The 115,343-nt window shown below is 71.8% G+C and carries 86 protein-coding genes (2 of these 86 cut by a window edge); 31 read left to right on the top strand and 55 right to left on the bottom strand.

Features of this window, described 5'->3' with window-relative positions; genetic code table 11:
* On the bottom strand, positions 1 to 1,868 hold the 5' portion of the coding sequence (gene dacB / locus ACX9TP_RS07035) for a D-alanyl-D-alanine carboxypeptidase/D-alanyl-D-alanine endopeptidase (protein WP_482978950.1). The gene continues 391 nt to the left of window position 1, outside the view; 1,868 of the gene's 2,259 nt are visible here — the first part of the coding sequence; the start codon lies at positions 1,866 to 1,868; its stop codon lies off the left edge, out of view.
* Between the two features lie 235 nt (positions 1,869 to 2,103).
* Between dacB and ACX9TP_RS07030 the strand changes: the two genes are divergently transcribed.
* From ACX9TP_RS07030 to dtd, 4 genes are all read left to right on the top strand, one after another.
* Entirely contained in the window at positions 2,104 to 3,699 is a 1,596-nt protein-coding gene (locus ACX9TP_RS07030) for an ABC transporter substrate-binding protein (protein ID WP_482978949.1), read from the top strand.
* Positions 3,700 to 3,763: 64 nt separating this feature from the next.
* Entirely contained in the window at positions 3,764 to 4,678 is a 915-nt protein-coding gene (locus ACX9TP_RS07025) for an ABC transporter permease (RefSeq protein ID WP_482978948.1), read from the top strand.
* Complete coding sequence (locus ACX9TP_RS07020) at positions 4,675 to 5,499, top strand: ABC transporter permease (RefSeq protein WP_482978947.1); 825 nt, start codon at positions 4,675 to 4,677, stop codon at positions 5,497 to 5,499. Before ACX9TP_RS07025 ends, ACX9TP_RS07020 begins: the two co-directional genes overlap by 4 nt.
* A 53-nt stretch (positions 5,500 to 5,552) precedes the next feature.
* Positions 5,553 to 6,017 carry a D-aminoacyl-tRNA deacylase gene (gene dtd / locus ACX9TP_RS07015; protein WP_482978946.1) on the top strand — a complete coding sequence of 155 codons (465 nt, stop codon included), beginning with the start codon at positions 5,553 to 5,555 and terminating at the stop codon, positions 6,015 to 6,017.
* Here the strand turns inward: dtd and ACX9TP_RS07010 are convergent.
* Both ACX9TP_RS07010 and ACX9TP_RS07005 read right to left on the bottom strand, forming a co-directional pair.
* The gene (locus ACX9TP_RS07010; RefSeq protein WP_482978945.1) at positions 6,014 to 6,859 is read right to left on the bottom strand and encodes a hypothetical protein; all 846 of its coding nucleotides are present in this window, start codon (positions 6,857 to 6,859) and stop codon (positions 6,014 to 6,016) included. The genes dtd and ACX9TP_RS07010 overlap by 4 nt on opposite strands.
* 22 nt (positions 6,860 to 6,881) lie before the next feature.
* Positions 6,882 to 7,343 carry a PTS sugar transporter subunit IIA gene (locus ACX9TP_RS07005; RefSeq protein WP_163990524.1) on the bottom strand — a complete coding sequence of 154 codons (462 nt, stop codon included), beginning with the start codon at positions 7,341 to 7,343 and terminating at the stop codon, positions 6,882 to 6,884.
* 235 nt (positions 7,344 to 7,578) lie between these two features.
* Here ACX9TP_RS07005 and ACX9TP_RS07000 point away from each other — a divergent pair, with 235 nt between their 5' ends.
* Positions 7,579 to 8,211, top strand: a complete 633-nt coding sequence (locus ACX9TP_RS07000) for a hypothetical protein (RefSeq protein WP_482978944.1) — start codon at positions 7,579 to 7,581, stop codon at positions 8,209 to 8,211.
* 123 nt (positions 8,212 to 8,334) lie between these two features.
* On the opposite strand, the gene hpf is transcribed toward ACX9TP_RS07000, so the two are convergent.
* From hpf to ACX9TP_RS06955, 9 genes are all read right to left on the bottom strand, one after another.
* Positions 8,335 to 9,021 (bottom strand): ribosome hibernation-promoting factor, HPF/YfiA family, encoded by a 687-nt coding sequence (gene hpf, locus ACX9TP_RS06995; RefSeq protein WP_482978943.1) that lies wholly within the window; start codon positions 9,019 to 9,021, stop codon positions 8,335 to 8,337.
* A 209-nt stretch (positions 9,022 to 9,230) separates the two neighbouring features.
* Positions 9,231 to 10,115 (bottom strand): SDR family oxidoreductase, encoded by an 885-nt coding sequence (locus ACX9TP_RS06990; protein ID WP_482978942.1) that lies wholly within the window; start codon positions 10,113 to 10,115, stop codon positions 9,231 to 9,233.
* A gap of 110 nt (positions 10,116 to 10,225) precedes the next feature.
* Positions 10,226 to 11,011: a hypothetical protein gene (locus ACX9TP_RS06985; protein WP_482978941.1), complete on the bottom strand. Its 786-nt coding sequence runs from the start codon at positions 11,009 to 11,011 to the stop codon at positions 10,226 to 10,228.
* Positions 11,012 to 11,077: 66 nt separating this feature from the next.
* Complete coding sequence (locus tag ACX9TP_RS06980) at positions 11,078 to 11,716, bottom strand: GNAT family N-acetyltransferase (protein ID WP_482978940.1); 639 nt, start codon at positions 11,714 to 11,716, stop codon at positions 11,078 to 11,080.
* Positions 11,717 to 11,910: 194 nt separating this feature from the next.
* Positions 11,911 to 13,428, bottom strand: coding sequence for an RNA polymerase factor sigma-54 (gene rpoN / locus ACX9TP_RS06975; protein WP_482978939.1), 1,518 nt, complete (start codon positions 13,426 to 13,428; stop codon positions 11,911 to 11,913).
* A gap of 247 nt (positions 13,429 to 13,675) precedes the next feature.
* Complete coding sequence (lptB, locus tag ACX9TP_RS06970; protein ID WP_482978938.1) at positions 13,676 to 14,416, bottom strand: LPS export ABC transporter ATP-binding protein; 741 nt, start codon at positions 14,414 to 14,416, stop codon at positions 13,676 to 13,678.
* Positions 14,413 to 15,030, bottom strand: a complete 618-nt coding sequence (locus ACX9TP_RS06965; protein WP_482978937.1) for an LptA/OstA family protein — start codon at positions 15,028 to 15,030, stop codon at positions 14,413 to 14,415. Before ACX9TP_RS06965 ends, lptB begins: the two co-directional genes overlap by 4 nt.
* On the bottom strand, positions 15,027 to 15,575 hold the full coding sequence (locus tag ACX9TP_RS06960) for a hypothetical protein (protein WP_482978936.1): 549 nt from the start codon (positions 15,573 to 15,575) through the stop codon (positions 15,027 to 15,029). The genes ACX9TP_RS06965 and ACX9TP_RS06960 overlap by 4 nt, the downstream gene beginning before the upstream one ends.
* A gap of 13 nt (positions 15,576 to 15,588) precedes the next feature.
* Positions 15,589 to 16,542, bottom strand: coding sequence for a lysophospholipid acyltransferase family protein (locus tag ACX9TP_RS06955; RefSeq protein ID WP_482978935.1), 954 nt, complete (start codon positions 16,540 to 16,542; stop codon positions 15,589 to 15,591).
* Positions 16,543 to 16,559: 17 nt separating this feature from the next.
* On the opposite strand from ACX9TP_RS06955, the gene astB reads away from it, so the two are divergent.
* Both astB and ACX9TP_RS06945 read left to right on the top strand, forming a co-directional pair.
* Positions 16,560 to 17,882, top strand: a complete 1,323-nt coding sequence (gene astB / locus ACX9TP_RS06950) for an N-succinylarginine dihydrolase (protein WP_482978934.1) — start codon at positions 16,560 to 16,562, stop codon at positions 17,880 to 17,882.
* A 152-nt stretch (positions 17,883 to 18,034) separates the two neighbouring features.
* On the top strand, positions 18,035 to 18,556 hold the full coding sequence (locus ACX9TP_RS06945) for an aminoacyl-tRNA deacylase (protein ID WP_482978933.1): 522 nt from the start codon (positions 18,035 to 18,037) through the stop codon (positions 18,554 to 18,556).
* An 18-nt stretch (positions 18,557 to 18,574) separates the two neighbouring features.
* Here the strand turns inward: ACX9TP_RS06945 and ACX9TP_RS06940 are convergent, their stop codons facing one another.
* Positions 18,575 to 21,199 carry an O-antigen ligase family protein gene (locus ACX9TP_RS06940; protein ID WP_482978932.1) on the bottom strand — a complete coding sequence of 875 codons (2,625 nt, stop codon included), beginning with the start codon at positions 21,197 to 21,199 and terminating at the stop codon, positions 18,575 to 18,577.
* Between the two features lie 105 nt (positions 21,200 to 21,304).
* Positions 21,305 to 21,967, bottom strand: coding sequence for a hypothetical protein (locus ACX9TP_RS06935; RefSeq protein WP_482978931.1), 663 nt, complete (start codon positions 21,965 to 21,967; stop codon positions 21,305 to 21,307).
* Between the two features lie 100 nt (positions 21,968 to 22,067).
* On the opposite strand from ACX9TP_RS06935, the gene ACX9TP_RS06930 reads away from it, so the two are divergent.
* Entirely contained in the window at positions 22,068 to 22,358 is a 291-nt protein-coding gene (locus ACX9TP_RS06930) for a hypothetical protein (protein ID WP_482982126.1), read from the top strand.
* A 40-nt stretch (positions 22,359 to 22,398) separates the two neighbouring features.
* On the opposite strand, the gene ACX9TP_RS06925 is transcribed toward ACX9TP_RS06930, so the two are convergent.
* The 3 genes from ACX9TP_RS06925 to ACX9TP_RS06915 form a co-directional block, all read right to left on the bottom strand.
* Positions 22,399 to 23,565: an acyltransferase family protein gene (locus ACX9TP_RS06925; RefSeq protein WP_482978930.1), complete on the bottom strand. Its 1,167-nt coding sequence runs from the start codon at positions 23,563 to 23,565 to the stop codon at positions 22,399 to 22,401.
* Complete coding sequence (locus ACX9TP_RS06920; RefSeq protein ID WP_482978929.1) at positions 23,562 to 24,860, bottom strand: UDP-glucose dehydrogenase family protein; 1,299 nt, start codon at positions 24,858 to 24,860, stop codon at positions 23,562 to 23,564. The genes ACX9TP_RS06925 and ACX9TP_RS06920 overlap by 4 nt, the downstream gene beginning before the upstream one ends.
* Positions 24,861 to 24,962: 102 nt before the next feature.
* On the bottom strand, positions 24,963 to 25,931 hold the full coding sequence (locus ACX9TP_RS06915) for a nucleotidyltransferase family protein (RefSeq protein ID WP_482978928.1): 969 nt from the start codon (positions 25,929 to 25,931) through the stop codon (positions 24,963 to 24,965).
* A gap of 196 nt (positions 25,932 to 26,127) precedes the next feature.
* Between ACX9TP_RS06915 and ACX9TP_RS06910 the strand changes: the two genes are divergently transcribed.
* Positions 26,128 to 28,908 carry an FG-GAP-like repeat-containing protein gene (locus tag ACX9TP_RS06910; RefSeq protein ID WP_482978927.1) on the top strand — a complete coding sequence of 927 codons (2,781 nt, stop codon included), beginning with the start codon at positions 26,128 to 26,130 and terminating at the stop codon, positions 28,906 to 28,908.
* 172 nt (positions 28,909 to 29,080) lie between these two features.
* Here the strand turns inward: ACX9TP_RS06910 and ACX9TP_RS06905 are convergent, their stop codons facing one another.
* The 3 genes from ACX9TP_RS06905 to ACX9TP_RS06895 form a co-directional block, all read right to left on the bottom strand.
* Entirely contained in the window at positions 29,081 to 30,100 is a 1,020-nt protein-coding gene (locus ACX9TP_RS06905) for a nucleotidyltransferase family protein (RefSeq protein ID WP_482978926.1), read from the bottom strand.
* 5 nt (positions 30,101 to 30,105) lie between these two features.
* Complete coding sequence (locus ACX9TP_RS06900; protein WP_482978925.1) at positions 30,106 to 31,590, bottom strand: MraY family glycosyltransferase; 1,485 nt, start codon at positions 31,588 to 31,590, stop codon at positions 30,106 to 30,108.
* A 114-nt stretch (positions 31,591 to 31,704) separates the two neighbouring features.
* Positions 31,705 to 32,850 carry a glycosyltransferase family 4 protein gene (locus ACX9TP_RS06895; RefSeq protein ID WP_482978924.1) on the bottom strand — a complete coding sequence of 382 codons (1,146 nt, stop codon included), beginning with the start codon at positions 32,848 to 32,850 and terminating at the stop codon, positions 31,705 to 31,707.
* Between the two features lie 135 nt (positions 32,851 to 32,985).
* On the opposite strand from ACX9TP_RS06895, the gene ACX9TP_RS06890 reads away from it, so the two are divergent.
* Positions 32,986 to 34,086, top strand: coding sequence for an acyltransferase family protein (locus ACX9TP_RS06890; RefSeq protein ID WP_482978923.1), 1,101 nt, complete (start codon positions 32,986 to 32,988; stop codon positions 34,084 to 34,086).
* A gap of 99 nt (positions 34,087 to 34,185) precedes the next feature.
* Here ACX9TP_RS06890 and ACX9TP_RS06885 read toward each other — a convergent pair whose 3' ends face one another.
* The 3 genes from ACX9TP_RS06885 to ACX9TP_RS06875 form a co-directional block, all read right to left on the bottom strand.
* Positions 34,186 to 36,090: an LTA synthase family protein gene (locus ACX9TP_RS06885; RefSeq protein WP_482978922.1), complete on the bottom strand. Its 1,905-nt coding sequence runs from the start codon at positions 36,088 to 36,090 to the stop codon at positions 34,186 to 34,188.
* A 147-nt stretch (positions 36,091 to 36,237) separates the two neighbouring features.
* Positions 36,238 to 37,320 carry an acyltransferase family protein gene (locus ACX9TP_RS06880; RefSeq protein WP_482982125.1) on the bottom strand — a complete coding sequence of 361 codons (1,083 nt, stop codon included), beginning with the start codon at positions 37,318 to 37,320 and terminating at the stop codon, positions 36,238 to 36,240.
* A 160-nt stretch (positions 37,321 to 37,480) separates the two neighbouring features.
* Positions 37,481 to 38,506 (bottom strand): ROK family protein, encoded by a 1,026-nt coding sequence (locus tag ACX9TP_RS06875; protein WP_482978921.1) that lies wholly within the window; start codon positions 38,504 to 38,506, stop codon positions 37,481 to 37,483.
* 245 nt (positions 38,507 to 38,751) lie between these two features.
* Between ACX9TP_RS06875 and ACX9TP_RS06870 the strand changes: the two genes are divergently transcribed.
* Positions 38,752 to 39,309 (top strand): DUF2780 domain-containing protein, encoded by a 558-nt coding sequence (locus ACX9TP_RS06870; protein WP_482978920.1) that lies wholly within the window; start codon positions 38,752 to 38,754, stop codon positions 39,307 to 39,309.
* 26 nt (positions 39,310 to 39,335) lie between these two features.
* Here ACX9TP_RS06870 and ACX9TP_RS06865 read toward each other — a convergent pair whose 3' ends face one another.
* From ACX9TP_RS06865 to ACX9TP_RS06855, 3 genes are read right to left on the bottom strand one after another with little or no spacing between them, the layout of a single operon-like run.
* Positions 39,336 to 40,253, bottom strand: a complete 918-nt coding sequence (locus tag ACX9TP_RS06865) for a glycosyltransferase family 2 protein (RefSeq protein ID WP_482978919.1) — start codon at positions 40,251 to 40,253, stop codon at positions 39,336 to 39,338.
* Positions 40,254 to 40,267: 14 nt separating this feature from the next.
* Positions 40,268 to 41,218 carry a glycosyltransferase family 2 protein gene (locus ACX9TP_RS06860; RefSeq protein ID WP_482978918.1) on the bottom strand — a complete coding sequence of 317 codons (951 nt, stop codon included), beginning with the start codon at positions 41,216 to 41,218 and terminating at the stop codon, positions 40,268 to 40,270.
* Between the two features lie 20 nt (positions 41,219 to 41,238).
* Positions 41,239 to 42,756 carry an oligosaccharide flippase family protein gene (locus ACX9TP_RS06855; RefSeq protein WP_482978917.1) on the bottom strand — a complete coding sequence of 506 codons (1,518 nt, stop codon included), beginning with the start codon at positions 42,754 to 42,756 and terminating at the stop codon, positions 41,239 to 41,241.
* A gap of 277 nt (positions 42,757 to 43,033) precedes the next feature.
* Between ACX9TP_RS06855 and ACX9TP_RS06850 the strand changes: the two genes are divergently transcribed.
* The 3 genes from ACX9TP_RS06850 (at position 43,034) to ACX9TP_RS06840 (ending at position 46,260) form a co-directional block, all read left to right on the top strand.
* Entirely contained in the window at positions 43,034 to 43,702 is a 669-nt protein-coding gene (locus ACX9TP_RS06850; RefSeq protein ID WP_482978916.1) for a class I SAM-dependent methyltransferase, read from the top strand.
* A 30-nt stretch (positions 43,703 to 43,732) separates the two neighbouring features.
* Positions 43,733 to 44,893 carry a glycosyltransferase family 4 protein gene (locus ACX9TP_RS06845; RefSeq protein ID WP_482978915.1) on the top strand — a complete coding sequence of 387 codons (1,161 nt, stop codon included), beginning with the start codon at positions 43,733 to 43,735 and terminating at the stop codon, positions 44,891 to 44,893.
* Positions 44,894 to 45,093: 200 nt separating this feature from the next.
* Entirely contained in the window at positions 45,094 to 46,260 is a 1,167-nt protein-coding gene (locus ACX9TP_RS06840; RefSeq protein WP_482978914.1) for a glycosyltransferase family 4 protein, read from the top strand.
* 72 nt (positions 46,261 to 46,332) lie between these two features.
* Here the strand turns inward: ACX9TP_RS06840 and ACX9TP_RS06835 are convergent, their stop codons facing one another.
* From ACX9TP_RS06835 to ACX9TP_RS06825, 3 genes are read right to left on the bottom strand one after another with little or no spacing between them, the layout of a single operon-like run.
* Complete coding sequence (locus tag ACX9TP_RS06835) at positions 46,333 to 48,414, bottom strand: hypothetical protein (protein WP_482978913.1); 2,082 nt, start codon at positions 48,412 to 48,414, stop codon at positions 46,333 to 46,335.
* 53 nt (positions 48,415 to 48,467) lie between these two features.
* Positions 48,468 to 49,289: a hypothetical protein gene (locus ACX9TP_RS06830; RefSeq protein ID WP_482978912.1), complete on the bottom strand. Its 822-nt coding sequence runs from the start codon at positions 49,287 to 49,289 to the stop codon at positions 48,468 to 48,470.
* A 19-nt stretch (positions 49,290 to 49,308) separates the two neighbouring features.
* Positions 49,309 to 51,357, bottom strand: a complete 2,049-nt coding sequence (locus ACX9TP_RS06825; RefSeq protein ID WP_482978911.1) for a serine/threonine protein kinase — start codon at positions 51,355 to 51,357, stop codon at positions 49,309 to 49,311.
* Between the two features lie 326 nt (positions 51,358 to 51,683).
* Between ACX9TP_RS06825 and ACX9TP_RS06820 the strand changes: the two genes are divergently transcribed.
* Complete coding sequence (locus tag ACX9TP_RS06820; protein ID WP_482978910.1) at positions 51,684 to 52,910, top strand: glycosyltransferase family 4 protein; 1,227 nt, start codon at positions 51,684 to 51,686, stop codon at positions 52,908 to 52,910.
* Here the strand turns inward: ACX9TP_RS06820 and ACX9TP_RS06815 are convergent, their stop codons facing one another.
* A complete protein-coding gene (locus ACX9TP_RS06815; protein ID WP_482978909.1) occupies positions 52,911 to 53,489 on the bottom strand; it encodes a hypothetical protein in 579 nt (192 codons plus the stop codon). It abuts the gene before it with no gap.
* A 267-nt stretch (positions 53,490 to 53,756) separates the two neighbouring features.
* Here ACX9TP_RS06815 and ACX9TP_RS06810 point away from each other — a divergent pair, with 267 nt between their 5' ends.
* The gene (locus ACX9TP_RS06810) at positions 53,757 to 54,905 is read left to right on the top strand and encodes a glycosyltransferase family 4 protein (protein WP_482978908.1); all 1,149 of its coding nucleotides are present in this window, start codon (positions 53,757 to 53,759) and stop codon (positions 54,903 to 54,905) included.
* A 90-nt stretch (positions 54,906 to 54,995) separates the two neighbouring features.
* Here the strand turns inward: ACX9TP_RS06810 and ACX9TP_RS06805 are convergent, their stop codons facing one another.
* Genes ACX9TP_RS06805 through ACX9TP_RS06785 form a run of 5 tightly spaced genes read right to left on the bottom strand, consistent with a single transcriptional unit; the run spans position 54,996 to position 62,190 of the window.
* On the bottom strand, positions 54,996 to 56,138 hold the full coding sequence (locus tag ACX9TP_RS06805; protein WP_482978907.1) for a glycosyltransferase family 4 protein: 1,143 nt from the start codon (positions 56,136 to 56,138) through the stop codon (positions 54,996 to 54,998).
* A complete protein-coding gene (locus tag ACX9TP_RS06800) occupies positions 56,107 to 57,612 on the bottom strand; it encodes a hypothetical protein (RefSeq protein ID WP_482978906.1) in 1,506 nt (501 codons plus the stop codon). Before ACX9TP_RS06800 ends, ACX9TP_RS06805 begins: the two co-directional genes overlap by 32 nt.
* A complete protein-coding gene (locus tag ACX9TP_RS06795; RefSeq protein ID WP_482978905.1) occupies positions 57,609 to 58,733 on the bottom strand; it encodes a glycosyltransferase in 1,125 nt (374 codons plus the stop codon). The genes ACX9TP_RS06800 and ACX9TP_RS06795 overlap by 4 nt, the downstream gene beginning before the upstream one ends.
* 8 nt (positions 58,734 to 58,741) lie before the next feature.
* Positions 58,742 to 59,998: a glycosyltransferase gene (locus ACX9TP_RS06790; RefSeq protein WP_482978904.1), complete on the bottom strand. Its 1,257-nt coding sequence runs from the start codon at positions 59,996 to 59,998 to the stop codon at positions 58,742 to 58,744.
* Entirely contained in the window at positions 59,995 to 62,190 is a 2,196-nt protein-coding gene (locus ACX9TP_RS06785; protein ID WP_482978903.1) for a GumC family protein, read from the bottom strand. The genes ACX9TP_RS06790 and ACX9TP_RS06785 overlap by 4 nt, the downstream gene beginning before the upstream one ends.
* 191 nt (positions 62,191 to 62,381) lie before the next feature.
* On the opposite strand from ACX9TP_RS06785, the gene ACX9TP_RS06780 reads away from it, so the two are divergent.
* The 9 genes from ACX9TP_RS06780 (at position 62,382) to ACX9TP_RS06740 (ending at position 74,091) form a co-directional block, all read left to right on the top strand.
* Entirely contained in the window at positions 62,382 to 63,737 is a 1,356-nt protein-coding gene (locus tag ACX9TP_RS06780; protein WP_482978902.1) for a methyltransferase domain-containing protein, read from the top strand.
* A 13-nt stretch (positions 63,738 to 63,750) separates the two neighbouring features.
* Positions 63,751 to 65,451, top strand: a complete 1,701-nt coding sequence (locus ACX9TP_RS06775; RefSeq protein WP_482978901.1) for a hypothetical protein — start codon at positions 63,751 to 63,753, stop codon at positions 65,449 to 65,451.
* Between the two features lie 268 nt (positions 65,452 to 65,719).
* Positions 65,720 to 66,463 (top strand): hypothetical protein, encoded by a 744-nt coding sequence (locus ACX9TP_RS06770; protein ID WP_482978900.1) that lies wholly within the window; start codon positions 65,720 to 65,722, stop codon positions 66,461 to 66,463.
* A 42-nt stretch (positions 66,464 to 66,505) separates the two neighbouring features.
* On the top strand, positions 66,506 to 70,948 hold the full coding sequence (locus ACX9TP_RS06765; protein WP_482978899.1) for a pilus assembly protein: 4,443 nt from the start codon (positions 66,506 to 66,508) through the stop codon (positions 70,946 to 70,948).
* The gene (locus ACX9TP_RS06760; protein WP_482978898.1) at positions 70,948 to 71,475 is read left to right on the top strand and encodes a type IV pilus modification PilV family protein; all 528 of its coding nucleotides are present in this window, start codon (positions 70,948 to 70,950) and stop codon (positions 71,473 to 71,475) included. Before ACX9TP_RS06765 ends, ACX9TP_RS06760 begins: the two co-directional genes overlap by 1 nt.
* Positions 71,472 to 72,668 carry a prepilin-type N-terminal cleavage/methylation domain-containing protein gene (locus ACX9TP_RS06755; RefSeq protein ID WP_482978897.1) on the top strand — a complete coding sequence of 399 codons (1,197 nt, stop codon included), beginning with the start codon at positions 71,472 to 71,474 and terminating at the stop codon, positions 72,666 to 72,668. Before ACX9TP_RS06760 ends, ACX9TP_RS06755 begins: the two co-directional genes overlap by 4 nt.
* Positions 72,669 to 72,696: 28 nt before the next feature.
* On the top strand, positions 72,697 to 73,323 hold the full coding sequence (locus tag ACX9TP_RS06750; RefSeq protein WP_482978896.1) for a pilus assembly FimT family protein: 627 nt from the start codon (positions 72,697 to 72,699) through the stop codon (positions 73,321 to 73,323).
* 53 nt (positions 73,324 to 73,376) lie between these two features.
* Entirely contained in the window at positions 73,377 to 73,697 is a 321-nt protein-coding gene (locus ACX9TP_RS06745; protein ID WP_482978895.1) for a c-type cytochrome, read from the top strand.
* A 58-nt stretch (positions 73,698 to 73,755) separates the two neighbouring features.
* Positions 73,756 to 74,091 (top strand): hypothetical protein, encoded by a 336-nt coding sequence (locus tag ACX9TP_RS06740; RefSeq protein WP_482978894.1) that lies wholly within the window; start codon positions 73,756 to 73,758, stop codon positions 74,089 to 74,091.
* Here ACX9TP_RS06740 and ACX9TP_RS06735 read toward each other — a convergent pair.
* The gene (locus ACX9TP_RS06735; RefSeq protein WP_482978893.1) at positions 74,088 to 75,578 is read right to left on the bottom strand and encodes a PAS domain-containing sensor histidine kinase; all 1,491 of its coding nucleotides are present in this window, start codon (positions 75,576 to 75,578) and stop codon (positions 74,088 to 74,090) included. The genes ACX9TP_RS06740 and ACX9TP_RS06735 overlap by 4 nt on opposite strands.
* A 211-nt stretch (positions 75,579 to 75,789) precedes the next feature.
* Between ACX9TP_RS06735 and mfd the strand changes: the two genes are divergently transcribed.
* Positions 75,790 to 79,383: a transcription-repair coupling factor gene (gene mfd, locus ACX9TP_RS06730; RefSeq protein WP_482978892.1), complete on the top strand. Its 3,594-nt coding sequence runs from the start codon at positions 75,790 to 75,792 to the stop codon at positions 79,381 to 79,383.
* Between the two features lie 141 nt (positions 79,384 to 79,524).
* Here mfd and ACX9TP_RS06725 read toward each other — a convergent pair whose 3' ends face one another.
* Complete coding sequence (locus ACX9TP_RS06725; protein ID WP_482978891.1) at positions 79,525 to 80,115, bottom strand: flavodoxin family protein; 591 nt, start codon at positions 80,113 to 80,115, stop codon at positions 79,525 to 79,527.
* A gap of 185 nt (positions 80,116 to 80,300) precedes the next feature.
* On the opposite strand from ACX9TP_RS06725, the gene ACX9TP_RS06720 reads away from it, so the two are divergent.
* Positions 80,301 to 81,683, top strand: coding sequence for a hypothetical protein (locus ACX9TP_RS06720; protein WP_482978890.1), 1,383 nt, complete (start codon positions 80,301 to 80,303; stop codon positions 81,681 to 81,683).
* A 1-nt stretch (position 81,684) separates the two neighbouring features.
* Here ACX9TP_RS06720 and argE read toward each other — a convergent pair whose 3' ends face one another.
* From argE to ACX9TP_RS06690, 6 genes are all read right to left on the bottom strand, one after another.
* Positions 81,685 to 82,827, bottom strand: a complete 1,143-nt coding sequence (gene argE / locus ACX9TP_RS06715) for an acetylornithine deacetylase (RefSeq protein ID WP_482978889.1) — start codon at positions 82,825 to 82,827, stop codon at positions 81,685 to 81,687.
* A gap of 75 nt (positions 82,828 to 82,902) precedes the next feature.
* Positions 82,903 to 84,411 (bottom strand): hypothetical protein, encoded by a 1,509-nt coding sequence (locus ACX9TP_RS06710; RefSeq protein ID WP_482978888.1) that lies wholly within the window; start codon positions 84,409 to 84,411, stop codon positions 82,903 to 82,905.
* An 82-nt stretch (positions 84,412 to 84,493) separates the two neighbouring features.
* A complete protein-coding gene (gene hutF / locus ACX9TP_RS06705; protein WP_482978887.1) occupies positions 84,494 to 85,882 on the bottom strand; it encodes a formimidoylglutamate deiminase in 1,389 nt (462 codons plus the stop codon).
* Positions 85,883 to 85,948: 66 nt separating this feature from the next.
* Positions 85,949 to 87,421: a hypothetical protein gene (locus ACX9TP_RS06700; RefSeq protein ID WP_482978886.1), complete on the bottom strand. Its 1,473-nt coding sequence runs from the start codon at positions 87,419 to 87,421 to the stop codon at positions 85,949 to 85,951.
* A gap of 80 nt (positions 87,422 to 87,501) precedes the next feature.
* Entirely contained in the window at positions 87,502 to 87,990 is a 489-nt protein-coding gene (locus ACX9TP_RS06695) for a ferritin-like domain-containing protein (protein WP_482978885.1), read from the bottom strand.
* 151 nt (positions 87,991 to 88,141) lie between these two features.
* Positions 88,142 to 88,465, bottom strand: a complete 324-nt coding sequence (locus ACX9TP_RS06690; protein ID WP_482978884.1) for a SemiSWEET family sugar transporter — start codon at positions 88,463 to 88,465, stop codon at positions 88,142 to 88,144.
* 292 nt (positions 88,466 to 88,757) lie between these two features.
* On the opposite strand from ACX9TP_RS06690, the gene ligD reads away from it, so the two are divergent.
* Together ligD and ACX9TP_RS06680 are read left to right on the top strand one after the other, a co-directional pair.
* Positions 88,758 to 91,610 (top strand): non-homologous end-joining DNA ligase, encoded by a 2,853-nt coding sequence (gene ligD, locus ACX9TP_RS06685; protein WP_482978883.1) that lies wholly within the window; start codon positions 88,758 to 88,760, stop codon positions 91,608 to 91,610.
* A gap of 36 nt (positions 91,611 to 91,646) precedes the next feature.
* Positions 91,647 to 92,591, top strand: coding sequence for a DMT family transporter (locus ACX9TP_RS06680; protein ID WP_482978882.1), 945 nt, complete (start codon positions 91,647 to 91,649; stop codon positions 92,589 to 92,591).
* Positions 92,592 to 92,595: 4 nt separating this feature from the next.
* Here ACX9TP_RS06680 and ACX9TP_RS06675 read toward each other — a convergent pair whose 3' ends face one another.
* From ACX9TP_RS06675 to ACX9TP_RS06650, 6 genes are all read right to left on the bottom strand, one after another.
* Positions 92,596 to 93,009, bottom strand: coding sequence for a hypothetical protein (locus tag ACX9TP_RS06675; RefSeq protein ID WP_482978881.1), 414 nt, complete (start codon positions 93,007 to 93,009; stop codon positions 92,596 to 92,598).
* A 75-nt stretch (positions 93,010 to 93,084) separates the two neighbouring features.
* The gene (locus ACX9TP_RS06670) at positions 93,085 to 96,819 is read right to left on the bottom strand and encodes an FG-GAP-like repeat-containing protein (protein WP_482978880.1); all 3,735 of its coding nucleotides are present in this window, start codon (positions 96,817 to 96,819) and stop codon (positions 93,085 to 93,087) included.
* Positions 96,820 to 96,879: 60 nt separating this feature from the next.
* Positions 96,880 to 98,403, bottom strand: a complete 1,524-nt coding sequence (locus tag ACX9TP_RS06665; protein WP_482978879.1) for a hypothetical protein — start codon at positions 98,401 to 98,403, stop codon at positions 96,880 to 96,882.
* A gap of 12 nt (positions 98,404 to 98,415) precedes the next feature.
* Positions 98,416 to 99,828, bottom strand: a complete 1,413-nt coding sequence (locus ACX9TP_RS06660) for a DUF1501 domain-containing protein (protein ID WP_482978878.1) — start codon at positions 99,826 to 99,828, stop codon at positions 98,416 to 98,418.
* Positions 99,829 to 99,845: 17 nt separating this feature from the next.
* A complete protein-coding gene (locus ACX9TP_RS06655; protein WP_482978877.1) occupies positions 99,846 to 100,541 on the bottom strand; it encodes a hypothetical protein in 696 nt (231 codons plus the stop codon).
* On the bottom strand, positions 100,541 to 102,556 hold the full coding sequence (locus ACX9TP_RS06650) for a DUF1585 domain-containing protein (RefSeq protein WP_482978876.1): 2,016 nt from the start codon (positions 102,554 to 102,556) through the stop codon (positions 100,541 to 100,543). Before ACX9TP_RS06650 ends, ACX9TP_RS06655 begins: the two co-directional genes overlap by 1 nt.
* A gap of 172 nt (positions 102,557 to 102,728) precedes the next feature.
* On the opposite strand from ACX9TP_RS06650, the gene ACX9TP_RS06645 reads away from it, so the two are divergent.
* Positions 102,729 to 103,289, top strand: coding sequence for a DUF420 domain-containing protein (locus tag ACX9TP_RS06645; RefSeq protein WP_482978875.1), 561 nt, complete (start codon positions 102,729 to 102,731; stop codon positions 103,287 to 103,289).
* Between the two features lie 10 nt (positions 103,290 to 103,299).
* On the opposite strand, the gene ACX9TP_RS06640 is transcribed toward ACX9TP_RS06645, so the two are convergent.
* The 4 genes from ACX9TP_RS06640 to ACX9TP_RS06625 are packed head-to-tail and all read right to left on the bottom strand — an operon-like array spanning position 103,300 to position 107,816.
* A complete protein-coding gene (locus tag ACX9TP_RS06640) occupies positions 103,300 to 104,502 on the bottom strand; it encodes a sensor histidine kinase (RefSeq protein ID WP_482978874.1) in 1,203 nt (400 codons plus the stop codon).
* On the bottom strand, positions 104,499 to 104,945 hold the full coding sequence (locus tag ACX9TP_RS06635) for a response regulator (protein WP_482978873.1): 447 nt from the start codon (positions 104,943 to 104,945) through the stop codon (positions 104,499 to 104,501). The genes ACX9TP_RS06640 and ACX9TP_RS06635 overlap by 4 nt, the downstream gene beginning before the upstream one ends.
* Positions 104,942 to 107,233, bottom strand: coding sequence for an ATP-binding protein (locus tag ACX9TP_RS06630; protein WP_482978872.1), 2,292 nt, complete (start codon positions 107,231 to 107,233; stop codon positions 104,942 to 104,944). The genes ACX9TP_RS06635 and ACX9TP_RS06630 overlap by 4 nt, the downstream gene beginning before the upstream one ends.
* Positions 107,214 to 107,816 (bottom strand): biliverdin-producing heme oxygenase, encoded by a 603-nt coding sequence (locus tag ACX9TP_RS06625; protein ID WP_482978871.1) that lies wholly within the window; start codon positions 107,814 to 107,816, stop codon positions 107,214 to 107,216. The genes ACX9TP_RS06630 and ACX9TP_RS06625 overlap by 20 nt, the downstream gene beginning before the upstream one ends.
* Positions 107,817 to 108,091: 275 nt before the next feature.
* On the opposite strand from ACX9TP_RS06625, the gene ACX9TP_RS06620 reads away from it, so the two are divergent.
* Positions 108,092 to 108,904 (top strand): metallophosphoesterase family protein, encoded by an 813-nt coding sequence (locus ACX9TP_RS06620; RefSeq protein WP_482978870.1) that lies wholly within the window; start codon positions 108,092 to 108,094, stop codon positions 108,902 to 108,904.
* 66 nt (positions 108,905 to 108,970) lie between these two features.
* Here ACX9TP_RS06620 and ACX9TP_RS06615 read toward each other — a convergent pair whose 3' ends face one another.
* Positions 108,971 to 111,550 carry a S8 family serine peptidase gene (locus ACX9TP_RS06615; RefSeq protein WP_482978869.1) on the bottom strand — a complete coding sequence of 860 codons (2,580 nt, stop codon included), beginning with the start codon at positions 111,548 to 111,550 and terminating at the stop codon, positions 108,971 to 108,973.
* Positions 111,551 to 111,620: 70 nt separating this feature from the next.
* Positions 111,621 to 115,343, bottom strand: the 3' portion of a protein-coding gene (locus tag ACX9TP_RS06610) for a DEAD/DEAH box helicase (protein ID WP_482978868.1). The gene runs 621 nt beyond the window's last position; the window shows 3,723 of its 4,344 coding nt (coding positions 622–4,344); its start codon lies beyond the right edge, outside the window; it ends in the stop codon at positions 111,621 to 111,623.

Here is a 115,343-nt window from a genome sequence, read left to right as displayed (position 1 = left end):
GCGGCGCCCGCCAGCTCCAGCACGCGGGCCAGCGCCTCGGTATTACCGCCGGCGGCCAGCTCCACCATGCTGCTGACGCCCGGCACGTCGACGGAGAGGACGCGGGCCACCTCCCTCAGGCGGCCGTACACCTCGCCGGTGGCGGCGTAGCTGTCCAGCAGCGTGCGCGCGCCCAGGTAGTCATGCGGGTTGGACTGGTAGAGGCTCTCCGCCAGCACCGCGCGCACCGCCGGGTCCCTCTCGCTGCGCCACGCGGTGCGCAGGAAGCCGATGTTGCGCTGGTCGCGCTGCCGGCCCAGGTCCAGGTACGTCTTGATGCGGGCGGCCACGTCGTTGATGGCCCCGGCCGGACGGCCGTTGTCGGCCAGCGCGGCCACCGCGTTGGACGGCCCCAGGCTGGAGCCGGTGGCGGCCACCGCCGCGCCCAGCGCGTCCAGGCCGGCGACGATGGGGCCGGCGCGGCCCGCGAAGTCGTTGGCGATGATGGAGAAGGTGAAGCGCTCACCGCCCGCGCTCGTCACGTAGCCGCTGAGCGCGGAGACGCTCTCCAGCGTGCCCGTCTTGGCGCGCAGGCGGCCCACCGCGTCGCTGCCCTCGAAGCGGTACTTCAGCGTGCCGTCCTTGCCGGCGATGGGCACGGAGGACATGTACTCGGGCGCGAAGGGGAAGCGCTCGTACATGTAGCGAAGCAGTCGGTTGAGCTGCGCGGTGGAGAAGCGGTTGGCGTCGTTGAGGCCGCTGCCGTTCTTCATCACGTAGGTGCCGCGGGGGATGCCCACCTCGCGCTCGAGGAACTGCTCCACCACCTCCACGCCCTTGGTGAAGGAGCCCGGCGTGCCCTTGAGCTCCGCGCCCATCGTCTTGAGCAGCTGCTCGGCGACGAAGTTGCTGGAGAGCTTGTTGAGGCGCTTGAGGATGACGTCGAACGTGTCCGACTGGGACACGTACAGCATCTTCGCCTTGGAGGGCGTCAGGCCGACCTTGACCCGGCCCTTCATCTTCACGCCCCGCGTGGTGAGCATCTGCTTGAGCGTCTGCCCGTAGTACATGGGCGGGTTGTCGATCTTCTTCCACACGCTGACGGCGCCGCCGCGCTCGCTGGGGAGCTGGCCGCGCACGACAATCTTCTGCACCGGGCCGGACGGGTCGGACGTCACCGACACGCGGCGCGCGCGCGCCGAGCCCGTGCCCAGCTGGTTCTCCACCACGAAGTAGTCGCTGGGCGGCTCCATCTCCACCGTGCCCTTGGCGCCGGGGGCGTTGCCGGGGCGCAGGTAGATGGCGGCGGCGTTCCAGTTGAGGCTCAGCGCGCCGGTGGGCGCCATGTACGCGCGGTCCGAGTCCTCCTGGTCATAGCCGGGCGGCGTGCGCTCGGCGTCGAACCAGGCGTCGTCCACGACAATCTCGCCCACCTCGCGCACGCCCGCGTGCCACAGCTCCGCGACGACACCCCACAGGCGCTCGGTCGTCATGGAGGGGTCGCCCTTGCCGCGCACGTAGAGCGTCTTCACCTTGCCGTCCGCGCCTAGCTCCGGGTCCACGAGGAACTCGGTGTCGTAGCGGAACTCGGGCCCGAGCGCGGCGAGCGCCGCCGCGGACGTGACGAGCTTCACGTTGGACGCCGGGTTGAGCAGCTCGTCGGCGTTGTGGCTGAACACGATGGCGCCGTCGTCCAGGCTCTGCATCTGGACGCCCACGCGGCTCGCCTTCAACGACGAGCGCTGGAGCACCTCCATCAAGGCCTGCTTCAACGCCTCACGGTCCGCGCGCTTCTCGGCGGAGGGAGGCGCCGACCACGCGGCGCTCGGGAGTGTCAGGAAAATGATGGCTGCTGCGGCCAAGTAGGGGCTGGCTCGATGGACCTGCACACTCTCTCCGGGGAAGTCGCTGGCCATTATGCGGAAGGGGGTGAAAGCCCGGCAAGGGAGAGAGGCAGCAGGAGTCCACGGTTGGGCGCTCGCTCTTCCACCAGGCGGCAAGCGAGTGCCAGGCATGTGGACTTCTTTTCACTCCCCTCTCTGAGAGTCCGAGACTGCACGGGCGCAGAATGGCCTTTCCCCCTGACATCCGACCTGTAACCGTGTGGCGGACAGGTTCCGAAGGATGCCTCCTCCCCCTACCCGGGCCCTCATGCGGGGCCTCCCCGGTCGCCTCGCGCTGTGCCTGCTCGCTCTGCTCGGGACGGAAGGCTGCAGGGCGGAGCCTCCGGCGGACGGCATCACGGTGCTGCTGGAGTCGCCGCCGGACAGCCTGGACGACCGCTTCGCTTTGACGGCCAACGGTCAGCGGCTGGCGGCGCTCATCACCCCGGGGCTGCTGGCCTTCGACGACGCGAGCCAGCCGGTGCCGGTGCTGGCCGAGTCCTTCCGCGAGGTGTCCCCCACCCTCATGGAGTTCACCCTGCGCCCGGGCCTCACCTTCCATGACGGCACCGCGCTGACGGCCGAGGACGTGAAGGCCACCTTCGACGGGCTGCGGGACGCGAGTGTCCGCAGCCCCCGGGCAGAGCGGTACGCGGCGCTGAAAGGGGTGGAGGTGGTGGACGCGCGCACCGTGCGCTTCCACCTGGAGCGCCCCCATGCGCCGCTGCTGGCGGAGCTGTCCGCTGGAATCATCCCCTCGGAGCGGACGGGCGCGGACCGTGTCGTCGCGCAGGGCGAGCACCCGGTGGGCGCGGGGCCCTTCCGCTTCGAGTCGCATCCGGACGAGGAGCACCTCACGCTGGTGCCCTTCGAGGGCTGGTACGCGGGAGCGCCCGCCCTGCCCCGGCTGCGCTTCCGCGTGGTGCGCGACGAGACGACGCGGGTGCTGGAGTTGCTCAAGGGACGCGCGGACCTGGCGGTCAACGTGGTGTCCCCGGCGGTGCTGCCGGTGCTGCGGCGCGAGCCCCACCTGCGCGTGGTGTCGCGCCCGGGGACGGGCTTCGCCTACGTGGGACTCAACCTGCGCGCGGGGCCGCTGGCGGACGTGCGGGTGCGGCGGGCGCTGTGCCACCTGGTGGATGTGGGGCCGGTGGTGGAGCACAAGCTGCACGGACTGGCGCGGCCGTCCCACGGACTGCTGCCTCGCGCGAACTGGGCGTGGGCGCCCTCGGACGGGTGTCCCTACGCGCCCGGGGAGGCCGCGCGGCTGCTCGATGAGGCGGGGTTTCCGGACCCGGATGGGCCGGGCGGCAGGCCGCGACTCACGCTGTCCCTGAAGACGAGCACGGACCGGCTGCGCCGCGCGGTGGGGCTGGTGCTGAAGGAGCAGCTCGCTCGCGGCGGCGTGCAGGTGGAGGTGCGGGCGCTGGAGTTCGGCACCTTCTTCGAGGACGTGCGCCGGGGACGGGTCGAGCTGTTCACCCTCAAGTGGGCGTCCGTCATGGAGCCGGACCTGCTCCGGGGGGCGTTCCACTCGATGAACATCCCCACGGCGGAGAACCACTGGGGCGGCTTCAACCGGGGCGGCCTGCGCGACGCGGCGCTGGACGCGTTGCTGGAGGCGGCGGCGCGCGCGACGCGTGAGGAGCGCAAGTCCCTGTATGCTCGAGCGCAGCAGCGGCTGGACGTGCTGATGCCCATTCTTCCGCTGTGGCACGAGGACAGCGTGGCCGTGATGTCCACGCGGCTGGAGGGCTTCGAGCCCAGTGCGCATGGCCTGCTCACCCCGCTGGCCCGTGCGCGCATGGCACCGGGCGCGCGGAAGGGCGCACCGTGAAGCGGCGGCCCGACTCCCAGGCGGAAGCGCGCTTTGGCATCGTCATGCGCCGGGAGGGCGCACCGTGAGGCGCCGCATCGGGTCCGCGGCGGTGGCGCTGGTGGGCGCGCTGCTCCTCGTGTCGCTCTTCCTGCACCTCGTGCCGGGGGACCCGGTGGACGTCATGCTCGGCGAGCAGGCCACGGAGGTGGACCGCGAGGCCCTGCGGCGCGCCGTGGGCCTGGACTTGCCGTGGTACTCGCAGCTCGGCGTCTTCTCGCGACAGCTCGTCACCGGGGAGCTGCGCACGTCGCTGCCGCCCTTCCAGCGCAAGGTGCTGCCGGCGATTGGCACGGCGCTGCCGTACACCCTGGTGCTCACCGTCGCGTCCATGCTCATCGCGCTGGCACTGGCCCTCCCGCTGGGCGTGGCGGCCGCGGCGCGACGGGGCACGGTGGTGGACGCGGTCGCCATGGGCACCTCGGTGGCGGGGGTGGCGCTGCCGCGCTTCTGGCTCGGCCCCGTGCTCATCATCGTCTTCGCGCTGAAGCTGGACTGGCTGCCCGTCTCGGGCGCGGAGTCGTGGCGGCACCTGGTGCTGCCCGCCCTCACGCTGGGCACCGCGCTGGCCGCGTTCCTCGCGCGGATGACTCGCGCCTCCATGCTCGAGGCGCTGCGCGAGGACTACGTCACCGTGGCCCGCGCCAAGGGCCTGTCCCCGCGCGTGGTGCTGTGGAAACACGCCTTCCGCAATGCGCTGCTGCCCCTGCTCACCGTGCTGGGCCTGGAGTTCGGCACGCTGCTGGGCGGCGCCATCGTCACCGAGAAGGTCTTCGCGTGGCCGGGCATGGGCACGCTGCTGCTCACGGCGATTGAGAAGCGCGACTACAACACCGTGCGCGCCACGGTGCTCGTCTTCACGCTCTGCTACGTGGCCGTCAACACGCTCACCGACGCGGCCTATGCCCGGGTGGACCCGCGTGTGCGGAGGCGCTCGTGAGCCGCTTCCGCCTGTCCTCGTGGGGAGGCCGCTTCGGGCTCGCCGTGGCCGCGCTGTGGGTCCTCACCGCGCTCTTCGCCCCGCTGCTCGCCCCGTACGCGGCGGACGGGGTGGACCTGCCCTCCGAGCTGGCGCCGCCCGGCCCCGCGCACGTGCTGGGCGCGGGGGAGAACGGCATCGACGTGCTCACCCACGTGCTCTACGGCGCCCGCGTGTCGCTGCTCGTCTCCGTGTTCGCGGTGGCGCTGTCGGGCCTCGTGGGAATCACCCTGGGAGGCATCGCCGGCTACGCGGGCGGCTGGGTGGACGAGGTGCTGATGCGCGTCGTCGACGTGCTGCTCGCATTCCCCGGCATGCTGCTGGCGCTGTTCATCACCGCCGTGCTGGGTCCCAGCCTCGCCAACGTCGTCTTCGCCCTCTCCTTCACCGGGTGGACGGGCTACGCGCGGCTGGCACGCGGACAGGTGCTCACCCTGCGCGAGCGCGAGTACGTGCAGGCCGCGCGCGCCCTGGGCAGCGGGCCCGGCCGCATCCTCTTCCACCACCTGCTGCCCAACGCCGCCGGGCCGCTGCTGGTGCAGGCCACCTTCGCGCTGCCGGGCGCGATTCTGGCCGAGGCCTCGCTGAGCTTCCTCGGCCTCGGCGTCCCACCCGGCACGCCGTCCTGGGGCGCGCTGGTGGACCAGGGCACGCAGTACCTCCTCGTCGCCCCGCACGTGGCCCTCTTCCCCGGCGCGGCCCTGGCCCTCACCGTGCTGGGCTTCAACCTGCTCGGGGACGCGCTGAGGGATGCGCTGGACCCGCGCCACCTGGAGCGGTAACGGAAGGGGCATTCAACGGCCGGCCATGGCGCCCGGCCCGGGAGGACACGTCGATGCGAGCCGTGGTGCAGCGGGTGCTGGAGGCGTCAGTCACGGTGGAGGGCCAGCGCGTGAGTGAAATCGGCCCGGGCCTGCTCGTGCTGCTGGGCGTGGGCAAGGGCGACACCGAGGCGGACGTGGCGTGGATGGTGGAGAAGCTCGCCACCCTGCGCATCTTCGAGGACGCCGCCGGGAAGATGAACATCTCCCTGCAGGACACCTCCAAGCAGCTCATCGTCGTCAGCCAGTTCACCCTCTACGGCAACGCCCAGAAGAGCCGGCGTCCCAGCTTCACCGACGCCATGGAGCCTGGCGTGGCGAAGGCCCTCTACGAGCGCGCCTGCGAAGCGCTCCGCCAGCGCGGCCTCACCGTGGGCACCGGCGTCTTCGCCGCCGACATGAAGGTGGCGCTCGTCAACGACGGGCCCGTCACCATCCTCCTGGAGAGCCCCGGCCCCGCCGCGCCGAAGCCCGCCTAGATTCGGACGCCGGAGCCCTTGGTCACCATCGCGGCCAGGCCCTGCTTCGCCAGCGCGGCGTTGCGCACGTGCGCCGTGAGCGCGCCCAGCTCGCGAATCCAGTTGGCCGCGCGCGGCCCCAGCCCGGAGAAGGCCACCGTCAGGGGCGGCGGCAGGGCCACCTTCCCCATCCAGTAGGCCATCACCTCGTCCTTCTCCGGCAGCGAGGGCAGCTTCATCCGCTCCTGCTCGCGCGCGAGCAACCGCTCCAGCTTGCGCGGCAGGTTCACCTGCCAGTGCGCCACCATCCGCGACGGGCGCCATGCCCAGTCCGCGAAGGCGAAGCGCCCGCCCGGGAAGTACTCCCCGCGCCCCTGGGTGCTGAAGATGCGGTCCGGGGGGAACTCCGGGAAGGGCTCCCACTGCCCCGCCAGCAGCGAGGCCAGCCCCATGTCGGCCATGGGCCGGAAGCGGAAGCCGTCCCGCACCTCGCGCGCCCCGCGCGCGTCCCAGTACGGATAGCCCGGCTCCTCCAGCATCAGCGCCAGGTGCAGCGCCTCGTCCCAGACGTCCGCGTAGCCCGCCTGCAGGCCGCCCACCTCCCAGCCCCCGGGGGCCTCCTGCCAGAGCAGGAAGATGAGCCGGTCCATCAGCTCCGCCCAGGGCTCCGCGTCCACCGAGCCCAGGCCTCCGGGCACCGCCGTGGCCAGCATGCGCTCGCAGAGCACGCGGGCCTGGGCGTCCCCCAGCCCGTCGAGCAGGGACTCCAGCGCACCCGAGGCGTCCGCCATGGCGCGGGTGAGGAACGGCAGCACCTGCTCGTGGAAGAACCGATCGTTGATCGGCCTCAGGACGACGTCCATGTTGCTCCCCCCGGAGACAGCCTCAGGGCCGTGCGTCTTCCTGGATGATGAGGGCGTGGATGTCCGCGGCCGTGGGCGCCTCGAGGATGGCGGTCCGGAAGCGCGGGTTCTTGAAGAGCCGGGAGATGCGGGCCAGCGCCTTGAGGTGCACGCCCGCGCTGTTCTCCGGCGCCACCAGCGCGAAGAACAGGTGGGTGGGCCGGCCGTCGATGGCCTCGAAGTCCACCCCCGCGCGGGACACGCCGAAGGCGGCCTGGAGCTGGGCCATGCCCGGCAGCTTGCCGTGCGGGATGGCCACCCCCTCGCCGATGCCGGTGCTGCCCAGCTTCTCCCGCTCGCGCAGCACCTCCACCAGGCGGTCCGCGGGCAGCGCCGGGTGGGCGCGCACCAGCGTGGCGCTCAGCTCGCGCAACACCTCCGGCTTCGTCCGCGACTGCATGTCGGCGATGACGGCTTGGGGGCTGAGGAACTCGGCGATTCTCACTGACGCTCCCGCGCTGGCGCTCCTGATGGCCGCAATTACTCCTCACCCTTCCATAGCGCAAGGGTCGCCTGTCTTCCGGAGACCGTCTTGCGCTCACTGCGCATCATGGCGGACGGGCCAGGGGAGCGCCACACGACGCGGCGGCCTTCCCCGTACTGGGGGGCGATATGCGATTCACGGCGCGGCGTTTTCCGGAGCGAGTCCACCACGAGCCACCGGACGCGAAGGAGCCACCATGAAGCGCCTGCTGCTGTCGACCGCCACCGCCCTCTGCCTGCTCGGCACGGGCTGCGCCGCCACCTCGGGCGCCCATTCCTCCTCTGGCAGCATCGCCCTGGGTGACTCCTCCGGCGAGCCCCTGCGCGTCGAGGGCCCGGCCATCACCGGCCCCCATTCCTCCCTCGTCATCGGGGAGGACGGCATGCGCGGCCGCTTCCGGACCCGGGACGTCGCCCTCAAGTGGGACTACCAGCAGATGACCGGCTCGGTAGGAAACCTCGTCACCGACCTGCAGCTCGCGGAAGGGGACGACACCCGCGTCTGGGGCGTCTTCGGCGGCCTGCCGGTGGACCTCACCGAGGACGGGACGTGGCTGCACGGCCGCGTGGGCCAGTGCGCCTACGCCCTCAAGCGCGAGGGGGACGACTTCAAGGGCATGCGGGAGTGCGGCCAGTTGCTGGAGAAGGACATCGCCGTGTCCTTCCCCCAGGCGCTCGCCACCCGGCCGGTGGGCGAGCGGGCCGCGCTGATGACGCTGATGCTGGTGAACACCAAGGCGAAGCCGGAGGCGCCCCGCATGGGCATCGCGCCCAGGGGCGGCGTCGAGCGCAACAACAAGTTCAGCGACTGCCGCTACGCCAGCTTCTGAACGCGCGAGGCGTGGAGGAAGGCTTGTGAGACATGCCCTGGCCACACACCGGGCCAGGGCTCGCGCGCTCCGTCACCTTGAGGGGGGTGACGGGGCGCGCTTTTTTTTGAAAGCGCCCGGGCTTCAGGTGCCCGTGGCGGCGGCGGGCGCGGCGGGCTCGTGGGGCTCGATGAGGCCGTACTGGCCATCCTTGCGCCGGTAGACGATGCACAGCGAATCCGACTCCACGTTGTGGAAGACGTAGAAGTCGTTGTTCATCAGGTTCATCTGCATCACCGCGTCATCCACCGACAGCGGCTTGACGGCCAGGTGGGTGGCCCGGACGACGCGCGCGGAGGGCGGCACGGAGTTGGTCGCCACCGGCGCCACGGCGGCCACGGGCCTGGGCTCGGGGGCCGCGCTGCCCTGGGCCTCCTCGGCGTAGGTGGCCACCTCGTCGGAGTCCGGAGGCATCTCGAACACCGCGTGGCGGACCTTGAGGTGATTCACCAGGTCCTGCCGGTGGTGGACGCGCTCCTTGCCGTGATGCGTCTTCAGCTTGTCCCGGTAGCGCCGCAGCTGCCGCTCGATTTTGTCCATCGCCAGGTCGATGGACGCGTACATGTCGTCGCTCTTCTCACGCCCTCTCAAGACCCACGCGCCCGAATGGATGGTGATGTCCGCGTGGTGGAGGTGGCGCTCCAGCGAGAGCACCACGTGCGCTTCCCCGGCCCTGTCCAGCAGTCGGTTCACCCGTTCGACCTTCTCTCGGGCGTACTCCTTGAGGGAATCCGACGTGCCGAATTGACGGAAGGTGATGTTGAACTGCATGCGCGGCTGCCTCCTAGGGAGAGAGGGGAGCTCCGTGACCGATCAGAAACGGTCTGCCCCCGCGAAAGCAACCCGCCCCCCCAGGTTCCCTCTTCCCGAGCGCACCGCCCGTCCGAGGCCGGACATCCGGCAGCCACACGGCGTCGCTGGCCCCGGCGCCCATGGAGGCCCGGGCCAGCAAGCCTGCTACAATCACGCGCCGCGTCAGCTCAGGCGAGAACTCCGCCGCCGGTGACGCCGAGCACCTCCGCGTTGACGAAGCGCGACTCGTCCGAGGCGAGGAACACGAACGAGGGCGCCAGCTCCGCGGGCTGCGCGGGGCGGCCCATGGCGGACTTCGCGCCGAACTCCTTCACCTTGTCGCCGCTGAAGGACTGGGGGATGAGCGGCGTCCACACGGGCCCCGGGGCCACGGCGTTGACGCGGATGCCGCGCTTGATGAGGTCCTGCGCCAGGCCCTTGGTGAAGGCGACGATGGCGCCCTTGGTGGTGGCGTAGTCGAGGATGCCCGGCGAGGGCTGGTAGGCCTGGATGGAGGCGGTGTTGATGATGGTGGCGCCCGCCTTCATGTGCGGCAGCGCGTAGCGCACCAGGTGGAACATCGCGAGGATGTTGGTGCGGAAGGTGCGCTCGACGCGCTCGGCGTCCAGGTCCTCGAACTTCTCCACCGCCGGCCCCTGGAAGGCCGCGTTGTTGACGAGGATGTCGATGCGCCCGAAGCGCTTCACCGTGTCCTCGACGACCTTGCGGCAGTGGGCCTCCAGCGCGAGGTCCCCGGGCAAGAGCAGCGCCTGGCGCCCCGCATCCTCGACGAAGCGCTTCACGTGCTGGGCGTCGTCGCTCTCGTTGAGGAAGGACACGGCCAGGTCCGCGCCCTCGCGCGCGAAGGCGAGGCACACCGCGCGGCCGATGCCGCTGTCCCCGCCGGTGACGAGCGCCACCCGGTCCGTCAGCCGCCCCAGGCCCTTGTACGACTGCTCGCCGTAGTCGGGCTGCGGCTCCATCTTCCCTTCGTGGCCGGGGGCCGGCTGCGTCTGCTCGGGGAAGGGGGGCTTGGGGCCTGCGTTGCGCGGGTCGGGGTTCTTCTGGGCCATTGCGGGGTTCCTCCAGGAAAAGGCTCCCTGGCACGGTGTGGGTGGCACCCGGCCCCGGCAATCGGTGCCGGCCCCCCGCTCCCCTGCCCGCCCCGCGGACATCCTCCGGACTACTGGATGGTGACGACCCGCTCCTCCGAGTGGAACACCGCGCCGTTGCACGAAGCCACGCCCGTGCACTCCAGCACCGTGGCGCCCGCGCTCCCGCTCAGCGTCAGCAGGTGGTTGGCCACCGGCGTGCTCGCGGGGACGGTGAAGGTGACGAGCCCCCCGTCCTGTGTGGAGGGCACGGTGGCCGCGGCCGAGCCCCCCTCGCGCAGCAGGGTGACGGTGATGGGGCCCGGGACTTCATCGCTCGGCTGCCAGCGGTACGAGTAGGTCTGCCCGCGCGACAGGCGGTCCGCGGCGCCGGCGCCCTCGAAGGCGAAGCGGCGCTTGGCCTTGCCGTCCTCGAGGACGAGGGACACGGTGCCGCTGCCATCCTGGACGACGAAGCGGGCGTCCTCGACGGGCTGCTGCGCCCAGACGTTGGGGTCCACGTCGAGGAAGGCGCGGGTGGGCTCGCACACGTCCCGGCCCGCGGTGCCGTTGATGCCCCCGAGCTCCAGCCGCATCGGCTGGCCGTTGAAGGTGGCCGTGGCGCCGTCATTCAGGCGGGTGCAGCGCCCTCCACCGGCCAGGGAGAAGTCGAGCGTGACGCGGTGGGCGCCGGGTGGCTCCACGCCCTCGAAGACGTCCACGTCGCTGATGGCCCAGCTGAGCGTGCGGTCCGCGAGTCCGGCGAGGGAGAGCGTCTCGGATTCGACGTCGTCACCGCAGCCCGCCAGCAGGCCGGCCGTCACGAGCGAGCCCACGACGGTGACGGCCGCACGGCGAAGAGAGGAGAGAAGGTGCATACGTGCCGAACCCTATACCCACCGGGCCCCGGAACCGGGAGCGAACGGCGGGGCAGGTGTCCGGTTTCAGCGGGCGAGAAAGCCCTCCAGGCGGGCCTTCACCTCGGGCCACTCGGTGTCGATGACGCCGTAGTACGCGCTGTCGCGCACGAAGCCGCCCCGCACCAGCATGTGGTTGCGCAGGATGCCCTCGAACTTCGCGCCCATCCGTTCAATGGCCGCGCGGGAGCGCACGTTGCGCCGGTCCGTCTTGAGCTGGACACGCATGCACCCGAGCGTCTCGAAGGCGTGGCGCAGCAGCAGGTACTTGCACTCGGTGTTGATGCGCGTGCGCCAGACGCGGCGGGCCAGCCACGTGTAGCCAATCTCCAGCGTGCGGTTCTCCCGCTGGATGTCCAGGTAGCGCGTGCTGCCCACTGGCTGGCCCGTCTCGCGCTCGAGGATGACGAAGGCCTGGTCCGTGCCACGCTCCGCCCCGGAGAGCGCGCCGGAGATGAACTCCTCCACGTCCGCCCGCGTGCTCAGCACGCGCGAGAACCAGGTGAAGATTTCGGGCTCGCACAGCGCCGCCAGCGCCGGCGCATGCTCCGGGCGCAGCGGCTCCAGACGGACGGCCTGCCCCTCCAGGACGACGGGCGGGACGACGAGCGGCACGGGCTCGCGACGGGGCAGGTCGGCGGTGTCAGGTGATTGGGAAGCGCTCATGACGGGGCACTGTGCCCCCGCGCGGGCCCGCGAGCCAGGGACAGTCCGCCCTGGCGCGGACCGTCACAGCGGGCCCACCGCGAGCGGCCTGGCGCCCCCCCCGCGCGAGCCCTCACCGCGAGCAGCGTGGCGCCACCCTGCCACAGAGGCCGTGCCTGGCCCGGGCACGGCCCCGCGAGCGCCGGAGCCTGCGCTCAGTAGTACCGCTTGCGCTTGCTGCTGGGGAGGATGCCCAGCACCTCGCGGTACTTGGCCACCGTGCGGCGGGCAATCTCGGTGCCCTGCGCGCGCAGCAGCTCGACAATCTTCTGGTCCGAGTACGGATTGCGCGGGTCTTCCTGCGACACCAGCTGCTTGATGTGGTGCTTCACCGCCTCGCTCGCGGTGTCCTCACCGGAGACGCGGGCGATGGACGAGTTGAAGAAGTACTTCAGCTCGAAGATGCCCTGCGGCGTGTGCACGTACTTGCTGGTGGTGACGCGGCTCACCGTGGACTCGTGCATGCCGATGTCCTCGGCCACGTCGCGCAGGATGAGCGGCTTCAGGTGGGCGATGCCCTTGTCCAGGAAGTCCCGCTGGAACTTGATGATGCTCTCGGTGACCTTGTAGATGGTCCGCTGGCGCTGGTGGATGGAGCGGATGAGCCACATCGCGCTGCGCAGCTTGTCCTGGATGAAGTCCTTCGTCTGGCCGGGGCCCACGGCGCCCGTCTTCAGCGCGTTCCGGTAGGTGCCGGAGATGCGCAGCTTGGACAGGCCGTCGTCGTTGAGCACCACCGTGTAGTCGTCCCCCATCTTGTAGACGAAGACGTCGGGGGTGATGTACTGCGCGTCGTCGCCGCTGAAGTTGCGGCCCGGCTTCGGGTCCAGCTTGGGCAGCAGCTTCACCGCCTCCACCACCTCCTCCATGGGGACCTTCAGGTCCTTGGCGATGGCGGGCAGGTTCTTCGACTCCAGGTACTTCATGTGGCGCTTGATGATGAGGCCCAGCAGGGCCGCGCCCTTCTCCTTCATCCCCTGCAGCTGGATGAGCAGGCACTCCTGCAAGTCACGGGCGCCGCAGCCGCGGGGCTCCAGCGCGTGGACGCGGCGCAGGGTGCGCTCCGCCACGTGCATGGGCACGTCCGCCTCGTTGGCCAGGCGGATGAGCGGGTCGCCGTCCACGTCCGGCAGCTTGAGGTAGCCGTCGTCATCCAGGTTGCCCAGGATGAGCATGGCGACCCGGCGCTCGGCCTCGTTCAGGCGCAGCGTGCCCAGCTGCTCCTGGAGGTGGTCGACCAGGTCCTCCTTCTTCACCATGTTGGCTTCGAACGACGGCAGGTCGTCCGTGGCCACGTTGCCCTTGTTGGAGGCGGTGGTCGGCTCGTTGAACTGGTAGCTGTTGAGGTACTGCTCCCAGTCGATTTCCGGCGGGCCCTCACCGTCGGCCTTGAACTCGGGAGCGGTGTCGGCCGTGGCGGCCGGCATCTCCATGTCGCGGGGCACCTCGGCGTTGTCCGCCTCCAGGGAGGCCTCGCCCGGCTCCTTGTCCACCAGGTCGCCAGGCGCCTGCTCGTCCGGCTGCTCAAGCAGGGGGTTCTGCTCCATCTCCTCGCGGACCTGCTCCAGCAGCTCCATGCGGGAAAGCTGGAGGAGCTTGATGGCCTGCTGCAGCTGCGGCGTCATCACCAGCTGCTGCGCGAGCTTCAGGCTTTGTTTCAGTTCCATCGCCATGAGACGGGGCTCCCGAGTTGACTCAGTCCCTTACAATCTGGGACCACAATCAAAGACCGTGCCAACGTAACAAGATGCCCCGGGTTCGTCTAGTGGCGAAAAGGTGGTCCCTTGCTTGCATAGTTCAAATTCTGCAAGGAAACCAACACGTTACACACACTCCGCGTGAGGCACGGGTGTTCACCGGCCGACGCAAAAGCGGGGCCAACCCATCTTAGTCACTCGGTCGGCTGCTGGGGAGTCGTGTTCAGAGCGCCTGTTGCAGGCGGAAGCGCTCCCCCAGGTAGACGGCGCGCGCCTTGGGGGAGGCGGCAATCTGGGCGGGCGTGCCCTCTTCGAGAATCTGCCCCTGTGCGATGATGTATGCGCGGTCGCAGATGCCGAGGGTGTCCTGGACGTTGTGGTCGGTGATGAGGACGCCGAGGCCACGCTCGCGCAGGAGGAAGATCTGCCGCTGGAGGTCGCCCACGTTGATGGGGTCCACGCCGGCGAAGGGCTCGTCGAAGAGGATGAAGCGGGGCTGCGGGATGAGGCTGCGGGCAATCTCCGCGCGGCGGCGCTCGCCGCCGGAGAGCTTCTCGCCCAGGGACTCGGCGACGTGGGAGAGGCCGAACTCCTCCATGAGGGCGTCGGCGCGCTGCTCGCGGGTGCGCTTGTCCATGCCCTTCTGCAGCTCCAGCACGGACAGGAAGTTGTCGCGCACGGTGAGCTTGCGGAACACGGACGCTTCCTGCGGCAGGTAGCCCACGCCGCGGCGCGCGCGGCGGTGCATGGGCAGGTGGGTGAGGTCCTCGTCGCCCACGCGAACGCGGCCGGCGTCGGGCGTCACCAGGCCCACCACCATGTTGAAGCTCGTCGTCTTGCCGGCGCCGTTGGGACCCAGCAGGCCCACCACCTCGCCGGGGGCCACGCAGAAGGACACGCCGTTCACCACCTTGCGGGGACGGAACGTCTTCTCCAGTCCCTCCGCGAAAAGCTTCGCGCTCACTTCGACGTCCCTCCCTGGGCCGCGGGCGGCGCGGCCGGTGCCGGTGCGGCGGGGGTGGGGCGGGCGGGAGTGCCAGCGCCCTTGCGCCGGGGCGGCGTGGGGGCCGACGAGGGCGGCGGCTCGAAGATGATGACGGCGTTCTCCACTTCGAGCCGTTCGCTTCCCAGGGTGAGGCGAACCTTCGTCCCCCGCATGTACGTGGTCCCCTGCCGGGCCTCCGGGGAGCCCGTCACGACGAGCGCTCCGCTGGCCACGTCGTACTCGGCGCGCTCGCCGCGGGCCATGCGGTCGCCGTCCTCGGCCTGCACGCCGCCGGTGCACACCACGCGCGTCACCACGCGGGGCTGGGTGTAGTAGGCAATCATCCTGTCGCAGCGCAGGTTCATCGTCCGGTGCGTCGCCTTCACGTTGCCCGTCAGGGTCGCCTGGGTGCGCTCGCCCTCGATGCGGTCGGCCGAAATCTGCACCGGCTCCTTCAGGTTCGTCGGCGCCAGCGAGCTGCCCGGGCGCGCACCCGCGTCAGCGGCGGGCGGCACTCCCCCGTCGGTGGGGGCCGCGGCGGCCGCGGGCACCGGCTGGGCGACGAAGAAGGCCATCACGAGGAACTCAATCACTCTGCCGCTCCCAGCACGGTTTCCACCGAGCCATCGAAGATGAACGTCTCGTCCTGCGTGGACAGCTCGAAGCGGTCCGAGCGCAGCCGGTAGTCCGGCCCCTTCACCGTCACGCCCTCGTTTCCTCGCGCCTGCCCGGTGGTGGCGTCGTACGTCAACCGGGGCGTCTCCACCACCATGCCTTCCCCCGTGCGGATGACGACGCCGCCGGAGGCCACCAACTGCTTGGACGCGAGGTTGCCTTCCATATTCGGGGCGCGCACCACCATGCCCCCCGAGGTGCCGGCCGGGCCCTTCGCCGCCTCCTGCCCCGGAGGCACCGTCAGTACCGCGTTGGTGCCCTGCACGTCGCCGCCGGCCCGCTGGTAGGTGAGGCGCTCGGCGGTGCCGGACAGGGTGAGCTGCTCGCCCTGGTAGGACTCCAGGCGCGCGCCGTGGAGCACCACCTGGGGCGGAGGCTGCTCCTGGGGCCCTTCCGCGCGAGGACGGGGCGTGCAGGCGGCGAGCATCAGGACGGCGAGGCTGGCGGCGGGCAGACGCGGCACGGCCCCCTCCTTATCACCGGGACGGGGCCGGCGCCGCCTCGGGAAGCGGCGAAGGTGCGGCGGGGGACGGACGTGTCTTCCACCGCTGGTGCATCCACACCCACTGTTCGGGCGTGCGGCGGATGGCCGCCTCGATTCGCGCGGACAGCGCCGCGGTCAGCTCGAGGGCCGCGACCTCGCGGTCGTCACTCTGGGGCACCGGCACCTCTTCCATGGACAGGCGGTACCCACCCTCCACGCGGTGGCAGAAGCCCGTCACCACCGCGGCGCCGGTGCGGATGGCGAGGTCCGCCGCGGCGCGGGGCGTGGCCGCCAGCTGCCCGAAGAAGGGCACGAAGAGCGACTGCACCCGCGTGTCCTGGTCGATGAGGATGCCGAGGATTTCGCCGCTGCGCAGCGCGCGCAGCATGGCCCGCGCCGCGCCCTCCTGGCCGCGCCAGATGCTCCGCACGCCGCCGCGCGCCCGGAAGCGCCCCACCAGCTCCGTGAGCCGGGGGTCGGTGGTCTCCTTGGCGATGCTCTGGCTGGGGTAGCCCGCGCGCGCCACGCGGCGGGCGAGCAATTCCCAGTTGCCCACGTGCCCGGAGACGAAGACGACGCCGCGCCCGCGGGCCAGCGCCGCCTCCAGCACGCGGCGGTCCTCCTCCGGCCAGGCGACGAGGCGCTCCAGCCCCCGGTCCAGCGCGCCGGTGCAGGCCACCTCCAGGGCGGCGGCGCCCAGGTGGCGGAAGGCGTCGCGGGCCACGGCCTGCCGCTGTGCGTCGGACTTCTCCGGGAAGGCCACGGCCAGGGACTTCAGGGCCTTGCGCCGCTCGCCGCCGGCCAGCGTGTAGGCCAGGGCCCCCAGACGTGCGCCCAGGGCCCGGGCGACGCCCAGGGGAAGGGGTTGAAGGAGCAACAGCACTCCGCGGATGAGCAGGTAGCGGAGGAAACGTTTGAGGCGCTTTGCTAAGGGAGGACGCTCCACGAGGCGTTCAATATCCCATGCGCGAATACAACTTCGACGGGCTCGTCGGCCCCACCCACAATTACGGCGGCCTCTCGCCCGGCAACCTGGCGTCGCAGAGCCACGTCGGGGAGCCGAGCCACCCCCGGGAGGCGGCCCTCCAGGGCCTGGAGAAGATGCGCTTCGTGTCCGGACTGGGCGTGGGCCAGGCCGTGCTGCCGCCCCAGCCGCGCCCTTCCCTGCGCGCCCTGAGGGCGCTGGGCTTCACCGGCACCGACGAGGAAATCATCACCCGCGCCGCGCGCGAGGCCGAGCACCTGCTGCGGCTGACCTCCAGCGCGTCCGCCATGTGGACGGCCAACGCGGCCACGATTGCGCCGAGCGCGGACACGGCGGACGGCCGCGTCCACCTGACGCCCGCCAACCTGTCGCAGATGTACCACCGCGCGATCGAGGCGGAGACGACGCACGCGGTGCTGCGCTCCATCTTCTCGGACGAGCGCTACTTCACCGTGCACCCGCCCCTGCCGGGCAGCGGCCACTTCGCGGACGAGGGCGCGGCCAACCACACGCGGCTGGCCACCCCGGGGCACCCCGGCGTGCACCTGCTCGCCTGGGGCCGCAGCGCGTGGCAGGACGTGCAGGGGCCCAAGCGCTTCCCGGCGCGGCAGACGCTGGAGGCGAGCCAGGCGCTGGCGCGGCTCCACAAGCTGGACCCGAAGTCGGTGCTCTTCCCGCAGCAGCACCCGGCCGGCATCGACGCGGGCGCGTTCCACACGGACGTGCTGGCGGTGGGCAACGAGCGCTTCCTGATGCTGCACGAGCTGGCCTTCGTGGACCACCCGGGGCTGCTCCAGGTGCTGCGCGAGAAGCTGGGCCCGGACTTCCGCGCGGTGGTGGCCAGCAGCGCGGAGCTGCCGCCCAAGGACGCGGTGAAGTCCTACCCGTTCAACTCCCAGGTGCTGACGCTGCCGGACGGCACCATGGCCATTGTCGCGCCCATGGAGAGCCGCGAGACGCCCGCCGCGCGCCAGTTCCTGGAGCGCGTGGTGGCCGAGGACTCGCCGGTGAAGGCCGTGCACTACCTGGACGTGCGCCAGTCGATGAACAACGGCGGCGGCCCGGCCTGCCTGCGCCAGCGGGTGTGGCTGACGGACGCGGAGCGCAAGGCGATTACCGCGGACGTCTTCTACACCCCCGCGCTGCACGACTCGCTGGCCGCGTGGGTACGGCGTCACTACCGCGAGGTGCTGCGGCCCAAGGACCTCCAGGACCCGCAGCTGGTGCGCGAGACGATGAACGCGCTGGATGACCTGACGCGCCTGCTCAAGCTGGGCAACGTCTACGACTTCCAGCGCTGAAGCTCCGGCTCCCCCGCCCCCCTGCCCTACCGACGGGCCGCCAGGCCCTCGGAGCGCGGGAATGCCCACGGTGGAGCCAGACGGCGGCGTCGTACGATGGTCCCAATCGGCGGGACGCCCCACCTTCCTCTGACAAGGAGGTGACATTCCCCATGATTCCGGAATCCATCCAGCATTACCTCCGGCGCAACCGCGTGCGCTTCGAGCGCTACTGGCATCCGCATGCGGTCAGCGCCCAGGAGCTGGCGGAGGCGCTGCATGTGTCCGGCTGGCGCGTCGCCAAGTCCGTCATCGTGATGGCGGACCGGCAGCCGTGGATTGTCGTCGTGCCCGCGGCGGGCACGGTGGACCTGCAGCAGGTCCGCGACATCATCGGCGTGCGCAGCGTGCGGTTGGCCACGGAGGCGGAGTTCTCCAGCTACTTCCCCGACTGCGAGGTGGGCGCGGAGCCCCCCTTCGGCGAGCTGTACAGCCTGCCGGTGGCGGTGGACGAGTCACTCAGCCTGACGGAGCGGCTGCTCTTCCGGGCGGGCTCGCACGAGGAGGCGCTGGAGATGCGCTTCCAGGACTTCGCCACGCTGGAGTGGCCCCTGGTGGCGTCGTTCATCCAGCGCGAGCAGCGGCAGACGGCGGGCGTCCCGGCGGCGGCGATGGAAGCCCACGCTCCCTCGTGAGAACCCGAGCGGCACCGGCTACGGGGTGTCGACCGCCGAACCCGCGCCGCGGGTGTTGCCCAGCAGGTGCTCCAGCTCCTGGGCGCGCGGGTCGTCCGTGAGCTCCTTGCGGCGCGTGTCCACGCGGGCGCGCTCCTCGGCCTCCAGCCGGGCCGCCCACGCCTCGGCCTCCTTGCGGGAGCCGGCGGGCAGCAGGCGCAGGCCCTCGTGGACCGAGCGCGCCGCGGCGTCATACCGGCGCAACGACTCCTGCGTGCGGGCCACGGCGAACCAGGCCTCCGGGGCGGGCGCCAGCCGCGCGGCGGTCTGCCGCAGCTCCACGGCGCGAGACAGCAGGCCCTCGCGCTCCACGCACGACGCCTCCATGGACAGCAGCCGCGCACGCTGCGCGTAGCCGGTGAGGAACGGGGACACCGCCTGCAGCGTGTCCTTCGCCCGCCGGGTCAGCCCCGCGTCCAGCTGCTGCGAGGCCAGCGTGAAGGACAGCTCCACGTGGCCCGGGAAGCGCGCCAGCAGCCGCTCCAGCGTCTGCAGTGCCTCGTCACGCTTGCCCTGCGCCCGCAGCACCTCCGCGCGCAGCAGGTGCGTGTCCAGGGCCTCCGGCTCCAGGCGCTCCACCTGGGCGCAGGCCGCCTCCGCGGCCGGCAGCTCGCTCTTGCGCAGCCGCAGCCGCGCCTCGCGGGCCCACAGCGCCGCCCCGCCCGGACGGCCCTCGAAGTGCTCACGCGCCCAGCCCGAGTACGCCAGCGCCGCGCCCAGCCGCCCGGGCGTGTTGCCCAGCGAGTCCAGCAGCCGCACCGCCACTTCCGGCGCGTCCGGCGTCAGCGCGGCCAGGTCCTCCAGCGAGCGGGCCCGGGGCAGGGCCTCGCCCTGGAGCACGGACAGGTCTCCGGCTTCGTACGCCAGCCGGTACTCCAGGAAGCCCTGCGAGCGGCGTCCCAGCGCCAGCAGCGCCCGCGCGGCCACCCGGTGCGCGACGGCGTCGTGGGGCGACAGGTACAGCGCGCGGTTGATGAAGGCCAGCGCCTCGCCCGCGACCTCGGGGCCCCGGGCCGCGTAGGCCGCGGCCACCAGCCGGTAGAGCAGGTAGTCCGAGGGGTGCCGGTCGATGAGCGCCAGCCCCCGCGCGCGCACGTCGGACTCCGGCGCTCGCGCGGAGACGAGCCCCGCCAGCTCCGCCTCCGCGTCGGACAGGTGGTGCCGGCCGGGCACCAGCGCCACCAGGGCCAGCGCCGTCAGCGCCACGCCCGTGCCCAGCACCCAGGCGGAGGGCTTCACGCAGCCCGGCTTCGCGGCCCCGGCGCGCCCGCGCTCGCGAGGCCGCGCCACCGCGCCCAGCACCACCAGCGCCGCCACCGCGCACGCCGGCAGCTCCAGGCTGAAGTCGAAGAGGTCATGCAGCGCCAGCGCCGCCACGCCCGACAGCACGGCCAGCTCCAGCGCGTCCAGCCCCTGGCGGCGCAGCAGGCGCGCGAAGCCCCACGCGGCCACCGCCAGCAGCAACAGGCCCGGCACGCCCAGCTCCACCGCCCCCTGCAGCACCGCGTTCTCCGGGTGCGTGAAGGTGTTGGGGTTGGGCTCGGACTGGTAGCGCGGGAAGGCCGCCTCGAAGGCGCCGCGTCCCATGCCCAGCACCGGGAAGGCGCGTGCCGTCCGGGCCATCATCGGCCACAGGCCCACCTTGGAGTGGCGCAACTCCTCCACGCTGTCCGCGCTGCGCGCCTCCGTCCACAGCCGGTCCGCCGCGGTGTACGCGCCCACCGCCAGCACCGCCAGCAGCCCCAGCAGCGCGGCGGCGCTGCGGGCCCACACCGGCGGCGCGCGCCCCGCCGTCTCGCGACGCCGGCGCAGCAGCAGCACCGCCAGCAGCACCTGGCCGAAGACGAAGAAGGCGATGCCGCCGCGCGACAGCGTCAGCACCACACCCAGGCCGCCCGCCCCCGCCGCCAGCGCGTACGGCAGCGCGCGCGAGCGGGGCCTTCGGGTGAGCGCCAGCCCCAGCGCCACCGTGGAGGACAGCCCGAGGAAGCCCGCGAGGTGGTTGGGGTTGCCGAAGGGCGTTACCAGCGGGGGCCGCGCGTCCACCCACGGCAGCATGCCGAAGAGGGACTGCACGCCCAGCAGCGCGTGCCCCAGCCCCACCACCACCAGCGCCGCGCCGGTGAAGGCCAGCACCGCCAGCAGCCGCTCGCGGCTGGGACGCGCGCGGCACACCTGCACCGCCGCGAGGAAGCAGAGGAGGTACGCCACGTGCTTCGCCAGCTCGCGCCAGGTGGCCGGCGGATCCAGCGACACGGGCCGCGCGCCGTCCAGGCCCAGGGGCGCCAGGGCGAACTCGCGCAGCGCCGCGGCCTCGGGGCTCAGCACGCCCAGCGCGCCCGCCGGCAGTGGCACCAGCTGCGCCGCGCACAGCACCGCGCCCGCGGCCAGGGGCACCGCCAGCAGCGGGAAGCGCAGGGACTGGCCCTGCCGCCTCGCGCCCACCGCCGCCAGCACCGCCGCCGCTCCGCAGAGCGCCACCAGCGGCCACAGCACCCAGCGCGCCGCGCCGCCGAGCGCCACGGGCCCCAGCACCACGAGCGACGCCAGTGCCGCTTCGGCGAGCAGGGTGAATCGGGACGTGCCGCGGTGGGAGGAGGACATGAGGGGGGCGGGGGGCCTCGGGAGTATGTCACGGCCCTTCAGGCCCGCCCGCTTCCGGCCCCCATACCCGGCCGCAAAGGGGCCGGGCATGCGTGGGACGACGCGTCAGAAGCGCAGCGCCACCAGAGGCAGCGTGGGCCGGGGCTGCCAGCGGCGCGCCTGCAGCGAGCTGCGCGCGTCACGGCGGGCCTTCAAGTCGCGCAGGTCGTCCTCCAGGCGGATGCGCTCGCGGACGAGCTCCTCGCGCCGGGCCCGGTTTTCGCTGGACTCCTGGTAGCCGGTGACGAGGCCCGCGACGAGCAGCCCCACGCCCACCGCGCCCGCCACCGTCAGCCCCGTGCCCAGGTGGACCAGCGTGTCCCGGTCATCGACGTTGTCCGCGTCCGCGCCGATGATGATGAGGGGGATGCCAATCAGCGCCAGCGGCGTCAGCACGTAGCCGAAGTACGCCATCACCAGCGAGCCGATGGGGAAGTTCACGTCGATGGAGCGAATCTCGCTCTGGAGCAGGCCCACCTGGGTGGTCAGCTCACGGATGCGCGCGTCCAGCTCCGCGTCCCCGGGGAGCGCGGCGGGCGGGGCGGAAGGCTGCGCGGGCGCCACGTCCTGGGGAGCCGCATCCTGGGAGGCCGCATCCTGGGAGGCCCGGGCCACCAGCAGCCGCGCGGACAGGTGCCGGCCGGAGGCCGGGGACTCCGGGGCCAGCAGGGACGGCCGGGAGGATGCGGGTGAAGCGGCCAGCAGCACGACGGCGACGAGTGACAGCATGGGACGGGTCCTCCCGGAGGGTGGAGCAGGCGGGCAACCCTAGCATCCGTCCCGGGACGACTGGCCTCGCGGGCTGCTTGCATCCGGGGGTCCTTCTGGCATCTTCGCCGCACCCATGCGCCGCCTCGTCCTCACCGCCGCCCTCCTGTGCTCCACCCTGACCGGCCTCGCCGGCTGCAAGGGCGCCTGCCGCGAGCTGTCGGAGAAGCTCTGCGACTGCTCCACCAACTCCGTGGAGAAGGAGCTGTGCCTCCAGCGCGCCGCCCAGGAGGAGAGCCGCGTGGAGCCCACCGAGGAGGACGAGGCCGTCTGCGAGGGGCTCGTCGAGAGCTGCGACTGCCGCGCAATCGAGACCGAGGACGGCAAGCGCGCCTGCGGCCTGTCGCGCTGACGTTCCTCGCGCGAGGCCGGGGGCCCGCGCGCACGGGGCCTCAGGCCCCCGGCGTCACCGGCCGCGTGGACACGCGGGGCTCCCCGTCCACCCACGGCTGCAGCGCCCCGCGCACCCGCGAGCGCAAGGGCGTCTCCACGTAGCGGTGCACCACCACCGAGGCCAGCACGCTCAGCGTCAGCACCAGCACGGGCGAGTGCAGGTCCACCCACGTCCCCAGCGCCTTGAAGCCCTCCGACAGCGGGTACTGGAGGAGGTAGAGCGCATAGCTGGCCCCGCCCAGGTGCACCAGCACGGGGCGCGACAGCAGCCAGCCCAGGGGCCCGCCTCCGCGCGCCAGCCCGTACACCAGCAGCCCCGACGCGGGCGCCAGCAGCGCGTTGTGCATCAATAGATAGGGAATCCGCGGGCCCGCCGCGCCCGCCGCCACCAGCAGCGCCGCGCCCACCACCGCCAGCACCGCGCCGCTGCCCTTCTTCACCCCGGCCGCGCGCTCGCGCACGAAGCACCAGCCGAGCAGCACCCCGAAGAGGAACTCCGGCAGCCGCATCAGCGGGTTGAACTTGAGGACCGACAGCACCGTCGACCCGCTGGCCGCGTTGACCGGGGGGGCGCCCTCCGGGAGCAGCGCCAGGTACAGCAGCGGCGGCACCAGCCCGAGCACCCACACCGCGCCGAGCAGGACCGGCAGCCGCGAGGGACGCAGGCGCGGCAGCACCCCGAGCGCGAGCGCGGGGAACAGGACGTAGAAGACGGCCTCCACCGCCACGGACCAGGCCGGCGGATTCCAGTACAGCGCCAGCCGGGGCACCCAGGCCTGCACCAGCGCCAGCGTGCTCAGGCCCCCCACCGCCAGCTTCCCGGTGGCCACCGCCCACCCGTTGGCGGCCACGGACATGGCGATGGTGGGGGCCGCCGACAGGAGGAACGTCAGCAGATAGACGGGGTACACCCGGGCCACGCGCGCGGCGAGGAAGGCGCGCGGCTTCGTCTCCATGCGGCCGTCCCGGTCCAGGTAGTTCCAGGCGAGGACGAAGCCCGACAGCACGAAGAAGACACCCACGGCGGAGTAGCCCGCCGCCACCCAGTTGCGAAACCCCTCCGGGGCCGTACCCAGGTACGGCCACGCGAAGTGGAACAGCACCACGTGGAGGGCCGCGAAGAAGCGCAGCCCCGTGAGCGAGTCGAGCGCCCCGCCCCGGCTCATCGGCGGCCGATGCCGTAGTACGTGAAGCCCAGCTCGCGCATGCGCACCGGGTCGTACACGTTGCGGCCGTCGAACACGACGGGCGACTTCATCAGGCCCTTCATGCGCTCGAAGTCCGGGTGGCGGAACTCGTTCCACTCCGTCACGACGAAGAGGCCGTCCACGCCCTCCAGCGCCTCGTAGGGCACCGAGGCGTAGCGGATGCGGTCACCGAAGACGCGCTTCGCGGTGTGCGCGGACACCGGGTCGTGCGCAATCACCTGCGCGCCCTTGCCGATGAGCCCCTCGATGACCTCGATGGAGGGCGCCTCGCGCATGTCGTCCGTCTTCGGCTTGAAGGCCAGGCCCCACACGCCGAACTTCTTCCCCTCCAGCGTGCCGTAGTGCTTCACGGCCTTGTTCACCAGGAGCTTCTTCTGGCGCTCGTTGGTGCGCTCCACGGCGCGCAGCAGGTCCAGCTCCAGGCCGTAGTCACGCGCGGTGGCCACCAGCGCCTTCACGTCCTTGGGGAAGCAGGAGCCGCCGTAGCCCACGCCCGGGAAGAGGAACGGGTAGCCGATGCGCTTGTCCGAGCCCAGGCCCTTGCGCACGAAGTCCACGTCCGCGCCGACCTTCTCGCACAGCGCGGAGATGTCGTTCATGAAGGAGATGCGCGTGGCCAGCATCGCGTTGGCGGCGTACTTCGTCAGCTCCGCCGAGCGCGTGTCCATGTAGATGATGGGGTTCTCGGTGCGCACGAAGGGCGCGTACAGCTCGCCCATCACCTTGCGGCCGCGCTCGGAGTCCACGCCGATGACGACGCGGTCCGGCTTGAGGAAGTCGTCCAGCGCGGCGCCTTCCTTGAGGAACTCGGGGTTGGAGACGACGTCGAACTCGATGCTCGTCACCTTGCGGATGGCCTCGCGCACCTTGTCCGCGGTGCCCACCGGCACGGTGCTCTTGTCCACCACCACCGTGTACTGCTTCATCGCCTTGCCGATCTGCTCGGCGGCGGCCAGCACGTACTGGAGGTCGGCGTCGCCGCTCTCGCCCTCGGGCGTGCCCACGGCGATGAAGACCACCTGCGCGGGGGCCACGGCCTCGGCCAGGTCGCGCGTGAAGAACAGGCGCTTCTCACGCACGTTCTTCTTGATGAGCTCCTCGAGACCCGGCTCGTAGATGGGCACCTCGCCCGCCTGGAGCATGCGGATCTTCCGCTCGTCGATGTCCACGCACGTGACGTCGTTTCCCGAGTCCGCGAAGCAGGTACCCGCGACGAGGCCGACGTAGCCCGTTCCGATGATGGCAATGCGCATTGAAAGAGTCCCAGTTGGGAAGTGTCCGGAGCAGGACTCATACGCCGGGAGGCGCACCGAAAGGAAGCCCGTCCCCCAGGGCTGGAGAGCAGGCAGGCGGACTTACTGTCCTGTGAGAAGTCGGCGCACCCGCTCCAGCCCCTTGAGGGCCGTGTCCCGGCCGGGGGTGCTCACAGGACCCACCACCGTCCTGTCGAGCAATTCACGCGTGGCCCGGCGCAGCGGAGGGAAGGCGGCGGTGGCGTCCGCGGCGGCCTCCGGGAAGAGCCGCGCGACGAGGGACAGGGAGGTGTACAGGGCGCGCTCCAGGCGCCACTCCGCGGCCCGGGACAGCAGCGCGCCCACGTCCACCGGGCGCGAGTACGGGCCGCCCATGGCCTTCGCCCCGGTGACGAGCTCGCGCAGGTCCAGGAAGGACAGCCAGGGTACCTCGTAGCCCTGACGCGCCTGCTCCAGCACGGCCAGCAGCAGCGCGTCCTCCAGGTCCGCGCGGAACACGGACGGGCCGTACATCTTCATGGGCCGGGCCCGCTCGATGATGCCCGCGGCCTGCTCCCTGCGCTGCGAGCCCAGCACGTCCGCGTAGAGGAGCATGAGGGTGCGCCCGTCGGACACCACCTTGGTGGCGCCGGTGCCGGCGGCGTCCTCGGGCTTGAACTCGTGGTTGGAGAGGAAGCCCGCGAAGCCGTCCACGTCCAGCCGCCGCATCAGCAGTTGCAGTTCCGTCACCGGGCGGAAGGCGACGTGGGGGTACAGGGAGTCGGCGAAGGCGGCGCCGCCGAACAGCACCAGCTTGCGGCCCTGAAGGTCGTCCACCATCTGCTTGAAGTTGACGAGCTTCATCACGTTGTCGTTGGCCGAGCCCTGGTAGATGGCCAGGAGCCTGTCGCGCACCCACTCCGGCACGGCGGCGCCGCCCAGCCGGTACTGGAGGTTGTACGCGGCCAGGGGGGCCAGTCCCTGGGCGATGGCCCAGTCCACGTACGCCTCCCACGGTGCCCCCCGCAGCGAGACGCGCGGCGGGTCGAAGGAAGCGAGGACGCGGAAGGTGTCGAGAAGGCTGGGCGGCATGGGGGCCCCCTTTAACGGGCCGGACGCGTGGGCCGCAACGCCCGCTTTCTGTCGGCGGCCGGACATAAACCCGCGCGAATGGTGCCCCGCGGACAGGGCCTGACCCTTCAGGGTGGGTCCGGGGGACGGAGTGAATGAATACCTGGGCCCCTCGGTACGTCGCGGGCCGGGCAGGCAGCCGAGGGAGGTTTGTCACATGAGGCAGCAGGGCTGGACGGACAGGCGGGCGGGCCGGTGGTGTGTCTTGGGAACGCTCGGACTGGTGGCGTGCAGCGGCACGGCCTCGGAGGCGCCCGCGGCGCAGGGCTCCACGGCGGTGGTGGAGGTGGAGACGGAGACGGAGGCCCGCTGCGAGGTGCGCCCCCCGTTCGAGCCGCACTTCGAGCCCGAGGTGGAGTGGGCCTGGACGGACAGCCCCCTGGTGCCCACGCACACCAACGTGGAGAGCACGCCCATCGTCGTGGACGTCAGCGGCGACGGCATACCGGACGTGGTGTTCAACAGCTTCGAGGGCTGGAACTTCAAGACCAATGGCGTGCTGCGCGCCATCAGCGGGGCGGACGGCACCGACTTGTGGGCGGTGACGGACCCGGCGCTCCGGACGCGGGGCGCGGCGAACGTCGCGGCGGGGGACATCGACGGCGACGGCAAGGTGGAGCTGTGCACCGTGCCGGAGAGCGCGCTGGGCATCATCTGCTTCGAGAACACGGGCGCCTTCAAGTTCCGCGCGGACGGGCCCCGGCTGGACTGGGGTGGCGTGTCGCTGGCGGACCTGGAGGGGGACGGGACGGTGGAAATCGTCGCCGGCAACCACGTCTACGACAGCACGGGCGTCCTGAAGTGGGTGGGCAGCGACGGCCTGGGGGGCCCGCCGAATGACACGGGCCCGCTGTCCTTCGCGGTGGACCTGGACGGGGACGGGAAGCAGGAGGTGGTGAATGGCCGCAGCATCTACCGGCATGACGGCACGCTGAAGTGCCGGGCCGAGTCGCTGGGCCACGGCTTCGCGGGTGTGGGCAACTTCGACGCGGACGCCGCGGGCGAGGTGGTGGTGGTGTGGAGCACCCACGTGTCGCTGATGGAGGCCGACTGCACCGTGCGCTGGACGGTGGAGCACCTGGGCCTCGGCACGGGCGGGCCGCCCAACATCGCGGACTTCGACGCGGACGGGCAGCCGGAAATCGGCGTGGCCGGCATGGCCTGGTACTCCGTCTTCGAGGCGGACGGCTCGGTGAAGTGGCTGACGCCGATACAGGACACCAGCTCCAACCGCACGGGCTCGACCACCTTCGACTTCGAGGGCGATGGCCGCACGGAAGTGGTCTACGCGGACGAGACGGCCCTGCGCATCTACGACGGCGCCACCGGCGAGGTGCGCTTCCAGGCGCCGCACAGCTCCTGCACCGCGTATGAGAACCCGGTGGTCGCGGACGTGGACGGCGACGGCAACGCCGAAATCGTGGTGGCGCAGAACACCGCGTGTGACTTCGGCCCGTTCCACGGCATCCGCGTGTTCAGGGACAAGAAGGATGGCTGGGTGAACACGCGGCGCATCTGGAACCAGCATGCGTACTCCGTCACCAACGTGGAGGATGACGGCTCCATCCCCGCGCACCCGGTGACCAACTGGCTGACGCCGGGGCTCAACACGTTCCGCACGAACAGCCAGGGGGCGGGCTCGGTGGAGCCCTTCGCCGCGCCCGACCTGGTGGTGGAGGCGGTGAGCGCCACATGTGACAGCGAGGGCGTCGTGAAGCTGGGCGCGCGCGTGAGGAACGCGGGAGATGCGCCGGCCTCGACGGGAGTCCGGGTGTCCTTCTACCGGGGGCCCGCGGGCGGTAGCGGCACGCTGCTGGGCGTGGCCACGCTGGCGGACAAGGTGGACGCGGGCGGCGAGGCGTGGGCGGAGCTGGAGCTCGGCACCGCGCCCGGGGGACGGGGTGAGGTGTCCGCGGTGGTGGATGACGACGGCACCGGGACGGGACGCGAGCTGGAGTGCCGCGAGGACAACAACACCGGCTCGGCGCTGGTGGCGCTGGAGTGCGGCGGAGAGGGCAACGTGCCGCCGGTGGCGGTGTGCCGTGATGTGACGGTGAGCGCGGACGCCATGTGCCGGGCCTCGGCCAGTGTGGACGATGGGAGCCATGACCCGGACGGACAGCCGGGCCCCTTCACGGTGACGCAGGCGGCGCCGGGACCGTTTGGACTGGGGAGCCGCGAGGTGACGCTGACGGCGTCGGACGGTGCGGAGAGCGCGGTGTGCACGGGCACGGTGACGGTGGTGGACACGACGATGCCGAGCATCGTGTGTCCGGCGCCGCAGGTGCTGGAGTGTGTATCGGGCGGGGCACGGGCCACGTATTCGGCGCAGGCGGCGGACAACTGCGGCCCGGTGTCGGTGACGTGCACGCCGCCGACGGGCGCCGTCTTCCCGCTGGGGCGGACGGTGGTGGACTGCAATGCGGTGGATGGCGCGGGCAATGCGTGCGGGTGCGCCTTCACCGTGTCGGTGCGGGACACGCGGCCCCCGGTGCTGGGGAGCTCGCTGGGGATGAAGCTGTGGCCGGTGGACCACCAGTACCGCACGGTGACGCTGGCCGAGTGCGCGGGCCCGGCGACGGACGCGTGCATGGGCAAGCTGCCGCTGGAGCAGTACGGCCGGATTGTCCGGGTGACGTCGGATGAGTCGGAGGACGTCGGCGGGACGTGTGACGGCGACACGTGCGACGACATGGACGTGCGGGTGAATGCGACGTCGGTGCAGCTGCGCGCCGAGCGCGACGACACGGGCGACGGCCGTGTGTACACGGTGCACTACGTGGTGGAGGACCCGTCCGGCAACAAGGCGGAGGGGAACTGCACCGTGGGCGTCCCGCGTGACTCGTACGGACGGCAGACGCCGCAGGACAGCGGGCCTGAGTACTGTGTGGGACAGGGGTGCCCGTACGGCACGGGTGGCAGCTACCTGTGTCCGTGAGGTGGTAGTGCGGGGTGCTCACGGGCACGGCTGTGAGTCATCCGTGCGGCTGTAGAGCTTCGCCCTGAGCGGTGTTGCTGGAGTCTCCCGAGGCGGTCCGAAAGGATGGCGGCCTCGGGAGAGGCTCCATGCGACGTCCTCCGCTGGGAACGCCGCTTCCTCGACTGACCCCTCAGCGCGCGGCCCGCACGGCGTTCCCCACCCGCCGCAGCGCATACCGCGCCATGGCCCCCGCCCGAGGCGCCAGCAGCAGCTTCGCCGCCACCCACGCCGGCTTGCTGCGCGCCAGCTCCGCGCCCAGCAACCGCGCGTCCGAGAAGAACCGCCCCGCCAGCACCCGCTGCCACCGGGGCGGCGCCAGCGCCTCCAGCACCTCACCCGGCACCGGCGCGTCCAGCAACCTCCGCGCCGCCTCCCAGCCGTACCACGCCAGGTGCGGGAGCGCCGTCCCCCGCGCGCCCTCCACCACGCCCCGCCAGTCCAACCCCTTCAGCGCCAGCAGCTTCAAATCGAAGACCCACGCCAGCCGCTGCAACAGGTGGTTGCTCGCATGCAGCGACAGGTACACCGCCTCATCCTCCGGCCGCAGCCACCGCACGCGCCGGCCGTCCACCTCGCCCTCCACCGCCCGCGCCATCAGCGCGTCCCCTTCCAGCGCCTCGCCCCACCCCGCCAGCGCGCGGAAGTGCAGCTCCACCAGCCCCGCCGGCCCCACCAACTCCAGATGGTGCGAGTCCTCCTCGCCATGCCGCGCACCGTCCTCCGCCCGCACCGTCAACCCCAGCCCCGTGAGCGCCCGCACCGCCGCGTCCACGTCGCCGCGCGCCACCAGCAGGTCCACGTCCGTCGTCGCACGCTGCAGCGGGTCCGGGTACAGCCGCTGCGCCAGCCCGTACCCCTTGAGCAGCACCGGCACCTGCCCCGCGGAGGCCAGCGCCTCCAGGCAGCGCGTGAGCAGCACCTTCACCCGCATCACCCGCGCCGCGCCCAGCAGCGACTCGCGCCGCAGCAGCGCCCGGGCCTCCGCGGGCAGCACCCACCCGGCCCGCGCCACCGCGTGCTCCACGAAGCCCGCGAGCCCATGGTGCACCGCCGCGCGCACCAGCCCGTCGGCCTCCGCGCCCACCGGGGCTTCACGTGAAGGGGGCTGGGGCCAGGAGCGCAGCAGCGCCCCCAGGGCGCGCGCGTCCACCGCCGTCACCGCCGCAGCGCGATGACGCGCGCGGGCGCCACTTCCACCGGCGCGTGCAGCCGAACGGCGCGCTCGGCCACCGCGTCCGCCACCACCTCCAGCGCCAATTCCTCATCGCGGTTGATGGCCGACCGCCCGTCGCGCCACACCAGCAGCAGCGCCCCGAGCACCTCATCGTCGTCCTTCACGTCGATGCGCACCTCGAGCGGCAGCGCGGTGCCCGACGCGCGCTGCGTCTCGAAGACGATGCCGTCCGTCTGCCCTCCGGACACGCGCTGGAAGCGCAGCTCCTGCCGCGCCACGTCCAGCGCCTCCGCCAGCGGCCGCAGCGCATTCCACACGTCCTGCAGCGACGCGGCCGCGCGCACCGAGCGGGTGACGTCCTTCACCAGCGTGCGCAGCCGGATGTTGCGCTGCCGTACCTGCTGCACGTCCGACGCGCGCCGCAGGTCCAGGTAGCCCAGCTTGCGCATCATCACGATGATGACCACGCCCATGCCACACAGCAGCATGGCGCTCTGCGCGCTGTTGGCGAAGTTCAGCCCCAGCGCCGTCAGGGTGAACAGGCCGCACAGGCCGTAGAGCACCAGCACCGTGGAGCGGTGGCTGAGCACCATGCGGCTCATCACCCGGTGGTGGATGTGCTCCTTGTCCGCGCTGAACATCGGCCGGCCCAGCATCGAGCGGCGCACCATGGCCAGCAGCGTGTCCATGATGGGCAGCCCCAGCGCCATCACCGGCACCAGCATGGCCACCGTCGTCCCGCTCTTCGTGCTCGTCTTGATGGCCACCGCCGCCAGGACGAAGCCCAGGAACATGCTCCCCGTGTCCCCCATGAAGATGGAGGCCGGGTTGAAGTTGAACACCAGGAACCCGAGGATGGCGCCCGCCAGCGCCGCCATCAGCAGGCACAGCAGGATGTCCCCTCGGGACAGCGCGAGGATGAAGTTGGTGCTCACCCCGAAGAAGGCCACTCCGCCCGCCAGCCCATCCAGCCCGTCGATGAGGTTGAGCGCGTTCACCACGCCCACCATCCACAGCACCGTGAAGGGCATGCTCAGCGCGCCCAGGGACAGCTCCGGGCCGAACGGGTTGGCGATGACGTCGATGCGGAAGCCCATCGCGTACAGGCCCAGCGCCACCGCGAACTGCACCCCGAACTTCAGCCGCGCGCCCGCGCCCTTCAGGTCGTCATACAGGCCCAGCGCCGCAATCACCGCGCCGCCGATGAAGAGGCCCGCCACCAGCTCGTGGTGGGAGCGGAAGTGGTGCCCCACGCCCGAGTCCACCAGGAACAGCGCGCACAGCGGCGCGAAGAAGCCGCCGACGATGCCAATGCCTCCCAGACGCGGGATGGGACGGACGTGCACCTTCCGACTGGAATTGGCCTGGTCCAGCCACCCCCACGCCACGGCCCGGTTGCGCACGAGCAACGTGAGCACCAGGGCAACCATCAGGGAGACGAGGAACGCGACGAAGAGGGTGATCATTCGGTTGAGCCACTCACCACTGTGACGGCCCCTGGCCTGGCGCGTCAATGCACTCAAGTGTGAGATAACGAATGGACCCCACGGCTGCTCCTCCAGCCACCAACCAGGCGGAATTCATGGCTTTCTTTGGTTGCGGAGAAGCGTCTCGTAGAGCGAGAGGGTGCGAGCGGCGATGTCTCGCCACGTAAGACTTCGCACCTCGGACTGCGCTGCCTGACGCAGTGACTGCAATTGTTCACGGTTCTCCGCGAACGCGCGCAGTGCACCCACCAGACCCGACACGTCGCCAATGGGGATGAGCAGGCCTGTCTGCCCATTCCTCACCACCTGCGGTGCCACGCCCACTGGCGACGACACCGGTGCCAGGCCGCAGGCCATGGCCTCCACCAGCGCCATGCCAAAGCCTTCCGAGTGGCTGGGAAAGAGGAGGACCTCTTCGGACTCCAGCAGCCGTGGCAACTCGGTGCGCGGATAGCGGGGCACCACGCGCAGCCGCTCCCGCACCTGCGCGGGGAAGGCCGCGAGCACCTCGTCCTCCTTCGCGCCCGTGCCGTACAGCGACAGCGAGAAGGCGACGCCCTCCGCGTGCAGCCGGGTGGCGACGGCCACCATCTCGTCGCGGCCCTTCAGCGGCAGCCAGCTGCCCACGCACGCCACGCGCAGCGGCGCGCCAGGGGCGGAAGGCCGGGGCGGCGGCAGCCCGTGGAAGGGCGCATCCAGTCCGTGCGGGATGACACTGAGGTGGCCTGGGGGCACGCCCAGGCGCTCGCGCGCGTACGCGGCGTCGAGCGTGTTGAGGAGCACCGCGTGGTCCGCCAGCAGCAGCGACTGGCGCACCTCCCAGAGGCGGAAGCCCCCATGGTAGAGCGGGTACTTCCAGCTCAGGTGAAGATGGCCCTCACGCGCGGACGCGCGCAGCCGCTCGGAGAAGGTGTGCTCCAGGCCGTGGCTGCGCGTCACCAGCGCATGGCGCGCACGCGCGCCGGGCCGGCCCAGGCGCGCCCAGGCCCACGCATCCCCGGTGGTGATGTCGAGGACGTCGTATCCGCGGGCCTCGCGCGTCAGGTGCGCGGCGACCTTCCACGGGAAGCGCACGCCGTGCAGCGAGCCGTGCTCGCGCGTGTCCGGGAACGCCTCGTGGTAGCTGTAGTAGTCCACCTCGCAGCCCAGCGCCGCCAGCGCCTGTCCCAGCGCGAGCGTCACGCCCGGGGCGCCCAGGTTCGGGTCCAGCGGATGGTGGATGCCGAGGAGGACTCGCATGCGAAGGCGTGCCTTCTAGGCCATCGCGCCGAGGAATGGCGACCTCTTCGTTCCCTCCATCCCTGCGGACGGCCGCCTCCCTGGTCGCTATTGACGCGCTGGCCCCCCGGACGACAATGGGCGGCCCGCCCCTTCATGTCCCCTTCCTCCCGACCGACGCTGCAGGCGTGCCTCGAAGGCCGCCGCAACAACCTCGACTTCCTCCGCTTCGCGGCGGCGGCGGGCGTCATCGTCAGCCACGCCTTCCCGCTGGGCGAGGGCCGCGGCACGGTGGAGCCCCTGGACGTCTTCACCCGCGGCCAGCTCTCGCTGGGACGGCTGTGCGTGGCGGTGTTCCTGGTCATCAGCGGCGTGCTCATCACCCGGAGCTGGGAGCGCACGCCGGACCTGGCGCGCTTCACCTGGGCGCGCGTGCTGCGCATCTTCCCGGGCCTGGGGGTGATGCTGGTGCTGACCACCCTGGTGCTCGGCCCGGCCTTCACCACGCTGCCGCTGCGCGACTACTTCACCGCGGCGGACACGCACCTGTACTGGCTGCGCAACTTCACCCTCGCCTTCCCGCAGTGGAACCTGCCCGGCGTCTTCGAGACCAACGTGTACTCGAACGCCGTCAACGGCTCGCTGTGGACGCTGAAGTACGAGGTGGGCTTCTACCTGCTGACGCTGGCGCTGGGGCTGTCGGGCCTGCTGCGCAAGGGCATGGTGGCCTTCGGCTGGGTGGGCGCGGCGGTGGCGACGTTCGTCACCGGGCGGCTGGGCTTCTGGCCGGAGCTCTACCTGTACTTCGGTGGCGGCGTGGCCCTGTACCTGTGGCGCGACCGGGTGCGGATGAGCCCGTGGCTGGCGCTGGCGTGCACGGCGGGGTGGCTCGTCATGGCGCGCCTCGGGTACGGCCGCATCGGCACCGGCCTGTTCGGCGCGTACGTGGTGCTGTACCTCGCCTACCTGCCGGCGGGCGCGCTGGCGGGCTTCGGCCGCTGGGGTGACTTCTCGTATGGCGTCTACGTCTACGCCTTCCCCGTGCAGCAGGTGGTGAGCGCGCTGTACGGCGCGAGCATGCCGTGGTGGCTGAACGCGGCGGTGTCCCTTCCCGCGGTGGTGGCGCTGTCCGCGCTGTCCTGGCACCTGGTGGAGAAGCCCGCGCTGAAGCTCAAGGACCGGCCTCCCGCGCTGCTCCAGCGGCTCCGGCTTCCGGGGCTCCAGCCCGCCGCGCCCCAGCCGCCGGGCTCGCACTGAGCGCCCCGCTCCCCTCCAGCCTGTCGTGCCGAAGTCGCGCTGAGCACCCGCTCACATCACTTCAGCCTGTGTCGCGCCGAGGTCGCGCAGAGCGCCTGCTCACTTCCCGCCGGCCAGCTGCTCCCCATGCGCCGCCGGAAGCACGCTGTAGCGCTCGCCCACCAGCCGGTCATACGTGAGCAGGCGGTAGCGCCGCAGCCACTCAGCCGACGAGCCCGGTGCCGGTGACACGGCGTCCCGCTCCGTCAGCGGCAGGTACTCGCCCGCCGCGCTCTTGAGCAGGTCACCCCGCACCACGGGGACCGCTCGGGACAGCCCTTCCAGGAAGGCGAAGAAGCCGTGGGGCTTCATCCCGGCCGCCTCGAGGATGCGCGGCGCGAGCTGCCCCATGCTCAGGTGCACGTCCTGCTTCGGCATCGCGAAGTTCGACCAGAGGAGCACCGGCACCTCGGCCATGCGCTCGCGCTGCGCGTCCGTCCACGGCTCCTTCAGGAACCCCGCCTCCCGGTAGAGGGAGTAGTTGGGCCCGAGCATGGGCAGGTGGTCGCCGAAGACGACCAGCAGCGTCTTGCGCGGCCTCGACTCCAGCACCCGCACCAGCCGCTCCAGAGCGCGGTCCGTCTGGCGGACCTTGTGCGCGAAGTTCGTCAGCAGGAGCGCGTTGTCGGGCGACAGCTTCCCCAGCACCTGCACCTCCTCCTTGCCGGTGAGCGGGAGGCTGTAGGGGCCGTGCGTCGACATGGTGATGGCCATGATGAACCGCGACCGGCGCTCATCCGCGAGCTGCGCGAGGATGCGGTCCACGAGCGCATCGTCCGACACCCAGGGCCCCTCCAGCTTCGCGTCCGCGAAGTCGGAGAGGGACTGGAACTCGTCGAAGCCGAGCAGCGGGTACACCACGTCGCGGCTCCAGTACCAGGCATGGAAGGGATGGATGGCGGCCGTGTGGTAGCCGGCATCGCGGAACAGCGAGGGCAGCGCCTCCACGGGCTTCATCACGTAGTGCTGGTAGGGGAAGGAGCCGTCGGGGGCGAACGACGCCGACATGCCCGTCAGCAGCTCGAACTCGGCGTTGGCCGTGCCACCGCCGAACGTCGGGCTGATGAGGTGGCCGGAGCTGTGCCTGGCCATGAGGCCACGAAGGAAGGGCAGCGGGTCCGTGCTCAGGGGCACGCCGAGCTGCGTCGGGTCCCAGAGCGACTCGGCCATGTAGATGATGACGTCGACCGGCTCCGGAGGCCGGGCGGGGGGCTCCGCGTCACGCCCCAGGGCGGTGCGCACCCCTTGCGCCGAGTACGCGCCCCCCGGCTCCAGGCGCAGGCCCTCCCAGTTCCAGAGCAGCATGAGCGGCAGCCCGTTGATCTGGAAGTTGGAGCGCTGGTCCCACACCTGGTGCATGACGCCAAAGCGCATGAACGCCTTCGGCAGCAGCGGCACGTGCGCGTAGAAGGTGATGGCGAGCAGGTACACCAGCGACGCCGCGGCGAGGCCCGCACGCGCGAGCCTGGGCAGCGGGAAGCGGGGCTGGCCGCGCCGCACGGCACGCACCCCGGCCACGAAGGCGGCCAGCACGAGCAGGCCCGCGAGGATGGCGAGGAACGTCCCGGCGCCCGGCAGGAGCGTGGGCGCGAGCGACGTCACCTGCCGCCACTCGAGGAAGTCCCACGGCAGCAGCGGCCGGCCGATGAGCTGGAGCTTCCGGATGTGGACCGAGGACGTGAAGAGCAGGCCCGCGCCCACCAGCGTCAGCGCGACGCCGAGCCGGTTCGTCGCCGTCCACAGCAGGCCCGCCACCGCGGTGATGACGCCCACGCTGATGGCCATGGACCACGGGTTGCGCTCATGGATGCCCTGGAGACCCGCGGGGGAGAACGCCGCGATGGTCAGCTCCGTCGCGGCCACGAGCCCGGCGGCGGCCAGGATGACGGCGACGCAGGGCCAGAAGACGGAAGGCGACTTCTTCGCGAAGAAGAGCGACGGGGGGCTGTGGGGGCGGCGGCTCAACTCTGGCAACTCCAAGAGACAGTCAGGCGAAATCCCGCCAGCGCGCGAGCCTATATCCTCGCGAGGCTCTGGCTCCACGAAGCAAAGCGACGGCAATGGCTTTCACCGGCCCCCCAGTCGCCTGGCTGCTGTCGCGGCTGGCGACCTTCACGGGCCCGCGGGCTTGTCGGCCGGCACGGGCGCCAGCCTCTGCTCCAGGGCGCGGTCCTCGAAGCGCGCGAGCAGCCGGTCCCTCCACTTGAGGCCGGGCAGCTCTACCGTGACGTACGTCACCCAGGCCACCGCCAGCGTGGCGCCCAGGTAGACGAGCAGGTCCAGGGGCCACGAGCCCAGGGACACGTGCGTGCGCTCGAGCACCCGCACCACGAAGCCGTGCCACAGGTACGCGCCATAGGAGAGCACCGCCACCTGGTAGATGCCCCAGCGCGGCCCGGCGGGGAGCTGCATCGACTCGGTGCCCACCAGCAGCAGCCCGAAGCCCACCGACAGGCCCGTGAAGACCCACAGCGCGCCCACCCCCGCCAGCATGGGGCCACACACGCCCACGGTGACGGCCAGCACGACGGCGCCCAGGACACCACAGGCCGCGCGCCATGAAGCCGCCCACCGCTGCCAGACGGGCGCGGTCTTCGCCAGGAACACGCCCACCGCGAGCCCGTCCAGGTGGTGCAGCGTGGGCCAGGACAGGAGCGCGGGGAGCTGTGCGAGCGGCAGCCCCGCCGGGAGCTCCCTCCAGGTCAGCCAGCGAGCGGCGAAGCTCAGGGCGATGGGCAGGCACCACACCCAGGCGGGCCACTGCCGCCCCCGCAGCCCGAAGGCCAGCAGGGGGAGCACCAGGTAGAAGTGCTCCTCCACGCACAAAGACCAGCTCTGCACGAAGTCGCTCAGCCCGGTGAAGTTCTGGAGGAAGAGCGCGTAGTGCCAGCCCCCGCCGACGAAGGGCGTGCCGAAGGCCCACGGCTTGAGCGCGTAGAGCGCGAGCACGACGTAGTAGAGCGGCAGCGTGCGGCCCCAGCGCTTGAGCCAGAAGGTGCGCAGCTCCGCCACCCCACCCTGCTCCGCCTGCCGGCCGAACACCTGCCGGCCCACGAGGTAGCCGGAGAGGACGAAGAACAGGTCCACCCCCATCCACCCGTGCGCGAAGGCCGCCCGCAGGGCCATGGGCAGCGCGTCGTGGACGACGGCCGGCGCATGGAAGACGAGCACCGCCAGGATGGCCACGGCCCGCATCACATCCAGGCCATCCCTGCGCGGAGCTGTCGGTTGAGCCGGTGAGGACATGAGGTGGGGGCCCGGGGCAGCGGGCGCGCCATTGTCTTCCACGGCCTCTCGCGGTCAACAGCGACCAGCCGGGCATCCGGCCGGAGGAGCGACTGCGCGCTTCAGGTCCTCACTTCATCGGAGGCTGGGAAAGCAGCGCGGCGCCAATGGCCCCGGACAGCTCGCCCAGCTCGACCACCAGCACCGGGGGTTGCCGCTCGGGGACGAAGATGTGTGGGCGCATCGCATCGTGGATGCGCCCGGCATAGGCGGGCCCCAGCCGCGTGCCCAGCCCTCCGCCGAGGATGACGGCCTCCACGTCCAGCAGGTTGATGGCGGAAGCCACCCCCGCGCCGAGCATCCGCACGGCCCGGTCGATGAGCCACGTCGCCACCCCGTCCTCCTCCGCGAGCGCCTTGTCCCAGATGCTGCTCGTCAGGCGCGGACGTCCCTTCTTGCGCATCAGGTCGAAGAGCATCGTCTTCTCGCCACTGCGCTCGGCCTTGCGCGCCCTGCGCTCCATGGAGGCGCGACCCGCGTAGGCCTCCATGCAGCCGCGCCGGCCACAGCCGCACCGCGCGCCGCCCGGCTTCACCACCACGTGGCCAATCTCTCCCGCCGCGCCGCGCCCCCGCCAGGGGACGCCGTCCAGCACCATCCCGCCGCCCACGCCGGTGCCCCACCACACGCCCAGCACCGAGCGGTACGGCCGGCCAGCGCCCAGGCGGTACTCCGCCGCCACGGCCACCTGCACGTCATTGCCGAGCAGCACCCGGCCCCCCACGAGGTCGCCCAGGTCGGCGGCCACGGGGTACGGCTCCCTCCAGCCCTTGCCCACGTTGCTGACGTGCCCCAGCGTGCCGTCGTTGGCGTTCACCGAGCCGGGCGCCCCCACACCCACGCCCGCGAGCTGCTGCGGGGTGGTGCCCGCCAGGCGCGTGGCTTCCAGCAGCGCGCCATACATCGCCTGCACCACGTCCTGCACGGAGCCGTCCCCCGGCGTCGGGTGCCGGGCCCGTCCGAGGACGGCGCCCGCCGTGTCGATGACCACGGCCTCTATCTTCGTCCCCCCCAGGTCGATGCCTCCCCACGCCCTCGACGTGTCGTGGGACGGCTCCTTCGTCGCCTCGACGCCCACCGAGGTCGCCTCGTCCATCGCTCACCTCCTGCTTCGGCTGACTGACTCGCACGAAGATGCGCAGTCCCATGCCGGGACGGCTGGGAGCGCCCGGTGGGCAGGAGGGCAGCCGCCCTGGGGACGCGGGAGGCCATGACAGGCGCTGGGCTCCCCGTGTCCTTTCTCAACGCTTCCGCGTCAGTCATTGCGTGGCCGGGGGCGATTCTCGCTAAAAGGCACCTTCCAGGCGGACGCAGGCCTCGTCACACGGAAGGAGCCACGGGATGGACCTCATCGGACAGCTCTCGCAGCAGCTCGGAGTGAACGGTACGCAGGCACAGGGAGTGGCGGGCTCCCTGCTCAAGCTGGTGCAGGGCACGGTGAAGGAGAAGCTGGGCCCGGACGCCGCGAACCAGATGGGCAGCGCCATCCCGGAGATGGACTCCTGGCAGCAGGCCGCGGGCGCGGCGGCTCCCGCGCAGCAGCAGGGCGGCGGCGGGCTCATGGGCGCCCTCGGTGGGCTCGTGGCGGGCAACGACGGCGGAGGCGGCGGAGGTGGCGGTGGCGGCATGGGCGCCATGCTGGGCGCGCTCGGCGGCGCGGCGGCGCAGGCCGGTGAGGTGGCCGCCGTCGTCTCGCTGCTGGGCCGCTTCAACATCGACTCGAGCAAGGCAACGCTCGTGGCCCCGCTGCTCCTCAACTTCCTCAAGTCGCGGCTGGACCCGGGGCTCGTCGGGAAGATTCTCTCGGTGGTGCCCATGCTGGCCGGCGCGGGCGGCGGTGGCGGCAACACCCCGGGCGGCGGCGGCCTGGGCGGGATGCTCGGCGGACTGCTGGGCTGAGGCCGCTGGAGACGGCCCGCGCCCTTTCAGCGCCCCGTCATGCGCTGGCGCACGGTGGTCGCCACCGCCCACGGCGGAAAGCCCAGCACGTAGCGCCAGCGCGGTGCGGCCAGGTGGAAGGGCAGCCCGCGCCGGTACAGCGCCAGCGCCAGGTCCACCCGCCGCAGCGACAGGAGCCACTGCGACACGTGGCGCAGGTTGTAGAGGAGCATCTCCAGCCGCTCGCGCCTGCGGGCGGCGCCTCCCGGGTAGCGCCCCTGCCGCTCCTGCTCCAACTGGTACAGCGTGCCCTGGAAGCTCAGCTCCAGCGCGGTGGACGACGAGCCCCCGTGCTGGCGGTAGCCCACCGTCACCGGCGCGCGCACCCACGCGAAGCCCGGCTCCGTGCCCAGCCGGTAGAGCAAGTCGTAGTCCTCGCCGTTGATGCGCAGCGGGGTGAAGCCGCCCACCCGCCGCAGCGCCTCCGTGCGCACCGCCACCACGCACGCCGTGCGCGGCGTCCGGTCCTCCGCGCTGGCCAGGTAGTCCGCGAAGCGCACCACCCTGGGAGGCTCGCGCGTCACGCCGGCCAGTTCCTCGCGCCGCGTGAAGGACGCCGCCGTGCCCATCACCACCGAGGGCCCGCCCTGCTCGCGCAGCACCTGCCGGTACGTGGCCAGCGTCCACGGGAACCACAGGTCGTCACTGTCGAGGAAGACGACGTACTCGCCCCGGGCCTCCTGGATGCCCAGGTTGCGCGCCGCGCCCGGGCCCGCGTTGCGCTGCTGGAACACGCGCACCCGCTCGCCGTACCGGGCCAGCGTCTCCAGCGTGTCGTCGGAGGACCCGTCGTCCACGACGAGCACCTCGTAGTCCGTCTCCTCCTGCGCGAATACCGACGCGAGCGTCTCCTCCAGCAGCCGCGCCCGGTTGTACGTGGGGATGACGATGGAGAAGAGCGGCATGCCCGGACGGCCTCTCACACCCGGGCGCGCAGGCCCATCTCGGAGATGCGCAGGAAGGTGGAGAGCTGCCGGCGGTACTCCGTCAGGTTGGTGCGCCCGCGCAGCAGCGTCTGCGTCAGCACCGCCGCGTTGTACGGCAGCGTGCCCACCAGGATGGCCCGCATCGCCACCTCGTGCAGCCGGCCGTGGTGCTTGCGGAAGTACGCCAGCCGCGTGCGCCACAGCTCGACTCGCACCTTGTCCGGCCCCGTCGCGGACGGCCGGAACGAGCGGCTCGACAGGTGCGTAATCACCGCCTCCGGACAGAAGGCCACCTCCCAGCCCGCCTTCCACGCCCGCACGCACCAGTCGGTGTCCTCGGTGTTGCCCAGCGGGGACATCGCCTCGTCCAGCAGGCCCACCTCCGCCAGCGTCTCCTCGCGCACCACGATGCACGCGCCGAGCACCCAGTTCACCCGGGCCTCCTCGTGCCCGTACTGCGCCGGGTCGATTTCCCTCCGCTTCAGGAAGTGCAGCGGGCGCGGCAGGAAGACGAGGTCGAAGAGCTGCCCGGACAGCGACATGGGCCGGAAGGTGCAGTTCTGGATGGTGCCGTCGGCGTTGAGCAGCCGCGCGCCCGCCATGCCCACGCGCGGGTGCTCGTCCATGAAGCGCACCAGCGCGTCGAAGGCCCCTTCGTGGACGATGGTGTCGTCGTTGAAGATGCAGATGTAGCGGCCTCGCGCGGCGCGCAGCACCTGGTTGTGGTTGGCGGAGAAGCCCTTGCGCCCGGTGTTGAAGAGCCAGCGCACCTGCGGGAAGTCGCGCCGCATGGCCTCCACGCCGCGCCCGTCGGTGGCGTTGTCGACAATCCACACCTCGAAGGTGATGTCGCGCGTCGTCGCGTAGAGCGTGCGCAGGCAGTCGTGCAGCAACTCCGGATTGGAGTGGTTGACGATGGAGATGACCAGGTCGACCTTCTTCATCGAATCGCTCGCGTCCTTCATCACGAAGCCGGGCTCACCGGGGCGGCCCGCGCCGCCCGCCGTGCCCGGACGAAGCCCAGGATGCCCTTCAGCTCGCCGAGGAGCGACAGCGTCCCCGGCAACCGCTCGCGCGCCAGCACCAGCCCCGCGAACAGCACCGCCCCCACCAGCGCCCTCATCACATTGCCGGCCCCCGGCAGCGACAGCACCGCCGCGCACGCGCCCGCCAGCAGCAGCCCCACCGTGACGAAGGGCTCCACCACCTGCGACACCAGCCCGCGCAGGGCCGGGTTGAGGCGCGCCACCAGCCACGCCGTCACCCACAGCTCCGCCAGTCCCACCAGCACGCCCAGGGGCCCGATGGCCGCCAGCCCGAAGCGCTGGATGGCCCACGTGCCCACACCCCACTTCACCGCGCCCACGCCCACGACGACGGCCAGCCGCTCCCACGGGCGCCCGCCCGCGTTCTGCGCCGTGGCCAGCAGGCCCGTCAGCGTGGTGAGCACGCACTCCAGGCTGAACCACTGCACCAGCCCCACGGCCGGCACCCAGCGCTCGCCGAAGAAGAGCGGCACCGCCACCGGCAGCACCAGCACCACGCACGGAATGGCCACCAGCAGCACCGCGGACAGCCGGCGCAGCGACGTGCGCAGGTACTCCGCGAAGCCGGCCGGGTCCTCCTGCAGGCGGCAGTAGGCGGGGAAGGCCACGCGGTTGAGGACGATGCTGAGCATCATCGGCGTGGAGGCCAGCGCCCAGGCCCAGTTCACCAGCCCCACCGCCTCCTTGCCGAGGATGCCGCCCACCACCAGCGGCACCCAGCCGGCCACCATCGCCCCCACCAGCGGGGGAAGCTGGAACGCCAGCCCGAAGCCGAGCAGGCGCTTGAGCACGTCCAGCCGGAACGCGCCATGCGGCCGCCACGGCGAGGCCCACCAGACCAGCACCAGCCCCACCCCCCCGCGCACGAGGCCGCCCAGCGCCAGCGCCCACGCGCCGAAGCCGAGCGCCGCCAGGGAGATGGTGGTGATGACCTGCACCACGTTCTCAATCAGCTCCGCGCGGGCGATGACGGGGAACGCGAGCTTGCGCTCCAGCGCCATCAGCGGAATCACCCGCAGCGAGGACAGGAACAGCCCCAGCGCCAGGGCGCACACCATGGGCACCGCGCCCTCGCCCAGGGCGTAGCCCTCCGTGAGCCGGGGCGCGAGCGCGCACACGGCGGCGACGATGACGGCGGTGAGCGCCTGGTGGCACCAGAAGATGGTGAACGTCTCGTCGCGGGTGGGCTCGTGCGGCTGGCGCACCAGCGCGGCGCTCAGGCCCAGGTCTCCGAGGAACACGCCCAGCGACGCCGCGTAGGACACGATGCCGAACAGGCCGTAGTCCGAGGGGAACAGGAGCCGGGACAGGAACAGCGCGCTCACCACCCGCAGCCCCTGCGAGGCCACGGTGCGGGCAGCCAGCACGAACATGCCCTTCAGGGCACGCGCCTTCACCTCTCCAGTGCTGACCTCGGGTACCGCTGTTTCAGTCATGGTCCTGGGCGGCCCGCGCCGCCGCGTCCTTCATTCAGGAGGGCCTGTCCGAATCGACATGCCTTCGGAAAGCGCGCGGCACGAGCAGGGGGCGAAATGCTACCGGTGGCGCTCCAGCCCTACAAGCAACGCGAGGCGCCCATGTAGAGACTGGAGGCTTGCTTGCCCTGCGTGGACGCACCGCCGGGCAGGCACGGAGGCGGGGCGCGGACGCCCGCCTGGATGCTCGCGCGCTTGTTGCGAGGGACGGAGCGGCGGGGCTACGGTCCCCCGCCGCATGCTCCCTGGCGGCAATCTCTTCCAGTTCCTGAAGCGCGAGGTGCTCGTCGGTGAGCACGAGGTCCTCCACCGTACGCTGAAGGAGGCGTTGGTGGGCACGTGCGACAGCGTGCTGGACATCGGCTGTGGCTCCCGCTCGCCGCTGCACACCTTCTCGAGCCAGATTCCCCACACGGTGGGCATCGACGGCCACGCGACGAGCATCGAGCGCAGCCGCGCCGCGGGCATCCACCGCGAATACCACCAGATGGAATTGCTGGACGCAGGCCACCGCTTCGGCCCCAAGAGCTTCGACGCCGTCGTCGCGCTGGACGTCATCGAGCACTTCGAGAAGCAGGACGGATTCCGGCTGCTGGAGATGATGGAGTCGATGGCCCGCAAGCGCGTCATCATCTTCACGCCCAACGGCTTCCTCCCCCAGGACGAGTGGGACAGCAACGTGCACCAGGTGCACCGCTCCGGCTGGGAGGTCTACGACTTCGAGCTGCGCGGCTACCGCGTCACCGGCATGAGCGGATGGAAGCCGCTGCGCGGTGACTACGCGCTGCCGACCATCCGGCCCTTCCGGATTGGCAGCCGGCTGTCCATCCTCACCGAGCCCTTCGCCACGCGCTTTCCGCGCCACGCCTTCCAGTTGCTCGCCATCCGCGACATGGAGGCGTCCTAGCTCCGGCCCGGTGGCCGGAGCCGTGGCCCCATGCCCTCCTCCTCCACCGCCCCCGCGTGGCACGTCCTCACGGGCGAGTACCCGCCCCAGCCGGGCGGCGTCAGCGACTACACGCGCCAGGTGGCCACCGCGCTCGTCCGCGCCGGGCAGGAGGTCCACGTCTGGGCGCCGGGTGACGCGGGCGTGCACGGAGAGGACGGCGTCACCGTGCACCGCGTCCCCGGCCTCTTCACGCCCGTGGGGCTGACGAAGCTGGCGCGCGGGCTGGATGCGTGTCGGGGGCCCCGCCGGCTGCTGCTCCAGTACGTGCCGCATGCGTTCGGCATGAAGGCGATGAACGTGCCCTTCTGCGCGTGGTTCGCCGCGCGGCGGAAGGACGAGCGCTGGGTGTTCTTCCACGAGGTGGTGTACCCGTGGAGCCCGCGCGCGCCGCTGCGGCACCAGGTGCTCGCGGGCACCACGCGGGTGATGCTGCGGCTGGTGGCCGGGGCGGCGGACCGCGTCTTCGTCTCCATTCCCACCTGGGCGGAGCACCTGCCCGCCCGCGTGCGCCGCCGCGCGGAGTGGAGGCCGGTGCCCAGCACCCTGCCTCCCGAGGCCTCCCCGGGCGCGGTGGCGGCGGTGCGCTCGGCGCTGGGCGCGGGGCCGTGGCTGGGACACTTCGGCACCTATGGCGCGCTCACCGCCGGGCCGCTGGAGGCGGTGCTGGTGCCGCTGCTGCGCGCGGGCGCGGAGCGGAAGGCGCTGCTGCTGGGGCGGGGAAGCCGGGCGTTTGGTGAGGCATTGGGCGCGCGCCACCCGGAGCTGGCGGGGCGGTGGGTGACGCGGGATTCGCTCGCGCCGGAGGACGTGGTGGCGCACCTCGCGGCGTGTGACGTGCTGGTGCAGCCCTACCCGGATGGCGTGAGCGCGCGGCGCACCACCACCATGGCGGGGCTGGCGCTGGGCAGGCCGCTCGTCACGAACACGGGCCACCTCACGGAGCCGATGTGGCGCGGGCTCGGCGCGGTGGAGCTGGTGGAGGGCACGGCGCCGGAGCCGCTGATACAGGCCACGGAGCGGCTGCTGTCCGACGCCCAGGCACGCGCCGCGCTGGGCGAGCGCGCCGCGCGGGTGTACCGCGAGCGCTTCGCGCTGGAGCGCACGGTGGAGGCATTGCTGCGTCCCGGGGCGGAAGGGACGCGCTCGTGAGCCGGGGCTCCAGGCCAGCCTCGCCACGCCCGAATGCGATGGTCGAGCCGCGCGGGGACGCACCATGAGCCAGAGCTCCATGCCAACCTCACCGCGCCCGAATGTGAGAGTGGAGCCGCGCGGGGACGCACCATGAGCCAGAGCTCCATGCCAACCTCACCGCGCCAATGCGCGCGGATGGCCGCGTGCGAGGACGCACCATGAGCCCCACGCATGCTTCGCCGCCCCGGCTCGCGCTGTTGATGGACCCGCGCGAAGAGGGCTGGCCCAGCATGGACCTGGTGGGCGAGGCACTCCTGGAGGGACTCTCCGCCCACCCCACCGAGGTCTCCGCCGTCAGCGTGCGCCCGGCCATGCCCTCCGTGGCGCGCCGGCTGCCGCGCCTGGGCACGCGCAACGCGGCCTTCAACGTGGACCGCCTCCTCACCCGCTTCGGCCTGTACCCGGGCCACGTGCTGCGCTCGCGCGCCCGGTACGACGCCTTCCACGTGGTGGACCACACCTACGCGCAGCTCGTGCACGCGCTGCCCGCAGGACGCACCGGTGTCTTCTGCCATGACCTGGACGCGTTCCGCTCCGTGCTGGAGCCCCAGCGCGAGCCGCGCCCGGCCTGGTTCCGCCTCATGGCCCGCGCCCAGCTCGCGGGGCTGGAGCGCGCCGCGCTCGTCTTCCACAGCACCCAGGCGGTGCGCTCGGAGCTGCTCGCGCGCGGCGTGGTGGACGCGTCGCGGCTCGTCTGGGCGCCCTACGGCGTGTCACCGGAGTACCGCCCCGAGCCGGTGCCGGGCGACCGGAGCGAGGACGTGCTCGCTCCCCTCGGCGGCCGGCCCTATCTGCTGCACGTCGGCAGCGCGATTCCTCGCAAGCGGCTGGACGTGCTCTTCGCCGTCTTCGCCGCGCTCCGCGCCCGGCACCCGGAGCTACGGCTGGTGCAGCAAGGCGGCACGCTGAACGCCACGCAGCGCGCGCAGGTGGAGACGCTCGGCATCGGCGATGCGTTGCTCCAGCCGCCGCGCCAGGACCGGCCCACGCTGGCGGGACTCTACCGACGCGCCCGGGCCGTGCTGGTGACGAGCGAGGCGGAGGGCTTCGGCCTGCCCGTCATCGAGGCCCTCGCGTGCGGCGCGCCCGTGGTGGCCAGTGACCTGCCCGTGCTGCGCGAGGTGGGCGCGGAGACCTGTGCCTACTGTCCCGTGGGCGAAGTGCCGGCGTGGGCGGACACCGTGGACGCGCTCCTCACCGGAAGCCGCCCTCCCCCGCCGCGCGAGGCCCGCCTCGCTCGTGCCTCGCGCTTCACCTGGGCCGCGCACGCGCGCACCGTGCTGGACGCATACCTGCGACTGCTGAGCGGCGGCCCACCCAGGTGAGCTGTCAGCTCCGGTGCGGGCCTCCACTCAGGGGGCCCCGGGAGTCAGGGCCACCCATTCCTCCACACCCGCTCAGCGCCGTGAGCCGCGCGCCTGCTCGCGGGCCACTGCCGTCCGCTCGCGACGCATCGCGAGCAGCACGCCCACCACCCCCAGCACGGTGAGCGCCAGCGTGCCCGAGCTCCCGCCCGACGCGCAGGACCAGCCGAGCGGAGAGCGGGGGTCTCCATCATCCTCGCCACCGTCGGAGGAGCCACCGTCCGTGACGCCCGCATCCGAGCCACTGCCGCCGTCGGACGTCCCACCATCCGAAGCAGTGCCACCATCGGAGGTGCCCGCGTCGGTGCCCGCATCCGAACCGGCATCCGGCTTCAGCGTTGGCATGAAGGAATTCGAGGACGCGGTGACGGACAGGCCCACGGCGTTGGTGGCGCGCACGGTGACGTAGAAGGGGCCCTCCTGGGCCGGCTGGAACAGGGGCAGCATGGCGGTGAGCTCGCTGCCCACGAACTCATAGCGCCGCACCCGGTCGGTCCCCGGGAAGATGTCGATGCCCCACTCGTAGGTGAGCGACAGCTCGGGGTCATTGAAGCCCGACCACGTCGCGGTGAGCGTCCCCGACGGAGACACTTGAGCGGACACCGTGCCCGGGGTGGGCGCAGTGGAGTCCACGGCCACGCTGAAGAGGAAGCCGTCCGTGCCACCGTTGGACACGAGGTCCACTCCCGCATCCACGAGGAGCACGTCAGACGCATTGGAATGGCCACCGAACGTCAGCCGGCCCCCGTGGCCCGCGGCGAGGCCCCGCACCCACTCGTCACTCGTGGCGAGCCCGCCCACGTAGGACTTCCAGAGGATGCCATCCACCGGATTCACCATGGCGGCGAACCCGTCGGAGTTGTTGTTGGCGTTGCCAGCGAAGAGGGAGTCGAAAGCGTTGACGGCGAAGCTCGACGACGAGGTCGTCCTGCCGCCGACGTAGACGTTGCCGTACGGGTCCATGGCGGCATGGCCCTCGGTCCGCTCGTTGCCGCTGCTCTTGTCTTCGCCCACGCGAAGACCGACACCCACCGGGAAGCCGTCCGCGCCCAGGTTGAGCACGAAGACATCCGTGCCGCCGCCTGGCACCGGTGCGCCCGAGGAGTCGGTGTTGCCCACGACGGCGACGCCGCCATCCGGCCGTGCCAGCACCGACCGCACTTCGTCATTGCCGCTTCCGCCCACGTAGCGGAACCAGGAAACGCCGGCATCCCTTTCCAGCCGCGCGACGAAGCCGTCGTTGTCCCCCGAGCCGAAGGAATTGAGGACGAGGGTGGAGTCACTCTTGAAGGTCGACCCCAGGATGCCGCCCACGAACACCGCGTCCCCCTGGGACGTCACCGAGTACGCGTTGTCGTTCTCGTCGCTCTTGAGGATGCGGGTCCACCGGACGACGGGGTCCCCGGGCGAGGCCACGTCCACCTGGGAGACGAAGGCCTCGAAGGCACGGAGCCGCTCGTTGCTCTGCGCGTTGTCCGGAGGAAAGGGGATGGGCGTGTCGTCGGACTTGCTGAGGGGGCCATCATCCTTGCCCGTCCTTCCGACGACGTAGAGCAGGTTCGACCCCGGTGGTCCCAGGACGACGTCGCGGGCCTCGTCATCGAGCGTGCTGCCCAGATACATGAACCAGTCAATCACGCCCTCCAGGTCCAGGCGCGCGATGAAGCCATCCACCCGTCCCTGGAAGCTGTAGCGCACGGACAGGGGGACCTGCACGAGGTTCGAGCGCGTCGTGCCCACGACGAATGTCGCGCCGTCGGGCGTCACCACCACGCGCGTGCCGATGTCGTCCTCGGCGCCGCCGAAGACGCGGGCCCAGCGCAGTGTCTGGCCATCCGCGGAGTAGCGGGCGACGAAGACGTCCTTCTTGCTCGCGGCGGCGCCGGAGATTCCCGTGTCCGCCGGGAAGGTGCGGGAGTTCGTCCAGCCCGTCACCACGACGTCGCCGTCGAGCGCCAGCGCCACGGACTCAATCTGGTCGTCCCGGTTCGAGTCGACGCCGCCGTCCGGCAGCGTCCCGCCGCCGAGGTACGTGTTCCAGGTGACGGAGGGTTGCACGACCTGCGCCGCGGCCAGGGCCGGCAGCAGCAGGACGAGCGCGAATGAAGAGGACACGGCGGCCACGAGGGCGCCACGGAGCGAGCGCGGGTGCACGGACATCCCTTCCATCACGGAGACAACAGGTCGAAGCCGAGACCCGCGGACGCGGTCAGCGCGAACGTGCGGTAGTTCTCGTCGGAGACTTTGAAGAGCTCGGCGCCCACGTCCACCAGCGCGGTGAAGCTCGGCCCGAGCCCGAAGCGCGCGCCCACCACCGGCCCGCCGCCGTACGCGGACAGCCCGGGGATGGCCGTGCCTCGCAGCGCCACGTGCGGACGGAAGGCACCGTCCCCCAGCACGAGCCCCACCTGGAGCCCCGCCGCCACCTGGGTGCCCATCAGCGCGCGCGCGCCCACCTCGAACGCGCCGCTGCCGTACGTCAGCGCGCCGCCCACGCCCACCGACTTGCCCGAGGGGTCCATGAAGCCGAACACCTCGGGCAGCAGCCGCGAGCGGCCCGAAGACTCCGCGGGCTCCTCCGACACCTCGGGCGTCTCCCACGGATTCGCCGTGGCGACCTCCTGGCGCTCCACCGGCTCCGGGGGCGGGCGGCGCTCGGACACCACGCGCTTGCGAGCCTCGGCGGCCAGCACCACGAACTCGGGCGGGAAGAGGGCGGGGTCCACCGGCTGGTCCGGGTGGCTGCGCGCCAGCTCCTCCAGCTCGGTGCGAGTCGCGGCCAGCGCTCCGAGCTCGTGCAGCGACGCCGCGAGGTACAGGCGCGCGGTGGCGCGCTCACGCTCGGCGAGGCCCGGAGCCTTCAGCTCCGCCTCCAACGCGCCGCGGGCCTGGGCGTACTCGCCCCGCTCGTACAGCGCGACACCTCGGGACTGCGCCAGGGCCGCCGACGGCAGCAGCCACAGGACGCACAACAGGATGCTCGGCCTCATCTGGATCTCGGTGCGGGGTTCACGGGATGGGCTCGAGCACCACGTGGTGCTCGGTCCGCTCACCGGACAGGATGGTGACGGGGCTGCTGTAGGGCTGGGTGAAGGCGTTGCCACGCACCTCGAGCTTGTGCACGCCCGGAGGCAGCTCCAGCTGGTACTTGCGCCCCTGGCTCTGGCCGTCCACGAGAACGTCCTTCACGAAGCCCTTCACCTTGAGCGACAGCACTCCGGGGACGGCGGGCTCGGGCGCGGGCCGGGGCTCCGCGCCGGAGTCGGTGCGGGCACTGGCGCGGGCTTCACGCGGCGCGCCCACCGTGCGCGACGTCCGGCGCGTGGTGCGGACGGGCGCGTCCTCGGAAGCGCGCGACGGCTGCGTGTCCTTCGCCAGGATGGTGGCGGCCAGCACCGGCTTCTGCCCGCCCGCCGCGTGGACGTCGCCCAGGGTTGCCTGGGACGGCGCGCTGTCCGCGGACGGCCGTGCCTCGGACGTGGGCGGCTCGGGGCGCGTGTCACGCGGCGCCGCCACCGGCACCGGAGGCGTCGCGGCGGCCGGTGCCAGCTCACGCAGCTGCGTCGTCGCGGCCACGGCCCCCGCGGTGAGCGGCCGGGGCATGGGCGAGGGCGGCTCCGTGTCGCGGGACATCCAGACCCCGCCCACCACGAGCAGGGCGAGCAGCACGGCACCGCCCGCGCCGAACATCACCGCGCGCGAGCGGCCCGAGTCGATGGCCGACAGGTCCATCTCCGTCTCATCCACCGCCACCAGGGCCGGGGCCGTGGGGGCCACGGGGGCTGGCGTGGCGCGGCGGGAAACCGGAGCCGACGCGGGCGGCGTCCCGGTGCGACGGCCCGGCGGCGGCCCGAAGCGCTCGGTGCGCACGCGCGGAGCCGGCGCCGGGACGGCCACGGCCTCCTGGGAGACAGTGGAGGGCGCCCCGCCCCGGGGCTGCTGCGACAGCTGCGTGGCGTCGCTGGAGAGCTGCTTGAGGATGACCTTCAGCTCGCGGCGCACGGCCTCCGCCGACGCCGGGCGCTCTTCCGGCGTCTTCGCCAGCAGCCGCATCACCAGCGACTCCAGCTCCGGGTTCAGGTCCACGTACTGCGAGGGCAAGGGCGCCGGCGTGCGCACGTGGTGCACGGCGATGGCCATGGGCGAGGGCCCCTCGAAGGGCAGCCGCCGCGTGAGCATCTCGAAGGCGATGACGCCCACCGCGTACAGGTCCGTGTGCGGGCCCACCTGCTGTCCGCAGGCCTGCTCCGGGGCCATGTACTCGGGCGTGCCCACCATCATGCTGGCGCGCGTCTGCGGCGTGGTGGCGTTGGGCGTCTCGGCGCGCTTGGCCAGGCCGAAGTCCAGCACCTTCACGTACTCGTTGCCGCTGCCGTCGCGCACGACGAAGACGTTGCCCGGCTTGAGGTCGCGGTGGATGACGCCCGCCGCGTGGGCCGCGCCCAGCGCGCCCAGCAGGTCGTCCAGCACCGTGACGACCTCCACCTCCAGCATGGGCGCGCGCTGGGCGATGATTTCGTCCAGGGGCGCGCCGTCCAGGTACTCCATGACGAGGTACTGCCCCAGGCCGGGGATGCTGCCGAAGCCGAAGATGTCGATGATGCCGCGGTGGCGGATGGCCGCCGCCGCGCGCGCCTCCGAGGCCAGGTCCCGCGAGCGCGCGCCCTCGGCGAAGTCCGGGCGGAGGATCTTGATGGCCACCTTGCGGCCGATGACGGGGTGCTCGCCCTCGTAGACGATGCCCATGCCGCCCGCGCCGATGCGGCGCTTCACCACGTAGTCGCCGAGCTGCTTGCCCACCAGCACGTCACGCGCGACGGACTTCTCCCAGGAGCCCTCGCCCTCGCCGTCCTCCACGTCCGAGAAGGACGCGGGAGCGGCCACCACGAGCGGCCGCGCGGTGGCGGGGGTCGGAACCGGCTTGCGCGTGAAGGTGACCTCGTTGTCGTCGAAGTCGTAGGAAGCGGGGGACGCGGGCTCGGAGGTGTCCCGAGGGCAGCGTGAAACACCCGCGGGGTGGGCAGACCCACAGCGGGGGCACTTACGGATATTGCTCATCGTCTCGGTCATCATCGCCCGTCCCGATGCGCGCTGGCCATCCCGGCTTGAAGAGTCTCAACTGACCCTTCCCCCTCTGGTGGAGCCCACACGCCTTCCCAATGCAACGAAGGCCGGCGCGGGAAGTCGCACGGAATTTTCAAAAATGTCGGCGGCCCTCTGGCGCGGCCTGATGAATTGCCTGATTCACATGTCTCGCTGATTTATTTGGGGGACCGACCGCTTCTTCGGGAGAGACCCGGCGGGCGGACCGGGCGGCGGCCGCCGCGGAGCCGCCCGGTGATGCCTTGACCCACCTGGAGGGGTCTGATTCGGTCCGGACCACCGTGCGCATCCTCTTCCTCAACCCGGTGGGCATCCTCGGCGGCGCCGAGCGCGCGCTCCTGGACCTGATGGCGTGCCTGAAGCGGCAGGACGCGGGGCTGTCGCTCCACCTGCTCGCGGGCACGGCGGGGCCGCTGGTGGACGAGGCGCGCGCGCTGGGGGTGGAGGCGCGCGCGCTGCCGTTGCCGGAGCGGCTGTCCGCGCTGGGGGACAGCGCGCTGCGCGGGCGGGGGCCGGCGGAGGTCTGGCGCTTCGCCCGGGACCTGGCGCCGACGCCGCTGCTGCTCGCGGACTACGGGCGGGCGCTGCGCCGGGAGGTGGCGGCGGTGGGGCCGCACCTGCTGCACTCCAACGGCATCAAGACGCACCTGCTCAGCCCGGTGACGGTAGGCCTGCCGTTGAAGCGGGTGTGGCACATCCACGACTTCCTGGGCGAGCGGCCGCTGGTGCGGCGGGCACTGGGGACGCTGGCGCCGCTGGCGTCCGCGGCCATCGCCAACTCGGGCGCGGTGGGCGAGGACACGCGCGAGGTGCTCAGCGGAGTGCCCGTGCACGTGGTGCCCAACGGCGTGGACGTGGAGCGCTTCTCTCCGGGCCCCGGGGAGGGCGCCCGGCTGGACGCGCTGGCCGGACTGCCTCCGGCGCCCGAGGGCACGCTGCGCGTGGGGCTGGTGGCCACGTACGCGCGCTGGAAGGGACATGACGTCTTCCTGGAGGCGGCGGCGGCGTTGGTGCGGCGGCACCCCGCCCTGCCCGTGCGCTTCTACCTGGTGGGGGCGCCGCTGTACCGGACGCCCGGCTCGCAGTTCTCCGAGGAGGAGCTGCGCGGGCTCATCGAGTCGAGAGGGCTCGCGGGCCGCGCGGGGCTGGTGCCCTTCCAGCCGGAGCCGGCCGCCGTGTACCGCGCGCTGGACGTGTTCGTGCACGCCAGCACCCGGCGCGAGCCGTTCGGATTGACCATCGCGGAGGCGCTGGCCTGTGGGCGGGCGGCGGTCGTCTCACGCGCGAGCGGCGCGGCGGAGGGGCTCACGGATGGCGTGGACGCGCTGACCGTGCCCCCGGGAGACATGCGGGCGCTGGTGACGGCGCTGGAGGCGCTGCTGGAGGACGGCGCGCGGCGGGCGCGGCTGGGCGAGACGGCGCGGCGCACGGCGGTGGAGCGGTTCTCCCGCGAGCGGTACGCGCGCGAGGTGCTCGCGGTGTACCGCTCGCTCGTGGACGGGCGCTGATCAGGACACGTTCTCGGGCAGGTCGGTGAAGAGCGCGTGGAAGAGCGTCGTGCGTGGCGGCTCCATGTTGTGCACGAAGAGGGGGATGGGCGTGTCCGCCACCTCTCGCGGGAGCCGATGCACGTCGAAGGTCGCCTCGAGCTTTCGGGAGATGAGGTCGGCCGGGCCACGCATCTCCGGGGGTAGCGGTTCGAAGCTCACTCTCGGGTTGTGGCGCTCCCTTCCAACGAAGTCGTACTGCACGCCATAGACGGTGTAGAGGGGCGCCAGGATGCTGACGCAGCCGACGAGGGCGAAGCGGAACGGCGGAGGAGTCCGGGGACTGCGCGTGTAGGCCACGAAGCGAAAGGCGCTCGCGGCCGGGCCAACGGTTGCGTTGCCAATCTCGTAATCAGGGAGCTCCGGTCGAAGCGCATCCAGGAATCCACCCCAGCGGACGAGGTCTTTGCGCAATCGCTCGTCCCAGAGGTCGCAAAGCCTGTCGTACTCAGGGGAGCTCACCCGATTGCCGTCATACGCCCTGTCCGCGCGCCAGTAATTCCGAGCGATGGACAACAGCTTCTCGGGGGACGAGTCCATGGTGTCAGGGCCCTACATAGACGGGGTTCGTCTTCTTGTGACACTGCAGTGAGACGCGAGCCCCCACCACCATGCCGCGCAGCGTGGTGCCATAAGCGTCATTGAAACGCTGACAGGCGAGCCTCAGTGCGCCTGCTTGCGCACGCCGGGCCAGCAGTCGTCCAGCCGCGTGCAACTTCGCCGCGTCCCACCATGCGCATCCTGACCTCTGCCTTGACCCGCCCCGGCGGCTCTGGTTCGGTCGCGCGCGCACCCGAGGGCTCCCACGTGAAGCGGCCACGCAGGCTCGTCACCGTCTCGCATTCCTACGTCGTCACCCTCAACCGGCGCCTTGCCAACGAGCTGGCGCGCGTGGGCGGAGGCGACTGGGACGTCACCGCCGTGGCGCCCCGCTTCTTCCACGGAGACTTGAGCCCCCTCACCCTCCAGCGCGAGCCGGGCGAGCCCGCGCGCGTGGAGGACGTGCGCGCCCTCTTCAGCCGCTCGCTGCACGGCTTCGTGTACGGGCCGGAGCTGCGCGCGCGGCTGTCCGGCGGCGTGGACCTGGTGCACTCGTGGGAGGAGCCCTACGTGCTCGCGGGGCTGGAGGTGGCGCTGCTCACCCCGCGCCGGGTGCCGCTCGTCTTCTGCACGGCGCAGAACCTCTCCAAGCGCTACCCGCCGCCCTTCGCGCAGATGGAGCGCTTCGTCGTCCAGCGCTCCGCGGGCTGGGTGGCCTGGGGCGAGACGGTGAAGGAGAACCTCCTCTCCCGGCCCGGCTATGCACAGCGTCCCGCGCGCTACATCCCCATGGGCGTGGACACCGAGCTGTTCCGCCCGGACCGCGCTTCAGGCGAGACACTCCTGCGTGAGCTCGGGTGGGAAGGCTCGGGCCCACCGGTGGTGGGCTACCTGGGGCGCTTCGTGCCGGAGAAGGGCGTGCCGTTGCTGATGGAGGCGCTGGAGCGGCTGACCACGCCCTGGCGCGCGCTCTTCGCGGGCGGCGGCCCGATGGAGGGCGCGCTGCGCGCCTGGGGCGCACGTCACGGAGACAAGGTGCGCGTCGTCACCGGCGTGCCGCATACCGGCGTGCCGCGTGTGCTCAACGCCATGGACGTGCTGTGCGCGCCCAGCCAGACGGCGCCGAAGTGGAAGGAGCAGTTCGGCCGCATGCTCGCGGAGGGCTTCGCCTGCGGAGTGCCCGTGCTCGGCAGTGACTCCGGTGAGGTGCCGCGCACCGTGGGCGACGCCGGGCTCGTGCTCCCCGAGGCGTCCCCGTCCGCGTGGACGGATGCGCTGGCCGGACTGCTGGAGAGCCCGGAGCGCCGCCGCGAGTGGTCCGTGCGCGGGAGGGAGCGCGCCGTCACCCGCTTCGCCTGGCCGGTGGTGGCTCGCGCGCACCTGGACTTCTTCACGGAAGTGCTGGACGCGCGGTAGTCACGCGGCGACGACACGCGGAGCGCGCGGAAGCCCGAAGGCGGCGCGGGCTTCGCCCCATCGAGGGACGCACAGGAGTCGCACGTCGCCTCAGCCCTCGCGCTCCACCACATCGACGATGGCGGAAGCCATGCCGTCCCACGTCTGCGCGCGCAGCGACCCGGACAGCGCGGCCACGTGCGGCGCCCAGGCCGCCTCGTGCTCCCGCCACGCCTCCAGCCGCCGCACCAACCCCTCCACGTCATCCGGGTCGTCCAGCAGCAGCCCGTGCAGCGCGGCCGGGTAGCGCTCCGCCACGCCCGCGGTGCGGCTCACCAGCGCGGGCAGTCCCGCGCACAGCGCCTCGTGCACGCCCAGCCCGTAGGCCTCGTACCGCGTGGGCGCCACCAGCAGGTCCGCCGCGGACAACAGCACCGGCACGTCCTTGCGGAACCCCAGGAACTGGATGCGCTCTCCCAGCCCCTTCGCCCGCGCTTCCCGCTCCCACGCCTCGCGCTGCGCGCCCACCCCCACCACCCTGAGGTCCACGCCCCAGTCCCCGCGCGCGCACAGCCGCGCCCACGCGTGGAACAACGTGTCGAAGCCCTTGCGCCGGTCTCCCAGCGCGCCCACGAACAGCGCCACCCGCCGCGACTCCGGCCAGCCCAGCGCCGCCCGCGCCGCGCGCCGCTCCTCGGACGAGGCGGGCCGGAAGCGCTCCGGGTCTCCACCGTAGTAGACGACGCGCACCTTCGACTCCGGCACCCCCGTGGCCGCCACCAGGTCCGCACGGGTGCGCTCCGAGTTGGCGATGATGACCCGCGCGCGCCGCAGCGCCTCGCGCTCACCGCGCAGGTAGAGCCGGTGACTCACCCGCCCCTTGAGCCGGCGCAGCGCACCGCCCACGGGCGCGGAGACATAGGCCCCGTGGACGTAGTGCACCCAGTTCGCCCCGGGCACCGGACAGTTGCCGCCATTGGCCAGCACGCGCCCACCCTCCGCGCGGGTGCGCAGCGCCCATGCTCGGCCCACCGCGTCCAGCAGCGGCTCGCCCAGCAGGTACGCGTTGCCCGGCTTGGGCACACGCACGAAGCGCACGTTGGAGTAGCCGAGCAGCTCGTCCGCCACCCGGTGCGCCACCAGCCGCACCGGGCCGCCCTGCTTCGCCAGCCAGAGCGCCAGCGCCAGGTTGGCGCGGTCCATTCCCCCGGTGGCGACGAAGTCACCGGCGATGAGCGTGTACGGTCTTCGCATGTGCCATGGCGCCGAAGAGCGCCGCGTTGAGCAGCCAGAACTCCATGCCCGTCTGGCTCAGGAAGAAGGCGTAGCTGAAGGTCAGCGCCAGTGCGCCCAGGTTGTACGCGAAGATGACGCTGCCCCACAGCCAGAACTCGTCGCCCGTGTCTTCCTTGCGCAGCGCGACGCGGAACACCCACCACAGCGTGGCCAGCATCGCCAGCGGGTAGAGCGCCACCACCAGGAAGCCGCCGTCGTAGACCCAGGCCGTCCACTGCACCTCGGCCCACAGCGCCGGGTACTCCCGGTCGCTGTTGTCACCGAAGTACGCGTTGGCCATGCCGTAGCGGCCCAGGCCCGCGCCCAGGGGAAACTCCGGCAGCAGGTGCTCGAACGTGCGCATCACGAAGCCGCCGCGGTTGCGCTGGTAGACGTCCTCGGGCCGGCCCTCGAGCAGGGTGCTCCAGCGCGCCGTCACCGCGTCACCGCCCACCGTCACCGCCCAGCCGAAGGCCCCCACGCCCGCGCCGCCCACCACCGCCAGCAGCGCCACCATCCGCACCAGCCGGCCGCTGAGCGCGAGCACGCACGCCATCGCCAGCAGGCACACCCCCAGCGTGACGAAGGTGGCGCGCACCTGGCAGAGGTAGACGCACAGCAGCCCCATCAGGATGCCGCCCGCGGCCAGCACGCGCACCAGCCCGCGCCGGGACGACAGCAGGAAGCCGCCGCCCAGCAGCACGGCATAGAAGCCACCCGTGGCCGCGCCGCCCGGCGTGTCCGTCAGGCCCATGGGACGGAACACGCGCTCGCCGCTCGCCGTCTCGAACTCGAGGCTGCGCACGTAGCCCTCGCCCAGCCCCTGCACCACCTGCGACACCGGGGGCTGGAAGCGGCCGGGGAAGTACACCTGGAGCACGCCCACCGTCGCGCTCGCCACGTTGAAGAGGAAGAGCAGCGCCAGCGTGCTGCGGAACGTCTTCCCGTCGATGGACAGCCGCGTCACCCACAGGAGCGGCGCGATGATGGAGAGCTGGATGCCCAGCTGCACCAGCCCCGCCAGCGGGCTGGACGTGCCGGGGTGGAAGAAGTTGAGCGCGGTGACGCCCATGGCGCCAATGATGAAGGGCAGGGCCGGGTGCTTGAGGCTCCGGCCCCGCACGAGCGCCAGCAACAGCAGGCTGACGCCGAAGGCCAGGATGCGCACCACCACGCGCAGCGGAGCAATGGCCGGCACCAGCAGCGCCAGCTGGCAGGCCATGAGCAGGGCGATGAAGAGCGGCACCAGCCGCCCCGACGCGAGCAGTCCCCCGCGAACGGGAGCCGGAGCGGCCGCCGGCTCCGGGGAGGCGGGTTCCACCCGTGCGCCTGGCGCCAGCGCCTCCAGCGGAGCGCCCGGCGCGCGCCGTACGTACCGGCGCCGCAGCACGCCCGGGCCCTGCAGCTGCGGCCTCGCCACCCCGGGCGCGCTCGGCGGACGCGGACTCCTCATGACGCGCGAAGCCCTCCCGTGACGACGTCGCGCAGGGCCTCGTCCAGGTTGCGCAGGTAGACGGACGGGTCACACAGCTTCGCCGCGCGAGCCGGCCCCGCCGCGCCCAGCCGCTGGCGCACCTCTGGATGCTCGATGAGCTTGCGCAGCTCCGTGGCCAGGGGCGCCGGCCGGGGCGGCACGAGCACGCCACACGAGTAGTCGACGATTTCCAGGGGCCCGCCCATGGCCGTAGTGACAACGGGCAGCCCGGCCTGCAGGGCCTCCACGAAGGCGATGCCGAACGGCTCCGCGGAGACATTGGGCTGGCAGTGGATGTCCGCGGCCCGCAGCAGCTGCGGCACGTCCGAGCGCTGCCCGAGGAAGCTCACCCGCTCCGTCAGCCCCAGCCCCTCGGCCTGGGCCTTCAGCCCGGCGAGGTAGGTCTCCTCCTCCGGACGCTGCGCGCCGCCCGCCACCCAGGCCCGCCAGCCCGGCACCTGGCGCAACCGCCCGAGCGCCTCCAGCAGCAGCCGCTGCCCCTTCCACTCCTGCATGCGGCTGGTCTGGACGATGACGACGTCACCGTCGCCCGCGCCCAGCTCCGCGCGCAGGCGCGCCCTGTCCTCGGTGCCTGCCCGCGCCGGCGCGAGCACCGGGCAGTAGGCCAGCCGCGAGCGGACATGGGGATAGACGGCGGCCAGCGTCCCCGCCGAGTAGCGGCTGTTGGTGATGACCAGGTCGGGCGCGGTGACGCGCGCCCAGCGCTCCAGCCAGTGCCGGCCATTCAGCGCGTCGTGCTGGTAGAAGACGAGCGGCACGCCCGCCGCGCGCACCGCCGGGCCGAACAGCGCCTGCGGCCAGATGGCATGGCAGAGGACGGCGTCGTAGCGCTCGCGCTGGAGCAGCTCCCGCAGCACCCTCCGCGCGCGCCACACCGTCCACGGACGGCCCACCCGCGCCTCGCCCAGCAGGTGCAGCTCGGCGCCCGTCTCGCGCAGCTCGGCGGCCAGCCGGCCCTCGAAGCAGAGCGCGAAGGCGTGCGTCAGCCCGGGCTGGCGCCCCTGCTCCCGCGCCACCGTGTGGAGGAACGTCTCCACGCCGCCGTAGAGGTTGCCGCTGTAGACGTGCAGCACGCGCATGGGACGCCTCACGCCCTGCCCGCGGCGGCGCGCGACGTGACGGGGGCTTCCGACTCCACCACCGGCGCGGGCCGCCCGAGTCCTTCCGCGTACAGCGTCAGGCTGCGCGTGGCCATGACCTCGTGCCCGAACTCGGCCACCGCCCGCTCACGCGCCGTGTGGCCCAGCCGCTTCGCGAAGCCCGGGTCCTCCGCCAGCCGCCGCGCGGCAATGGCCAGCGCCGGCGCATCACCCACCGGCACCGTCAACCCCGTCTCCTCGTGGCGGCTCACCCACGGCACCCCCGAGTGCGGAATCGCGGTGTTGAGCACCGGCAGCCCGCTGGCCATGGCCTCCACCTGCGACAGGCCATACGCCTCGCTGCGCGCGTTGCTCGGGAACCACAGCGCGGTGGCCGCGCGGTAGGCGCCAGTGAGCGCGTCCGGCGACAGGTAGCCCGCCCACGTCACCCGGTCCTCCACCCCCAGCGCCCGCGCCCGCTCCCGGCCTTCCGCCTCCAGCGGCCCCTGGCCCACCACCACCAGCCGGCCCGGCACGCGCGCCAGCGCCTCCAGCGCGGTGAACAGGCCCTTGTAGTAGACGAGCCGGCCCACCATCAGCCACAGCGGCCCGCCCGCGGCCTCCGCGCGCCAGCGCGCCTCCGCCGCCAGCGCCTCGGCGGACGGGTGCATGTACGGCGTCAAATCGATGCCCAGCGGCAGCGCGCGCACCCGGCTCCGGAAGGTGCGCAGCAGCGGCGAGCCCGGCACGTACGCCTCGCTGGTGGCCAGCACCCGCCGGGCGCGCGCGTACAGCAGCGCCTCGAAGGGGCGGAAGAGCGCGCCCGCCACCCGCTGGCGGATGACGTCGCTGTGGTGGGTGATGAAGAGGGGCGGCAGCCGGGGCGCCACGTCCAGCGCCAGCAGCATGCTGGGGTTGGGCGTGTGCAGGTGCAGCACGTCCACGCCCCGCGCCAGCGCGCGCCGCAGCACGCCCGGCAGGTCCGGCATCACGTCCATGCGCGCCACGGAGGCCGCGCGGCCCAGGCGCACCACGCGCACCGGCCCGTCCCAGTCCTCGCGCGTGGAGCACCTGCCGTGGAACTCGTGGCTGGTGCCCGCGCCGTCCGCCGAGTGGTTGGCGCACAGCACCTCCACCTGCGCGCCCAGCTGCGCCTGGGCCCGCGCCAGCGTCTGCACGTGGCCCTCCATGCCTCCGGAGGCCGGCGGATAGAACTTGCCCAGGTGCAACACCCGCAGCCCCGCCCCGACTGACGGCCCGCTCACGACTGGGCCACCCCGTCCTTGGACTCCTCGGCGTACTGCCCGTAGCCCTGGTAGGCCAGGTACGAGTCGCCGTAGCGCGGCGCCTTCAGGTCCACGTCGTTGAGGACGGCGCCGTACATGCGCGCCTGCACGTCCGCCAGCGAGCGCAGCGCGCGCCGGGCCGACTCGCGGTTCGTCTTCCCCGCCTTCAGCACCAGCACCACGCCGTCCGTCTGCGTGGCCAGCACCGCCGAGTCCGCCACCGCGTTGATGGGCGGGCTGTCCAGGATGACGCGGTCGAAGCGCTCGGCCACCGACTTGAGCAGGTCCGCGAAGGCCTGCGTGTGCAGCAGCTCCGCCGGGTTGGGCGGCAGCGGGCCGCACGGCAGCACGAAGAGGCCGGGCACCTCGGTGCTCTTCACCGCCTTGTCCAGCGAGCCCTCGCCCACCACCAGCGAGGAGATGCCCAGCTCGTTGGGCACCCCGAAGGCGCGGTGCAGCCGCGGCCGGCGCATGTCCGTGTCCAGCAGCAGCACCCGGTTGCCACTCTGCGCCATGGCCACGCCCAGGTTGATGCACGTGGTGGACTTGCCCTCCTGCGGACCGCTGGACGTCACCACCAGCGTCTTGAAGGGCTTGTCCGGCGACATGAAGAGCAGGTTGGTCCGGATGGCCCGGCAGCACTCCGCCACCGACGACTTCGGCTCGCGGTGCACGTGCAGGTCGCGGTCTCGCGGCGCCTTGTTGCCTTCGATGCGCGGCACCACACCCAGGAAGGCCAGCCCCAGTCGCTCCTCCACGTCCGCCTGCGTGGCCACGCTGTTCTCCAGCAGCTCCAGCAGGAAGGCCATGCCCAGGCCCGCCAGCAGGCCCATCACCAGGCCCAGCGCCAGGTTGCGCCGCACGTTGGGCTTCACCGGCGCGAAGATGGGCCGGGCCGGGTCCAGCACGCGCACGTTGCTGGTGCGCAACAGGCCCGACAGCTCGATGTCCTTGAGGCGCTTGGCGACCAGCTCGTACAGGCGCTGGTTGCTGTCCGAGTCGCGCTTGAGCCGGTCGAACTCGATGGCCTTCTTGTTCACCGCGAAGGCCTCCACCTTTTCCGCGTCCAGCATGCGGACGAGGTTCTTCTCCTGGGCCACCGCCTCCGTGAGCGACGTCTCCGCCGCCCGCACGATGTTGCCCAGGCTCTTGAGGAAGTCCTCGCGCACCACCGACAGCTTGCGGCTGCACTCCAGGAGCTTCGGGTGCTCGGGGAGGTAGCGCTCACCCAGCTCCGCGCAGCTGACGCGCAGCTCGGTGTAGCTGCGCCGCAGGTCCTGGATGGGGCCCTCGTTCATCCCCGTGAGCGCCTCCGCCCACGTCTCGTCTTCGGGCGACGCCTTGCGCAGCTTGTTGATGGCCTCCACGCGCGCCTGCTGCGCGGCAATCTGGATGCGCACCTCGGTCAGCTTGAGGTTGTAGGAGTTGATGCGCTCACTGACGATGCTCATCCGCGACTCGAGCGACGTGGACAGCATGTCCGCGTCCTTCTTGAAGTCGTAGACGGCCAGCTCGCTGGACTTGGACTTCGACTCCAGCTCGGACAGCCGGCCTTCCAGCCAGGTCCGCGCGTCCTCGGTGATGCGCAGCTTGAGGGCCAGGTTCTCCGCCATGTACGCGGCGGCGACCTCGTTGGCCAGGAGCGCGGCGCGCTTCGGGTCCAGGTCATCCACCGCGATGTCCATCACGCGCGAGTCCTTCGCCGGCACCACGCGGATGCGCGACTGGAGCGCGGCCACCGCGTCCGTGGACTGCATGGCCTGCACGCGCAGCTTCTCGTCCTGCACCTTCGCCAGGCCCAGGAAGTCCGCGTCCGTCGCCAGGCCCAGCTTGTCCACCACCCGGCTCGCCACCGCGCGCGAGGTGATGATTTCGCTCTGCGTGGCGTAGTACTCCTTGTTGAACCAGTAGTTGCTGCGCTCCTCGCCCATGACCTCCTTCACGTCCCCGTCGAGGAAGCGCGGCGCCATCACGTCGATGATGAGCGAGGTGCTGGCCGAGTAGACCTTGGGCTGGCGCAGCGTGTACGCGGCCGACAGCGCCGCCACCACCACCGCCACGCCGAGCACGACCCATTTGCGCCGCCACAGCGCGCGCACGTGCTGCATCATGCCCGCGGGCGTCAGGGCACCGGCGCCACCGCCGGCCGGGTCGAACACGGTTCCGTCCACGTCTCGTCTCTCCTGGAAGGCCTCGGGCCGCCGACCTTCACCCACACGCAAAAGCGCCGTCGAGCGTGCCGTTTCCACGCCGGGTTGTCCATCGTTCCACCGCCGCCTGGACGCCCTCCATCCATTCATCTTCCCGGGCCCGGAAGGGCGCGGACGCGCGCGTCCTGGCGGCCTGTGCTACTCAGCGCCGCGTGAATTCCTCGCTCTCCTTCGTCCTGCCCTACTCCGCTCGCAACGCCGACACCGCCGCACGCTTCGCGCGGGAGCTGTCACGGCACGCGGAGGTGGTGCTGGCGGGCGACGGCCCCGTGGAGGTGGACTCCCACCCGCGCCTGCATGTGCTCGCCGTGCAGGGAGGCAAGGGAGCGGCCATCCGCGCCGCGCTGTCCCGGGTGACGGGCGCGGTGACGGTGCTGCAGGACCCGGACACCGACTGGTCCCCGGACGTATACGACACGCTGGTGGGCCCCATCCGCGCGGACACCGCGGACGCCGTGTTCGGCCGCCGCACCTTCCCGGGCCTGGCGCCCGAGCTGCTCGCGGACCGGGCCCTGGGGCACGTCACCCGCTTCGTCACCGACGTGGCGCTGGCGGACCCGCTCACCGGCCTGCGCGCCTTCCGCACGGAGGCGCTGCGCTCCGTCACCCTCACCAGCGACGACGACGCGGTGGACGCGGAGCTGGTGGTGAAGCTGGCCGCGCAGCTGTTCCGCCTCACCGAGGTGGACCTGCCGCCCGTGCCGGTGGTGCCTCGCCGCCCGCGCGCCGCGCAGCAGCACCTGTCCCGGCTGCGCACCCTGCTGCGCTACGCCACCGTGCGCGACGACGCGGACAACCAGCACGAGGGCTACACCACGCTGGAGCGCATGGACGGCGCCACCCACTACAACCAGTGGCTGGCCCGCCGCTTCCGCGAGCACCTGGGCCGCCGCGTGCTGGAGATTGGCGCCGGCATCGGCACGATTACGCGCGAGCTGGAGGCGGGCCTCGAGCTGCTCATCGCGCTGGAGGTGGACCGCTTCTACGTGGACCGCCTGAAGAACCTCTTCCGCGGCAAGCCCCACGTGCGGCCCTACCTGTCCGACGTGGCGCTGGCGGACTGGGAGTCGCTCCAGGCCGAGCGCCTGGACACCATCGTCCTCTCCAACGTGCTGGAGCACATCCCCGACGACGGCTCGGCGGTGCGGCGCTTCCGGCAGATTCTGTCCCCCGGCGGCCGGGTGGTCATCCTCGTCCCCGCGCTGCCGCAGCTGTTCGGCGCCATCGACGAGGCGGTGGGCCACCACCGCCGCTACACGCCCGCCACGCTGCGCGCGGTGCTGGAAGAGAATGGCTTCGCGGTGGAGAAGCTGGAGTGGATGAACCTGGTCGGCATGCCCGGCTGGTTCGTCAACAGCCGCCTGTTGCGCCGCCGCTCGGTGCCCAAGCTCCAGCTCAAGCTGTACGACACGCTGGCGCCCCTCTTCGCCCAGGCGGAGTCCCGCGTGAAGCTGCCGGTGGGCATGAGCCTCTTCGCCGTGGCCCGCGTCACCGGGAGCGACGCGTGACGGAGCCGCGTCCATGAGCGCAGCCCCCCGGTCCGACGCCCCCCAGGCGCCCGCACCCGCCCAGCCGCCGTCCCCCCCCGCCGAGCGCCCCGTGTCCCCGGCGAAGGGCGCCCCGCGTGCCGTCTGGGCCGCGCTGGTGGCGCTGTACGTGCTGCTGTTCCCGTACCACCCGGGCCTGCGCTCGCCCAACGAGCTGTGCCGGCTGTGGCAGACGCGCGCGCTGGTGGAGGACGGCACGCTCGACATCAACGGCGCGCTGCGCGCCTACGGCTACGTGGGTGACTTGTCCGTGAAGGACGGGAAGTACTACCCCAGCAAGGCGCCGCTGCTGTCGTTCGCCGCCGTGCCGCTGTACGCCACGCTGCGCGCCGTGGGCGGAGGCCACCGCCACGCCGTGCCGGAGGTGCCGCTCGTCTTCTTCTCGCGCCTCCTGCTCACCGTGCTGCCCACGCTGGGCATGTTGTGGCTGGTGCGCCGCTACCTGCGCGCGCACCTGGAGGCGCCCGTGGCGGACGCCCTCACGGTGACGTACGGGCTGGGCTCGCTGGCCTTCAGCTACTCGCTGCTCTTCATGAGCCACCAGACGACGGCGGTGCTCCTCTTCGCCGGCTTCTACGCGCTGTGGCGCTGCGCGCGCGGCGACTGGCGCGAGCGGGGCTACCTGGTGGCGGGCGCCTGCGCCGGGGCCACCGTGGCCGCCGAGTACACCGGCGCGCTCGGCGTCGTGGGCCTCGTGCTGTACGCGGCGCTCACCGTCCTCTTCCAGCCGGCCCCCCTGCGCGAGCGCCTCGCGCGCCTGGGCCGCGCCGCGGGGCTCGCCACGCTGGGCGCGCTGCCCTTCGTGGTGGCGCTGGCGCTCTACCACCAGGCCGCCTTCGGCCACCCGCTGACGACGGGCTACAAGTACCTCAACGACGCGGCCTACCAGCCGTGGCACCTGGGCGGCTTCCTCGGCATCCGCACGCCGGACCCGCGCGCCTTCGCCCTCTCCTTCTTCTCCCCGCTGCGCGGCCTGTTCACCCTCTCTCCCTTCCTCCTCCTGGCGCTGCCCGGGCTCGCGCGGATGCAGCGCCGTGCCCCGGCGGCGCCCGAGCAGCGCGCGGTGGCCTGGATGGGCGTGGCGCTGCTGGTGGGCTACACGTACTTCACCTCGTCCTTCTCGTATGACTCGTGGGGTTGGACGACGGGGCCGCGCCACCTCACCGGCCTGGTGCCCTTCCTCCTGCTGCCCGCCGGCCTCTGGCTGGAGCGTCTGCGCGCCTCCGGGCGGACGTGGGCGACAGGCGCCGCCGCCATGCTGTGCGCGGCGTCCCTGCTCACCACCGGCGTGGCCACCTTCGTCAACTACATCCCCGACGACGTCTCCAACGCCGTGGGCGGGCTGGCGCTGCCGCTCGTGGAGGCGGGCTACCTCCCCGCCGGGGTGCTGTCCTTCCTCGGGCTGCCCCAGCCCGCCGCGGGCCTGGCGCTGCTCGCCGCGCTCGTGGCCTTGGCCGCGTGGGTGTACCGCGAGCTGGCGCGGGGCGCCTCCCGGCGGTGGCCCGCCCCCGCGGCCCTCGGCGCGGGCCTCGCCATGCTCGCGCTCGTGGCCACCTTCCACGCCCTCACCACCGAGCGCGACGACGCGGACCGCAACGCCGTGCGTTTCCTCCAGTCCGTGTGGCTCTCCCCGCCCGGGCGCCACGTCCCCTTCTGGCCCCGCCCCGGCGCCTGAAGCGGCACCGGGATTCCATCTCTTACGGATATTCCGGTATCTCACATTTCAAGAGAAACCCAGTTGCAAGGGCCGCCCTCCCACCACCCTGCCTCGCAACTTTTGCGGACCCTGCAAAAGGTTGTCAGCCCGACACGTGTCAGCTTTCACCCAGGGCCGTGCCAAAGGGCTGAAAAAATTGAAGTCCACGCGCCTTGTGGGTGGGCCCGGGGATTGCTGAGCGAGTGACACCGCTCTTCCCCGTTGCCTGTCCGGCAAGGAGCCTCAGGTGAACCGTTCCCCGCCCTCTTCGTGCGCGCCCCCGCGCCAGCGCTTCCGGCGCGGCTTCACGTTGTTGATGGCCATGGGACTCATCGCCATGACCACCGTCGCGGTGATGGTGGCGCTGCGCGCGGTCACCACGGAAAGCAACCTGCAGGCCCACGAGCGCCGCGCGCGCGAGGCCTTCTTCGCCGCCGAGGCGGGCATGGCCGAGGGGCGGGTCATCGTCCAGGCCATCGTGGGCAACAACACCCAGTACAGCGGGGTCTTCGATACGCTGGGCACCCAGTTCAACGGCCAGGGCCTCAACGGGTTCGTCGCCGAGGCGGGCCTGCCCTCGGATGCGGCCAAGCCTTGGTACCAGGTCATCCCCTGGACCGACTACAGGATGACCCGGGGCACCGTGGGCGCTGGAATCGACCCGGGGGTCACCGGCGCGAACCAGGAGCTCATCGGCCCGGACGGCCAGCCCATCACCGACTACCCGGCGCCCAACAACGTCCGCTACCGCGTCTTCATCGTGGATGACGTGGACGCAGACCCCAGCCGCATGGTCGACACCAACAACCAGATCTGGATCGTCTCCGTCGGCGAGGTCAGCTCCAACGGCGGCCAGCCCTACCGCACCATCGTCCGCTCGCTCGTCACCAACGAGAACGGCGTCGGCGGCGGCGGCGGGTACGGCACCAAGCTCGGCGGCGGCAGCAACGGGTCTACCTACACGGGCACCATGCCCACCTGGACCCCCTGAACTGAACTCCTTTCATCTCCTTGCCCCGGAAGGGGAGACACCATGCGCTTGAAGCGGATCATGATGGTCGCGGTGGCCCTGGCTTCGGCCGGCGGCGTAATCGCCCAGGCACAGACCGGTGGGGGAACCCCTCCCGCCACGCCCGGGGTCGGCGGCCTCCAGAGCCTCTGCATCGACACCGACGGAGGGGACGTCCAGCCCGACTTCAACGCGGATGCCGGCATCCCCTCCGCCATCCTCCTCATCGAGAACGAGCCGCCCGGCAGCAAGCCCAAGCTGCGGTTGAACACCAACCTCAACAAGCTGGACCCCGAGCGCATCATCCTGCCGTTCGACCAGAACCTGGACGCCCTCATCGTGGACGACCAGGCCGGTGGCGGCGCGTCCCACACGCTGGGCTGGTTCTATTACGACGAGCTCGTCGACGCCGGGTACATCGACATCCGCGACGCGGGTGACCCGAACGACGACCACCTCAGGGACCTGAACAACAACCGCGTCCCCGACTTCCACGAGGACCTGTACAACGTCTCCGCGGGCGCCAATGCGCGCCCGTACGTCGGCCTCACGCCGCGCTGCCCCGGCCGCACGTTCACCCATACCCTGGCGGACGGCGGCGGGACCGTCACCCTTCGGGACCCGGACCTGCTCACCGGCTCCTGCACCGGCACCACCAGCTACATCGCCAACAACGGCCCCAAGCGCTGGGACAATGGCCCGGGTTATCCGCCCCAGCCCACCGGCCTGGGAGGCGTGGTCGGCCAGCGTGTCCGGGACTTCGTCACCGCGCTGCTCGAGAACGGCACCGACACCGGCGTTCTGAGGTCGAGCGCCATCGCCAGCCCGACCCTCACCAACAATCTCGTCGACACGTATTTCAGCGACCAGGGCCTGTTCCCCCACGTCCCCAACCTGCTGGAGCCCCGGCACGAGCTGAACGGCAACCGCGGCATCGGCCATTTCGTCTTCCTGAGCACGGACGACGACGGCAACACCTGCCGCTCGTCCCCCAACGCCGAGTGCTTCGCGCCGCGCATGGCCTGGAAGCGGCTGGAGGACGGCGGCACGGCCTTCGTGGGCCCCATCTGGGACACCTCGACCGGCGCCAACGGCGTCCCCGACTACAAGGCGAGCGCCATCGACCCCTCGGGTCAGGTCATCGGCGACGAGAGCGTGACGGCGGCCATCACCAAGCTCGCGGACCAGCGCGTGCAGCTGGGCAAGCTCCAGGGCGACCGCGAAATCGTCTTCTTCCTCAACACCTACGTGGAGCAGCGCTTCGGCGGTACCGACTCGTGCCTCATCACCCGGCCCTCCGGTGATTCGCGAGAGCTCCAGTGCGACCTGTGGCTGCACGGCGACATCAACACCTTCTTCTCGAAGTCGCTGCTCAACATGGACCTCCACCAGAGCACCGACCCCCTGGTGGTGAACGACAAGAACCTGGGCACCGACTGGCTGGGCGGCAATGCCTACACCCGGCTCGCGACCGACTCGGCCTACGGCGGCATCACGTTCCCCGCGGGCCAGACGCAGGACGTGAAGTCGTACAACCGCCGCGCGGCGCACACCCTGGTGGGCGCCCCCTCCAACAACCCGCTGGTGTGGCTGCTCGGCTGGGAAGACCAGGTCGGCGGCGGTAACCGCACGTACGACGACATCGTCATCCTCATCAACAAGCAGAACAACGGCTCGTTCCGCTCGAACGTCGTCTCCGACATCCCCATCGAGGTGGCCGACGACTTCACCATCACCGAGGTGGCGTTCGACGTGGTGGACCAGCCCTTCTTCGTGCCGGACGGCGGCAGCCTCACCAACTGCTCGAAGACGGTGCCCAACAGCGTCGACCCGCTCAGGCCGGAAATCCGCTACGAGGTGGCGCTCGACTGCAAGGTTCGCGTCGCCGACGGTGGGTACGAGCCCAACCCGGAGCCGAACTGGCTGGAGCTCGACCTGGGCGGCAGCGACGGCGGCATCCGCGACGCGGGGACGGTGGTGTCGGACCTGATGGAGCGCGGCCGCGTGGGCACGCAGCTGTGCTGGCGCGCCGTCCTGGAGAGCCCGGGCGAGGCCTGCCAGCCCACCATCATGGACGTCAAGGTGTCCTACAAGGCGCAGCGCAGCGGCCAGTACGGCCGGGCCTCCGTCATCCCCATGGCCAACGTCGTCGTCTACGGCGTGCGCGAGACGCCGGGCCGCACCTGGTTCGACGGCGGCGTCGACGAGGTCTCCACGCGCGTCTTCGACGGCTACGCGGACACCGTGGACCGCGGCCACCTCCACCTGAAGCAGCTCTACAACCCGGACACCACCAACCTGCAGCCGTATGAGCCGGCCGCCGCGGTGTGGGACTCCGGCAAGTGGCTGCGAGACTTGATGGACACCCTGGAGGGACCGAGCACGGTGACCGACCCGGCCACCGAGCGCAAGCTGCTCACCCGGGACCCGGGCGGGCTGACGGTCGAGGTGGCGACCTACCTCGACGCCGACGACACCGCCAGCCCCGCCTTCCCCAACACGCTCTGCACCTCGACCTACCGGAGCGGAACGAAGTACCTCTACGACCTGGACCAGAACGGCACGTGCAACCCGGCCGACCGCACCTTCCTGCGCGACTGGCTCTACGGCTGGGAGAACCGGAGCGCGGCGAACGTCAACAACCGGCTCCGCACCTGGCCCATGGGCGGCATCATGCTCTCCACGCCGGCGGTCGTCGGCCCCGCGGGCGTCCCCGCCTGGGTGCTGCGGACCTCGAACCGGACCGAGCAGGACCAGTACCTCAACCGCTTCATGCGCCAGGCCACCGTGGCCGGCCGGCCCACGGTGACGTACGTGGGGACCACGCAGGGCTACCTGCACGCGGTGAGGACCGGTACCTACAAGCCCGAGGACGACCCCTGCACCCCCCGCGCCGAGGGCCAGGGCTACTTCGCCCGCCTGGGCGCGTGCGGCACCAGCCACAACTACGGTGACGGGAAGGAGCTGTTCGCATACCTGCCCTACAAGCAGCTGCCCTACTACGTGGAGAACTACCGCCGCACCAACAGCGTGCCCGGCAATCCCACCGCCGATGCACGGGCGAAGATGCGCGCCAGCATGGATGCCACGCCCAACGTGGCGGACGTCGACCTGGGCCAGGGCACCGAGTACACCGCCGAGACGGGCTACACGCCGACCGCCAACAACGCCTGGGTGCTCAACACCACCGACGTGAACCAGGGCGCGAAGACGGTGCTCGCCAGCGCCACCGGCCCCAACCAGAGCGTCTTCTTCGCCCTGGACGTCACCAACCCCAACAGCGCCGGCTACCCGCGGGCGATGTGGGAGTTCGACATGAAGAACGACGCCTTCAACACCACCGGCACGCCGTGCTCTCCCCCGAGCGGGACCACTTGCGCGGTGCTGCCGAACCGCTTCGGGAACGCCGCCGCCACCGTGAAGCCGGACACCCAGGGCTCGCGGCACGCCCCGGCCATCACCCGCCTGGACTTCGGCCCCCTGGCCGGGAAGAAGTGGGTCTCCATCTTCGCCACGGACTACGTGCCGGCGTCCGGCACGGTGGGCGCCCTCTACATCATGGACATGAAGACGGGCATGCCGGTGCAGGTGCCGGGCGGCAACCTGCAGTCGAGGCTGGCCGGCGTGGTGACGCTGGGCAAGAACGTGGCGGATGACCTCAACCAGGGCATCGGCGGCGAGCCGGTGACGGTGGACATCAACCAGGACGGCATTGATGACGTCATCTACGTCGCGTCCACCTCCGGGAAGGTCTACCGCATCAACCCCACGCTCATCGAAAACAACAACGCGAACAAGCTGGGCAAGGTGATCTCCTCCTGCGTCGTCGCCGACGCCAAGACGGCGCCGGGTGTGCAGGCGGCGTCCAGGCCCCACCAGCGCATCTTCTCCAGCATCTCCGCGCAGGTGGTGACGGCCGCCGGTGGCAACTCGGTGCGGCTGTACTTCGGCACCGGCAACAACCCGGACCTCGCCAACGAGGCGGCCGACACGGCGGTGCCGCGCCCGCGCTACTACGTGATGGCCTACGACGACCGCGACCCGACGCCCGCCGCCCGCTCCGCGGACGGCAACTGCCTGGCCACCCCCGTCTGGACCAATGAGCTGGATGACGGCCAGGTGGTGTGGGGCGGCGTGGCGGCGACGGACTCGGGCGTCTTCACCACCACGGCGGTGGGCAAGTCCGCCAACGTCTGCGGCCTGAGCAGCTCCGAGAGCGGCAAGGCCTACGCCTTCACCTCCGGGGGGCAGGCCTCCGCCGGCAACGGCACGAGCCTGGGCGGCCACGGCACGCACGCGCCGGTGGTGCACGACCGCCACCTCGTCTTCCTCACGGCGGACGGCAAGGTGATGTCGAAGGGGAGCGAGCCCTACGGCAGCACGGAGAATGGCGGCGCCGGCCGCAGGTCCAACATCCTCATCTGGGACGTGCGCTCCGGCACGCGCATCCAGGAGGCGGTGCCGTAATGCCGCACGCATCTGTTCGCTCCCGCCGGCACGCGCGCGGCCTCACCCTGCTGGAGACCATGGCGACCGCCGCGGTGCTCATGGTGGGCATCCTCGGGGTGCTCACCGTGCTGGTGGCGGCCTCGCGGCAGAACCGCCGGAACAACAACCAGACGCAGGCCACACTCATCGCCGAGCAGGAGCTGGAGCGCATCGTCTCGCTGCGCTGCCTGGGCAACGACGCGTCGCCCTGCTCCAACATCCAGGCCCTGGATGACAGCGTGCGCCAGGTGTGGTGGGCCGCCAACGGGGAGATGACCGAGGTGGCGCCCGCGGCCAGCGCGACACCCCGGATGCTGTACACCGTCGCGGTGGACGTGGACCCGCCCGTCGAGGGCGGCGAGCAGGGCTCGCCGAGCCTCACCCGGCCGGTCGCCGGCCTGAACCTGCCGGCGGGCATGATTGTCAACGTGCGTGTCACGGTGAGCTGGCGGGAACCCTCGGTTGCCCGCCGCGCCGTGGCCTTGCAGACCCGGATGTCTCGATGACGAAGAAACGCCAGTCCGCCCCGCGCGGCTTCACCCTCATCGAAGTGCTCATCGCCGCGACCATCTCGCTGATAGTCCTCAGCATGGCCGTGATGGTGGGCGTGCAGCTCCAGCGCCGTGGCTTCATGGAAGAGCGGACGGTGGAGACGCAGAACGCGGCGCGGGCCGCGCGCGACATGATGGCGGCCGGCGTCCAGCGCGCGGGCGCGGGCGCGGGCAGCCTGCCGCTCGCGGTGGGCACCAGCGGCGCGGGGACGGTGGACCTGCGCTATGCCGTGTGGCCCATCACCAACGCGAACTTCACCGACGGCGGCTTCGCGCTGCCGACGGGCCAGTACGCGGGGCTCACCTCGGACGCGCTGGAGCTCTGGGAGACGGACCCCGGGACGCTGATTCCCCTGGCGGTGTGCGACAGCACCTCCTCGCCCTGGGTGGGGAACAAGCTGTGCACTTCCGTGGCACCTCCCAGCGTGATGCTGGGACGGATGGCCGCGGTGGTGGCCCCGGAGCCCTCGGGCCGCACCGCGGTCTGCGTGGGCGTCGTCGGCACACTGGACCAGACCAAGTCCCCTCCGGGTGACAACGACTTCGGCGTCCTGTGGACGCCGGGCCTGCCGGGCAGCCCCCTTCCCGGGGGCCACCCCTGCGCCGCCTTTCCCGCGAGCACCGGCGGCACCCTCTGGGCAGCGCCGGACATCTACCTCATGCCGCTGACGGCCCGCTCCTTCCGCGTGAACTGGACGGGGGGCCAGCCGGCGCTGGAGGTGGACCCGGACGGCTTCGCCGGCAACCAGGGCTACGCCGCCGTGTCGCGGGACATCGAGCAGCTCAAGGTCCGCATGGGCGTGGTGGACCCCGACTCGACGGACGGGGGCGTGCTCTTCTTCCCCGACCCCGTCGCCGCCCGCCCGGCGCTGGACCAGTGCACGCACGCGAGCTGCTCGACCTTCGTCACCTGGGACGCCGGCGTCGTCATGGCCGGCAACGAGGGGCCGGGCAGCGCGCGCGACGAGCTGATGAGGCGCGTGCGGCTGGTGGAGCTGGAAATCACCGCGCGCTCCCAGCGGATGGACGTGACCGCCCAGACAGCGGACGGGGGCGTGGACGAGGATGGCAACCTGATGGACGGCTTCAAGCGGCGGCATACCGTCATCCGCCTGGCGCCGCGCAACTTCGGCTACTCGGGGTTCTGAGATGCGACCGCGTCGGATTCAGTCGGGCATGACGCTCATCGAGGTCATGGTGGTGGTGGCCATCCTGAGCCTCTTCGCCACCCTCGCGGTGGTGGGCGTGCAGGGGATGCTGGACCGTCAGCGCGTCAGCAGCGCGCAGCGGGAGCTGCTCCTGGTGGCGCAGGAGGCCCGCCAGAAGGCGCGCTCCACGCTCCAGCCGGTGCGGCTGTCGGTGACGACCACCGTCGAGGCCGGAATGAACGTGACGCGCCTGCGCTGGGAGGCGCTGGCCTGCGCGGACGCGTGGGGCACGACCTGCCCCATGACGGCCTGCGAGAGCAACGCCTGCGGAGCGGCCGGGTGCACCTGCACGGAGACGGGGACGCCCGTGATTGTCCCCCGGGGCCTGGACGTCGCCCCCCTGGACGGCCTGTGCTGGCTGGGCACCCAGGAGCCCGGCGGCGCCACGCCGCCCGCCGTCGTCCGCACGGGGGGGCGGGCCTGCCTGAGCACCAGTCCCCGCCCCACCGAGGGACAGCTCGTGCTGAAGCGCAACCGGGGCACCACCCAGGCTCCCGTGTGGCACAAGGACACGGTGATGGTGGTGGACGGGCTCACCGGCGCCATCCGCTCGGTGGACTGCGGAAAGTACCCCTCGGCGCCCGGCTGCATCTGACGCCCGCGGGCCTGCCTCGCAGGCCCGCCATTCCCTTCGAGGAGACAGCAACGATGATGAAGCGGCTCGCCCTGGTGATGGCCCTCGGCCTGACCATGACTGCCCACGCGGAGGACGTCGCCGACGTGTGGAAGGCGAAGTGCAAGTCCTGCCATGGCGAGGACGGCAAGGCGAAGACGAAGATGGGCCAGAAGGAGTCCATCGACGACTTCTCCTCGCCTGCCTGGCAGAAGGCCGAGTCGGACGCCGAAATCCGGCAGGTCATCACCGAGGGCTCGTCCCGCAACAACAAGATGAAGCCCTACAAGGACAAGCTCACCCCCGCGCAGATTGACGCCCTGGTGGGATACATCCGCACAATGAAGGCAAAGTAGCCGGCTTGAATTTCCCCGCGGGCCTGAGCGTCATGGGACGTGAGAATTGGAGCCGCCCATGAAGAACCTCACCGTCGCCCTCGTGTTCTGCGCATCCATGGCCAGCCTCTTCACCTCGCTGCGCGCGGACGCCCTGTCCTCCGTGCGCATCGAGCAGGGGCTGTCCCGGCCCGAGCCGCTCTCCGCGCTGCACAGGGGCGACGGCAAGGGCGGGGGCAAGGGCGGCGGGGATGACGACAAGAAGGGCGGAAAGGACGACGACGAGGAGGACGAGGAGGAGTACCGCGCCCGCTACTCCGGCCTGTCCCAGCGCGCCGCCCTGGAGATGGTGGACCCGGGCGGGCTGGAAGACGTGCTCCGCGTCCGCGCGGGCCTGAGGTTCGGCTCCCGCTAGCGCGGCCCTGGAGGCCGGGCGACGCGGGGCAGCGTCACCGCGAAGCAGGTGCCGGCGTCCACCGACGACGCCACGTCCACCCAGCCGCCGTGGGCGGTGACGATTTGCGACACGATGTAGAGCCCCAGGCCCAGCCCGTGGTGCTGGGGCCTCGGCTGGCCCGGCTCGGGCGCCGCGCGGTGGAAGGGCGCGAAGAGGCGCGGGCGCAGCGAGTCCGGAATCGGCGGCCCCCCGTTGTGCACCTCCAGCCGCTGGAAGTGCGCGTCCGCGGCGGCCAGCCGCACCCGCACCTGCGTGCCCTCCGGGCTGTGCTGGAGCGCGTTGCCGACGAGGTTGGAGAGCACCTGCCCCAGCCGCTCCTCGTCCCAGATGCCGCTCGAGTCGCCCTGCACCTCCAGGCAGACGCCGCGCTGCGGGTGGGCGGGCTCCAGCTCGGAGATGATGCGGCGGCACACCTCCTCCAGGGACACCTCGCGCGGGCGCAGGGGGATGCCACCCGCCATGCGCGCGCGGGTGAAGTCCAGCAGCTGCTTCACCAGCCGGGCCATGCGCCCGGCGCTCCCGTCGATGCGCTCCACCACGCGGCGCACGTCCGGCGTCAGGTTGTCCCTGGCGAGCAGCGCCGCCGCGGACAGGCGCACCGCGGCCAGCGGGTTGCCCAAATCGTGGCCCAGCACGCCGATGAAGCGCTCCTGGAAGCGCGCCTCCTCCTGGCGCTCCTGCTCCAGGCGGTGCCGGGCGGTGACGTCCCGGCTGATGCCGAAGAGGGCGTAGATGGTGCCGTCCCCGCGGCGCAGCACGCCCTTCGTCGTCTGCCAGATGCAGTCCGCGCCGGGGCCGCCCTCGGAGTCCTCGTACGTGGCCGTCTGGCCGGACTCCGCCACCGCGCGGTCATGCGCCAGCGTGGCCACGGCGGCGTCCGGCCCCAGCAATTCCGCGTCCGAGCGCCCGAGGATTTCATGCGGCTCGCGGTTGAAGGCGCTCGCGGTGGCGGGGTTGAGGAGCACGTAGCGCCCGTTCAAATCCTTCACGTAGACGGCGTCGGTGGCGCTCTCGATGACGGCGTGCAGCAGGTCATGGTCCCTCCGGAGGGCCTCCTCCGCGGCCATGCGCTCGGTGAGGTCCTCCAGGAAGACGACGGCGCCGTCCTCCCAGGGGGACACGCGCGCCTGCAGCCACACGGTGCCCACGGGGGACTGGCGCGCCAGCCGCGTCACCTCGGGCTCGCGGCGCACCGCCACGCGGACGCACACGGCGAACAGGCCGCACTCGCCCACCCACGGGGCCTCCTCCAACAGCCGCTGGCGCACCAGCGGGTGCTCCTCGCGGCCCAGCCAGCGCTCCGCGTAGCCATTGGCGGAGACACACTCGAAGTCGAGGATGCCCCCCACCGCGGAGCGGACGCTGCGCAGCACGACGACGGCCTCGGATGGAGAAATCTCCGCGACCCCTACCGGGCGCTTGTGGCTCCCACGAACAGATTGCATGGATGGAGCGGCACCCCCCAGTGATGCCCGTTGGAGCGCAAGCCTAGCCCCTCCTGCGGGCGGGCGGCCAACCGGCCCCCGGTGCGGCCGAAGCGTGCCGGACCGAACCTGGCGGGCGGTGTACCCCCCGCCGATACGACAGGCGGTGCGCTCTGTCGTTGCTTTGGTCCAGGCAGGCTCCTAATTACCCCGGGGCCCTCAGGGTCCACTCATGGACACTCCTCCCTTCTCCCAGACGCTGGATACCGAAGCCGCGCTGCACGGCGTGCCTCCGGTGGCAGGTGACCCGCTCGCCCAACTCCTGGCCGCGCTCCACCCCGGCCGCCGTGTGCGGACACAGGGGCTGAAGGGCGCGGCGCGGGGCCACGTGCTCGCCCGCCTGCACCAGGCGACCAAGGCACCGCTCGTCTGCGTCGCGGTGGACGAGGAGGCAGCCGACGCCCTGGCCGCCGACCTGGCCTTCTTCCTGGGAGGCAACGGCAGCCTGCTGGAGCCGCGGGTGCTGCGGCTGCCCGCGGACGAGCTGCTGCCCTTCGATGAGTTATCCCCCGACACGCGCACCGTCACCGAGCGGCTGGGCGCGCTGTTCCACCTGGGCCAGGGCACGCGCTTCCCGGCGCTGGTGCTGTCGGTGCGCGCGCTGTCGCGCCGCGTGCTGCCGCTGGAGGTGATGACGTCGCTGTCCCAGCGCGTGGTGGTGGGGCAGGACTTCGACCGGGACTCGCTGGCGCTGCAGCTGGCGCGCATGGGCTACCAGAACAGCCCGCTGGTGGAGGACGTGGGGACGTTCTCCGTGCGCGGCGGCCTGCTGGACGTCTTCAGCCCGCTCTACGACAAGCCGGTGCGCCTGGAGTTCTTCGGGGACACCATCGAGTCCATCCGCGCCTTCGACCCGCAGTCGCAGCGCACGGTGGACTCGCTCAAGGAAGTGTCGCTGGTGCCGGCGCGCGAGGTCATCCTCACGGAGGAGACGCGCCCGCGCGCCGAGGCCGCCGCCCGCGCGGTGGCGGACCGCATCAACCTGCCCACCATCCAGCTGCGAGAGCGCCTGGAGGCGCTGCGCGAGGGGCTGCCCGGCTTCGGCCTGGAGGGGCTGTTGCCCGGCCTCTTCGAGGGCGGCCTGTCCACGGTGTTCGACTTCCTGCGCACGTGGAGCAGGGAGCCCCCCGTCGTCTACGTGGACGACCCGCTGGGCGTGGACCGCGCGGTGGATGACTTGTGGACGGAGCTGGAGCGCTCCTTCACGGCGGCCCAGGAGCGGCAGGATTTGGTGTGCCCGCCCGCCGAGCACTTCCTCACGCGCGACGCGGTGGCGGAGCGGCTGGGCGCCTTGCGCGTGGTGGAGGGCGGCGGCCTGTCGCTGGCCCAGTCGGAGCGGCCCCCGGTGCTCTTCAACTTCGGCGGCACCCAGGATTTGCGCGAGGCGATTCTCGCGCACCACGGCGAGGAGGGCGCGCTCAGCCCGCTGGTGGAGCGGCTGCAGCGCTGGCGGGACATGCGCGTGGCGTGCGCGGTGGCGTGCGGCACGCTGAGCCAGGCGGACCGGCTCAAGCGGCTGCTCCAGGACCGCAACGTCATGGTGAAGGTGCACACGGAGCCCCTGACGGACGCGGCGAGGCTGTACGAGCCGTCCGTCTGGGTGCACCTGTTCACCGGTGAGGTGAGCCACGGCTTCGTGGACGGCGCGGGCGGGCTGGCCGTGCTGGCGGACGAGGAAATCTTCGGCGTCCGCGCGCGCAGGCGCCCCAAGCGCAGCAAGAAGCTGGACGCGTTCGCCTCGGGCTTTGGAGATTTGAAGGAAGGGGACCTCATCGTCCACACCGACTTCGGCATCGGCCGCTACGCGGGCCTGACGAAGATGGAGGTGAATGGCGTGCCCGGGGACTTCCTCGTCCTGGAGTACGCGGGGCGGGACAAAATCTACCTGCCGGTGGGCCGCATGCGGCTCATCCAGAAGTTCTCCGGCGGTGACCCGGACAAGGTGCAGCTGGACAAGCTGGGCACCACGAGCTGGGAGAAGACGAAGAAGCGCGTCAAGGAGCAGCTGCTCAAGATGGCGGCGGAGCTGTTGCAGATTGCCGCCGCGCGCAAGGCGCACCCGGGCCATGCCTTCAGCGCGCCGGACCGGTACTTCGCCCAGTTCGAGGCGGACTTCGAGTTCGAGGAGACGCCGGACCAGGCCAAGGCGATTGAGGACGTGCTGGCGGACATGCAGAAGCCGCAGCCCATGGACCGGCTCGTCTGCGGCGACGTGGGCTATGGCAAGACGGAGGTGGCCATGCGCGCCGCCTTCAAGGCCGCGCTGGACCGCAAGCAGGTGGCGGTGCTGGTGCCCACCACGGTGCTCGCGCAGCAGCACTACCTGTCCTTCAAGAAGCGCTTCAAGGACTACCCCGTCACGGTGGAGGTCATCTCCGGCATGAAGAAGGCGCCGGAGGTGCGGGAAATCCTCAAGCGGGCCAAGGAGGGCAAGGTCGACATCCTCATCGGCACGCACAAGCTGCTGGGCGGCGACGTGGCCTTCAAGGAACTGGGCCTGATGATTGTCGACGAGGAGCAGCGCTTCGGCGTGAAGCAGAAGGAGTCGCTCAAGAAGTGGCGCTCCCAGATTGACGTGCTGACGCTGACGGCGACGCCCATTCCCCGCACGCTGCACATGAGCATGTCGGGCGTGCGCGACATGAGCATCATCGCCACCCCGCCGGAGGACCGCCGCGCCATCCGCACCTTCGTCATGAAGCACGACGACGCGGTCATCAAGGAGGCGATTGAGCGCGAGGTGGGACGCGGCGGTCAGGTGTTCTTCGTCCACAACCGCGTGGAGTCGCTCCCCTCCATCGAGCAGCAGCTGAAGACGCTGGTGCCCCAGCTGAGCATCGGCGTGGCGCACGGGCAGATGGGCGAGGGCCAGCTGGAGAAGGTCATGCTGGCCTTCACGGAGCGCAAGCACCACGTGCTCTTGTGCACCTCCATCATCGAGAGCGGCATCGACATCTCGAGCGCCAACACGATGATTGTGAACCGGGCGGACCAGTTCGGCCTGGCGCAGCTCTACCAGCTGCGCGGGCGCGTGGGCCGCAGCAAGGAGCGCGCATACGCGTACCTGCTGGTGCCGTCGCGGCGCGCGGTGACGAAGGACGCGCAGCGGCGCCTGGAGGTGCTCCAGAACTTCACCGAGCTGGGCGCGGGCTTCTCCATCGCCTCGCACGACCTGGAGATTCGCGGCGCGGGCAACCTGCTGGGCGACAAGCAGTCGGGCGCCATCGCCGAGATTGGCTTCGACATGTACGCGCAGCTGCTGGAGGAGGCGGTGGCGGAGATGCAGGGCCAGCCGCCGCGCGCCCAGGTGGAGCCGGACGTGACGCTGCCCATGCCGGCGCTCATCCCGGACGACTACGTGAGCGACGTGCACCAGCGGCTGCTCTTCTACAAGCGCTTCAGCCAGGCCAGCCACCCGGACGAGGTGACGGATTTGCGCGCCGAGCTGGTGGACCGCTACGGCGAGGCGCCGGACGAGGTGGACTCGCTGTCCGAGCTGACGCTGCTGAAAATCGACATGCGGGATTTGCGGCTGCGCGCGCTCGAGGTGGGCACCGGCCGGCTGGTGGTGACTCTGGGCGCGGACGCGCTGCTGGACGGCGCGAAGGTGGCCGGACTGGTGCAGCGCTCGAAGGGCGTCTACCGCCTCACCCCGGACATGAAGCTCATCGTCCGCATGCCCCAGGGCGCCAGCGGGCATGACCTCATCGCCGAGGCGAAGAAGGTCCTGCGCGACTTGAGCCACTGCGCCCTGCCGCAGGCGTAGCTCGACCGAGAAACGCGAAGAGGCCTGGGACCTCATGGCCCCGGGCCTCTGTCTCGTCGGGCGCGTCCGGCTTCACGGCAGGGCGTACCGCCGGGCTGTTCGCCGCCTCCAGCGGATGCACGGGAAATCCGCGGGCTGCCCTCAGGCGGCGCGCGGCTCCACCGTGACGGGACGCACCAGGAACTCACGGGCCGCGTCGAGCGCGCGGCTGTCCGTGAGCACCTGCCCCGGCGCGGAGCCATGGCCGACGAGGGCCCCGCGCCAGTGCAGGCCCAGGTAGTCCGCGGACAGGCGCAGGCTCTGGATGGGCGGCTGCGCGACGGCGTCGTCCTCCTCGGAGGAGTGCGCGGTGACGAAGGACAGCACCTTGCCGCGCATCCGCTCGCGGAAGCGCAGCTCCGGCATGCGCAGCCACCAGGACCAGTGCTCCAGATAGTGCTGCGCCGTGGAGGACAGGTTGTACCAGTACACCGGCGACACCATGACCAGCTCGTCCGCCGCCAGCGTGCGCTCCGCCAGCGCGAGCAGCTCCGGCCCCGGCTTCGGGTAGCCTCCCGGCGCGTGGCGCAAGTCCCGGAAGGGCTGGCGCAGGTGCTCCTCCAGCCGCAGCCAGTCCACCACCGTGCCCGCCGGCAGCGCTTCCGCGGCGCGGCGGGCGAGCTGCTCGGCGTTGCCGCCCTCTCGCGCGCTGGCCAGCAGGAAGAGCACGTTGCGGGAAGTCGAAGACGTCATGACGGGCCCAGGTGGGAGGGAGGCCGCACTCTTAACAAGGCGTCCCCACTCGCGCAGGCCCCCCGTTGACACCAGGGCGCGCTCCGTCGTTTACCCCGAGAATGACCCTTAATACACGACAGACCAGAACACCCAGAAGGCTTGGAGTCCTTGGTACCCTCGCCGTCGCCCTCGCCTGCCTGACGGTGTCCACGTCCTCGGCGCACGCGCAGGCGTGGACGCTGAGCACCGCGCAGCGGCAGGCGTTCCTCCAGTACTACGCCCCCATCGTCTTCAAGCGCGGCAACGGCAACGACAGCCGCCACGGCTACGACTGGATTACGAACTTCAACTTCGACCAGGACGGGGACTTCTCCAACAACAAGCTGCACTGGAAGGACGTCGACAACTACATCGATGCCGCGCGTGCCGGGAGTGGCGCGTACAGCCACTGGCGCATCCGCCCCACGCTCTACACGTCGCTCATCGAGTTCATGGACGGCGGAGCGAAGAACCTCGTCCTCACGTTCCACATCTACCACGCGCTCGACAAGAACGCGGCCGGTGACTGGCAGCTCCACGACTGGGAGCGCGTGGAGATGCTGGTGAAGAACGTGGTCGGCGCACCGGGCAGCGGGGAGTCCGTCGCGTACGCCGTCGTCACCCAGCACAAGCGCCACGTCGTGCGCACGCAGGGCAGCGCCGAGCTCAACTTCATGCAGACGGCCACGGGCAAGCACCTGCTCATCTGGCAGGCCGAGTGGTCCGACAAGCTGCTGGCCCCCCACGGGCAGGAGCTGCGCTTCGTGGGCGACACGTACGCGTGGATTGCGACGCAGATGGCCAGTCCCACCGCGAAGGCGGAGGTCGACGTGAACAACGACGACGGCCGGAAGAAGGTGCACTACGCCTTCGTGCCGCAGGGCTCGTCCGCGGCGGTCTCCGCCCTTGGAGCGCGCGGCATCACCTACGCCACGGCGGACTCGCTCGCGAGCCGTACGGACAATGGCACCTCCGTCACGTGGCCCGGCGTCAAGCGCGTCACCTACGAGCTGCAGGACATCGCGGACATCCTCCCCACGCACTGGCAGCACGGCGGCTACGCGACGCACTGGCTGAGCACCGACCCGGTGGTGGACTTCTGGATGGAGAGCCCCATCACCAACGAAGCGGGCGTGGCGGAGGTCAGCAGCGGCATGAATCGCTTCTTCACGAAGACGCGCGACATCGAGAACCAGGATGACCGCGAGGGCTACCCCGCGAAGAGCTGGTTCCTCGGCACCTATGAGATGAACGCCAGCGCGTCGGACACGGGCGGCGGCGGCTCGGGCGCCTTCAAGGACAACTCCTACGCCAGCACGGCGGTGGACTCGCGCGGCCAGACGCGCGCGAGCGCCAGCGGCTTCAGCACGTCCCCCAACGCCTTCTGGTGGCAGCACGACTACTTCGTCCACGCCGGCACCGTCGACTCGACAGAAGGCGTGGAGGCCGGCTTCTGGCTGCCGGGGCCGTGGTACCTGCCGGCGTACGGCGGCTTCGACGGCCGCTGGGTGCAGCTCTTCGACGACCGGCCCGGCCAGGAGCCCTGACTCAGCGCGCGCCGCAGAAGTGCGCCACGGCGCGTGACAGCGCGGCCTCGCAGCGCACCAGGTCTTCCACGGGGACGTACTCCCCCGTCTGGTGCGCCACGCGGATGTCGCCGGGGCCGAACACCACGGCCTCGGCGCCCAGCTCCGTCATCTGCGGGGCCTCCGTGCCGAAGGACACCGTGGTGGACGCGTTGCCGCTGGCCTCGGCCAGGAAGCGCACCACCTCCGCGTCCGCCCGCGTATTCACACCCCGGTCCGTGCGCACCACCCGGATGTGCGCCTCGAAGGCGGGCTCGTCCCGCACCAGCTCCTGGCGGATGGACTCCAGCAACTGAGGCACCCGCTCCGTCGGCTGGCCGGGGATGGGGCGCCACTCGACGATGAAGCGGCACGCGCCGGGGATGATGTTCTTCGCCTTGCCGCCCTGGATGACGCCGACATTCACCGTGGTGAAGGGCGGCTGGAAGCCCTCGTCGCGCTCATCGCGCAGCACCGTGGTGGCCAGGTGCTCCAGCCGCTGGAGGAAGCGCCCGGCGCGGAAGATGGCCGACGCACCCGACTCCGGGTACGCGCTGTGGCCCTCCTTGCCCAGCACCTCCACCTCCGCCAGGCAGTAGCCCTTGTTCGCGCGCACCGGGGTGAGCCGGGTGGGCTCGCCGACAATCGCGTGGCGCGCGCGGCCCAGGCCCGCCTCCACCAGCTTCTTCGCGCCCACGAGGCCCACCTCCTCGTCGGCGGTGAGCACCACCATCAGCGGGGCCCGCACGCGCTCGGCCTTGAGGGCCGCGTGCAGCGCGCAGGCGATGAAGCCCTTGGTGTCACACGCGCCGCGCGCGTAGAGCTTCCCCTCCTTCTCCGTCAGCCGCAGCGCGTCCTTCCACGCCGGGTCATACGGCACGCAGTCGGTGTGCCCCACCAGCGCCAGCTCGGCGCGGCCGGAGCCGGAGCCGCCCTTCACCGCGACGAGGTTCACCTTCTCCACGCCCGCGTCGTCGGTGTAGCGCTGGCGCTCGGCGGTGAAGCCCGCGGCCTCCAGCTTCGCCTGCGCGTAGTCCACCAGCGGGGCGTTGGGACGGGCGGACGTGGTGTCCATGGCCACCAACTCTGTCAGGGTGGCTCGCAGCGCGGGCAGCGTGTCGCTCATGGGGGACGACCTCCAGGAGCCGCGTCATGCCACCGCCCGGCACCGCGCGCCAGCCCCTGGAGGCCCCCTGCCCTTTCAGCGGACGGATGCCACCGGGTGCACGGGCACCGGGTGCATGGAGTCCTCGTCCTCGCCCGGGCGGCCCAGGCCCTTGAACACCGCGGGCGCGGACGCGCTCACCGGCCCCACGTAGAAGACCCCGTGGTAGCCCGCGTCGTTCGCCCCACCCCACAGGTGGACGAAGAAGCGGTCGCCGTTGTCCCGGCCCTTCGCCTCGCGCACCCCGCAGTCCAGCCGGTCCTTCACGCCCTTGCTGTCCACGGCGCAGATCCACGCCGAGCCGCTGTCATACGCCATGTCCAGCGCCACCACGCCCTTCACGTGCTTGGACAGCAGCAGGCCCATGGGCTGGTACTTCCCGTTCCACGGCAGCCCGGGCTTCGTGCGCGGGTGGATGTTGCCGCTGACCACGAGGAAGAAGCGGTCCGGCGCGTGCTTCACGCGCGACATCACCGTGGCCGCCATGGCCTCCTCCCGCACCTGTCCCTGGAGCTTCGGGTGGTCGAAGACGAAGACCTCCACGTCCAGGCCGCGGACCCGGAGCTGGCGCAGCTGCTCCAGCATGTTCGCCATCGCCTCGCTGCTCCGCCCGTCGGGGTACGGGCTGCGCCAGAAGGGCGCGTCCATCAGCTTCAGCCAGTCCGCGTCCGTGCCCTCGCTGGTGAGGAAGCCCGCCACGCGGTCCTGGCTCTCCACCGGCAGCTCCAGCCCCACCGTCACCGGCGTGCCCGCCACCACCGACTGGCAGGACGCCTGCGCCAGGAAGCGCGGCACCTCCTGCGTGCCGTGCAGCTCTCCCAGCAGCAGCACTCCGCCCTTCTTCACCTGCTTGCCCAGGCCGATGATGGGCAGCCCGCACTCCATGGCCTCGGCACCGGGCGCCTGCTTCGCCTCCGGCGCCTTCGCCACCCGCACCGGCTTCGGCGCGTTCTCCGCCTTCGCCAGCTTCGGCGCGACGGAGCGGAACACCTTCCACTCCATGGTCAGGTCGCGCGTGCCCTGCGCGGACTCCGCGAAGAAGGAGTTCTCTCCCTTCGGCGCATCCAGCATCTCCTCCCAGTCCTCGGGGCTCGTGAGCGGCTGGGAGAACTCGCCGCTAGACGGGGCCCCCCCGTTCTCGCTTCCTCCGCCGCCAGGCGCCCCCAGGGTGCGGTTGACACCCCAGTCCAGCTCCTTGCCCGCCAGGGACAGCGCCTTGTTCGCGCTCTTGGTGATGCGGACGACCCACAGCTTGCTCTTCGTGGGCGACTCGCGCTTGCCCAGCACGAGGTAGCGGTGCCAGTAGCCCGACACCTTCGAGCCGCCGAACTCCTCGCGCCACTCCGTCTGGAGCACGTTGCTGCCCCTGTCCTCGCGGAAGGGCAGGTTGCTGTCGGTGAAGAACTGGCGGACCTCCGGCCAGACCTCCTCCAACGGCCTGTCATAGATGGCCTCCCGGTCCGGAAGGTCCAGGTCCCCCTGGCGAGCCGCACAGCCCGCCAGGGCAAGCATCAACATCACCGCCGCATACATCCTCGAGCGCATTCGCCCCTCCGCTTCTGACGTCCCCCGCGCAACAAACGCAGCACTTCACGGGGGCATATCGGCGCGGCGGGGGCCTTACGCCTTACGGGTACAGCGCGCGCGACAGCGCGTGGAAGGCGCGGCCGCTCTCCTCCGCGAGCGGGTGACGGCCGTCCCGCACCACCACGCGCCCGGCCACCGCCACCTCGCGCACCGCCGCCTTGTCCGCGCCGAAGACGATGGCGGCGAGCAGCGACTCCCCGCTCGCGCCGGTGAGCGACGGGTGGTGCAGGTCCACCGTGAAGAAGTCAGCGGGCCTGCCCGGCTCCAGGGTGCCCGTGGCCAGGCCCAGGCTGTGCGCGCCCTGGGCGGTGGCCATGTCCAGCAGCCGCGCCGCCAGGCCGTCCATCTGCCCCCGGCCCGGGTCCAGCACCGCGCGCCGCAGCCGCGCCAGCCGCAGGTGGCCCTCCAGCTGCCGCGCCTCGTCCAGCAGGTCCACCGTGGCCTGGCTGTCCGAGCCGAGGCTGATGCGCGCCCCCGCCCGCACCAGCGCGTCCGCGGGGACGATGCCGTCGCCCAGGTTGCGCTCGGTGGAGGGACACGCGCACACCGTCGCCTGCGCCCCGCCCAGCAGCGCCACCTCCGCGTCCGTCAGGTGCACGCCGTGCACGGCGGTGAAGCGCGGGCCGAGCAGCCCCAGGTCCGCCAGCAGCTCCACCGGACGCCGGCCATGCTCGGCGAGGCATGCCTCGATTTCCTTCGGCTGCTCCGCCACGTGCATGTGCACGGGCCCGCTCCGGGAGGAAGCACTGGCGACCGAGGCCAGCCACTCGCGCGTCACCGCGCGCACGCTGTGCGGGGCGAGGCCCACGCTGACCGCCGCGTCGTCGCGCAGCTCGTGCGCGAGCGACTCCGCCGAGGCGAGGAAGCCGTCCACGTCCCTGTCGATGAAGCGCCGCTGGCGCGGATTCGCCGGGACGTTGAAGCCGGCGCGCGCGTAGCCCACGCGCAACAGGCAGATGCGCAGGCCCACGTCCCTGGCGGCGCGGATGACGGCGTGCGCCAGCGTGTTGCGGTCCGCGTATGGGGTGCCATCCGCCTGGTGGTGGAGGTAGTGGAACTCGCCCACGGTGGTGATGCCGGCCAGGGCCATCTCCACGAAGGCCTGCCGCGAGGCGGTGTACACGTCCTCCGGGCCCAGCGACTCGGCGGCGCGGTACATGGCCTCGCGCCAGCTCCAGAAGTCATCCGCCTCGCGGCCGGAGGCCACGTACTCCGTGCGGCCGCGGATGAGGCGCTGGAAGGCGTGCGAGTGGCCGTTGACGAGCCCCGGCAGCAGCGCGCGCCCCGGCAGCCGGACGGTGCGCGCCCCGGCGGGCACGGGGCCCTCATGAAGGACGAGGCCGTCCGCGCTCACGCCCAGGGCGCGTCCTTCTTGGAACCGGCCCCCGGTGTAGAGGAGGTCCGGCTGGTAGACGATGGTTTCGCTCACCCGGTCAGCGTATGCCAGCCGACCGGGAGCCGCAGCAGCGGCGGAGCCACCCGCCGCGTGCCACCGTCAAGGCATGGACGCGAACGAGGAGCCCTCGTCCTTCAGCGGATGCGCCGAGTTGTCATCCTCGCCCGGGCGCCCCATCCCCTTGTGCACCGCGGGTGCGGACGCATTCACCGGGCCCACGTAGAAGACGCCGTCGTAGCCCGCGTCGCTCGTGCCATCCCACTGGTGCATGAAGAAGCGGTCGCCGTTGTCCTTGCCCTTCGCGTTGCGGATGCCGCAGTCCAGCCGGTCCTTCACGCCCTTGCTGTCCACCGCGCAGATCCACGCCGAGCCGCTGTCGTACGCCATGTCCAGCGCGGCGACCTCGTCCAGCCCGTCCTTCAGCAGCAGGCCCATGGGGCGGTACTTCCTGTCCCACGGCAGCCCCGCCTTCTTGCGCGCGTGGATGTTGCCGGACAGCACCACGTAGAAGCGGTCCTTCGCCGACTCCACCTGGTGCTTCACCGTGGCGGCCATCGCCTTCTCACGCTCCTGGCCCTGCGCCTTCGGGTGGTCGAAGACGAACGCCTCCACGTCCAGCCCGCGCGAGCGCAGCTGGCGCAGCTGCTCCAGCATGTTCGCCACCGCCTCGCTGCTGCGGCCGTCCGGGTACGGGCTGCGCCAGAAGGGCGCCTCCATCAGCTTCAGCCAGTCCTCCTCGGTGCCGGCGCTCTCCAGGAACGCGTCCACGCGCGTCTGGTTCTCCAGCGGCAGCTCCAGCCCCACCGTCACCGGCGTGCCCGCCACCGTCGTCTGGCACACCGTCTGCGCCAGGAAGCGCGGCACCTCCTGCGTGCCGTGCATCTCTCCGAGCAGCAGCACCCCGCCCTTCTTCACCTGCTTCGCCAGGCCGATGATGGGCAGCCCGCACTCGATGTCCATGGCATTGGGCGCCTGCTTCGCGTCCGGAGCCTTGGCCACGCGCACCGGCTTCGGGGCGTTCTCCTCCTTCATCAGCTTGGGGGAGATGCCGCGGAACACCTTCCACTCCATCACCAGGTCCCGGTTGCCCTGGCCCGACTCCGCGTAGAAGGAGTTCTCCCCCTGCGGCGCGTCGAAGTAGGCCTCCATGTCCTCGACGCTCAGGACGCTGCCGTCTCCATCAGGTCCTCCGACGGCCCGGCTGACGCCCCAGTCGAGCTCCTTCCCGGCCCTGGACAGCGTCTTGTTCGCGCTCTTGGTGATGCGGATGATCCACAGCTTGCTCTGCGTGGGGGACTCGCGCTTGCCCAGCACCATGTAGCGGTGCCAGTAGCCCGAAATCTTCGAGCCACCGAACTCCTGCCGCCACTCCGTCTGGAGCACCATGCTGCCCTTGTCCTCACGGAAGGGCAGGTTGTTCTCCGTGAAGAAGGTGCGTACCTCTGGCCACATCTCCTCCAGGGGCCGCTCATAGATGGCCTCCCGGTCGGGGATTTCCAGCTCACTGCGATGGGCCGCGCAGCCCACCATCACCCATGCCAGTGCCACGACCGCGTATACCGCCGAGCGCATGCCGCCCCTCCCGAGAGCAAAGTCCCGGAAGGGTAACGCAGGCATGGCCCTGGCATATCGGCTGGAGGTCGGAGGCTGCCTCAGGCCTGGGCTTCGGAGCCGTGGGCGATGACAGCCGCGCGGTCCTTCTCCCAGGGGCGGCTGCGGACGGCCTCGCGAATCCAGATGACGTGGCGGCGCTCGTCCTCGCGGTGCTTCTCGATGAGGGCGCGGACCTCCGGAGTCCAGTCGAAGCGCAGGGCGACCTCGTAGGCGCGGTTGGTGAACTCCTCGTTGCCCATCATCGCCACCAGCGCGGCCTCGGTGCCCATCATGCTGGTCATCGCCGTCAGGCTCTTCATCGCGGCGCCCTTGAGGTCCGGGCGCAGGTCCACGGGCTCGCCGCCAAGGCGGGTGATGAGGAGGTTGAGGTCCTGCACGTGCCGCATGTGGTCGATGCGGTACGCGTTGAGCCGCTCGCGCACCAGGGCCTCCGGGATGCGGGACAGCGCGGCGTCGTACGCCCCCACCGCGTCCGCGTCGAGCTGGGCCAGGCTGCGAAGCTTCGCGACTGCGGAATTCTCGGCCATGTCGACCTCCTCGAACGGGGACCTCGGGCAATGTGAGATGGCCCTTCCCGACGGCCAAGCCGCCCCCGGGGCTCGGCCCCTGCCCGGCCCGAGGGCATGCGGGCAGGCACTCGGAAGGCCCGGACGGCAGGCCTCCCGGAGCCGGGCGCCCTCAGGCATGGACGGGCCGGGTGGACTCCCGGCCTTCCGTGCCGGCTGGCGGGGCCCCGCGCCTGCGCTCCGCGCGACGATGCTTGAGGACGATGAACACGCCCACGATGGCGCTCAGCAGCAGCAGCGCGTTCGTCACCACGAACACCCAGTTGTTCACCATGACGCTGTAGATGGTGAAGCCCGTGGAGGCGGTGATCTGCCCCACGAAGAGCCACTTGGAGACACCTTCGCTGGAGCCGGACTTCCACTGTTTGTAGACCTGCTTGCCGATGGTCAGCACCAGGATGAACGAGCTGAACCAGCCAATGGCTTCGGACCCCATGCACCCTCCGGGCACAGAGGATGCGCACGCCCTCCCCCGAGGGCATCCGCCAGGGCCCGCTTCCCCCGCGGGCATGCCGGGAGGCGCCGCGTGCATCACGCGCCGGAGCCCCTACCCTGAGAGGTGAGGGGTGAGCAGTGGACACGGACACGCGCTCCGAGCCCGGTCTCAGCGGGGCCCGGTTGGCTGGTGGCCCTCCGGACAGTGGGTGGGGGCCCGGGGCGCGTGCCCCTCCTCCACTCCTTCCATCGCGTGATTTGCCGCCCGCAGGCTGGATGCCAAACGTTGAGGCGTGAGCCGCCCAACCACACGCCTGAAGACCTACCGGAGCAAGCGAGACTTCGACCTCACGCCCGAGCCGGCGCCCGACGTCGAAGCCCGGCCCCGCGTTGATGGCGCCCCCATCTTCGTGGTGCACAAGCACGACGCCACCCGGCTGCACTACGACCTGCGCCTCGAAATCGACGGCGTGCTCGCGAGCTGGGCCATTCCCAAGGGCCCCAGCTATGACCCGGGCGAGAAGCGGCTCGCGGTGGAGACCGAGGACCATCCGCTGTCGTACGCCGGCTTCGAGGGCCACATCCCGGATGACGCGTATGGCGGCGGGGACTCGCTGCTGTGGGACCGCGGCACCTTCGACACCGTGCCTCCGGGCCAGGCCGAGGCCCAGCGCAAGCAGGGCCGGCTCCACGTGGAGCTCCAGGGCGAGAAGCTGAAGGGGCGCTGGCACCTCATCCGCACGCACCTGCGCGGCAGCGGGAAGAAGACGCAGTGGCTGTGCTTCAAGGCGAAGGACGAGACGGCGGACCCGGCCTACGACGTCACCGAGGAGCGGCCGGAGTCGGTGAAGAGCGGCCAGGTGGAGACGCGCGGGCCGGTGAAGCGCGGCGCGAGGAAGGCCGCAGCCGCCGTACGCCCGAGCGCGAAGAAGCAGCCCGCGGCGAAGAGGCGCAAGCAGGCGGCGGCCCGGACGCCGGTGGCGCTGATGGAGCGCGTCTGGCCGCCCATGCTCGCGACGCTCTCCGTGCCGGAGGAGGCCAGCGATGCCACGCACATGTACGAGGTGAAGTACGACGGCTTCCGCGCGGTGGCCTCGCTCGTGGGCGGGAAGCTGGTCTTCCGGAGCCGGCGGGGCAATGACCTGTCCGTGCGCTTCCCCACGCTCGCCGAGGCCCTGCGCGGGCTGGACGTGCACGACGCGGTGGTGGACGGGGAAATCGTCGCCCTGGATGCGAAGGGCCGCTCGCGCTTCCAGTTGCTCCAGAACCAGTCCGGGGTGGAGCTGCGCTACGTCATCTTCGACCTGCTCTGGCTGGACGGTGAGGACCTGCGCGGGCTGCCGCTGGAGGCGCGGCGCGAGCGGCTGGAGCAACTGCTGAAGGGCGTGAAGCCGCCGCTCCAGCTCTCGGAGCGGCTGGACGTGACACTGACGCGCGCGCTGTCCACGGCGCAGCGACGCGGGTGGGAGGGGCTCATCGCGAAGCGGAAGGGCTCCGCGTACGTGGGCACCCGCTCCGGCGACTGGCTGAAGCTGAAGGTGCTGGCGGGCCAGGAGGTGGTCATCCTGGGCTACCTGCCCATCCAGAACGAGCGGGCGAAGACGGAGATTGGCGCGCTGCTGGTGGGCGTCCACGACGAGGAGGGCTTCCACGACGTGGGCAAGGTGGGCACGGGCTTCTCGACGAAGGACCGGCGCAGGCTGCGCGAGCTGCTCGACAAGGACCGCGTGAGCCAGCCCATGGCGGTGGACGCGGAGCCTCGCAAGGGCGCGGTGTGGGTGAAGCCGAAGCACGTGGCGCAGGTGCAGTTCACCGAGTGGACGGAGGATGGGCGGCTGCGCCACCCCGTGTACCAGGGCCTGCGCACCGACAAGCAGCCGGTGGAGGTGGTGCGCGAGAAGCCCGCCCCCGTCGCGCGCAAGGCACGGCGGGCCGAAGCGGAGGCCTTGCCGGATGCCGCCAGGAACGACGTGCGCCCGGTGCGTGAGGGCACGGCGGGCCGCGGGGAGAGCTCGAGGACGAAGCGCGCTCGTCCGGTGCGGACTGACACGGCGGGCCGTAAGGCAGCCTCAGTGACCTCGCTGAAGGCGGCGCGAGGCGGTGCGCCGGCTGGGACGGCGGGCCGCGGGGAGAAGTCGGCAGCCGCTCCGAGGGCGGCGCGTGCAGGCGCGCGAACGAAGCGTGCCGGTACGGCCGGCAGGCAGGAGCGCGCCACCACGGGCGTCCGACGCGCGCCGACGGCGCTGGCCGCGCGTACCGCGGCGGTGCGTGGGAAGGACGAGGAGACGGAGACGAGCGTGGGACGCGCGAAGCTGACGCACGGCGACCGCGTCATCTTCCCGGACAGCGGCCTCACGAAGGCGGACGTCTTCGCGTACTACCGCGAGGTGTCGCCGCTGCTGGTGCCCGTGCTCGCCGACCGCCCCATCTCCATGCAGCAGTGGCCGGCGGGAATCCAGGCGCCGGGCTTCTTCCGGCACGAGATGTCCGGCATGCCCGCGTGGCTGCCCACGCTGCGCGTGCGCCACGAGGAGAAGACGCTCCGCCACGTCAACGTGAAGGACGAAGAGGCGCTGCTGTGGCTGGCGAACCAATCCGCGCTGACGCTGCACATGTGGCTGAGCCGGGCGCCGAAGCTGGCGCAGCCGGACATGCTGGTGCTCGACCTGGACCCGGGCAAGGGGGGCTGGTCGGACGTGGTGACGGTGGCCCTGGCGCTGCGCGAGAAGCTGGAGGCGTACGGGCTGCGCGGCCATCCGAAGACGTCCGGCAAGCGCGGCCTGCACGTGGTGGTGCCGCTGGCGCCGGGGCACACGTACGCGCGGACGCAGTCCTTCGCGGACCGGCTCGTCTCCGAGCTGGAGGCCGACCTGGGCGACATCGCCACCACGGAGCGCTCCATCAGCAAGCGCGGCGGACGGCTCTACCTGGACGCGGGGCAGAACGCGCGCGGCAAGACGGTGGTGGCGCCCTACTCGCTCCGCGCGAAGGACCGCGCCCCCTTCTCCGCGCCGGTGAAGTGGAGCGAGGTGACGAAGAAGCTGGACCCGTCGCGCTTCAACCTGAAGACGCTGCGCAAGCGGCTGGATGCCGTGGGAGACCTCTTCGCCGAGGCCATGAAGGACACACAGACGCTCCCGAAGTGACACGGGCGCATCCGGCCGTGTTACTCCGTCGCGCCCATGTCCTCCGCCTCCGTCACAGGTCCGGTGAAGCCGGGTGGCCCGCTGAAGGTCGCCCTCGCCTACTGCACCTGCTTCCTGCTGTGGGGCTCCACGTGGTCGGTGGTGAAGGTGGGCCTCCAGGACCTGCCGCCGCTGCGCTTCGTGGGCATCCGCATGCTGGTGGCGGGGCTGGCGCTCCTGCCCTTCGCCCGCTCACGCGGCGCGCCGCTCGGGCCGGGCATGGGGTGGCGCATCGCGGGGCTGGGGCTGCTGCAGATTGCCATCCCCTTCGGCCTGCTCTTCGTCGGGCAGCAGTGGATTCCCTCCAGCTGGGCGGCGCTCCTCTTCTCCACCTTCCCCATGTGGTTGCTGCTGGTGGGCCGGGTGATGATGCCGGACCAGCACCTCACGGGCCGCAAGCTGCTGGCCGCGGGGCTGGGCGTGGCGGGCGTCGCGGTGCTCCAGGACTCCGGCCTGGGGACGCTGGAGGTGTCGGGGCACCTGCTGCTCGGGTGCCTCCTGTGCCTGGCGTCCGTGGCCGTCATCGCCGTGGCCAACGTGCTGGCCAAGAAGCACATGGGCCAGGTGCCCGCGCACGTGCTGGTGTTCGGCCAGACGTTCAGCAGCGCGCTCCCGCTGCTCGTGCTGTCCTTCCTGCTGGAGGCGGGCCAGCCCTCGCACTGGAGCCCGCGCTCGGTGCTCGCCGTGCTGTACCTCGCGCTGTGCGGCACCGTGCTCACGTACCAGTGCCTCTACTGGCTCCTGCCGCGCATCTCCCTGGCGGCGCTCGGCGCCATGGCGCTGCTGGACACGCTGGTGGCGGTGGTGCTGGGCGTGGTGTTCCTCGACGAGCCGCTCACCCTGTCGCTGCTCGTCGGCGGCGCGCTCATCCTCGGCGGAGCCGCGCTCGCCAACCTCATCCCCGCGGACGCGCCTTCCGCGTCGAAGGCGCCCTCGCGCTGAGGCGTCAGCCGGCGTGCCGCGTCCGCGCCCCGCGGTGCTGCTCAATCCACGCGCGGGCCTGCTCCAGCGTGTCCACGTACATCACGTCCAGCGGCTCGCCGCCGCTCAGCATGGAGCGCACCATGAGGCTCTTGGTGGTGGCCTTCTGGTCCAGCCCCGCGCCGATGTAGACGATGCCGCGAAACCAGTCCGGCTTCGCGTGGTCCACGAGGTAGCCGCGCGACTCCGGGCTCAGGTGCGAGCCGGTGATGTCCGCCGCGAGGTAGAAGCGCCCCGACGTGGACATCTCCCGGTAGACGGCGCAGGACCACTGCGACGTCTCCAAGGTGATGGCGCCACGGAACTTCGCCCAGAGGATGTCCGGAGCCTCCACCCACGCCCGCTGCTCCCCAAACGCCCACTCAGATTGCCGTGACATGGAACTCCTGCGATTGGAACGGAACGATGATAGGCCCGTTCCCTCGCGGAGACCAACGGTGTCACGGCCGCCTCGTCAGAAGGCGAGCGGAAGGGCGAAGGCCGTGCCGTTCTGCGTTCCGGTGCGGTAGCTGCGAGGCGCTCCGATGACGAGCATCGGCGTAACTCCGGTGGAACCCGGAATCAGTCCCAGGTCTTGTCCGAGAGCACTGCGCTCCGCTCCATCTCCCACCACCATGAGGAACGGGGAAAGCGCGCCCAGCTGCGTCTTTCCGCCCGCGTAGAGGAACACGGCGCCGCCGCCATCCGAGGCCTCCGACGCGCCCGGCGCGCCCACCAGCAGGTCCGGCACGCCGTCGCCCGTCACGTCACGGCCGCCCGCCAGCGAGGTGCCGAAGCTCACCGCGCGCGTGCGGTGCACCAGCGTCACCGGCTCCACGCCGTCACCCAGCGCGCCAATCACCAGGGGCCTGCCGGCGCTCTGCCGGGCATTCATCTCCGTGAGCAGCTCCGCCTTGTCGAAGAGGAGCACCACCGGCTGCGTCACGCCGTTGAAGGGGATGCTGGAGGCGCTGACGGCCACGAAGTCGCGCGCGTCGTCGAGGAACTTCCCCGCGCGCGTCACGGCCACGCCCAGGCCCAGGTTGTTGAGCTGCGCTTCGTTGTCGCCGGCCAGCCGCAGCACGGTGGCCGTGGTGCGGCCACCGCAGCGCGTGCCGCCCGCGTCGTAGCCGAAGAGGATGGCCACGCCGGAGCGCGTGCCCTCCGCGTAGCGCCACGCCAGCTCGTCGCAGCCGTCCCCGTTCAGGTCCTCCAGCGTCGCCGGCGCGGACGTCTGGATGTTCATCGACGGCCACGAGTAGACGGGGTCACACCCCATGGTCAGCTTCGCCAGCGACGCGTCCTCCGGCGCGCGGCCCAGGAACACCTCCATGCCCTTGTCGCGCAGCACGCCGAGGTCCTTCTTCCCGTCGCCGTTGAAGTCGAAGCCGCCCACCAGCCCGCGGCCGATGGCGGTGCGCTTGCACCGCGCGTCGGACTCCGGCGTGCAGCCCGGAATCAGTGAAGGCGCCCACAGCCGGTAGGCCGGCTTGAAGGTGCCGTCCGTCTGCCCCAGCGACACCAGCACGCCGCCCACGTTCAGGGTGCCGCTGGTGACGCACGCGGCGTCGACGCTGACGTAGGTGTTGGTCAGCTCCGTGTTGCCGGCCGTCGTGCCCGTGCCCGTGACGAAGAAGCTCGGCGCGCCCACCACCAGGTCCTGCCGCCCGTCGCCGTTGAAGTCGGTGAAGGCCACGTCCGCGCCCACGGCGCGGCCCGCCCTGTGCGGCGAGGGCGCGCCCTCTTCCGCCACGCGGGCCGCGGCCGGCTGCGCCGCGTCGTGCACGTAGGCGCGGCCGATGGACAGCGCATCACCGTCCGCGTTGGAGCCGGAGCCCGACCAGCCCGGCGCGCCCACCACCGTCAGGGCGCGGTTCTCCGGCCCCCGCGCCACGGCCACACCTTCGCCGTAGCGCTCCACGCTCGGCTTCGTGGGCACCATGATGCCGGTGCGCGGCCACTCGGCGAGCGACGCGCCCGAGGGCCGGTACAGCTCCACCCGGCCGGTGAAGGCCCCCTGGTCCGACGAGGCGCGGCCCGAGAAGGCCACCAGCACCGGGCCGTCCGGCAGCGTCCACGCCGCGAGGCCCGCGCCCAGCGTGTCCGACTTCGCCGCGCCGTTGAGCGTGGCCAGCGGCTTGTTGATGACGCTGCCCTTGGCGAGCGTGGCCAGCGGATACACCAGCACCTTGCCAATCCAGCGCTGCGCGTTGTTGGGCGCCGTGCCCGACGCCTTCGGCGCGCCCAGCAGCAGCTCCGGCCCCGCCGCGCCGTCCACGTCCAGCACCGCCTGGCTGCGGCCCGCGTTGATGCCACCCGCGTCGCCGTAGATGCGGGCGAAGGCCTCCTCGCGCTTCACCTGCGGGGGCGTGGCCGGCGGCTCGCCCGAGGGCCGGCGCTCGCTCAAGTCGAACAGCAGCGCGCCGCCCGCGTCAGTGCCGGACTTCACGCCACCGCTGGTGCTCAGGTCCGGCGAGTCCAGCAGGTCCGCCACCGCCATCAGCAGCGCCGGCCGCGAGCCCTCTGCCGGAATGGCGCTCAGCCGCCACGTGCCCTCGTTGCTGTCCGCCGTGTTGGCGGGCAGCAGGTACACGTCCGGGGAGGCCCGGAAGCGCGTGCCCTCCGGCCGCGCGAAGAAGACGGAGATGGCCACCTGCGAGCCCGACACGGAGCCGTCCGTGGCCGAGTAGCGCGACACCTTGCCGAGCGCCGCCAGGTCCACGCGGCCGTCCCCGTTGAGGTCCGCCGCCACCACCGCGCGCCCCAGGTCCGAGTTGCTGCGCGACACCAGCGCGCCCTCGCGCGTCAGGTCCGCGCCGCCCAGCCGGATGGCGGGCAGGTCCGGCACCGGGCTCTTGCTGTCGGAGAGGTACAGGTCCACCGTGCCGCGCCGGTTGATGGCCTGCGTGGGCGCCAGGTCTCCCAGCGGCGCGCCCGCCACCAGGTCCAGGTCTCCGTCCCCATCCATGTCCGCGACGGACATGCCCGCGCCGAACGCGGCGTCCTTGAGCAGGCCGGTGAGCCCCTCGCGCAGCGGGGCCGGCGTGCCGCCCTTGAAGGTATAGAAGTACACCGCGCCCGCGTTGCTCACGGCGACGTCCGCGCCCGGCGAGGACACCACCAGCTCCGCCCGTCCGTCCCCGTCCAGGTCCCCCGCGGCGAGCGCGTCACCGAAGGCCGCCGTGTCCGAGCTGCCGGTGAGCACCCACGTGGGCGCCGACGGCAGCCCGCCCGCCGCGCCCTTGAAGATGAAGACGGCGCCGCCGGCGGGCCGGGCCAAATCACTCTCGCGCTGGCCCACCGCGAGGTCCTGCGTCCCGTCCCCGTCGAAGTCCGCCGTCACCATGCTGGCCACGTCGGAGAGGCGGCCATGCGCCACGCCGGGGCGGGTCAGCTCGTCCAGCACGCGCACGGTCACCCGCGCCGTCTGCTTCGTGAAGGGGTCCGTCGCCGTCAGCACCGTCGTGCCGGTGGCGCCCGCCTCCACGGAGAGCCGCCCGTTCGCGAGCGTGCCCGGGCCGGACGTCTTCGCCCAGCTCACCCGGTCCGTGCCGCCGCGCGTGGCCAGCGGCACGGAGGCCCCGGAGGGCACCGCGAGGAACGGCGGGTCCCCGGCGAGCTTCACCCCCGCGCGGACCTGGTACTGGAGCAGTGCCTCGTCCCCCGTCTGCGCGTCGCGCACGGTGAGCAAATCACTCCCCTCGCGCGTGCCGGCCGTGTAGACGCCCTCGGGCGTGAGGGTGGCGCCGGAGTCGCTGCGCGTCAGGGTGTACGTGGGCGCGCCCAGCACCCCGCTCACGGCAATCTGGAACGAGGTCCCTGGCGGCAACTCGGCGCGCGCGGGGGCGACGTCGAAGGCGGCCACCACCGACACCGTGGTGCGTGCGTCCCCGGGGCACTTCGCGTCCTCCACCACCAGCGTGTCGGTGGCCGGCGTGCGCCCCGCGACGAAGCGGTCGCCGATGAGTGCGCCGGACGAGCCGCCCGGCTCCAGCAGGAAGCGGTAGTGGCCGCTGCCGCCCTTCGCCACCAGCGCCACCGGGCCGGACACCCGCACGCGCGCCGGCTCCGCGGTGAGGGCGAGCGCCGGCAGGCCCGTGCACAGGTCCACCGTGGGCGGCAGCGGAATCACGCGCGCGGGGTCCAGGTCGTCCGAGCACGCGGAGGCGAGGAGCGCGAGGAGGGGGGCCGCGCGGGTCAGTCGAATCATGTCGGGGTGCCTCGAAGAGGGGGTGCGACGGGGTGCTGCACCGGAGCGGCTCCGGACACTTCAGGGCAGCGTGCCGGAAGCGGCCCAGCGCTGGATGCGGGTGATGAGCTGCGGGTCCAGGGGCCCGTCGGCGGGCATGCGCTTGTCGCGCACTGCGGCGGTGATGATGGCCGCGTTCGCCTTCCACAGCTGGTAGGTGTTGAGCGGCCGGCCGGGGCTGGTGGTGTGGCACTTCGCGCAGCGCGACTCGTGGATGGGGCGGATGTCCTTCTCCCAGCCGAGCGCCTCCGCGGACAGGGGCTGGTACTCGAAGGGCACGGTGCGCCTGGACTCGGTGCCGTCCGCGAAGCGCGCGACGACGGCCAGCGCATGACGCCCGGCGGACAGGCCCGCCAGCGAGTACGCCCTGGGCGTGCCGTCCGCCTCCGAGCCGCCCAGGCTGTACTGCGGGCCCGACGTCGGCACGTCGGTGCCGTCGAGCTGGAAGAGGAGGCGCTCCGGGGGCGGGCCCGGCGGGAGCACCGCGTGCGCCACCAGCCCGTCCTCCACCACCTGCATGCCCTGGTACAGCCCGGACACGCGCGGCACCGGCGCGCGGCTCACCGCCACCGACTGGCCGCCCAGCTGCACCCACGCGGTGCCGGCCTCGTCCGCGGCGAGGAAGCGGAACTCGCGCGTGTCCAGGTCCGTGGCCACGCCCCAGGTGTTCGCGTCCGCGTCGTAGACGAGCAGCGAGTCGCTGGACTTCACCCAGAGGAAGCGGCCCGAGGCGAGCAGCTGCACCGGCCGCTCGCCCAGGTCCACGCGGCGCCAGCCGGAGCTCGCCCGGCGCAGCAGGCCCTGGTTGGTGAGCAGCCACAGCTCACCGGCGGTGCCCACCGCCGGGCCCAGGCCCACGAGCGACTCCACCACCTCGCCCTCGTCCAGGGGCGCATGGGCCTCGCGCACCTGGTACGTGGTGGCACCGGTGGCCACCGCCACGTTCAGCGTGCCGTCGCGGAGGAACCAGACGCCGGGCGAGCCGTCCGTCGTCGGCGCCGCCGCCAGCGCGGTGATGCCGGTGATGGGACTGCCGCCCACCTTCAGCGCGGCCAGCGTGCCCTCCTGCAGGCGGTACAGGCCGCGGGTGTGGGCCAGCCAGCCCGCGCCGTCCGCGGACTGCGCGGTGGCGGTGACGCCCGCGCCCAGCGCGTCACGCCACGACGGGGCGATGAGCCAGCCGGACTCCGCGACGAAGAGGCCGTTCTGCGCCTCCACCACCGCGCTGTGCGGCCCCATCCGGAAGACGCCGCTCACGGCGCCCGCCGCCACGGTGTTGCCCGGGTGCGGCTCCAGCGCGCCGAGCGAGCCGTCCAGCCGCAGCCGCACGAGCGAGCCCGAGGCGGTGGCGAAGACGCCTCCGCCGGACTGGTCGGCGAAGCCCGGCGTGGAGGCCAGCTCCGCCTTCGCCGGGACTTCCGCCGGACGGAAGGCCGTGGGCTTCGGCCGGTCCAGCGGGAGGGAGCCCTCCCCGCACGCGCTCAGCAGCGCGGCGGAGAGGAGGAGGGAGACGACGGAGGAGGAAGCCCTCGGATGTGGACGCATGCGGATGACGGCTCAGGCGAGGATGGGACGCAGGGGGTCCACGCGGGTGATGCTGTAGTCGAGGCCCGCCGAGGCGAGCACCGTGGCGATGACGTGCTCGGGGAAGATGTTGGAGCCGTTCGGGTCCGCGGCGCCGGTGCGCAAATCGAACGTGCCCGGCGACATGCCGATGTCGCCGCTCTTGCCGAAGACGTAGTTGTGCTTGATGCCCGCGCCCATGAGGAGGCAGGAGCTGCACAGGTGGTGGTCCCTGCCACCGGAGGCGTTGATGAGCGGCGTGCGGGCGAACTCGGAGAACACCATGATGGTGGTGTGGTCCATGAAGTTACCACCCGACGGGTGCGGGCTGGCGCGCAGGTCGTCCACCAGGCTGGCGAGCGCGTCGAAGCCGCGGCGCTGGTTGTTGGCGTGGGTGAGCTGGGTGCCGAAGTGCGTGTCCAGGCCGCCCGTGAGGTTGATGGTGACGCACTGGGCGATGCCCTTCTTCAGCGCGGTGGCCACCGTGGCGGCGCGGCCCGCCTCGTTGTCGATGGAGCCCGTGGTGGCCAGGCCGTAGCGCGTGCGCACCGCCTCCATCTCCGGGTTGGTGGTGTCCTGGAACTGGAAGGCCTTCTCCAGCCCCTTGGACAGCACCTGCTGCATCTGGTCCCGGCTGTTGGAGTAGGTGGTGCCCACGCCGCGCGTACCGTACGCCGCCTGCTCGCAGTTGATGGGCTGGCCGCGGAAGTCGATGAGCTGGTTCTCCAGCTCGCTGTCCAGCTGCTGGCTGGCGGAGGACGGCCGCAGCGTGAGGAGCAGGTCGTCGCGGCGGCTGACGCGCAGCGCGTTGGCGTAGCCCCCGTAGCGGTCGTTGTACGACTCCACGTTGTAGGAGATGGACGCGATGGGCACCCGCGGCTTCATCTGCCCCACGATTTCCGTGGCCGTGGAAGAGCCGCGCGCGGCGCTGCCGATGGGGAGCTTGCCGGTGAGGAAGTACCGGTAGCCCACCTCGTGGCCCAGCGTGTTCATGTTGATGCCGCGCACCACCGTCATCAGGTCGTAGTGCGACGCCAGCCGCTCGCCCACCGCGGGCCCGAAGTCGATGTTGGGCCGGCCCGCGCCGGAGCGCTCGTTCGGGAGGATGGGGCGCGTGGGGAAGCGCGAGTCGTTGATGAGGTTGTAGCCGGGGAGGATTTTCGTCTCGGACGCGCGGTCGGCGTTGAACTCGTCCGGATCTCGCGGGTCGAAGGCGAGCAGCTGGTCCCAGCCGCCGCTGAAGTACACGAAGACGAAGCACCGGTCCGCCGGGGCCAGCTCCGCGGCCTGGGCGAAGGCGCGGAAGGGCAGCCCGCCCAGCAGCGTGGAGCCCATGAAGCCGGCGGCGGCCTTGAGGAAGGTGCGGCGCTCGGGGAGGAAGTTCTCGTCGCGGTTGTTCTTCTTCATCGCAGGCTCTCCCCAGCTCAATAGGTGATGAAGCGCGGGTCGGTCAGCATGGCGATGCAGATGAGCGCCAGGACCTGGTCCCGCTTCTTCGTGGTGCCCGCGAGCGTCTCCACCCGCGTCGCCGCCTGGGTGAAGAGGCCCACCCACTTCGTCAGCTCGTCCCCCGTCAGCGGCGAGCCCCAGAAGCGCGTGGAGTTGTAGACGAGGAACTCGCGCACCTGGGCGTCGGTCAGCTTGCGCAGGTCGTCCCACTTGCCGGGCAGCGTGCGGCTGAGCGTGCGCAGCGAGGCGTCCGCCTGCGCGATTTCCGCCTTGGACTGCTCCAGGCAGACGTAGCGCGCACCGTCCTCCAGGAACTTGGCGAAGACGAGGTTGGGCTCGGTGTTCTCACTGGCGACGAGCGCGTAGTCCGCGCGGCCCAGCGACGTGGCGCGCACGTCGATGCCGTCACGGCCGTCCGCCGTCACCCAGCGGCGGCCCACCGCGCCGAGGATGGCCGCGTCCAGCTGGGACACGGTGAGCCGGCGCGGGGCGCGGCCCACGCTGCCCTCCTGGGCCTCGGGGTCCGGCAGCGGCTCGTAGTGGTTGTCGGGGTGGGGATTGGGGACGGGCTCGAGCTGGCCATCCAGGGGCGGAGGCGTGGCCTTCTCCTCCGACTTCTGGCAGCCGGAGGCCAGCGCGAGCAGCGCGGCGGTCAGGACCAGGTGGCGCATCAATCAATCCTCCGGTAGGCGTCCGTCGTCACCACCCGCTCGATGAGCGACTTGAGCTTGTGGCCGCTCTTCGCGAAGTCCTGGGACAGCGGCGTCAGGTACATGCGCTGCTCCTCGGTGGTCATCGGCCGGCCGAGGAACTCGTTCCAGATGCGCTTCACCGTGCAGCGCTCCAGGTCGCCCGTCTGCAGCATGCGCTGGACGAGCAGCTGCGGGCCGGCCTCGATGTTCTGCTCCTCGTCGGCCGTGCGGTACAGGTACGTCTTGAGCATGCCCAGGCTGTTGGCGCCGTCGCCGTCGTACGCCTGCATGACGTACTGGCTGCACTCGCCGCCGCAGTTGGTGTCGCCGTTGAGGGCGCAGTCGCGGCACTTGGGGTCGAAGCGGGGGAACTGGTCCGGGGTGAGGAACTGGGCGCCGCGCTCGGCGTAGCGGCCCCAGTGCGCGCCGGTGGGCTCAATCGTGGCGTGGCAGTAGTTGCAGCCGCAGCGCACCGCGAGGTTGTTCTGCCGGTTGCAGGAGTCCTCGGGGGGCGGCAGCGAGGCGTCCGCCGGCGGGGAGAACGTCTTGCAGAGGAAGGCCTCGTAGAACTCGTTCACCCGCGCGCGCTGGGTGGGGAAGCGGTAGAGGAAGGCGGGGGTGGTGAGCACGCCCGCGTGCTGCGCGTCGCGCGTGTACTCCACCCAGGCGCCGTTCTCCTCGTAGGGGATGGCGGGGATGGTCTGCGTGTCCGCGGGGGACGTCACGCTGAAGACGCCCACGCCCTGCTTCTGCCGGTAGTACTCGGCCAGGGTGCCGTTCACGAAGGAGCGGCGGGTGGTGAGGATGTTGAAGTAGGGCTCGTCGCGCTTCACCACCGACTCGGCGATGCGCAGCGGCTCCTCGTTGAAGGCGGCCACGCGCATGTCGTGCACGGAGCGGACCCCCTGCGAGTTGATGGCATTCACCTCGCAGCGGCGCAGGCGGTCCCCGCAGCCGCAGCTGCGGTCGCTGGCGAAGCGCGCCGCCTCGCACGAGGCCATGGTCCACGGGTTGTGCGGGCGGTCCTGCGCTTCCACCGCGCACACCTTGACGGACGCGGGCGTGGTGGCCGTGGCCCAGTACGGCGGCTTGGCGGTCATCACATAGCCCTCGCGCTGGACGCAGCCGCGGCGCGGGGCGTAGTTGCCCTTCACGTTGTCCCGCAGCTCCAAATCCAGGGTGCAGCGCTTGAGGTCCGTCAGCGTGGGCCTGGAGGGGATGTTGGGGTGCTCGAAGGCGGTGATGCGGCCGCTTGCGTCCGTCACCTCCACCGTCAGCGCGGCGGTGGTGCTCTTGCCCGGGTCCGGCAGGCAGAGGAACGAGTCCATGGCCGCGCCGCGCCTGTCACAGAAGTACGTGTACTTCCTCCAGGTGGCGTTGGCGGCCAGGTCGGCGCACGTGCTCACCGCGTTGCTGGTCGCGGTGGCCAGCGCCGTGCACTTGTAGAAGTTGGTGTCGTAGTCGAAGGACACGGGCATGGGCACGCCCATGTCGTCCCGGCACTTGAGCACCTTCTCGCGCAGGGGCGCCGCGTGCGCGTCCGGCTGCGTCGCGGTGAGGCAGGAGTCCTGTTCGACGGTGGCGTCACACCCGGCGCCGTTGACGCCGCGCAGGCCGGCGGAGCTGTTGTTGTTGAAGCCGAGGATGCTGTCGGCGGCGCCCGAGCCGCTCAGGCGCGAGTTGCCGTTGTCGAAGACGCTCGCGGAGAGGTTCGAGCGGAGCAGCGCCCGGTGGTAGTTGCGGATGCGGGCGTAGAACTCGTCCTTGCCCATCATCGCGCGGATGTCCTCCGCGTCGACCGAGCCCTTGGCCTGGGCCGCCTTGTACTCGTCGTAGGTGGGGGGACGGCCGAGCAGATCCAACGACAGCTGCCGGAGGTGCCGCTCCAGGGGCACCTTCGCGACAGGCGCGCAGACGGCTTCTTCAGCGGAAGCCGGCAGGGCCAGAAGCAAGGCGGCGCCAGCCAGGGCGGCGAGGCAACGCACACGGTCCAAGGGGGACCTCCGAGAGGGGGGGTCGGGGGTGACCGCTTCCGAGTATGCTGGCTTTCCCTGTTCAAGATCAAACGACGGGGCAACAATTCCTCATGCGACATGTATGAGGAGGTGGTCCCCGCGAGGCGGTGGCGGTTGCAACGGAGTGGGCGCCGCGAGAGATAGGGGACTCATGTCGAACGCCGCCCCCGCCGCCCTTCCCTCTCGCGTGAGTGACAGGAACTTCTTCGCCTTCACGGCGGTGGTGTCCGTGGCCGCGCTGTCCTTCCTGGCGTGGCTCCTGCTGGTGCGGCGCGGGGGCGCGGGGGGCGTGGACCTGCGCTTCCTGCCGGCGGTCAACGCGGGCCTCAACGCAACGGCGGCGGCGCTGCTCATCGCCGGGTGGGTGGCGGTGAAGCGCGGGGCGAAGAAGGTGCACCAGTACCTGATGGTGTCCGCCTTCGCGGCGTCGTCCCTGTTCCTGGTGTGCTACCTGGCCTACCACTACGTGCACGGTGACACGCGCTACGTGGGGGACTGGCGCGGGCTGTACCTGGCCATCCTGGCGAGCCACGTGCTGCTGTCCATGCCGGTGGTGCCCATGGCGCTGGTGTCCTTCTACTTCGCGTGGCGCAAGGAGTTCACCCGGCACCGCAAGGTGACGCGGTGGCTGGCACCCATCTGGGTGTACGTGTCGGTGACGGGCGTCGTCGTCTTCTTCATGCTCCGCGGCGGCGTGCCCGCGGTGCCGTAGGGCGCGCGGCTCACCGGGAGCGCAAGAACGAGGAGTCCTCGTCGGCCTCTGGCCCCTGCCCCCGCTCCGCGCCTTCGGGCATGCCGCGCGGCAGGCGCACGGTGAAGGTGGTGCCACGCCCTTCCTGGCTCTCCACCTGGATGGTGCCCCCGTGAAGCTCCACCATGCGGCGCGCGCTGGCCAGCCCCACGCCGCTGCCGGAGACGTCCCGGGCCACGTTGCGGCCGCGCCGGAAGCGCTCGAAGACGTGGGGCAGGTCCTCGGCGGGAATGCCGATGCCCTCGTCGGACACCTCCAGCCGCACCCCGTTCGACGGGTTGCCCCGCTCCTCGGCCAGCATCACCGTGACGGTGGTGCCCGGGGCGCTGTACTTCACCGCGTTGCCCAGCAGGTTCTCCAGCACGCGCTCCAGGGCGCGGGCGTCCCAGTAGCCGGTGAGGTCCTCGCCCTCCTCGTGCAGGATGAAGCGGTGCCGGGCGGAGGCCTCCAGCGCGTGCACCTTGGAGCCCACCAGCACGCGCAAATCCAGGGGCTCACGGCGCAGCGGCTGCTCCTGGCCACGCGTCGCCTCCAGGAAGTGGTCGATGAGCTCGCCCATGCGGTAGGCGGCGCGGACGATGTGCTCCAGCCGCGACTCCTGCGTGGGCTTGAGGGTGCCCTCGGGGAACTGGCGGCGCAGCACCTGGGCGTTGAGGGCGATGATCTGGATGGGCCCCTTGAGGTCGTGCGTGGCCAGGGCGAACAGCTCGTCGCGCACGGCCAGCGCCTCCTGGGCGGCCCGCTCCGCGCGCTCGGCGCGCACGCGGCGGTCCTCCAGCTCGCGCGTCATGCGCACCGTGTCCACCGCGCCCCGGAGGCTGCGGCGAAGGCGGTCCGCGCTGTAGGCGTCCTTGATGAGGTAGTCCTGCGCGCCCGCCTTCATCGCGTCCACCGCGACGCGCTCGCTGCCGCTGCCGGTGAGCATCACCACCGAGGGGGCCCTTCCCGGATGGCGCGCGTGCAGCTCGCGCAGCAGGCCCAGTCCCGTCATGCCCGGCAGGTGGTAGTCCACCAGGATGACGTCCGGCGGCGCGGCGTCGATGCGCGCCAGGGCCTCCTCCGCGGAGGTGACGGACTCCAGCAGCCAGGTCGCTTCCGGGTCGCGCTCCAGGGCGCGGCGCACGGCGAGCCTGTCCGAGGGACTGTCGTCCACCATCAGCACGCGGAGGCTCATGCCGGTGAGTCCTCCGAGCCCGGCAGCCGCGCCGCGGCGAGCCAGAAGGACTGGAGCGCGCGCGCGGCGGCCTCCAGCTGCTCGCCGGGCTCCGGCTTGAAGAGGTAGCTGTTGGCGCCGTCCGCGTAGGCGCCCTCCACGTCCTGCTTCTCCAGGGAGCTGGAGAAGATGATGACGGGGATGCAGCGCAGCGCCGGGTCCGCCTTGAGGCGGGACAGCACCTCGCGGCCGCCCATGCCCGGCATGTGCAGGTCCAGAAGGACGAGCGCCGGCCGCAGGGCCTGCGCGTAGTCACCGCGCTGGTAGAGATATTCCAGCGCGCTCTCCCCGTCGCGCACGCGCACCAGGGGCAGCGGCAGGGGCAGCCGCCGGGCGATGCGCTCCAGCGCCACCGCGTCCGCGTCGCTGTCCTCCACGAGGAGAAGAGGCCTGCGCTCCATCATTCCGGCCCCTGGCCCAGCGTGAAGTAGAAGGTGGCGCCCCGGCCGGGCGCGGAGTCCACCCACAGCTCGCCGCCGTGCAACCGCACCAGCCGGCGCGCAATCGCGAGCCCCGCGCCGGAGCCCCCGCCATACGCCTGCGCGGGGTGCAGCCGCCGGAACATCTCGAAGATGGCCTCGTGGAACTGCGGAGCGATGCCGATGCCCGGGTCTCTCACATAGAAAACGTAGGGCGCCCCCGGGCGGTCCGCCGTGACGGGACGGGACTCCCCCGGCCCGAAGAAGCCCAGCTCCACCCAGCGCGGCTCGGCTGCCTGGTACTTGGCCGCGTTGGAGATGAGGTTGGCCCACACCTGCCGGATGCGCACGGCGTCGCAGGTAACGTGGGGCAGGCGACGGGGCAGGCGCACCGCGACATGCCCCTCCTCCAGCCGCGCGCTGAGCGTGCTGAGCACCTCGTCCACCAGCTCCTGCATGTCCGACTCGCCCCAGGCCAGCTCCAGGCGTCCGAGGCGGCTGAACTCGAAGAGGTCGTCCAGCATCGCCTGGGCGCGGCGGGCGAGCCACCCCACCGACTTGAGGTGCTCGCGGCCCTCCGCGTCCAGCGTGGCCGCGTGGTCCTCCAGGAAGAAGGTCGTGTACTGCTGGATGCCGCGCAGCGGCTCCTTGAGGTCGTGCCCCACGGTGCCGCTGAAGGCCTCCAGCTCGTCGTTGGAGCGGGCCAGGGCGCGCGACAGGCGGGCCAGCTCCGCCGCGTGACGCAGCACCACGCCCGCGAGCGCGCCCCGGAAGGACTCCGCTGCCTCCACGTCCGCGGCCGTCCACGGAGCGCTCGTGCCGCGCACCTCCTCGCGCCACGCGTCGAAGGAAGCGCGCGGGTGCAGCCGTGCATGGCCGGGCTCGGGCTCCGCGGGCTTGCGCGGGTTGCCGGCCCAGGTGACGGTGTGAGCGACTTCCGGGCGGAACCAGAGGGCGAAGCGCGGGGCCTCGGGGTCCAGCCGCACCGCGAGCAGGCCCGCGGCCACGTCCCCGCTCCCGGCCAGCGGCGCGTAATGGGCCCCCAGCCGCTCGGTGTGGAAGGTGGCGCCCATGCCGGAGTCCTTCGCGAGCCACGCGGCCAGGGCCCGCACCTCGGCCTCGCCGGGCGTCTTGCCGAAGAGGAGGGGCGCATCCCCTACGTCCCTGTCCGCGTGCGCCCCCGGCTCGAGGACGTCGCCGAGCAGCAGCGCCGCGCCGGTGGCCCCGGTGAGCTCCAGCAGCAGCGCGCCGTTCGCCTCCAGCGCGACGGGCAGCGAGGGGCCCTCGCCCAGGCGGGTGACGAGCTGGCCCTGGAGGCCCGCACGGCGGGCGCGCGAGGCGGCCTCCGCGCCGCGCTCCTCCGCGCCGAGCTGGAGGGTCAGCAGCCGCGCGAGCACCTCGCACGCCTGGCGCCGGGCCGCGGACACCAGGCGCGGCGAGAGGTGGTGGCAGGCGATGAGCCCCCACAGCGCGCCGTCCTTCAGCAGCGACACGGAGAAGGACGCGCCCACGCCCATGTTGCGCAGGTACTCCAGGTGCACCTCGGACACGCTGCGCAGGGCGGCGCCGGACAAGTCGAGCGGGCGCTGCGTGTCCGGCAGCGTGGGCGGCACCATCGCCACCGGGCGCGCCGTCGCGTCCGCGATGAGGCGCAGCGGGTTGCGCGTGTAGAGGGCGCGGGCCTGGACGGGGATGTCGCTGGCGGGAAAGTGCATTCCCATGAAGCTGTCCACGCCCTCGCCGCGGCTCTCGGCCACCACCTCGCCGTGCCAGTCGGCGTGGAAGCGGTACACCATGACGCGGTCGAAGCCGATGAGCGCGCGCACGGCGTCCGCGGTGGACTGGAGGAGCGAGGCCGTGCCCCGCGCGAGCGCCAGGGGCGACACCAGCCGGTGCACGGCTTCGAGCGCGTCCTCGTCCGCGCTCGCGCCCTCGTCCGTGAGGGGCTCCAGCTCCAGCACCGTGAAGCCGTCACTGTCGTGCAGCAGCGCGGAGCAGGCGCGGTCTGCCGCCTTCACGCGCACGGGCCCGGAGGCGGTGCCGGCGCGCACGCGCCGCAGCGAGTCCGCGTCCAGCACGCGCGTGACGGGCTGGCCCCGCAGCGCGGCGGGTGACAGGCCGAGCAGCGCCTCCACGTTGGCGCTCACCACCGCCACGGTGAGGTCCGGCTCGCGGAAGGCCAGCAGCACGCCGTGCGGCTGCACTCCCCCGAGCAGGTGGATGGGCTCCCTGTCACATTGGGTGAGGTCCAGCTCAGGGGCGGGAGGGGGCATGGGCCGTCTCCCGCAGCAGCCACGCCCCGAAGGCGTCAAAGGTGTCCTGGGCGCCCTTCACCACGCGTGCGTCGAAGTCGCTCGAGGCTGCCTGGGCCGCGGCCTCCGTGACGGCCTGACCGAAGGCGCGCCACATGGGGCCCACCGCGTCGCCGTAGGCCTGGAAGAAGGCGAAGTCGCCCACGGGGACGTCCGCGAAGTGGCGCTTGAGGTGCCGGAGGATGAGCTGGCCTCCCAGCGTGGAGCCCTCCAGCACGTAGAAGCAGCCCAGCGCCTCCGGCACGCCGGGCAGCGACGGCAGCAGGGCGCAGCGCGGGAGCCCTGCCAGGGAGGCGTCGTCATGGCCGAGCGTGCGCAGGTCCTCCTCGAGCAGCGGCACCTTCCAGCGCTCGTGCGGGCGCAGGGCGGGCACGGTGTCGGCCAGCCGGGCGGCGAGCTGTGCCTCCAGCGGGACATAGAAGCCGTACAGGGCCTCCAGGTGGCGGCGGTAATCGCCAGGCGTGAGGCCCGGGTCCATCAGTCGGACCGCGGCCTCGGTGCGCTCGTGGTGCGGGCGCGTCTCCGTCTTCAGTCGCTGCAGCAATGACAAAGTGCCCGGAAGATGGCGCCAACCCCAGACGGTGGGAACCGGGTTTTTCCGCCGACTGTCCACCTTGTTACCCCTGTACGTACCTCACGACAGTGGGTGGACGGATGACGCGTGAGGAGGACCTCGGGTTCACCGTGTGGCGGTGGAAGTTGGCACTCCCAGCGGGCCCGAGCGGGGCACGGAGGGCCCTGGAGTGACGACTGCGTTGGCGCAGTCGGCCCGGCGTGCGCCCCGTCAGGAATGCCGGCGGCCATCCGACCCTCGGGCGCATGCGAATCCTGACACTCGACACGGTGCCGGCACAGACCTGGCCCTACCAATCCGCCGCACCGCGCGGCGGGGCGGAGATATGCCACTTTCCGCTGCTGCGCGGCACGGTGGACACGCTGCCCGAAGGCGTGGAGGCCCTGCTGGTGCTGTCGGACCTGCAAGGCGTGGCGCCGCACGCGCTGCATGATGGCGCCGTGGCGCTGCTCGGCGAGGTGCTGGCCGACACGCTGGCGTCACTGGGCGAAGCGGGGGAGTTGCCCCTCCCGGCGCACACGGGCGTGGTGCTCGCGGGCGACCTGTACTCGGACGACAGCGCCACGGTGCGCGGAGCCTCCGGCGACGTGCGCGAGGTGTGGAATGCCTTCGCCGCGCACTACCGCTGGGTGGCCGGCGTGGCGGGCAACCACGACTCCTTCGGAAGTCCTCGCGACGAGGCGCGCTTCAAGCGGCAGCCCGGCGTGTACCTGCTGGATGGAGAGGCGGCGGAATTGGACGGCCTGCGCGTGGGCGGAGTGGGCGGCATCATCGGCCGGCCCGACAAGCCCGGACGGCGCGAGGAGGAGGACCACCTGCGCCTGCTGCGTGAGGTGCTGCGAGCGGAGCCGGACCTGCTCGTGCTGCACGCGGGGCCGGATGTCCCCGGCATGCGCGTGCGCGGCAGCGCTCCCATCCGCGAGGCCCTGGAGAGACGCGAGGGGCTGCTGGTGGTGTGCGGCCACGCGCACTGGGAGGAGCCGCTCGCCACGCTGCACGGCGGCACGCAGGTGCTCAACGTGGACAGCCGCGCGGTGCTGCTCCAGCGCGCCAGCTGAGCCCCCTGCACTCCCGAGCAGCGAGCCCCGGCCCCTGTGGACCGGGAGCTCCTACAGCCCCACGCGTCAGCGGCAGAAGCCGTCCGACCTGCACGTCAGGCCCCCGGCGCAGCCCAGGCCCGTGCCGAGGCAGCTCGGCTGGCACGCGCCCACGCCCGTCCCGTCGCCATAGCAGCGGTAGTCGGCGCGGCAGTCACCCTGCCCCGTGCCCACCTCCTCCGTACACGTGGCCAGACACGTCTTCGTGCCCGAGGAATTCACCGTGTAGCACTTGGAGCCCGCCGGGCATGCCGTGGAGGAGCAGTCCTGCGTGCAGTACCCGCCGGGGAAGTTCGTCAGGCAGACCCCACCGGGGCAGGCGGCGTTGCTCGTGCACGCGCCGCCCACGTCCAGCGCCGGGTCGTCCTCCACGGGCGCCAGCGGCACCAGGTCGTAGCTCACGTCGCTGAGCGTCTCGTCGTCCTCCAACTCCAGCGGCTCGAAGGAGTCCAGGTTGCGCCAGAAGCCGGTCCGCTCCCCCTCCTCGAAAATCTCACCGTCCTGGTCATCGTCGATGGTGGCCAGCGAGAAGTACGTGCGCGGCACCAGCTTGAGGGAGTACGCGTAGTTGTTCGCGGCGCGCGCGAAGGTGATGGCCTCCTCCGACGCCTGCCACTCGCCCGACACGTCCTGCCACACGAAGGCGACGATGGCGTCCAGGTCCTGCGTGGACCCGACGCTGATCTTCAACGCCACCGTGGCCGAGCCCGCCGGACCCGACAGGGTGGAGCCCGCGAGGTTCAGCGTCACCGTGTAGTCCCCGTCCGGCAGCCCCGTCGTGTTCACCGCCACGTTCAGCGTGGACGAACCGAACGCCGGCACCGGCACCGTCGCGCCGCCGGGGAACGACACCGCGCCGGCCTGCGTCCCCGTGACGGTGGCCGTCACCGTCAGGTCACCGCCCTGGTTGCCGCCCACGTTGCTCACCGTGAGCGTCTGCAGGCCGCTGCCCCGGAAGAAGAGCGAGCTGGTGGTGACGCTGAGCTGCGGCGGCAGCGTCGCCGGATTCAGGTCCGCGATGCGGGCCAGCGCGGAGCTCGCGTTGATGAGGCCCGCGCCACACCCGCCCGGGCACTGCGACGAGGCAATGGGGGTGGCCGTGGCCTTCAGCGTGCTCTCCGCCAGGGTGGTATCCAGGCCCGGCCTCCTGGCGGCCATCAATGCCACCACGCCCGCCACGTGCGGCGCGGCCATGCTGGTGCCTTGCAGGAAGACGTACGCGGGCTGGTTGCTGTCGTCCCGCGCTGTGGACAGCACTCCGTCCGGGTAGTCGTCGCCGTTGAGGTCCTCGGTCATCTCTCCACCCGAGGCCATGAAGTCCACCTTCGCCCCGTAGTTGGAGAAGCTGCTGCGCCGGCCCGAGAAGCCGGTGGAGCCCACGCAGATGACGTTGTTCTGGTTGCACGGCGTGCTGTTGGTCGCGTCCACGTTCTCATTGCCCGCGGCGATGACGAAGATGGCGCCGCGCCCGATGCCGGCGTTGATGGCCTCCTGGTACACCTGCTGCGGCGGCGCGCTGCCACCCAGGCTCAGGTTGACCACCTTCGCGGGGTTGTCGTTGGGCGGCACGCCCGTCACGTCGCCACCCGTGGCCCACGTCATGGCCGCGGCGATGTCGAAGCTGTTGCCGCCCTGCTTGCCCAGCACGCGCACCGGGAGGATGCGGGCATTCCACGCCACGCCCGCCACACCGCTGGCGTTGTTCGCCTGCGCGGCCACCGTGCCCGCCACATGCGCGCCGTGCCACGAGGAGCCACCGCTCGGCTCGTCACCGCCCTCGTCCAGCGGGTTGGCGTCACGGCCGTTGGCGTCGCCCGCGTTGGCCGCGTCCTGAATCATGTCGTAGCCGGGGAGCCTGCGGCCATCCAGGTCCGGGTGCGGGATGATGCCGGTGTCGAGGACCGCCACCACGACGCCCGTCGCGTCCGACTCGATGTCCCACGCGGCCGGCAGGTTGATGGTGGGGTAGTGCCACTGGAGGGTGTAGCCCTTGTCGTTCGGCACCTTCAGCTTGTACATGCGGAGGTTGCGGTCCGTGTAGCGAACGCCCGGCAGCTTCGCGAGCTGCGCCACCAGCCCGCGCGTCTCGTCCGCCGTCACGGCGTGGCCGTCCACCGCCTCGAAGCCCACCAGGTGCAGGTACTCGCTGGCGTAGCCCTTGTGCGCCACGCGGTAGCCGGGGAGCTTCGCGGCCTCCAGCACGTGCTCGGGCGACAGGCCCGCCTCCTCGAAGCGCAGGATGACGTCGCCGGGGATGGTGGGGTCCTCCTGGGGAACGCGCGCCAGCGGCGGCGCCCCCGTCGGCGGCGGGACGATGGGCAGGTCCGGGTCCGTCACCACCGGACCGTCCTTGCGCAGGTGCATGCCGCGCAGCTTCGCCTTCAGCTTCGTCAGCTCGGCCTTGCTGAGCGGCGAGCGGACGACGCGGGAGACGCCCCCTTCGGAGGACTCGTCATTGCTGCGGAACGGCGTCAGCTCACCCTGGACGGTGGCCGTCGCGTTCGGATTGCCCGCGTCGGGGCGGTCGTCATCGTCATCGTCGTCGTCCTCGCCCGGGCAGGCGGTGGCGGTGAGCAACAGGAGACCCAGCAACAGCAGGCGACGCATGCGGACAGCCCCCTCGGAACACGGTCAGTGGGGGCACCCTAGCATCGCCCGTACGGGCGTAAGCCGCTTCTCAGCTCGCCATGGCCTCGCCGCTTCCGCCCTCCGTGTCCTCCCCAACGTTGCCCTCGGCCTCGTCCTCCAGCTCGTCAACGCCTCGGGGCACGCCGTCCACGTACGTGACGACATTTCCCGGCATCGCGGGCACGCGGGGCCCCGGCGTCACCACGCCGGTGAGGTTGAGCGGATCCACACCGGACAGCTGCACCCGCACGCCCGACGGCGCCTGACGGCGCACCCCGCGCGCCACGTCCACCGCCTCCGGCAGCGCGAACTGCTCGCCCACGAAGCCCGCCACGAAGCGGCCTCCGCGCACCTCGCCGCGCGCCTCCATGCGCCGGTAGACGAAGAGCAGCTCGCGCCACGTGGGCGCCAGCGCCTCGCGCATGACCAAATCCCTCCAGACGATGCCGTAGCGCTGGAGGAACAGCCGCGCCAGCTGGTCCATCACCTCGTCCTGCGGCTTCGGCTCGGCCGGGGCCAGCAGGCTCCAGCGTCCCGGGCCGCCGCGCTGCAGCAGCTTCTGCCGCTTGCGGTGCGCCGGGCTCTGGAGGATGCGCAGGTTCTGCACGGCGTCCGCCGTCACCAGCCCGCGCGCCACCAGCTCCCACAGCGCGTCCTCGATTTCCGCGGGCAGCCGCCGCGCGCGAGACACCAGGTCCTGGAAGAAACACGCGCCCCGGCGCTCCAGCACCGACACCACGTCCTTCGCGGGCACGCTCAAGTCGGGCGGCGTCCACACGTCGCCGTCGGCCAGCACGGCATGCGGGCGCGCGGCGGTGAGCATCCACTCCAGGTCCTCGCGCAGGGTGAAGGTCAGCGGCGCATTGCGCGTGGGCGAGGCCCGCGAGCGCGGCGGCGGCGCGGGCTCGGGGTCCACCGGTGCGCCCCGGCGAGGGCCCGGCGGCGGCTTCGCGTCCTTCATCGTCAGCCGGCCCCAGGCCACCTCGCCCGCGTAGCAGGCCCGCTCCAGCATGTCCGGCGTGTACCCGCGCATGCGCGCGGGCAGCAGGAAGCGCTCCCACGCGGAGGCGGGCGCCTCATACCCCTGCAGCAGGCGCACTGCCTTGAGCAGGCCGGTGGAGCCGCGCAGCGCGTCCACGTCCTCCAGGTGGTGCCACCGGAAGAGGAAGCGCATGAAGTCCTGCGCGCTCAGCGGCTCGATTTCCTTGCGCAGCCGCCCCACCGTCATCCGGTGGATGCGCTGGAGCAGGCGCCTGTCGCACCACTCCAGGGGCGGCGCTTCGCCCGGAGCGAGCGGGGACTCCAGCGCGCGGAAGCGGCCGCGCAGCACGGAGCCCTGGGACTCCAGGCCGTGCAGGGCGACGTTCACCTCGTCCTCGGAGAGCACCGTGAGCCGGGCCAGCTCCGCGACGGTGGTGGGCCCCAGCATCTCCATGCGCCCGCGCACCACCTGGAAGATGGCGGCGTCGCGCTCCACGGGCCGGTCATACTCCAGCACCGGCAGCGGCGGCTGCGTCACCGCGTCCGGGAAGAGCGCGCGCACCGCGTTGCCCCGCTCCGCCGACACGAGGAAGCGGCCCGCCGGCAGCTCCAGCCACGCCACCCGCCCCTGCTTGAACAGGGGCACCTCCAGCCCGCGCGGCACCTCGTGCGCGTGGACAAGAATCAGCTGCAACAGCGCGTCGTGCAGCTCGTCCTCGTCGCGCATGGGCGGCGCGGCGTCCTCCACCACCGTCGCGATGGCCGCGGCGTCCAGCGCGCCGAAGGCCGCCGCGTCCTCGGCGGGCATGGCCCGGCGCAGGGCCACGTTGCGCACGCGGCGCTCCTCGGCCGGCGCGTCGTCGAGGAAGGTGTACGGCTGGCTGTGAATCATCGCGTGCGCGAAGACGCTCGGCTCCGGCACGTCGCGCGCTTCCAGCTTGATGCGGCCGTCGCGCATGCGGCGCAGCACCTCGCGCAGGCCGTCGATGTCCATTGCCTCGCGCAGGCAGTCGTCCATCGTCTGCTTCACCAGCGGGTGGTCCGGCAGTTCGATATCGCCGCCCCCGTGGTTGTCCTGGCAGCCCACCTGCGCGGGGAAGACGGCGGCGAGCAGATCCTCGCTGCGCGCGCGCTGGAGGTTGGGCGCCACGCGCTTGCCGCCCATCATCCGGTGCAGCGCCAGGGCGCGCGTGGCCACCCAGCGGAAGCGCGTGCCGAAGATGGGCGCCTGCAGCACCGCCTGCACCAGCACCTCCTCCACGTGGTCCGGGTGGAGGAAGTCGAAGATGTCCGCCAGCGGGAAGGAGTGCTGCTCGCCCAGCGACAGGAGGATGCCGTCCTCGGTGGCCGCCGCCTGCAGCTCGAAGTCGAACGAGCGGCAGAAGCGCTTGCGCAGCGCCAGGCCCCACGCGCGGTTGATGCGGCTGCCGAAGGGCGCGTGGATGATGAGCTGCATGCCGCCCGCCTCGTCGAAGAAGCGCTCGGCCACAATCGTGGTGTGGCTGGGCACCGCGTCGAGCATCTTCCGGCCCAGCCGCAGGTAGCCCATGAGCGCGTCCACCGCGGGCGGCGGCATGCGCAGCTGCTTCTCCAGGAAGGACGGCGCGTCCTCGCGCTCGAGCAGCTCCTTGCGCAGCCGGCCCACCTGGGAGGACAGCTCGTCGGTGCGGCCCGGGGCCTCGCCGCGCCAGAAGGGCACGTTGGGCGGCGCGCCGCGCGCGTCCTCCACCACCACCGTGCTGCCCATCACCCGCTGAATCCGCCACGCGGTGCTGCCCAGGAGGAAGATGTCCCCGGGCGAGGACTCCACCGCGAAGTCCTCGTCCAGCGTGCCCACCACCTTGCCCTCGGGCTCGGCGGTGACGCTGAAGGTGAAGGTGTCCGGGATGGCGCCGCCGTTGGTGAGCGCCGTGATTCGCACGCCCCTGCGGCCCTTGAGGCGCTGGTTGACGCGGTCCCTGTGCAGGTGGATGCCGGCCCGGCCCCGCGCGGCGGCGATGCCCTCCGCCAGCACCTCCAGCACGCCCTGGTACTCCTCCCACGTGAGGTCGCGGTAGGGGTACGCGCGCTGGAAGAGGCTGAAGAGGGCGCGCTCGTCCCACTCCTCGCAGGCGCACGCGGCGACAATCTGCTGCGCCAGCACGTCCAGCGGCTTCTGCGGAATGCGCACCGCGTCCAGGTCGCCCTCGTGCACGGCGTTGAGGAGCGCGGCGCACTCCATCAGCTCATCGCGCGTCATCGCGAAGACGATGCCCTTGGAGATGGCGGCCTTGTGGTGGCCCGCGCGGCCCACGCGCTGGAGGAGCACGGAGATGGCGCGCGTGCTGCCCAGCTGCACCACCAGGTCCACGTTGCCCACGTCGATGCCCAACTCCAGCGACGCGGTGGCCACCATGGCGCGCAGCTGCCCGGCCTTCAGCTTCTCCTCCGCCGCCAGCCGGATTTCGCGCGACATGCTGCCGTGGTGGGCCGCGACGGTGCCCTCCCCCAGCCGCTCGCCCAAATCGTGCGCCACGCGCTCCGCCATCTTCCGCGTGTTGACGAAGATGAGCGTGGTGCGGTGCTGCCCCGTCAGCTCCACCAGCCGGTCATAGACCTGGCCCCACATCTCGTGCGTGGCCAGCGAGGACAGCTCCGCGTCCGGAATCTCCAGCGTCAAATCCCACGGGCGCATGTGGCCCACCTCCACGCGCCGGCACTCGCGGTGGGAGGCGCCGGTGAGGAAGCCGGAGATGGCGTCCAGCGGCTTCTGCGTGGCGGACAGGCCGATGAGCTGCGGCCGCACCTCCGT

It is taken from the genome of Pyxidicoccus sp. M15 (assembly GCF_056858435.1).
This window is presented reverse-complemented; position numbering and strand designations above follow the sequence as displayed.

What these genes read in the sequence shown, in the direction of transcription:
- ACX9TP_RS07030 (WP_482978949.1), top strand. Translation starts at nt 2,104, where the DNA reads ATGCCTCCTCCCCCTACCCGGGCCCTCATGCGGGGCCTCCCCGGTCGC.
- dtd (WP_482978946.1), top strand. Translation starts at nt 5,553, where the DNA reads ATGCGAGCCGTGGTGCAGCGGGTGCTGGAGGCGTCAGTCACGGTGGAG.
- ACX9TP_RS07010 (WP_482978945.1), bottom strand. Translation starts at nt 6,859, where the DNA reads ATGGACGTCGTCCTGAGGCCGATCAACGATCGGTTCTTCCACGAGCAG.
- ACX9TP_RS07000 (WP_482978944.1), top strand. Translation starts at nt 7,579, where the DNA reads ATGAAGCGCCTGCTGCTGTCGACCGCCACCGCCCTCTGCCTGCTCGGC.
- hpf (WP_482978943.1), bottom strand. Translation starts at nt 9,021, where the DNA reads ATGCAGTTCAACATCACCTTCCGTCAATTCGGCACGTCGGATTCCCTC.
- ACX9TP_RS06990 (WP_482978942.1), bottom strand. Translation starts at nt 10,115, where the DNA reads ATGGCCCAGAAGAACCCCGACCCGCGCAACGCAGGCCCCAAGCCCCCC.
- ACX9TP_RS06985 (WP_482978941.1), bottom strand. Translation starts at nt 11,011, where the DNA reads ATGCACCTTCTCTCCTCTCTTCGCCGTGCGGCCGTCACCGTCGTGGGC.
- ACX9TP_RS06980 (WP_482978940.1), bottom strand. Translation starts at nt 11,716, where the DNA reads ATGAGCGCTTCCCAATCACCTGACACCGCCGACCTGCCCCGTCGCGAG.
- rpoN (WP_482978939.1), bottom strand. Translation starts at nt 13,428, where the DNA reads ATGGCGATGGAACTGAAACAAAGCCTGAAGCTCGCGCAGCAGCTGGTG.
- astB (WP_482978934.1), top strand. Translation starts at nt 16,560, where the DNA reads ATGCGCGAATACAACTTCGACGGGCTCGTCGGCCCCACCCACAATTAC.
- ACX9TP_RS06945 (WP_482978933.1), top strand. Translation starts at nt 18,035, where the DNA reads ATGATTCCGGAATCCATCCAGCATTACCTCCGGCGCAACCGCGTGCGC.
- ACX9TP_RS06940 (WP_482978932.1), bottom strand. Translation starts at nt 21,199, where the DNA reads ATGTCCTCCTCCCACCGCGGCACGTCCCGATTCACCCTGCTCGCCGAA.
- ACX9TP_RS06935 (WP_482978931.1), bottom strand. Translation starts at nt 21,967, where the DNA reads ATGCTGTCACTCGTCGCCGTCGTGCTGCTGGCCGCTTCACCCGCATCC.
- ACX9TP_RS06925 (WP_482978930.1), bottom strand. Translation starts at nt 23,565, where the DNA reads ATGAGCCGGGGCGGGGCGCTCGACTCGCTCACGGGGCTGCGCTTCTTC.
- ACX9TP_RS06920 (WP_482978929.1), bottom strand. Translation starts at nt 24,860, where the DNA reads ATGCGCATTGCCATCATCGGAACGGGCTACGTCGGCCTCGTCGCGGGT.
- ACX9TP_RS06915 (WP_482978928.1), bottom strand. Translation starts at nt 25,931, where the DNA reads ATGCCGCCCAGCCTTCTCGACACCTTCCGCGTCCTCGCTTCCTTCGAC.
- ACX9TP_RS06910 (WP_482978927.1), top strand. Translation starts at nt 26,128, where the DNA reads ATGAGGCAGCAGGGCTGGACGGACAGGCGGGCGGGCCGGTGGTGTGTC.
- ACX9TP_RS06900 (WP_482978925.1), bottom strand. Translation starts at nt 31,590, where the DNA reads ATGATCACCCTCTTCGTCGCGTTCCTCGTCTCCCTGATGGTTGCCCTG.
- ACX9TP_RS06895 (WP_482978924.1), bottom strand. Translation starts at nt 32,850, where the DNA reads ATGCGAGTCCTCCTCGGCATCCACCATCCGCTGGACCCGAACCTGGGC.
- ACX9TP_RS06890 (WP_482978923.1), top strand. Translation starts at nt 32,986, where the DNA reads ATGTCCCCTTCCTCCCGACCGACGCTGCAGGCGTGCCTCGAAGGCCGC.
- ACX9TP_RS06880 (WP_482982125.1), bottom strand. Translation starts at nt 37,320, where the DNA reads ATGCGGGCCGTGGCCATCCTGGCGGTGCTCGTCTTCCATGCGCCGGCC.
- ACX9TP_RS06875 (WP_482978921.1), bottom strand. Translation starts at nt 38,506, where the DNA reads ATGGACGAGGCGACCTCGGTGGGCGTCGAGGCGACGAAGGAGCCGTCC.
- ACX9TP_RS06870 (WP_482978920.1), top strand. Translation starts at nt 38,752, where the DNA reads ATGGACCTCATCGGACAGCTCTCGCAGCAGCTCGGAGTGAACGGTACG.
- ACX9TP_RS06865 (WP_482978919.1), bottom strand. Translation starts at nt 40,253, where the DNA reads ATGCCGCTCTTCTCCATCGTCATCCCCACGTACAACCGGGCGCGGCTG.
- ACX9TP_RS06860 (WP_482978918.1), bottom strand. Translation starts at nt 41,218, where the DNA reads ATGAAGAAGGTCGACCTGGTCATCTCCATCGTCAACCACTCCAATCCG.
- ACX9TP_RS06855 (WP_482978917.1), bottom strand. Translation starts at nt 42,756, where the DNA reads ATGACTGAAACAGCGGTACCCGAGGTCAGCACTGGAGAGGTGAAGGCG.
- ACX9TP_RS06850 (WP_482978916.1), top strand. Translation starts at nt 43,034, where the DNA reads ATGCTCCCTGGCGGCAATCTCTTCCAGTTCCTGAAGCGCGAGGTGCTC.
- ACX9TP_RS06845 (WP_482978915.1), top strand. Translation starts at nt 43,733, where the DNA reads ATGCCCTCCTCCTCCACCGCCCCCGCGTGGCACGTCCTCACGGGCGAG.
- ACX9TP_RS06840 (WP_482978914.1), top strand. Translation starts at nt 45,094, where the DNA reads ATGAGCCCCACGCATGCTTCGCCGCCCCGGCTCGCGCTGTTGATGGAC.
- ACX9TP_RS06830 (WP_482978912.1), bottom strand. Translation starts at nt 49,289, where the DNA reads ATGAGGCCGAGCATCCTGTTGTGCGTCCTGTGGCTGCTGCCGTCGGCG.
- ACX9TP_RS06825 (WP_482978911.1), bottom strand. Translation starts at nt 51,357, where the DNA reads ATGAGCAATATCCGTAAGTGCCCCCGCTGTGGGTCTGCCCACCCCGCG.
- ACX9TP_RS06815 (WP_482978909.1), bottom strand. Translation starts at nt 53,489, where the DNA reads ATGGACTCGTCCCCCGAGAAGCTGTTGTCCATCGCTCGGAATTACTGG.
- ACX9TP_RS06805 (WP_482978907.1), bottom strand. Translation starts at nt 56,138, where the DNA reads ATGCGAAGACCGTACACGCTCATCGCCGGTGACTTCGTCGCCACCGGG.
- ACX9TP_RS06800 (WP_482978906.1), bottom strand. Translation starts at nt 57,612, where the DNA reads ATGAGGAGTCCGCGTCCGCCGAGCGCGCCCGGGGTGGCGAGGCCGCAG.
- ACX9TP_RS06795 (WP_482978905.1), bottom strand. Translation starts at nt 58,733, where the DNA reads ATGCGCGTGCTGCACGTCTACAGCGGCAACCTCTACGGCGGCGTGGAG.
- ACX9TP_RS06775 (WP_482978901.1), top strand. Translation starts at nt 63,751, where the DNA reads ATGAGCGCAGCCCCCCGGTCCGACGCCCCCCAGGCGCCCGCACCCGCC.
- ACX9TP_RS06765 (WP_482978899.1), top strand. Translation starts at nt 66,506, where the DNA reads ATGCGCTTGAAGCGGATCATGATGGTCGCGGTGGCCCTGGCTTCGGCC.
- ACX9TP_RS06760 (WP_482978898.1), top strand. Translation starts at nt 70,948, where the DNA reads ATGCCGCACGCATCTGTTCGCTCCCGCCGGCACGCGCGCGGCCTCACC.
- ACX9TP_RS06755 (WP_482978897.1), top strand. Translation starts at nt 71,472, where the DNA reads ATGACGAAGAAACGCCAGTCCGCCCCGCGCGGCTTCACCCTCATCGAA.
- ACX9TP_RS06750 (WP_482978896.1), top strand. Translation starts at nt 72,697, where the DNA reads ATGACGCTCATCGAGGTCATGGTGGTGGTGGCCATCCTGAGCCTCTTC.
- ACX9TP_RS06745 (WP_482978895.1), top strand. Translation starts at nt 73,377, where the DNA reads ATGATGAAGCGGCTCGCCCTGGTGATGGCCCTCGGCCTGACCATGACT.
- ACX9TP_RS06740 (WP_482978894.1), top strand. Translation starts at nt 73,756, where the DNA reads ATGAAGAACCTCACCGTCGCCCTCGTGTTCTGCGCATCCATGGCCAGC.
- ACX9TP_RS06735 (WP_482978893.1), bottom strand. Translation starts at nt 75,578, where the DNA reads ATGCAATCTGTTCGTGGGAGCCACAAGCGCCCGGTAGGGGTCGCGGAG.
- mfd (WP_482978892.1), top strand. Translation starts at nt 75,790, where the DNA reads ATGGACACTCCTCCCTTCTCCCAGACGCTGGATACCGAAGCCGCGCTG.
- ACX9TP_RS06725 (WP_482978891.1), bottom strand. Translation starts at nt 80,115, where the DNA reads ATGACGTCTTCGACTTCCCGCAACGTGCTCTTCCTGCTGGCCAGCGCG.
- argE (WP_482978889.1), bottom strand. Translation starts at nt 82,827, where the DNA reads ATGAGCGACACGCTGCCCGCGCTGCGAGCCACCCTGACAGAGTTGGTG.
- ACX9TP_RS06710 (WP_482978888.1), bottom strand. Translation starts at nt 84,411, where the DNA reads ATGCGCTCGAGGATGTATGCGGCGGTGATGTTGATGCTTGCCCTGGCG.
- ACX9TP_RS06700 (WP_482978886.1), bottom strand. Translation starts at nt 87,421, where the DNA reads ATGCGCTCGGCGGTATACGCGGTCGTGGCACTGGCATGGGTGATGGTG.
- ACX9TP_RS06695 (WP_482978885.1), bottom strand. Translation starts at nt 87,990, where the DNA reads ATGGCCGAGAATTCCGCAGTCGCGAAGCTTCGCAGCCTGGCCCAGCTC.
- ACX9TP_RS06690 (WP_482978884.1), bottom strand. Translation starts at nt 88,465, where the DNA reads ATGGGGTCCGAAGCCATTGGCTGGTTCAGCTCGTTCATCCTGGTGCTG.
- ACX9TP_RS06680 (WP_482978882.1), top strand. Translation starts at nt 91,647, where the DNA reads ATGTCCTCCGCCTCCGTCACAGGTCCGGTGAAGCCGGGTGGCCCGCTG.
- ACX9TP_RS06675 (WP_482978881.1), bottom strand. Translation starts at nt 93,009, where the DNA reads ATGTCACGGCAATCTGAGTGGGCGTTTGGGGAGCAGCGGGCGTGGGTG.
- ACX9TP_RS06670 (WP_482978880.1), bottom strand. Translation starts at nt 96,819, where the DNA reads ATGATTCGACTGACCCGCGCGGCCCCCCTCCTCGCGCTCCTCGCCTCC.
- ACX9TP_RS06665 (WP_482978879.1), bottom strand. Translation starts at nt 98,403, where the DNA reads ATGCGTCCACATCCGAGGGCTTCCTCCTCCGTCGTCTCCCTCCTCCTC.
- ACX9TP_RS06660 (WP_482978878.1), bottom strand. Translation starts at nt 99,828, where the DNA reads ATGAAGAAGAACAACCGCGACGAGAACTTCCTCCCCGAGCGCCGCACC.
- ACX9TP_RS06655 (WP_482978877.1), bottom strand. Translation starts at nt 100,541, where the DNA reads ATGCGCCACCTGGTCCTGACCGCCGCGCTGCTCGCGCTGGCCTCCGGC.
- ACX9TP_RS06645 (WP_482978875.1), top strand. Translation starts at nt 102,729, where the DNA reads ATGTCGAACGCCGCCCCCGCCGCCCTTCCCTCTCGCGTGAGTGACAGG.
- ACX9TP_RS06640 (WP_482978874.1), bottom strand. Translation starts at nt 104,502, where the DNA reads ATGAGCCTCCGCGTGCTGATGGTGGACGACAGTCCCTCGGACAGGCTC.
- ACX9TP_RS06635 (WP_482978873.1), bottom strand. Translation starts at nt 104,945, where the DNA reads ATGATGGAGCGCAGGCCTCTTCTCCTCGTGGAGGACAGCGACGCGGAC.
- ACX9TP_RS06630 (WP_482978872.1), bottom strand. Translation starts at nt 107,233, where the DNA reads ATGCCCCCTCCCGCCCCTGAGCTGGACCTCACCCAATGTGACAGGGAG.
- ACX9TP_RS06620 (WP_482978870.1), top strand. Translation starts at nt 108,092, where the DNA reads ATGCGAATCCTGACACTCGACACGGTGCCGGCACAGACCTGGCCCTAC.
- ACX9TP_RS06615 (WP_482978869.1), bottom strand. Translation starts at nt 111,550, where the DNA reads ATGCGTCGCCTGCTGTTGCTGGGTCTCCTGTTGCTCACCGCCACCGCC.